Here is a 115,343-nt window from a genome sequence, read left to right on the forward strand (position 1 = left end):
GAACCTGCACAAGGTCGCACAAGCGTTCGCCTAGAGGCGGCTGCCACCGCATGTCTATTGGCAAAGGCGGCCCGCCCCCGCGGTAAACGTTACGCAGACCTCATGAGACTGGGATGTGCATCAAACGGTGCTGCCGTAATGGGTAATACCAAGTCTCGGAGGGGCTGACTCACGGCAGGGGTTCCCAAGCCGCCGCTGGCGTGATTCAAGATCGCGGACCGAGGGGGGTTTTGTGATGGCGGCGGCGGTACGGTTGCGTTCCGACTTTGATGGGGCGGCGTTGCGAAGGCTGGCGCGGGCGAGCCGCGATGCGAAGCAGGTGCGGCGGCTCCTGGCGCTCGCGGCAATTTATGATGGCGGAACCCGCAGCGAAGCGGCGCGGGTCGGCGGTGTCACGCTCCAGATCGTGCGGGATTGGGTCGTGCGGTTCAACGCCGACGGGCCAGCCGGATTGGTCGATCGTAAGCCGCCGGGTTTGCGCCCTCTGCTCAGCGCCGATCAGCGCCGTGCCTTGGCGAAGATCGTCGAGGCGGGTCCGATCCCGCCGGCGCATGGCGTGGTGCGCTGGCGCCTGATCGATCTCGCCCAATGGGTGTGGGACGAGTTCGCCCTGTCGATCAGCAAGCAGACGCTGAGCCGCGAGCTGCGCGCGCTCGGCTACCGTAAGCTGTCGGCGCGGCCGCGCCACCACGCGCAGGATGCCGACGCCATCCCCGCTTTTAAAAAGACTTCCCTGCCAAGCTGGCAGCGATCCGCACGCGCTTGCCCCGCGGCACGGCCATAGAGCTGTGGTGGCAGGACGAGGCGCGCGTCGGCCAGAAGAACGGGATCACCCGCCGATGGGCGCGGCGCGGAACACGACCATCGGCGCCGCATGACCAACGCACCGCGTCCGCCTACATCTACGGCGCCATCTGTCCGGCTGAGGGCAAGGGCGCGGCGCTCGTCCTGCCCCGCTGCAACACCGAGGGGATGACGCTCCACCTCGCCGAGATTTCTGCCGCCGTGTCGCCTGGCGCCCATGCCGTGCTGCTGCTCGACCAGGCCGGCTGGCATGGCTCGCGCGACCTCGTGGTGCCCGACAACATCACGCTCCTGCCGCTGCCGCCGCGCTCGCCCGAGCTCAATCCGGTCGAAAACGTCTGGCAGTTCATGCGCGATAACTGGCTCTCGAACCGCGTCTTCGCGTCTTACGCCGACATCCTCGACCACTGTTGCCGCGCTTGGAACACGCTCGTCGATCAACCCTGCCGCATCATGTCCCTTGGCCTACGGCGCTGGGCGCATCGGTCATGACCTCAGAGACTTGGTATAAGAAGCTTTCCGGATCGCTCCGGGGAACTTTTCATGGCTATAGTCAAAGCCGGAACAGCAGGAGATGCAGCGGCGGCAGCGGGACTCCGGGCCCGACCGCGCTTCGGGCCTAATTAATTGTCGACCGTCGCTCGCATGGCTTCGGTGTAGCGATTGCCTCGCACCGGGTGACTTGCGAGCAGATCACGAAGGGCGCTTAAGTCGGCGTCGGTCAATTCAACATCAGCACCTCCGGCATTTTCCTCCATGCGATGCCGTTTGGTTGTGCCAGGAATCGGGACGATCGCCGGGTCCTGGGCAAGTAGCCACGCCAATGCGATCTGAGCCGGCGTCGCCCGCTTGGCGTCTGCTATCTCGCCGATGCGCTTGACCAGGTCTGTATTTGCTTCGCGCGCGCCGACCTGAAATCTCGGCAGCGACTTGCGGATGTCCCCATCCTTAAACGGTGTGTCGCTGTCGATCTTGCCAGTAAGGAAGCCCCTACCGAGCGGAGCAAATGGAACAAGGCCGATCCCTAGGTCCCGTAGCGCAGGAATAGTCTCCTCCTCCAGTTCGCGTGTGAACATGGAATATTCGCTCTGTAGCGCGGCAACGGGCTGTACTGCATGCGCGCGACGGATGTTGGCAACACTTGCCTCGGACATTCCGAAATGGCGAACCTTGCCTTCAGAAATCAGGTCTTTCACCGTCCCTGCAACATCCTCGATGGGGACATTGGGATCGAAGCGATGCTGGTAGAATATATCTATGACATCGGTCCCCATTCTCGTCAGCGATTGCTCAGCAACCATGCGGATACGGGCGGGACTGCTATCCAGTCCGACGGCAGGTTTCCCATCCCTAAAGCCGAACTTCGTAGCAATAACGACGTTTTCGCGAAACGGCGCCACTGCTTCCCCCAGTAACTCCTCGTTCGCCACGCCGTAGGCTTCTGCGCTGTCGAAGAACGTCATACCGCGACCATAGGCTGCACGGATCAATGCGATTGCATCCGGCTTATTGGTTGCTGGACCGTAACCAACCGTTAGCCCCATGCAGCCAAAGCCGATTGCGGAAACCTCCGGTCCATTCGCTCCCAAAACACGTTTTTTCATCTCGCTCCCTTTCTGCCCACGAGGCGGAAGTCATTTAATTCTAGGTTGAAATGCAGGACTGCGTATTTCATTCTAAGATAAACCAACGCGGTCAGAATGGGGACGCACGTTTGCCCGGTTCGGGCGATGTGCGCGCTATTTGCTTACTTCAATGACCACTTTCCCGATATGCTTGCCGCTTTCGATGCGGCGGTACGCCTCCCTATACTCGGCAAAGGGAAACACACTGTCGATGACTGGCCTGATTTCATGCTGGGCCATCGCTGCGACGAGGGATCCGAAGTGTGTCCGGGGACCGATGGCCGTGCCGGCCAGGGTGAGCGACCTGGACAGGATGTCGATCGGCGGCAGTCCTCCGCCAAAGCCGCTGGTGAAGCCCACCACCGCAATGTCGCCGCCGATCCTGGTCGATGCCGCCGACTTTACGATCGTCTTCTCCCCGGCAATGTCGACCACCTTGTCAACGCCCCTGCCGTCGGTGAGGGAAAGGATCTCGCGGTCCCAGTCAGGGAACGTGCGGTAGTTCACCACCGCTTCCGCCCCAAACTCTTTGAGCTTATCCGCCTTTTCATCGGTCGACGTGATCGCCAGGACGCGGGCACCGAACATCCGCGCCACCTGGAGCGAAAACAATGCGACGCCGCCCGTACCTTGGACCAGTACCGTCTGGCCCGGCTGAAGGGGCGACGAGAGATTGAGACTCGTCCAGGCGGTAACACCAGCGCATGGCAGCGATGCCGCCTCGATGAAGGACATGTAGGAGGGCAGCTGAACGATGGCGTTTTCGTGCAGCAGAATATGTTCGGCCAGCATCCCGTCCCTGGTGATGCCGATGCTATCCAGTCGATACGCCGGCATCGGAGGTCCGCCGATCCAGTGAGGGTTACAGCCCGCCGTCACCCGATCCCCTAGTTTCGCACGGGTAACGCCGTCCCCGATCGCAACGACCTCGCCTGCTCCGTCGGAGAGCGGAACGCCGTTTTTCAGCGTCGATCCGCCAAACTTGCCGTCCAGTATGGCCTGGTCCCGGTAGTTAAGGGAGGCAGCGTGGATGCGGATCAGCACATCGTGGCGGCCCGGCGTTGGTAGGGGCTCGTCATGTAACGCCAACCCTGGCTTCTCGCCGGAGGTCCGTCTTACAGCTTTCATCATCGACTCCCGGAGCACGACTCTGTGATAGCCAGCACGATTGTCCAGCATCCTTCTGGTGTCAGAATGCGATGGGAATGCGGAAATGTTCCCGCACCACGTAATCACGGTGATCGAGCAGTATTTGCGGTAGTGGAGTTTCAAGAAGCCGTTGCGCAAAAAGACCGGTGTCACGAACGAAGTCTGGCATCGTGCACAGATTTTCTGCCATGGGCACGAGAAGATTGCTAAAAGCGGCCCAGTATATATCCGCGGCCGTCAGATTATCACCCATGAAATATCGCTTGCCTTCGATAGTCTGGCGATCAAGCACCCCGGCTAACGAACTGATGATCGCCGACACCCTCCGCCGGGCATAATCATTGGACACAGGTGATCTATATTTTGCGCGCAGCGCGTTGCTACGTTCATCCACGGTCGTGTCGTTCGCGCTCAATAGCAACAGGCGGAGATTCCATCCAAAGCCATCCTCGCTGCAAATCTCATGGCAAAGGCCGAACATGGCCATCCGTTCATCTTCATTTTCAGGAATAAGCGGTGGCTCAGGCTGTAGTTGTTCTGCGAGCGCCAACATCTCGGACCAGTGTGGACGTGGCCTGTCATCATTGAACATCGCCACCGGTGCCGATGTCTGTCCGGTCCACTCTTTAAGCAGTAGATTGGCGCCGCCAGGCTCGTGCGGAACGGCGATATACTCTATGCCTTTCATGTCGAGTATCGCTTTGATGGCGATCCCCCACACACCCGGCACCCCACGCACGAACGCAACGCGCAGCCCCGACATCGCTCTGGCCTGTTCGACTGGCACATAATCGAGGAAAGCATCATTCGTCATCGCCTATTCCTTCGAACTAAGAAATTGAACGCTTCCGGCTTCAATCAGCCAAAGTAGGAACATAGGCCCAGCCTTCGCGAGAGCCGCAGACATTGTTGACCAGCCCGACGCCTTTGACGCCGTTCAATGTCAACTCGGCAAGGCGGTCGTGAATGTCGAAGTGCCAGCGGTCATCATCGCCGCTGCGCCGGAGCGACTTGAGCGTGTCGGGCTGGTTGAAGTCCCAGCTCTCGCCTTCCACCAGCAACGGCCCGCGGTCCAGCCCGTGGCGATCATCATAGCCGTTGCCCGCACTGTAGAAGGGCATCTGGATGCCCTTGGCCTCCAGCGTCCAGATCTTGCCATGCTCGTCGGTAAACTCCCATTTGGCCCTGCTCCACAAGCGCGTGCTGCCGGGGGCAGTCGTATCTTCATCGAAATGGAAACGATGTCGTGCCTTGACCAGCCGGGTCTCGCGCCCATCGTCGTGCATGATCGCGCCGTCCGCGAGCAGGAAGTCATTACCGGCAACGGGCACGTGGAAGAAGGTGAAGTTCAGGCTGCAATTGTCGAAGTGCCCCATGATCCAGAAATAGGCCTCGACCTGGCGCATCAACCCCTTGCCGCGAACGCCCCAGCTGCGGTCCCGCACGCCGACATAATGGTTCAGTTCGATGGTCTCGCCCCCGATCCTGATCGATCCGTCGAAATAGCCCATCTGGGTGAAGTGGGTCACGGGATGGCCGGGAACATCGAGTTTGTTATAAAGGAAGGGTGCGGCCCTGGCGGTGAATTCGATCGATCCGGAAAGGCCATGGGCATTTTCACCGAGCGAGAAGCGTTGCCTTTTCATGGGCTCGATGATCTCGATCGACAGCGGTCCGACAGTGCTGTTGCTGCGATCAGTCTCGTCTCCGTCATGCGAGATATGCCTGGACGCACGGAAATTATGCTGCACGCCATCACGGATGACGCAGAACGACCCATCGATTATCCCGTGACCGCTGGCATTGGGATAGGTGCCGAGGCCTGCAGCGATGTAGGTGCGGCCGTCCTGCCCGTGACATCCAAACCAGCAGCGATCCATAAAATGCTCGCTTATGTCGGCCACAGTATCGATCGTGTCGCCGGTCTGGTGGATGAAGTAATCATCGAACTTCGTGAGTGCCATCGTGCTTCCTTTCCAGATTATGCGATCATGCCATGCAATCATGCGACCTACGCTGCGAGCCGTCTGGAGCGAGCAATTCGATGATACGCATGTCGGTGCTTCTGTCAGGGGCGACTGGCTTGAAGCAGACATGATCCGCTCCAGCGTCGAGATGCTCCTGTATGCGCTTGCGAAGGGTATTTTCATCGCCCCAACCTACGACCGAGTCGATCAGATGATCAGAGCCGCCATTCGTGAAGTCCGCGTCGCTGAAACCCATCGCGCGCCACGAATTCAGGTAGTTGTCGAGGCCAAGATTAGCTTCAAGCTCCGCTCTGGCGATGGCCCGCGCCTTGATGGGGTCGGTTTCAAGAATGAGCCGCTGCCCAACGCACAGCAGCTTGCCGGGCCCCAGAATTTTTCGCGCTTGACGCGTGTGATGCGGCGTCACGCTAGTCGGGTGCGCACCGTCAGCCCGATCGCGGGCGAGTTCCAACATCTTGCCCCTAAGGGCCGCGAGCAGGATTGGCGTTTTCTGGGCGGGAGGCGCGGCATGATAAGGTGCCTCAACCATTCCATCGAGATAAGCCCGCATCGCTGATATGGGCTTTGAATACTGATGCCCGCGAATGCCCTCGACAATGCGGTGATGGGATACGCCCAGCCCCATGATGAAGCGCCCGCCGGACCACTCGTTCAATGCATGGGCGGCTGCAGCCGAGGCGACGGAATCGCGGGAGTAAATGGATGATATTCCGGTGGCGGCGATCAGATGCTGCGTACTGGCAAGCAACAAGGACGAGGTGATAAAGGGGGCACGGCCCAAGCCATCCGGCATCCAGATCGCGGCATATCCCAGTTCCTCCACGCGGCGCGCGAATTTGGCGATCCGAGGCGCGGTGGCACGCCCCAGTTCAGCGGATCGGTCATCCTCGAAATAGCCGATGGGTCCGTCGAGAGCTGCCCATATCCCTATCTCACCCAGCTTCATTATGATTATCTTTCATAGCTGGGCCGACAAGTTCTCCGCGCAGCCCGCTCCTTCCGTCCTCTTTACGCGAACGGGTGGTGTCGAGTGCGGAGCCGACGAGCGGGCAAGCCAGCAGGTTTGAGGATGCCGCCTTTCGTGGGCGCCTCGCCAGTTCGAACAGCGTATATCCTCGGTAGGGCCAGGACTGGGGATATCCGTCCAGCCGGAGTCCTCATACTTATATCGCATCAGCCTTGGCTTTTCCGAATATACGATCATGTCAGCCATGCGATTTGGCTACCGTAGTTATTCTTTGTGTCTTGGCAATATCTGCGGCCTCGATGGCTTGTGCCATGCGCTGGGCGGGAAGTTGCACAAAAGATCCTAATACCAAAAACTCTGGATGAACCTCGGGAAGTGAGTAGAATCTCAACTGTGACTCGAGCGTTACTACATACAGCATAAAATATCGGAATATATTGCAATATTCCCGCTCGAACGCGGTTATCGGCCGCCCGCCAGATTCGATATAGAAGCGCATGAATTCCTCCGCATCCCCCTCGTTTGAAAAAGATGCGAGAAGACCAGAAATATCTTCAGCCGGATTGCCAAGATGAGACATCTCCCAGTCTAGGACGCCGGTAATCTCGTTGCCCTGCATCATGATATTGTGCAGCGCATAGTCACCATGCACGAGGACCGGCGCGTCATCGACAACGGGTATATTGGTGCGTAGCCAATTCAGCGTCGCCTCTATAGTCGGTGAATTTTCGAGACCGGTCGACCGCCACAGCCTGATCCAACGCTCAAGATAGTTGCTGACCCCTTCGGTCATCGATCTGCCGGCCAGTTCCATGTCGATGTGGCTAAGCTGGAGGTCGGGGTGAGCCCCGTTCAGAGGCAAGCAGTGAATCTTTGCGAGTTGGATCGCCAGCGCCCGTATCTGCGATGAGGTCCGGCGCTGGGACTCAACCACCGTTCCGAAATTCTCGCCCTCGACTTTGCGCGTCACCAGAAATTTCGTGCCATATCTTTCGACATCACTTTCGAGCCACATCGGCTCGGCGACGGACACTCCGCCCTGGTAGAGATATCGAAGAAGGTGAAATTCCCCTGCTATGTCGCGTCCGTCGATACCAAGCTCCAGGCCAGTGTTCGCGCGCGACACCAGGGCCCAGATCCGTCCGTCCTTGCCGGCGAGCTTGAACAAGGTCGTCTCGTTGGTGAAGCCGCCGATGAGCCTTGTAAACTCCATCACCTGCGCGCCATCGAACGCCCCCGCTTGCGCCCGTGCAGAGCTTTCGAGCATCTGTTTGAAGTCGTAGCGATCTTTCCCCTTTGCTGCTGGCAAGGGCGAACCGATATGATGATCCCCCTCCCACTTGCATAGCGATGATATGATGTTGGTCAGGTCCGCATTCGAATCCGATGGATAGCCCGAGTTGGCGATCAGGGATGACAAAACCTTCTTCAATTCAAAAAGAAGATCCTGTGAAGGAGCGAAATCAGCCATGTCCTCGATCGACCGCGGCAATCGGTGGAGTCGCGCGATATCCGACGCGGCCACGCCATCTTGCTCGGACATCGCGGAAAGGCGCAGCGCCAGAGCATATCCTTCGGAATAAAATGTCTTGATGGCACCGGTCTCCTCGCGGCGGAACAACTCGCCAACCGCTGTGGTCAACGCAACATGGTCCATATCCGAGGCAGGAACCCCATAGCGGGTGGCCATGCGCGCCATCGATTCCGCGATGACGGCGAGGAGTCGTCGCTTGCCGGAATCCATGATTTTACTCTCCAATTCCGCTGCACAAGCGGATATATGAGGCGAATACCTCTGCTGATCCTGACGTTGACATCATTACCGTCACTCAGCCCGATCCCACGTCACTGGCCTGGATTTTGTCTTGCGTCCGGGTCTCGAAATCCCCGGCGTCGTGCCGCTCGCGGAGCTGGCCCGATGGCTCGCCGTAGGTGCGGTTAACCATGCAGCCGCGGCCGACCGCAGCCCGCGCGCCGATCATCTCGGCCCAACGCTGGACGTGACGATAGTCCTTTACGCTGAGGAACTCGCCGGCGTCATACATTTGCCCCCTGGCAAGGCTACCGTACCAGGGCCAGACCGCCATGTCGGCGATCGTATAGTCAGGCCCCGCGATATATTCGCTCTCCGCGAGCCTGCGGTCGAGCACATCCAGCTGCCTTTTCACTTCCAGCGCATATCGGTCTATCGCATATTCAATTTTCGTCGGCGCATAGACGTAGAAATGGCCGAAGCCGCCGCCGAGGAAAGGCGCGCTCGCAACCTGCCAGAACAGCCAGGACAGACATTCCGCGCGCGCAGCCCCTCTCGCAGGAAGGAAAGCGCCGAATTTTTCGGCCAGATAAACGAGTATCGCGCCGGATTCGAAGATGCGCACGGGCGCGCTGCCGCTGCGATCGACGAGGGCCGGGATCTTGGAATTGGGATTGATATCGACGAACCCGCTGGTGAACTGGTCGCCGTCGCTGATGTCAATGAACCAGGCATCATATTCCGCTTCATCGATACCGAGCGCGAGGAGCTCCTCGAGCAAGATCGTGACCTTCTGGCCATTCTGAGTCGCGAGTGAATAAAGCTGCAGCGGATGGTTCCCGACTGGCAGCTGCCTCTCACTGGTGGCACCAGAAATCGGCCGGTTGAATCTGGTGAACTTACCGCTGTTCTCATTTTCCCAAGCCCATACCGCGGGGGGGACGTAGTCGTCGCTCGTCATCGCTGAATCCTGCTTTCACGCATAAAAGATGAAACCACCCAAAGATTTGTCACGTGCACCTATGGCACCTGCGCGACCGACTGCCTTCTAGAACCAGGGGATCGCCACTGCCGAACTCCCGGACAAACTATTGCTCAATTGAGAAGGAGGAGAGCGTCGCCAATATCCTGCACCAAAAATGTTCAAACTGAACTTTTTGGAATAAGTCGGGTGAGAGCAAAAAGATCGCCGATGCAGCAATGGGTTTCCCGCAGCTGAGGCGGAAACCCGGAATGTCCGGATCATTTATTTTTCCTCTCCAGATTCTTTTATGATGGGTAAGACGCGCCATGGAACGGAGGGGACAGATAGCGCGTGAAAAATTACTCATCGGGATCTGGCCGCTTGTTTCTCCCCATCTTGATCCAAGAATGCTCATTGACGGAAAAGCGTTTATTGAGCCGAATTCGTCGTGCGTGCTGGATTTTTCGAGTGGTTGTCACGGGCGTCCGAGTGGTGATTGATGTCCCGGTTCGTCTCCGGCTTAAGAGCCTGTCTTGAATCTCAAGCGTAACGAGCGATGCCTGATGAGGACGATAACAGCGGCGGCAGATAGAAGTGCGATTACGGATTTGATGGTCCGCTCGAAGTCCCTAGCCAAGCGGCGATCTCGGTTGATCCATCCGAAGGTCCGTTCGACAACCCATCGTCTGAGATGTGTGGAACGCGTTGAGCGGGCGCACTGCGCGATTTGCCTAACTGGCACCTACACAGCGATTTTGACGCCGGATAACGAGCCGGTCGAGATCGCGCTGCTAGCGATCCGACTGTCGCTAACCTGAACACGCTTTGGGCGCACGAGACAGTCGATCAGCAGCAGATGCTTGCCAACTATTTTGCGGAGGATCGGTGATGGCGGAGGGGCCGGACATATCTTTGCGCGACCGAGATCGTAGAAGTCGGCTTTCGTCGGGAGCTGCCGCTCAGTCCCGCGCGCGGGAAGGTCTGCAAAGTCCCACGACTTCGCGTTCGCTTGCGATAGCAGTCGACCCAATGTTGCCGTTCGACCGCCAAATTCCGATGCCCAAGTGCGGTCCGTCCGCTATTCCAGCAGATCCCGACCAGCTTATGCCGTTCCGATATGCCTTCGGGAACATCGGCTCAAATCATACGGTGCCGAGTTACGACGTCGATGGTTCCGTGGCTTACGTTATCGATCAGGGGAATGACATGTTCGCGCGACGCTTTCATGCGTGATGCCGGTATGGTCCATAGCTTCTCTTCCAGGTCGAATTCTTCCCATGCCGCGCCTCGAACTTCGCCGGATCGCACGGCGGTCAGGATGGCAAAGCGCAGTGCAAGACGACTGAAGGATTCTCGTTCCGTCAGTTTGACCATGAACGCGGATACCTTCGTATAAGGCATAGCCGCGAAGTGCCCATCCTGCTTGGGCTGTCGTGGAAGGCCCTTCGTGATCGCGCGCATCGGCGCTTCTGTCTCACGATAGCCCGAAGCGTAAGCCCAATCGAGAACGGTGCCGATGCGCTGCCGGACCCGCCGCGCTGTCTCTGGCTTGGCGAGCCAGATGTCCGATAACAGGTTCCGGATCATCGGGCCGGTGATCTCATGAACCTGTAGATCGCCTATCTGTGGGAACACATAGGTTTCGAGCGTCTGAAGCCATTGTTTCTCATGCTTCTCGTTCCGCCATGTCTTGCTGTTGGCGGCAATCACTTTGGCGGACGCCTGCCGGAAAGTGGGAATTCCCCGTACTTTGCGCCGTTCAAATATCGGGTCCAGTCCAAGCTCGACCCAAGTGCGGATTTCCCGTGCCCGTTCCCGGGCCGTCGCCAGCGAAACCTTGGATACGCTGCCCAGACCAAAGTCGCGCCGGGTGCCATTCTTCTGCACCCGACACACCCAGCTCTTGCCGCCGCCGGGCTGAATCATAAGAAACAGGCCGTCGCCATCGCCGAGCCTTCCGGGGCGCATTGCTGCTTTCACAGCGGTAGCGGAGAGCTTTCCCATGCCACCAATTCTCCCACATTCTTTCCCACATTTCCAATCGGTCACCGGTGGACGGGCAGGGATGCAAGTGGATAAGAATCACGCTGAAAGCCGCAGGAATGCTGGGCTTTTAGTGATTCGGAACGGATGTGTAAGGACAGGTTGGTGGCGGAGCGGCAGGGATTCGAACCCTGGATACGCTTTTGGCGTATACTCACTTTCCAGGCGAGCGCCTTCGACCACTCGGCCACCGCTCCGCATACGCTGGAGGCGGTTCCCTATAGCGCGTTGGCGCGGGTGGCAAGGGGCTTGGGGTTAGCGAATGATCGCCTTCGCGCAATTGACCCGCCATATCGCCGTCCCCCATCCGCGCGGCCGGATGCTCCGCGCGCAGCTAGCCTCCCGGCCGCTCACCCCGCTTCGACGGCCGCGTCGCGATATCTCTTGCGGCACAGGACTGCGATCAGGACAGACGCTGCGGAACAGACCGCGCAGACGATCGAGATGCTGTAGCCCAGGCCCATGGGATCGTCGGCAAAAACGGTGGCCGACAGCGCGCCGATGATCGAAGCGCCGGCGGACATGGAAATGATATTGTTCCACAGGACGAAAATCGCCGAGTTGACGCCGCGCAGCGGCGGCGGCGTGATCAGTTGCAGCGCCGCCGCCAGGTTGCCGAAGAAGGATCCGAGCGCAAGCGATTGCAAGACCAGCAGCCCGATCGAAAGATACAGGCTTTCGACCGAGCTATAGCCGCTGGTCGCCAGCGCAACCACGGAAAAGCAAGCCACCGCGACGAGTGGGGCATCGGCGAATCCGCGGCGTTGCAGTCGTTCGGCGAACGCGACCCCCATGACCGTGCCGAGGCTGCTGCAACACAGGTACAGGATACCAAGGACAAAGCCTGCTTTGCCGGGCGAAAAGCCGAACGCGCGGATCAGATGCGTCGCATACCAGACAAAGCCGGCAAAATAGACGATGCCCAGCAGCCCGGAGCAGAGGAAGACGGGAGCAAAGGCCCCTGCCCGCGCCCATAGCAACCGGCATGCGTCCGACAGCCGCGCCGGCGCGTCGGCTGCGCTTGCGGCCCTTTGCGGCTCGCGCACCAGCAACAGCAGGAGCAGCGCGACGATGAAGCCGGGCAGGCTGATCAGCCAGAAAGCCTCCTGCCACCGATCATAGCCGGGGAAGAGGATCGGCAGGCTGTTGACGAAATTGATCACCGCTCCGCCCGCGATGAAGGCCGTGCCGACCCCCAGGGTCGCGGCCATCGTGAATATCGAAAGGGCGCGAACGACCCTGGCCTTGGGAAAGGCATCGGTGATCAACGTGTAGGCGGCGGGCGACAAGATCGCTTCCCCCAGCCCGACCACGACGCGCGCGGCAAACAGCGCTTCGAAGCTTTGCGCCATGCCGCACAAGATCGTGCCGACGCTCCAGAACAGGATGCCGCCGATCAGCACGTTGCGACGATTATAGCGGCTGACGATGATCCCCGCCGGAAGCGTCGCCAAGCAGAAGGCCAGCGAAAAGGCCGGCCCCTGGAGCAGCGCGATCTCGAAATCACCGATCTGGAGCGATGCCTTGATTGGCGCCACCAGCAAAGCGATGATCTGGCGATCGAGGAAAGCGATGATGTAGGCGAGCATGAGCACGCCGAGCATCCGGTACGCCGGCCCCAAAGAGTCGTCCCGCTCCTGAACCCCCGAAGTGACATTGCTCATGGCTGCTCCCCACCTTTACCGCATCGACATTCTGTGCCGCGTGCACAGCCTTAGGAGAGCGGTGACAAATCGCCAAGCCATGCAGGCGAGATATTGACGCTCCCGCTACGGCAACCTAGAGAATCGCGCCGAGACCGGTTCTAATAAATAATAGAAACTGCTTAAGGCAGCTGGACATCAGTGCGATCGAGAGTCGCTGACGGAGGGGATGATATGCGCGGAATTCTTCGATTGACTTTGCTCGCTTCGGCTTGCGGAACGGCTTTCACCGGTACGAGTGCCCTGGCCCAGGCGACCAGCGACGCGCCGCAGGAATCCGCTGAGCCAGCGCCCGACTATAATCTCGACATCGTCGTCACCGCCAACCGCCGGTCCCAGTCGCTGGCCGATGTCGGCCTGGCCATGAGCGTCCTCGACAATATGCTGCTCGAAACCCGCCAGGTGTCGAGCGTCAACGATCTCGCCAACCTCGTCCCCGGCCTGTCGATCGGCAACAGCGGCTACGCCACCCCGATCTACAGCTTGCGGGGCGTGGGCGTGAACGAACCGACGGTCGGCGCGGGATCGAGCGTCACCGTCTATGTCGACGAAGTTCCCCTGACGCTGCCGATCTTCACCCGCGGCGCGACATTCGACCTGGAACGGGTCGAAGTCGTAAAGGGCCCCCAGGGCACGCTCTACGGCCAGAACGCGACCGGCGGCGCGATCAACTATATCGCGGCCAAGCCGACGGACAGCTTTCAGGCGGGCGTCCGGGGCAGTTACGGCCGGTTCAACACGGCAACGCTGGAAGGCTTCGTCAGCGGCCCCCTGTCCGACACGCTCAAGGGCCGGATAGCCGCGCGCGGCGAACGCGGCGGCGGCTGGCAGAAAAGCGTCACGCGCGATGACAGCCTGGGCAAGGTTCGCAAATTCGCTGGCCGCGCCATGCTCGAATGGGAACCTGGCGAAGACTTCCGCGCGATGCTCAACGTCAATGGCTGGCAGGACAAGTCCGATACGCAGGCGCCGCAACTGATCAGGGTCATTCCCAACAACGTGGCCGTGCCGCCATTTCCGTTTGTCACAACCGCCCCGATCGCAACGGGCGGGGCGCGCGCCGCCGATTGGGACAGGGGCACCGATTTCGACCAGAATGCGTGGTTCTACCAGGGCTCGTTGCGGATGGAATATGACATCGCCGACGATGTCACGCTGACGTCGCTGACCGCCTATTCCAAGTTCCGCAACCGGTCGGTGCATGAAGCCGATGGCATCGGATATTCGGCCGCGCTGGGCAGGGACATCGTCAACGGGCGCTACGACCTGGCGTCCGACGCCAACAGCTTCACGCAGGAACTGCGCCTGTCGGCCAGCTTCTCGATCATCAATTTCGTCCTCGGCGCGAACTATCAGCGGGACAATGTCGATGATATCCAGCTTGGCTATTTCGACGACTTCTCGGTCGTCTCCAACTTCTTCGGCGTGGACCTGAACAACACGCGCAACCTCAATTACCAGCGGATTCGCGGCTATGGCGTGTTCGGCAATATCGAAGCCGAACTGACCGACTATCTGACCATCGCCGGCGGGTTGCGCATCAACAACGAAACTCGCAGCTTCCAGGGTTGCAGCGCAGACAGCGGCAACGGCAATGCGGCGGCCGCCTATAACGGCTTTACCAATTTCCTGCGCGGCGCGCGCGGGTTGCCGCCGCTATCGGCATCCGAACGCATCCAGCCTGGCGGTTGCATCACATCCGATGCCGACCTGGTCCCCAGGTTCCGCTTCGATCGGCTGGAACAGTCCAACACCCCCTGGAACATCAACGTCAACTTCAAACCCTTCGACCGGTCCCTGATCTACGCGCGCGTCAGCAAGGGCTTCAAGGCGGGTAACTACCCGTCGCTCAGCGCGGGCAATAACGCGGCGTTCACGCCGGTCGTGCAGGAACAGCTGCTGGCCTATGAACTGGGCTTCCGGTCCACCGCGATCGAGGGCCTGTCGGTCGAAGGCGCGATCTTCCAATATGACTATACCGACAAGCAGCAGCGCGGACGCCGGGACACCGGCTTCCCCTTCGGCCTCGTCGCCACCCAGGTGAATATCCCTCAATCGCGGATCAAGGGCGCCGAATTGTCCATGGCGCTGCGCCCTGTCGCGGGCCTGACCCTGTCCGGGTCGGCGGTCTATGTCGATACCAAGATCAAGCGTTACACCGGCTTCAGCATCGAAGGTCCGCTGGTCGACATGAAGGGCCTGCCGCTCAATTTCTCGCCGAAATGGAGCGTCAATCTCGACGCCAACTATTCCGGTCCGATCACCTCGACCCTCAATATTTTCGGCGGCGGCGGCCTCGCCTATCGCAGCAGGACGTCGAGCCAGCTGGCGGCGTCCTCGCTCTATGACATCGATCCCTATACGCTGATCAACGCGCAACTGGGCGTCGAGGATCGCGATGGCCGGTGGCGGCTGTGGGCGTTTGGCAACAACATCACCGACAAACATTACTGGACGAACGTCGTCCGCTTCGCCGATACAGTGACGCGGTTCACCGGCATGCCCGCGACCTATGGCATCAGTTTCGCCTACAAGTTCGACTGAGCGTTCCGTCCCCTTTCGGCCGGAACGCTCATGGGGCGCAACGGCCGGTCGCGATGCAGGGCCAGGATGGGGAAGCGGCGTCATGACGACGCCGCTTTCTGGAACCGGACGATGATGGAGAGAATAACCTATGGCCGACCGGAAACCGACACTCAATCGCGATTTCAGATCGAACGACCCCTACAGCTATCTGGCCGGGGTCGAAGGCTATCAGCTGCCCCAGGAATGGGTCGACAATATGCAGGTGCCTGAACTGCATTCCACGCGCATCCTGGCCTCCTATGACGAAGACGGATTTGCGCGCGGCGGCGCCTATATGTCGCCGATCTTCCTTGATCCCGAATATGGTCTTTTGTCGCTTGCCGAACGCGAATTCATCGGCGTCATCGTCTCGTCGTTCAATGCCTGCCCCACCTGCCTCATCATTCATGGGCATAAGCTTGGCGAGGAAATCGGCGACCATGGGCGGGCGCGGCGCATCGCCATCAACTATCGCACGGTGGAACTGAGCGTCGAAGAACGCGCCATCGCCGATTTTTGCGTCAAGCTGACCGAACGGCCCGGCCGCATGGAGGCCGCCGACGTCCAGGCGCTGCGCGATGCGGGGATGAGCGATGCCAGGATTTATTATGTGATCGAACTGGCCAGCGTGTTCAATCTGACGAACCGCATGACATCGGCCTATGGCATGCGCCCCGACGATGATTTCATGGCTGCCATCGCGCCCGTCGCCTGACTGTTCGCCCGACAGGGAGGGGGCAAATCGCCCTCCCCTGCCCGGCTGCCCGCGCGCTGGCGAGAGCGCGCGGGGCGGTAGAGCATCGTGCATTCACGCATAATCGTGCGCCCCCAGCAAAGCCGAAGGGCGTGGCTGAGCCAAAGGCGAAGCGGCGTCGCTCCGTTCAGGCCGACCCGGCCATTTCGCCAAGGTCGAACGAAGATCGGGTGATCCCGATCATCCCCACGGGGCGCTATACGGCTCGCGCATTCGAAGCGCGCCTGGGCTTGCTCGCCTTGCCCGCCGCAGCGACCCTGGCCGTATCGGGGCTGGCCGCAGCAGCTTTGTCAAAGGTCAGGTCGGCATCGGGCGGGGATATGCCTCGGAAAAACATCCGCGCCAGCTGGTCGCTCAGTTGACGAGGCTTCAACGCGCCCGCCGGATTATACCAGACCTGGCCATAGATGGTCGCCCCGAGCAGGAACAGCTGAACCAGATTGGGTTCCAGATCGCTGCGAATGATCCCTTCGGCCTGCCCCTCGCGTATCAGGTCGCGCCAGAAGCCCCCATATTTTCGCGGATGTTCGCGATGCCGCCCGCTCATGGCTTCGGGCACCTGGTCGATGATCTTCCAATAGGCGGTAATGAAATCATTCTTGCTCAAAATGCGCTCGACATGCTCGTCGAGCGCGGTCTTGATCTTTCGCCACGCGCTGGCATCGTTGGGAAGCGCGGCAACCGCTTCCATGACCGGCGCCGAAACGCTCGTCGTACCGATATTGAGCACTTCCTCGACAAGCGCATCCTTGGACGGAAAATAATAATAAAGACTGCCGGCGAATGTCCCTGCGACTTCACCGATTTCTGCGAGCGTCGCGTCGGCATAGCCTCTTTGGGCCACGACGCTGGCGGCAGCCTGGAGGATTTTGTCGCGCTTTCGCACAGCCTTGCTGGTTTTCATCCCGCTGCATTATCGCACCGGCAGGCATTTTGTCCATGGCGTTGTGGATCGATTCAAGTCAGTTCGTCATAGAAACCGACCAAATACAGCAAGTGATTTTTACCGACGCATAGTAGAAAAGTGCCTGAAATGAATCACGCGGAACGCCGGCACATCGGGACTAAAGTATAGTTCCGTCATGTCTCCATGATCCTCTTCAATATCATGGGAAGAATCATGGCATCGAATAACATCCCCTTGTACGCTACTATTGATGCCGCAGAAATGATCGCGCTGCACGCGCTCAAAGAAATCAACGCGCGCGCAGCCGATCTGCGCCGGACGCGCAATACCAGACATGCGGCCAAGGGATGGCGAAGACGACAGACGCGGATCGGGGAATCGAAGCCGAGGCTGGTCCAGACGATCGATGCACTCGGGAAAAAGGACGAAACGGAATTTGCAGCGCACCGCGCCCGCAGCTCCGTTCCAAATTTGGCTCCCCGAGTAGGATTCGAACCTACGGCCATTCGATTAACAGTCGAATGCTCTACCGCTGAGCTATCGGGGAGCAGCCCGGCTTCCGTCGGGCAGGCCGCGCCTATAGCAGCGGGATTCGTCGGATGGCAAGCGCAAATCCGGCAAGATTTTCGTCCGCCGGCCGCTGCCGATAGCCGCCCTTAGTAGGAGCGCCCGACCAGCACTCGCTCCACCGCGACCGCCCCGGTAAAGACGCAGTTGCCATCGACCGGCGCGGCATCCAGCGGCACGTTGCGCAGCGTCAGCTTCTCGCCCTTGAGCCACTCGACCACCTTGTCGAGCGCCGCCCCGCTTGGGCGCGACCATTGGACTTCGGCCCAGCCCGGCCGGGCGCTGGCCTTGAAATGCGCCTGAAGCGCGTCGATCGATGCGATATCGCGGTTGATATTGCCGTGCAGCCGCGCATGGGCATCGGCGAACAACGCCTGCTGGATATCCTCCAGCATGGCGGCCGCGCCGGCCACGAAGTCGGCCTTTGCCACGACGGCGCTGTCGAGCTTGCCATCGGCGCGATACAGCCGGTCGCGACGGATGACCGACACGTTGCCACCCGCAACGTCACGCCCGCCGACCTCGATCACGATCGGCGCGCCTTTCTTGACCCAGCCCCAGCGCTTGGTCGCCGCCTTGGCGGGCCGACGGTCGAGCAGGGCGCGGACCGGCTCGCGAAACTGGTCCAGCGCGCTCAGCGAATTTACCAGATCGCTGCAATAATCGAGGATCGCGGCATCCTCGTCGGTGTCGCGCAACATGGGCACGATCACGATCTGATAGGGCGCCACGCGCGGCGGCACGCGCAGGCCCTCATCATCGCCATGCACCATGATCAGGCCGCCGATCATCCGCGTCGACATGCCCCAGCTCGTCGTCTGGGCCAGTTCCTGCTGTCCTTCCGCATTCTGGAACTTGATGTTCTGCGCCGCGGAAAAGGTGGTGCCCAGGAAATGCGACGTACCTGCCTGCAACGCCTTGCCATCCTGCATCATCGCTTCGATCGAATAGGTCGCGACCGCGCCGGGGAAACGCTCATTTTCGGGCTTTTCACCGGCGATGACCGGCAGCGCGACACAATCCTCGGCAAAGCTGCGATAGACTTCGAGCATCTTCATGGTCTCGTCGAGCGCCTCGGCGACGGTGGCATGCGCGGTATGCCCTTCCTGCCAGAGAAATTCGGTGGTGCGCAGGAACATCCGCGTCCGCATTTCCCACCGCACGACATTGGCCCACTGGTTGATGAGCACCGGCAGGTCGCGCCAGCTCTGCACCCAGCGCGAAAAGGCCGCGCCGATCACCGTTTCGGATGTCGGGCGGACGACCAGCGGCTCTTCCAGCTTCGCGTCGGGGTCCGGCACCAGCTTACCGTCGCGCTGGATCAGCCGGTGATGAGTGACGACCGCCATTTCCTTGGCGAAACCGTCGACATGTTCGGCCTCCTTTTCAAAATAGGACAGCGGAATGAACAACGGAAAATAGCAATTTTCATGGCCGGTCGCCTTAATGCGATCGTCCAGCAGCTTCTGGATGCGTTCCCAAATGCCATAGCCCCATGGCCGGATGACCATGCATCCCCGCACGCCGCTTTCCTCGGCCAGGTCGGCTTCGGACACGACGGCCTGATACCAGGCGGAAAAATCCTGCTCACGGGTGACGGAAAGGGCATGTTTCACGGGGGATTATCGCCTGTTGATCGGGGAAGATGGACGGCCGCGCAATAGGCGATCCCCCCGCCATCCGTCCACCCTGAAAGGCGGCGCGTCAGCCCAGCTTGTCGATCTTGGCGTTGAGCGCCGAAAGTTGGGCCTTCAACTCGGCGATTTCATCGTCCTTGGCGCTTTCGGCGGGCGCCATTCCCGGCATCTTGACGCCTGCCACCTTCAGCGCGCTGGTTGCCGCTTCGAACATCTGCATGTTGCGCTTGGCAATCTCGGCCAGCGGCCCGCCGCCGAACGCGCCCTGCATCGCTTCCTGGAATTGCAGCTGGTTCTTGCGGAACGCATCCATCGACGCTTCGAGATATTGCGGCACCATCGATTGCATCGAATCGCCATACATCGCGATCAACTGGCGCAGGAAGTTGACGGGCAGCATGTTCGTACCGCGCTGTTCTTCCTCCATGATGATCTGGGTGAGAACATTATGGGTGATGTCATCCCCGGTCTTGGCGTCGACCACCACGAACTCGCGCCCTTCGCGCGTCATTTGTGACAAAAGGTCGAGCGTGATGTAACTCGACGTTTCCGTATTGTAGAGACGCCTGTTAGCATATTTCTTGATGACTACCGGTTCCGACTCGCTCGCCGTTTTCGACTTTGCCATGGAAAACCCTCCTGCTCCCGAAGATGTTGCAATAGCACAGGCAGTTGCCGCGCCGCAACATGGGCCCCGGCCCTTACCGCTGTTTCTCGATCTTTTATGGCGTGAAACGCGCGATGACGTCGATTTGCGCCGTCGCGCTTTTCAGGGCCTTCGCAGATATCAGGAAGCGGCGCGCCCCGCGCCCCCGCCCGCAGCATCGGTTTATGCTGCGCACGGCAGCGCCAGATTGCTGCGTCATGGCGCGGATGGCGATGCCGCCCCGGTGGTGTTCATCCCGTCCCTGATAAACCCGCCCCAGGTGCTGGATATCGCGGAAGGCCGCTCCTTGCTGCGCGGTATGAGCGCGGCTGGCCATGATGCCTATCTGGTCGATTGGGGCACGCCGCATCTCGACGCACCGGCGCTTGACCTGGCCGGGCACATTACCGGCCGGCTGATGCCCCTGCTCGCCGGACTTCCTGCGCCACCCATTCTGGTAGGCTATTGCCTGGGCGGCACCCTGGCGCTGGGCGCGGCGCACTGCATGGATGTGCGCGCCGTGGCGACCATCGCGGCCCCATGGAATTTCGACGGCTTCCCCAATGCCGACCGCGAACAGATCGCCGCTTTGTGGGCGCAATCGCGCGCGGTGTGCGGCCAGATCGGCTTCGTGCCGATGGAAGTGCTGCAATCGGGCTTCTGGGCGCTCGATCCTGCCCGCACGGTGCGCAAATATGCCGCCTTCGCCGACATGCCGCCGGGGTCGGACAAGGAACGCGCATTCCTGACGGTCGAAGACTGGGCCAATGGCGGCCCGCCGCTGACATATCCCGCCGGCGCGCAATTGTTCGACCACTTCTATGCCGCCGACATCACCGGCAACGGATTATGGGTGATCGACGGCCAGGCGGTCGATCCCGCCGCCCTGCCCTGCCCTACATTCTCCATATCGTCTTCGACCGACCGTATCGTCCCGGCGTGCGCTGGCCCGCCGCTGGCGGAACAATTGACGCTGGACATGGGCCATGTCGGCATGATTCTGGGCGGCAGCGCGCCGGAATTGTTGTGGAAACCGCTGTCCGCATGGCTATCGCGCCACGGCGGCTGATGCTATGAAATAGCACCCAAGATCGCCCTCCAGCAAAAGGTTCCGGCCCATGTCCGATATCGTCATCACAGGCGCCAAGCGCACCGCCGTCGGCAGCTTCATGGGCGCGTTCGCCGGCATGCCCGCGCATGAACTGGGCAGGGTCGCCATCCAGGCCGCGCTGGCGCAGGCGGGCGTGTCGCCCGACGATGTCGATGAAGTGATATTGGGCCATGTCCTGACTGCCGGGCTGGGCCAGAATCCGGCCCGGCAAGCCGCCGTCGCCGCCGGCATCCCGGTCGATCGCACCGCCTTTGGCATCAACCAGGTGTGCGGATCGGGGCTGCGCGCGGTCGCGCTGGCGGCGCAGGCGATCGCCAATGGCGACGCGGCGATCATGGTCGCGGGCGGGCAGGAAAATATGTCGCTGTCGCCCCACGCGCAAACAATGCGCGCGGGAACGAAGATGGGCAATCTCAGCCTGGTCGACACGATGATCCTCGACGGGCTGACCGACGCCTTCAACGGCTATCATATGGGGATCACCGCCGAAAATCTGGCGGAGAAATATCAGATCAGCCGCGCCGAGCAGGATCTGTTCGCCGTCGCAAGCCAGAACAAGGCCGAAGCCGCTCGCGCGTCGGGCCGCTTCGCCGACGAAATCGTACCCGTCACGATCAAGGGTCGCAAGGGCGACACCGTCGTCGATGCCGACGAATATATCCGCGCCGGCGCGACGATAGAGGCCATGGAAGGCCTCAAACCCGCGTTCAAGAAGGATGGCACGGTCACGGCCGCCAACGCCAGCGGGCTGAACGATGGCGCTGCCGCGCTGGTGCTGATGACCGCGCAGGACGCGGCGCGGCGCGGCGCCACCGTGCTGGGCCGCATCGCCGCCTTTGCGACCTGCGGCGTCGATCCGTCGATCATGGGCATCGGCCCGGCCCCCGCTTCGCGCAAGGCGCTGGAGAAGGCGGGATGGCGCATCGCCGACCTTGACCTCATCGAAGCCAATGAAGCCTTCGCCGCGCAGGCGCTCTCGGTCGGGAAGGAAATGGGCTGGGACCCGGACAGGGTCAACGTCAATGGCGGCGCGATCGCCATCGGCCATCCGATCGGCGCGTCGGGCGCGCGCATCCTCACGACGCTGCTCTATGAAATGGGAAAGCGCGACGCCAAGAAGGGACTGGCGACGCTGTGCATCGGCGGCGGCATGGGCGTCACCATGTGCATCGAACGCGACTGACCGGACCAGTCAGCGGTCCTGACGGGCAGACGGCGGCAGGTCAAGGATGTGAAACAGGCTTGCCGCCTCCCTGCTGCAATGTGGCGCGTTTCAAATATGCCGCGTCAGGCCCAGCTGCGATCGAACCGCGCGCCCAGCCCGGTCACCAGCTCATATTGCGACAGGCCCGAAGCCGCTGATGCTTGCGGCAACCGATAGTCGATCGTCAGCCAGTCCCCCTCCGCGATGTCCGGCTGCGCGCTCACATCGATCGCGATCAGGTCCATCGACACGCGCCCCACCACCGGCAGGAGCGCCCCGTCCGCTCTCACCGCGCCGCGCCCGGAAAACCCGCGCAGATAGCCATCGGCATAGCCCAGGTTCAGTATCGCGACGTCCATGTCGCCAAGCGCCAGGTGCGTGGCGTTATAGCCGATGCTGTCGCCCGCCGGCACCCGGCGGCGCTGAAGCACCTGCGCTTGCGGGAATACCACTTGCATAATGTGCCCCGTCGCCTCGCCGCGCGGTATTCCGCCGTACAGGGCCAGGCCCGGCCGGGTGAGGTCAAACGCATAATGCTGGCCCAGACAGATGCCGGCGCTGTTGGCGAGGCTGGCGCGACGCGCGGGCACGGCCTGGCACAGGGTCGCAAATCGGTCGCGCTGCCGCGCGCTGAGCGCTGCGTCCTCGTCGGCCGACGCGAGATGGCTCATCAGCGTCTCGATCGTCAGCCCCTGCGCCTGTTCAGCGACATTCCCGCGCCAGTCCAGGCCCAGCCGGTTCATGCCGGTGTCGATCATCACATCGCACGCGCCGCCCCCCGCTTTCCGCCAGCGCCCGACCTGATCCGGCGTATTGAGCACCGGCCGCGCGCGCGATGCCAGCGCGACGCCCATGTCTTCCGCCCGCACGCCGTGCAGGACGGATAGCGACACGCCATCGTCGAGCAGGGATTCCAGCGCCGCTGCCTCCGCCCAGTTCGACACGAAGAAGTCGCGGCATCCCCCCCGCATCAGCCGCCGCATCACCTCGACCGCGCCCAGGCCATAGCCGTCCGCCTTGATCGCGGCGCCGCACGCGGCACCGCCGCTGCGCGCCGCCAGCCAGCGCCAGTTGGATAGCAGCGCGTCGCCATCAAGGCGCAGGCGCAGCGGAGCGATGAAATCGGTCATGCCCTCGCCGATAGCCCGCTGTGCATCAGGCGTCGAGAGAGCGCCCGCGCGTTTCGGGCAATCCGATCAGGCAGGTGACCAGCGCGGCGGCAACGATCGCCAGCGTGTACCACAGGCCCGAATAGGGATCGCCGGTACGCGCGACGATATACTGGCTGACCAGCGGCAGGAAACCGCCGAAATAGCCGGTGCCGATATGATAGGGGATCGACAGCGAGCTATAGCGGATGCGCGCGGGAAAATATTCCGACAACAGGGCCGCGACCGGGCCATAGGTCGCCCCCGACAAGCCCCACAGCAACAGCAGCGCGCCGAACAGCGCCATCGCGCGCGGCCAGTCGGGCGACACCGCGCCGAAATCATAGCCCGCCTGGGTGAGCGCCGTATCGATGCCCGGTGCGCTGAGGTCGCTTACCGGCTGTCCGGCGATGCTGACGGCCGGGGTCGGGCCATGCTGTTTTTCATAGGGAATGCCGCGCTTGGAAAACTGGTCGAGCAGCTTGCCGCAAGCGGTCGGCTGCACCTTGGCAAAGGGATCGAAACTGCAATCGGGTCCGCTCACCACCACCGGCGCGCGCTTTGCCGCTTCGCTCAGCGCCGGGTTGGCGGTGGTCCCCATGAACTGGAACAGCGGCATCAGCAGCAGCAGCACCAGCGCATAGCCGATGATGATCGGCTTGCGGCGTCCGATCCGGTCGGACAGCCAGCCAAAGAAGATGAACGCCGCCAGCCCCGCAAAGGCGCTGCCGCCGACCAGCAGTTGCGCGATACCCTGCGAAACGCGCAGGCCGTTCTGGAGGAAATAAAGCGCCTGGAACATCACGGTATAGGCGATCACGGTAAAGCCCGCCGCGATGCCGACCATCGCCACCAGCATCCGCCGTTTGTTCCCCGGATAGGTGAAGGCTTCCTTGATCGGGTTCCTGGCCTGGGTGCCCGCCTTCTTCATCGCCAGGAATACCGGGCTTTCGCGCAGCATCAGCCGCATCCACAGCGAAATGCCCAACAACGCGAGCGAGAAAATGAACGGCAGGCGCCAGCCCCAGGATTGCCAGACTTCCGCGCCCACGATCCACTGCGTGCCGACGACGACGACCAGCGAGAGGATGAAGCCGCCGATCACGCCCGCCTGGATGAAGCTGGTGTAAAAGCCGCGCTTGTTGGCAGGCGCATGTTCCGCGACATAGATGGCCGCTCCGCCATATTCGCCGCCCAGCGCCAGCCCCTGCGCGATCCGCAGCAGGATGAGGATGATCGGCGCGGCGATGCCGATGCTGGCGGCGGACGGCGTCAGGCCCACGCCCGCCGTCGCCACGCCCATCAGGACGATGGTGGCAAGGAAGGTATATTTGCGGCCCAGCCGATCGCCCAGATAGCCGAACAGGACAGCGCCCAGCGGACGGAAGCCAAAGCCTATGGCGAAACCCGCCAACGAATAGAGCAGTTCGACCGTGGGGTTGTCGGTGGGAAAGAAGGTCCGGCCGATGATCGGCGCCAGCACCCCGTAGATATAGAAATCATACCATTCGAACACGGTGCCCAGCGCCGAGGCGGTAATGACCAGCCTGTCGCGCTTCGCATCCATCACATAGCCGCTGTCGACCGCCTCGCTCATCCCGTCATCCCCCGCGCCCTTTGGACTCCCGACCTTTAGACGAGCGGAGGATTGAGACAAGCGGCCCGCAACCCGATCTTCCGGGTCTTAATCCGCCGACCTGTGGACGAAGCGGTCGAGCGTGACCCATCCTTCGACATAGTTGGCGTAATAGAGCCCGAACAACAGCGCCGACAGGATCGTCGCGCGCAGCGCCACCGTGGCGGGGCGGAAATTGCTCGGCGCGCTGTCGGCCTGCCCCTTCACCAGCGTTTCCCCGGTTTCATCCGGGGTACGAATGCCAAAGGGCAGCATGATGAAGGCGCTGATCACCCAGAACAGCACATAGATGGCGAAGATGGCGTACCAGTTCATGTCCCGCCCCGATTAGGCCTGAATGAGCAGCACGTCCACCACCGGCTTCTTGCCGGTCCAGCGCGTCGCCGTCCGCCGCACCGCCAGCCGCACGCGCTCGCGCAGGGCATCGGCTTCCGCCGATCCCTTGGGCACCACCGCCGCCGCTTCCCGCGCCGCTTCGGCCAGGAAGCTGTCCTTGTCCTCCTCCACCGGCACGCCCTGCGTGCGCAGCGTCGGATGCCCGACCAGCCGTCCCTTGCCGTCGATCGCCACGGCGATGCTGATCTGGCCGTGCAGGGCCAGCTTGCGCCGCTCGTTCATCGTCTGCCCGTCGGCGGGCAGGATGACATCGCCGTCCAGCACCAATCGTCCCGATTCCTGATGGCCGATGATTTCGGGCTTGCCGGGGGCGAGCCGCAGCAGGTCGCCGTTGGATTGCACAACCGCGTTCGGCACGCCGTTCGCCAGCCCCAGCCGCGCCTGTTCGGCCATGTGCCGACGCTCGCCATGAACCGGCAGCAAGATCTGCGGCCTGATCCAGCGATACATCGCTTCCAGTTCCGGTCGCCCCGGATGGCCCGACACATGGACTTCGGCCTGACGGTCGGTGACCATGATCACGCCCGAATGGGCCAGCGCATTCTGGATGCGGCCGATCGCGATCTCGTTGCCGGGGATCTGCTTGGAGGAAAAGACGACCATGTCGCCCTCGCTCAGCTTGATCGGATGGCTGTCGAATGCGATCCGCGCGAGCGCGGCGCGCGCTTCGCCCTGCCCGCCGGTGGCCAGGATCATCACGTCGCGACGGGGCAGCCGCATGGCGGCATCCCAGTCGACCGTCGGCGGGAAATCCTTGAGATAGCCCGCCGCCTTGGCGGCGCCGATGATCCGGTCGAGCGAACGCCCGGCAACGCACAATGTCCGTCCGGTCGCGTTGGCGACTTCGCCCAGCGTCTGGAGCCGCGCGGCGTTGGACGCAAAGGTCGTCACGAGCACACGCCCCTCCGCGCTTTCCACCGTCTGCATCAACCCGGTGCGAACGTCGCCTTCGGACCCGCTGGCCTGATCGTTGAAGACATTGGTGCTGTCGCACACCAGCGCCAGCACGCCCTGGTCGCCCACGGCGGTCAGTTCTTCGGGGGTCGAAGGCACGCCCAGCAACGGCCGTTCGTCCAGCTTCCAGTCGCCGGTGTGAAAGATGCGCCCGTGCGGCGTTTCGATCAGCAGCGCATTGCCTTCGGGGATCGAGTGCGCCAGCGGCATGTAGCGGAAGCCGAACGGACCGAGTTCGAAGCTGCCCTCATTCTCGATGACATGCAGCTTGACCTCCTTGGCCAGCCCCTCTTCCTCCAGCTTCAGCCGGATGAGGCTGGCGGTGAAGGGCGTCGCATAGAGCGGCACGCCAAGGTCGGCGGCAAGATAGGGGATGGCGCCGATATGATCCTCATGCCCATGGGTCAGCACGATGCCGAGCAGGTCCTTGCGCCGCTCCTCGATGAATGTGAGGTCGGGCAGGATCAGGTCCACGCCCGGATAATTGGGATCGGCAAAGGTCAGGCCCAGGTCGACCATCACCCATTTGCCCTGGCAACCGTACAGATTGACGTTCATGCCGATCTCGCCCGACCCGCCAAGGGCCAGGAAGAGCAGCTCATCCTTGGGTTTCATTATGCTTGTCTACTCCGTTCGTGCATCAGCGCGAGGCCCTGAACCGTCAGGTCCGGCGCGATCGCATCGAAAATATCGCTGTTGTCGTTGAAGAGGACCGCCAGGCCCCCCGTCGAAATTACCTTGGTCGGCCGGCCGATTTCGCTTCGCATCCGCGCGACCAGCCCCTCCATCATCGCCACATAGCCCCAGAACACACCGATCTGCATCTGCGCCTCGGTCGTCCGTCCGATCACCGATCGGCTTTCGGGCGGGGCGATCGCGATCTTGGGCAGCTTCGCCGCCGCCGCGACCAGCGCATCGAGCGACAGGTTGATTCCCGGAGCGATGATGCCGCCCTTGTAGGTGCCGTTATAGTCGACCACGTCGAAGGTCGTCGCCGTCCCGAAATCGATGACGATCAGGTCGCAGGCATAAAGATGGTGCGCCGCAATGGCGTTTACAACCCGGTCGGCGCCCACCGATGCCGGTTCGGCCACGTCCAGCTCGATACCCCATTCGACCGGCGCCTGCCCCGCGACCAGCGCCGGGCACTTGAAATATTTGTCCGCCAGCACCTGAAGATTATGCAGCGCGCGCGGCACCACCGTGGCGATAATGACGGCATCGACATCCTTGAGGCCATAGCCCTCCAGCATCAGCAACTGGTTGAGCCAGACCGCATATTCATCCGCCGTGCGGCGCGGATCGGTCGCGATCCGCCAGCGCGCGCGGATATCCCGCCCTTCGAGCAGCGCGAATACGACATTGGTGTTGCCCGCATCGATGGCGAGTAGCATGGCCGGCCCGTCCCCTGGCGTCAGATCAGAAAGATATCGGCGGCATGAATGGCACGCGCGTCACCATTCGCCAAGCGCAGGATCAGCGTTCCGTCGCCGTTCAGCGTCACGAACTGCCCTTCCACCACGTCCCCGTCGGGCAAAACCGCGCGCAGCGGCTGGCCTGCGGGGTGGGCGTTGATCAGCCAGTGGGTGCGCACCGGTTCGATCCCGTGCGCCCGCCATACCGCCAGCCAGTGCGCGAAAATCTCCGCAAGCCGCTCGGCCAGCGCCGGCGCGCTCGCCTCCGCCGCGCCCTGCGCCCACAGACTCGTCACCGGCCGGTCAAGCCCCTGGGGGTAACCGGTCACATTGACGCCGATGCCGATCACCACCGCGTCGCCTTCCCGCTCCAGCAGGATGCCGGCGATCTTTGCGCCGTCGACGAGGACGTCGTTGGGCCATTTGATCCGCGCCTGCCCGGCGCAGAGCGGGGCGACCAGAGCATGGACCGCCACCGCCGCGACCAGCGCCAGCGTGTGCGCCGGCGGATCGCCGGGGCGCACGCGCACCAGCGTCGAACAGTGAAGATTACCCTCGGGGCTTTCCCAGGCCCGCCCCATGCGACCGCGACCGCCGGTCTGGCGCGCCGCCCGCAACCAGCGTCCTTCGGGCACGCCCTGCCCGGCCAGCGCCAGCATGTCGGCGTTGGTGGAGCCGGTCTCGGCGACGAAATCTATATGGCTCAGAACAGCGACGCCGCTGCCGCCGCGCTCGCCCGGTCGAGAACCGGGTTGAGCAGGTAGCCGATCACGATCACCACCGCGCAGGCAGTCAATATGCCGTTTTCGATCATGCCGCCGCGCGCTTCATAGGCGGCTGTCGGTTCGTCGAAATAGATCGTCTTGATGATCTTGAGATAATAGAAGGCGCCGATCACCGACGCGGCGATACCGAAGGCGGCCAGCGCCGTCAGGTTCGCGCCGACCGCCGCCTCGAACACCAGGAACTTGGCCCAGAAGCCGAACAGCGGCGGTATGCCGGCCATCGAGAACATGAAGATCGCAAAGGCAGCCGCCAGCCCCTTGCGCGACTGCGACAGGCCGGCGAGGCTGGCGATGGTTTCGACCGGCTTGCCGTCGGCATCGCGCATCTGGAGGATGCAGGCAAAGGCGCCGATGGTCATCAGCACATAGATCGCCATGTAGCTCATCGTCGCGGCAACCCCGGCGGGCGTGCCGCAGGCGAGGCCGATCAGCGCGAAGCCGACATTGTTGATCGACGAATAGGCCATCAGCCGCTTGATATTGGTCTGGCCGATGGCGGCGACCCCGCCGAACAGGATCGACGCGAGCGCGACGAAGATCATGATCTGCTGCCAGGCCAGGCCCGCCGGCCCCAGCGCCTCGATGGCGACGCGCACCAGCAGGCCGATCGCCGCGACCTTGGGCGCGCTCGCGAAAAAGGCCGTGACCGGGGTGGGCGCGCCTTCATAGACGTCGGGCGTCCACATATGGAACGGCACCGCGCTGACCTTGAACGCCAGGCCCGACAGAATGAATACAAGGCCGAACAGCTCGCCGTTGGACAGGCCGTCGCCGATGGCGATGGCGATGCCGTCAAAGCCGGTGCTGCCGGTAAAGCCGTAGAGCAGCGATATGCCGTACAGCAGGATGCCGCTCGCCAGCGACCCCAGCACGAAATATTTGAGGCCCGCCTCGGACGAGCGCTCGTCCTGCCGCATGAAGCTCGCCAGCACATAGGCGGCAAGGCTGTTCATCTCCAACCCGACATAGAGCGTCAGCATGTCGCCCGCAGACACCATCATGCCCATGCCGATGGTCGCAAAGAGGATCAGGATCGGATATTCGGCGCGTTCCGCTCCGTCGGTCGAAAAGAAGCGCGGCGCGAGCAGGATGGATGCGCCGGCGGCGGCGTAGATCAGCGCCTTGGCGAACACCGAAAAGGCGTCGGCGCGGTACAGGCCGTCAAAGGCGTCGGGGCCATGGGCCAGCGAACAGGCAAGCGCCGCTCCGGCGCCCGCGAGCGTCGCCACCGACAGCAGGTTGACGGCCCGGATCGCGCGATCGCCGGCATAGGCGGCTACCATCAGCAGGATGAGGCCGCCAACGGTGAGCACCAGTTCGGGCATCACCGCCAGAAGGGAGACGGAATCGATCATCAGTGCGCTCCCCCGTGCGCTTCCATTTCATGCGTCGCCTCGCCCGCGGGCCTGGGCGCACCCATCGTGATATGCGAATCCCCGGCCGGCACGGTCGGCGCCAGGCGCGCCTCCAGCGCGCGGATGTCGGCGCGCATGGGGGCAAGGAAACTTTCGGGATAGACACCCATCCACAGCACCGCAGCGGCGATCGGCGCGAGCAGCCACAATTCCCGCACCGACAGGTCGGGCATCGCGGCGGCATCGGCGTTGACCTGTTCGCCGTAACAGATGCGGCGATAGAGATAGAGCATATAGGCCGCGCCCAGGATGATGCCCGTGGTGCAGACCAGCGCCACCCAGCTCGACGCCTGATAGATGCCCATCAGCGCCAGGAATTCGCCGACGAAGTTCGACGTGCCGGGCAGGCCGACCGACGCCATGGTGAACAGCAGGAACAGCACCGCATAGCGCGGCATGTTGATCGAAAGGCCGCCATAACGGCTGATCTCGCGGGTATGCAGGCGGTCATAGATGACGCCCACGCACAGGAACAGCGCGCCCGACACCAGGCCATGGCCCAGCATGACCATCATCGCGCCCTCGATCCCCGCCTGGTTGAAGGCGAACAGGCCGACCGTGACGATCGCCATATGCGCGACCGAGGAATAGGCGATCAGCTTCTTCATGTCCGACTGCACAAGCGCCACGAGGCTGGTGTAGACGACCGCGACCATCGACAGGCCCCATATCAGCCAGGCCAGCTGCGCCGAGGCGTCGGGGAACATCGGCAGCGAAAAGCGGATGAAGCCATAGCCGCCCATCTTGAGCAGCACGCCCGCCAGGATCACCGAGCCTGCGGTCGGCGCCTGCACATGCGCGTCGGGCAGCCATGTGTGGACCGGCCACATCGGCATCTTGACCGCAAAGCTGGCGAAGAAGGCAAGGAACAGCAGCGTCTGGACCTTCGGATCGAAATCATAGGCCATCAGCACCGGTATCTGCGTCGTGCCCGCTTCATGCACCATCCACATCATCGCGATCAGCATCAGCACCGATCCGAGCAGCGTGTAGAGGAAGAATTTATAGCTGGCGTAGATGCGGTCAGCGCCGCCCCATATGCCGATGATCAGGTACATCGGGATCAGGCCGGCTTCGAACATGATGTAAAAGAGGTAAAGGTCCTGCGCGGTGAAGACGCCGATCATCAGCACCTCCATGAACAGGAACGCCGCCATATATTCGCCGACCCGCTTGTTGATCGCGTTCCAGCTGGCGCCGATGCAGATCGGCATCAGGAACACGGTCAGCACGATCAGCATCAGCGCGATGCCGTCGATCCCCAAAGCCCAGGCGAAACGGCCAAAGATCGGCGCATATTCCTGAAATTGCCATTGCAGCGCGTCGGGCGACTGGTCGAACCCGGCCCACAGGACGATGCCGAGGGCAAGGTCGATCAGGGTCGCGGCCAGCGCGATCCATCGCGCCGCGCTGGCGTTCGAAAACAGGCACGCGATCGCGCCTGCCATCGGCACCGCCATCATCAGCGAAAGAAGGGGTAAACCGCCCATTATCGTGTCATCGCCCAGGTTGCGGCCGCGGCGAGCCCGATCAGCATCACCAGCGCGTAGGTGTAGAGATAGCCAGATTGCAGCCGGCGCGTGACCCGCCCGCCCTGCACCACCAGCGCGGCGAGGCCGTTGGGGCCGAAACGGTCGATGAAGCCGACGTCGCCGAACGTCCAGAAGAAGCGGCCGATCGCAAAGGCAGGCTTGACGAAGATGACGTTATACAGCTCGTCGAAATACCATTTGTTGAGCAGCAACTGGTACAGCACGCCGAACTGGCCGACAAAGCGCTGCGGCCAGTCGGTATGGCGGATATAGCTCGCCCAGGCGATCAGCAAGCCGGTCAGCATCGCCGCGAAGGGCGAAAATTTCACCCAGGTCGGCACTTCGTGCGCGGCGTGCATCAGATGGCTGTCGAACGCCAGCGCGCCGCCCCAGAATTCGATGCCGCCTTCCGCGCCGATGAACTGGTCGTGGAACAGAAAGCCTGCAAATACCGCGCCCAGGCTCAGCACGATCAACGGCGTCAGCATCGTCCACGGGCTTTCATGCGGGTGGTAACCCCCGGTGCCTGTGGGCAGTGCATGCGCGTCGGTCTCGTGCCCGTGCGGATCGTGCCCCGCATCTTCCTGCGCGGGTGCGTTGTCATGGGCATGGGCATGGGCATGGTCATGCGCGTCGTGCAGCGCGTGCTGGATATGCTCCGATGCTGCCCAGCGGGCTTTGCCAAAGAAGGTCAGGAACACCAGCCGCCAGCTGTAGAAGCTGGTCAGCAGCGCCGCGAATATACCGACCAGGAACGCGCCGGTGCCCGCCCCGCCCGCGGCAAAGGCGCTCTCCAGGATCGCGTCCTTGGAATAGAAGCCGGCAAAGCCAAAACCGGCGAGCGGCAGGCCGACGCCGGTGATCGCCAGCGTGCCCAGCGTCATCGTCCAGAAGGTGACCGGGATTTCCTTACGCAGCGCGCCATAATAGCGCATGTCCTGTTCATGGTGCATCGCATGGATCACCGATCCCGCGCCCAGGAACAGCAGCGCCTTGAAAAAGGCGTGGGTGAACAAATGGAACATCGCCGCGCCATAGGCGCCCACGCCCGCCGCGAAGAACATATAGCCAAGCTGCGAACAGGTCGAATAGGCGATCACCCGCTTGATGTCGTTCTGGACCGTGCCCACCGTCGCCGCGAACAGGCAGGTCGCAGCGCCGATGAAGGTCACAAAGCCCAGCGCGGTGGGTGAGGTTTCGAACATCGGCGACAGGCGGCACACCATGAAGACCCCGGCCGTGACCATGGTCGCCGCGTGGATCAGCGCCGACACCGGCGTCGGGCCTTCCATCGCGTCGGGCAGCCAGGTGTGCAGGCCAAGCTGCGCCGACTTGCCCATCGCGCCGATGAACAGCAGCAGGCACAGCACGGTCATCGTGTCGAAACGATGCCCCAGGAAGCCGATGGTCGACCCGGCCATGGATGGCGCGGCGGCCAGGATTTCAGGGATCGAGATGGTGTCGAATACCAGATAGGTGCCAAAGATGCCGAGCATGAAGCCCAGGTCGCCGACGCGGTTGACGACGAACGCCTTGATCGCCGCCGCGTTGGCCGACGGCTTGCGAAACCAGAAACCGATCAGCAGGTAGGAGGCAAGGCCCACCCCTTCCCAGCCGAAGAACATCTGGAGCAGGTTGTTGGCCGTCACCAGCATCAGCATCGCGAAGGTGAACAGCGACAGATAGGCGAAGAAGCGCGGCTGATCCGGGTCCTCCTCCATATAGCCCCAGCTGTAGAGATGAACGAGGCTCGACACGCTGGTGATGACCACCAGCATGACCGCCGTCATCGCGTCCACCCGCAATGCCCATTGCGCGTCGAAGCTGCCCGACTGGATCCAGGTGAACATCGGCGCGACCGTCGCTTCGCCATGGCCGGTGAGGAAGCCGATGAAGATCGGCCAGCTCATCGCGCAAGATGCGAACAGCGCGCCGGTAGTGACGATTTTCGCCGGCAGATTGCCCAGCACCTTGTTGCCAAGCCCGGCGATGATGGCCGCAAGGAGCGGGAGGAGGACGATAAGCTGGATCATGGTCTCAGGTTCAGCCCTTCATCCGGTTGACATCGTCGACGGCGATGGTGCCGCGACCACGGAAATAGATAACGAGGATGGCCAGGCCGATCGCCGCCTCGCCGGCCGCAACGGTCAGCACGAACATGCTGAACACCTGCCCCGCCAGATCGCCCAGGAAGGCGCTGAAGGCGACGAAGTTGATGTTGACGCTCAGCAGGATCAGTTCGATCGCCATCAGGATGATGATGATGTTCTTGCGGTTGATGAAGATGCCCAGCACCCCCATCACGAACAGGATGGCGCTGACCACCATATAATGTTGCAGGCCGATCATGACCAATCCTCCCCGGCACGGGGAGGGTCGAAACGAGTCACGTGCCTCGTTTCGACAGCGAAGCTGGTGGAGGGGGCTATCGACTGGACGCTGCGGTTGGGGAGAGCCCCCTCCGTCAGGCCTTCGGCCTGCCACCTCCCCGTGTCGGGGAGGATCTTAAAGATACTCACAGCTCCACCCCCTGCCCGACCGGCTGATTGACGTTGTGGACAGCATCCTGCGGACGACGACGATTCTGCCTGGCGATATTCTGGCCCTTCACCCCGCCCCGCGCCCGATGCGTCAGGACGATCGCGCCGATCATCGCCACCAGCAGGATCACGCCCGCCGCTTCGAACAGGAAGATGTAGCGGGTGTAAAGCAGCGTCCCGATGGCCTTGATGTTCGATATCTGGGGATCGATCGGCGCAGCGCGCTGGGCAAGCTCCACCGGCCCGACGCTCCAGATGCCGATCCCCAATATGATTTCAGCGAGCAGCACCAGCGCGATCAGCATCCCGAACGGCAGATAGCTGACGAAACCGGCGCGCAGTTCGGCGAAATCGATGTCGAGCATCATGACGACGAACAGGAACAACACCGCGACCGCGCCGACATAGACGATGACCAGCAGCATCGCGATGAACTCCGCGCCCAGCAACACCATCAGACCAGCCGCGTTGAAGAACGCCAGGATCAGCCACAGCACCGAATGAACCGGATTGCGCGACAATATGGTCAGCGCGCCGCTGCACACGACCAGCGTCGCGAACAGGTAAAAGGCTAGGACGTGGATCACAGAATGGCCCCCGGAAACCGTTCGGGCCGAGCGAAGTCGAAGCCTTCCACTGAACGAAGTGAAGTGACTTCGCTGCGCTCAGTCGAACCCTTCGACAGGCTCAGGGCGAACGGGTTTGAGTTAGACACGGCGCCCATTATCGATAGGGCGCATCGGCGGCAAGGTTCGCGGCGATGGCGCGTTCCCACTTGTCACCATTTTCAAGCAGCTTGGCCTTGTCGTAGATCAACTCCTCGCGCGTTTCGGTCGCGAACTCGAAATTCGGCCCTTCCACGACTGCGTCCACCGGGCAGGCCTCCTGGCAGAAGCCGCAATAGATGCACTTGGTCATGTCGATGTCGTAGCGCGTGGTGCGGCGGCTGCCATCCTCGCGCGGCTGCGCCTCGATGGTGATCGCCTGCGCCGGACACACCGCCTCGCACAGCTTGCACGCAATGCAGCGTTCCTCGCCATTGGGATAGCGACGCAGCGCATGTTCGCCCCGGAACCGCGGGCTGATCGGGTTCTTCTCGTAAGGGTAGTTGATCGTCGCCTTGGGCTTGAAAAAATATTTCAAGGTCAGCCAGTGCGCCTTCACGAACTCCCAGAGGGTGAAGGATTTGATGTAGTAAGCGAGGCTCATTGTGCGCCTCCATAGCGCGTCAGCATGAGGAAGCCCGAGACCAGGAATACGAAGAAGAGCGAGGTTGGCAGGAAGATTTTCCAGCCCAGCCGCATCAACTGGTCATAACGGTAGCGGGGCACGGTCGCCTTCACCCAGGAAAAGACGAAGAAGAAGAACAGGATCTTGGCGAACAGCCAGAGGATGCCCGGCACATAATAGAGCGGCGCCCAGTCCACCGGCGGCAGATAGCCGCCCCAGAACAAGATCGCGTTCAATGCGCACATCAGGATCACGTTGGCATATTCGCCCAGCCAATAGAGCGCGAAGGCCATGGACGAATATTCGGTCTGGTAGCCCGCGACCAGCTCGCTTTCCGCTTCGGTCAGATCGAAGGGCGCGCGCGCGGTTTCGGCCATGGCGGAAATCAGGAACATGATCGCCATCGGGAAGAGCAGCGGGTTGAACCCGTTGCCGTTCAGAAAGCCATAATAGCCCTTCTGGCTCTCCACGATCGCGGTCAGGTTGAAGCTGCCCGCCCACAGCACGACGCAGATCAGGATGAAGCCGATCGAGACTTCATAGCTGATCATCTGCGCCGACGCGCGGATCGCGGAGTAGAAAGGATATTTGGAGTTGGACGCCCAGCCCGCCAGCACGATGCCGTACACGCCGAGCGACGAGACGGCGAGGATGTAGAGCAGGCCCACATTGATGTCCGCCAGCACCACGCCGACATCGAACGGCACCACCGCCCATGCGATCAGCGCCACGGTGAAGGTGATGATCGGCGCGATCAGGAACAGCACGCGGTTGGCGGCCGAGGGAATGATGGTTTCCTGAAGGAATACCTTGAGGCCATCGGCGAACGACTGGAGCAGGCCGAACGGCCCGACCACGTTCGGCCCGCGCCGCAGCGCCATCGCCGCCCAGATCTTGCGATCGGCATAGATGATCATCGCGACGGCCAGCATCAGCGGCAGCGCGATCACGAGGATGCCGATGATCGTCGAAAGGAACCAGGCGAGGTCGAAGGACGCGCCGAAGGACTGGAAGAAAGCGGTCACGTAAAACTCCTCCCCGCTTGCGGGGAGGTGGCGCCCGCGCAGCGGGTGACGGAGGGGGCGTGCCCCATCCAGCCACCGCGGTTCGGGAGGCCAGCCCCCTCCACCATCCTGCGGATGGTCCCCCTCCCCGTACCGGGGAGGATTTTATGTTGCAGCATCACTCCGCCGCCTCCGCGAATTCCGCGCCATGGACCAGTTCGGCCGAGCATTGCTGCATCGTCGGGCTGGCGCGGCAGATGGCGTTGGTCAGGTAAAAATCCTTGATCGGCGAAGCCAGCTCGCCGCTCGCGCCGGTCGGCAGCTTGGGCACGGACCAGCCATAATCGGCCAGCCCCTCGACGCCCAGTGCAGGCACCGCCTTGGCCATCTCCGCACGCAAGGCATCGAATGTGTCGAACGGCAGCGTCGCACCCATCACTTCGGACAGAGCGCGCAGGATCGACCAGTCCTCGCGCGCGTCGCCCGGCGCGAACACGGCCTTTTCACCGCGCTGCACCCGGCCTTCCAGATTGACATAGGTGCCTGCCTTTTCGGCATAGCTCGCGCCCGGCAGGATCACGTCCGCCGCATGCGCGCCCTTGTCGCCATGATGGCCGACATAGACTTTGAAGCTGTCGGGAAAAGCCGCATAATCCACTTCGTCCGCGCCCAGCGCAAACAGCAGCTTGGGTTTCGCCGCAGCCACCGCCTTGATGCCACCGTCGGTCGCATAGCCGAGCATCAACCCGCCCATCCGCGCCGCCGCGAAATGCAGCACATTATAGCCGTTCCAGCCCTGTCCTGAGCCTGTCGAAGCGGCGTCCTTGATCAGGCCCAGCGTCTCGACCAGCGCCAGCGTATCGCCATGCGCGCCGTCCTTGGCCAGCACGCCGCCGCCCACGATCATCGCGGGCCGCGCGGCCTTGCCAAAGGCTTCCACCACCGCATCCGGCAGCTTGGCCAGCAGCGCCGCATCATTGCCCAGCCATTCGACCTTGTAGGTCAGGTCAAATTCGGGGCCTATGCCGAAAACCCTGGCGCCCTTCTTGATCGCCTTGCGCAGCCGCGTATTCACCAGCGGCGCTTCCCAGCGCACATTGCTGCCGACCAGCAGGATGGCATCCGCCTTTTCGATGCCGTTCAGCGTCGTGTTGAAATTGACCGCCGACAGGCTCGACACATCATATTGAAGCCCGGTCTGACGCCCTTCCAACATCGTCCCGCCCAGCTTTTCGACCAGCAGCTTGGCCGCGAACATCGTCTCGCAATCGAGCAGGTCGCCGGCCACCGCCGCGACCGACCCGCCATGCGGGACCGCCGCGATCGCCGCGAAAGCCTCCGCCCAGGTCGCCGGGACCAGCTTGCCGTCCTTGCGGACGAACGGCTTGTCGAGCCGCTTGCGCACCAGGCCGTCGACATTGTGCCGGCTCTTGTCCGACGCCCATTCCTCGTTCACGTCGTCATTGATGCGCGGCAGCGCGCGCAGCACCTGACGGCCACGGCTGTCGAGGCGGATGTTGGTGCCAACCGCATCCATCACGTCGATCGCATGGGTCTTTTTCAGCTCCCAAGGCCGCGCCTCGAACGCATAGGGCTTGGCCGTCAGCGCGCCCACCGGGCACAGGTCGACCACATTGCCCGACAGCTCGCTCTTGGCGGCATGTTCGAGATAGGTGGTGATCTGCATATTTTCGCCGCGATAGATCGCGCCGATTTCCGGCACGCCCGCGACTTCCTCGGCAAAGCGCACGCAGCGGGTGCACTGGATGCAGCGGGTCATCACCGTCTTGACGACCGGCCCCATATATTTTTCGGTGACGGCGCGCTTGTTCTCGTCATAGCGCGACGCGCCCCGGCCATAGGCGACCGACTGGTCTTGCAAGTCGCATTCGCCGCCTTGGTCGCAAATCGGGCAGTCGAGCGGATGGTTGATGAGCAGAAACTCCATCACCCCCTCTCGCGCCTTTTTCACCATCGCGCTGTCGGTGCGGATCGTCTGCCCCTCGGCGGCGGGCAGCGCACAGCTCGCCTGCGGCTTGGGCGGCCCCGGCGCCACCTCGACCAGGCACATGCGGCAATTGCCCGCGATGCTCAGCCGCTCATGATAGCAGAAACGCGGGATTTCCTTCCCCGCCAGTTCGCAGGCCTGAAGAACCGTCGCCCCGGCCGGGACTTCCAGTTCTACGCCGTCTACTTTGACTTTAGGCATTAGAGACTACCCCACAGCCAAATGATGCTGCCAATGATTGCGAAGAAAAGCGCGAAGGCGAGCGTGACGAAACAGCCGAGGCGATGCCACCTCCGGTCACGTTCTTCCTTTGGCGGGATGAGCAGGCCGAAAACGTCGAGCACTGCGAAGATAAGATCCATTCGATCACTCCGCTGCCTCCATGACGGGGGCGCTACCCTTGTTCTCGTTGATCCGGCGCTCGATTTCCGGGCGGAAGTGCCGGATCAGGCCCTGGATCGGCCAGGCGGCCGCGTCGCCGAGCGCGCAGATGGTGTGGCCTTCGACCTGCTTCGTCACCTGATGGAGCATGTCGATCTCGCTCAGATCCGCCTCGCCGGTGCGCAAACGCTCCATCACGCGCCACATCCAGCCGGTGCCTTCACGGCATGGCGTGCACTGGCCGCAGCTTTCATGCTTGTAGAAATAGCTGAGGCGCGAAATGGCGCGGACGATGTCGGTGGACTTGTCCATGACGATGACGGCGGCGGTGCCGAGGCCCGACCCAAGCGCCTTGAGGCCATCGAAATCCATCGGCGCGTCCATGATCTCGCGCGCGGGAACCAAAGGCACCGACGACCCGCCGGGGATCACTGCGAGCAGATTGTCCCAGCCGCCGCGAATGCCGCCGCAATGCCGGTCGATCAGCTCACGGAACGGGATGCCCATCGCCTCCTCGACGACGCAGGGCTTGTTCACATGGCCGCTGATCTGGAACAGCTTGGTGCCGACATTACCGGGGCGACCGATGCCCGCGAACCATTCCGGCCCGCGCCGCAGGATCGTCGGGGCGACCGCGATGCTCTCGACATTGTTGACAGTGGTCGGGCAGCCATAAAGCCCTGCGCCCGCCGGGAACGGGGGTTTCAGGCGCGGCTGGCCCTTCTTGCCCTCCAGGCTTTCGATCTGCGCGGTTTCCTCGCCGCAGATATAGGCGCCCGCGCCGCGATGGACGAACACGTCGAAATCATAGCCCGAACCGCAGGCATTCTTGCCGATAAAGCCCTTGGCATAGGCCTGCTCGACCGCCGCGAACAGCACCTTGGCTTCGTAGATGAACTCGCCGCGAATATAGATATAGGCCGCGCGCGCGCGCATCGCGAAGCCCGCGACCAGCGCGCCTTCGATCAGCTTGTGCGGATCGTGGCGGATGATCTCGCGGTCCTTGCACGAACCCGGCTCGGATTCGTCGGCGTTGATCACCAGGAAGCTCGGACGCCCGTCCTTGCTTTCCTTGGGCATGAAGCTCCACTTCATGCCGGTCGGGAAGCCCGCGCCGCCGCGACCGCGCAATCCGCTCGTCTTCATCTTCTCGATGATCGCGTCCTGGCCGATGTCCAGCAGCGCCTTGCTATTGTCCCAGTCGCCACGCTTCATGGCGGCGTCGATGCCCCAGTCCTGATAGCCATGGACGTTGGTGAAGATGCGGTCCTTGTCGGCCAGCGGGCCGACGAAGGGCGCCGGGGTTGCGGCAGCGTCGGCCATCAGCGGCCCTTTCCGATCAGTTTTTCAGCGATGAAATAGGCGCCGACGGCCAGCCCCAGCCCGATGACGAGGCCCAGCACCGCCCCGATAATCTTGAGCGCGATCACGAAGATGATGAGGCCCAGGATGATGGCGATGAGCGCGCTCATGCGGCGGCGCTCCCCATCAACCCACACCCGTCATGCTGAACTTGTTTCAGCATCCATCGTGGTTCAGGCGCAGTTTTGGCCCCCGAGGCGGTACGCAAGCCGAAAACGCGATCCTCTTGTGCCATCGCAAGCGAAGGCGCGTGGGGCGAAATGGATCCTGAAACAAGTTCAGGATGACGGAGGAAGAGAGAATGGCGATTCACGCCCACGCCCCCCGATAATCATGGTTTTCCGTGACCATCTCTTTGAGCGTCGTCGGTCCACCCTCGGGCGCGCTCGTCTGGCGATCAATCTGCGGCCCGATCTTGGGTTGCCCACCCGCCGCCAGCGTTTCCAGCACCGCGCTCATGCTGTCATAGGTCAGGTCTTCGAAATTATCGTCGTTGATCTGCACCATGGGAGCATTGGCGCAGGCGCCCAGACACTCGACTTCGGTCAGCGTGAACAGGCCATCAGGCGTGGTCGCGCCCTTCACCAGCCCCTTGTTCTTGCACGCGGCGAACACATCGTCGGAGCCGCGCAGCATGCAGGGCGTCGTGCCGCACACCTGCACATGATAGCGGCCGACCGGCGCGAGGTTGTACATGGTGTAGAAGGTCGCGACTTCATACACACGCATGTACGGCATTTCGAGCTGGTCGGCGATATACTCCATCACCGGCACGGGCAGCCACCCTTGCGTCTGCGTCTCCGCCCCCACCTGCCGTTGCGCCAGGTCGAGCAGCGGCATCACGGCGGACTGCTGCCGGCCGGCGGGATAGCGCGCGATGATGGTTTTCACCTGCGCGGCATTCTCCGCCGTCCACGCAAAAGCGCCCCAGCGCGCGCGGGTTTCGGCCTCATCGGGAATATGGGGTGCGTCAGCCATTAGAAGATAAACTCATGCCAATTACTAATCTTGACCAAACGGGCACCCGAGAAATGGAATTTCCGGTCCAATCCTCGGTCACAACAGGGGCATTGCCATTTGGCAGCAACAATAGACTCGTATCCTTCGATTGATAATAATCTACATTCTTCGCGGCCACCGGGAATATCTGCATGAACGCTACCCGGAATATCTGTAATTTTGGCTTTACGCTGCTTTCGGTCTTCTGCAACGCCGTACTCATACGCCGCAAGGGGGACAGCTTTGAGTTCTTCTGTATCCCCGCGATCTACAGCGCGTATCAAGCTCAGGACTCTATTGGAATTTGGACCTGAAACCAATTTGGGATAAGCGTGAGTGCTCCACCAGTAATATCCGGTTCCTGCCGAAATGATCAGGGCAATCAGACCTAGGAAAGCAAGTCGCTTCACCGGTCACACTCCCCGAACACGATGTCCATCGAGCCAAGCACCGCCGTGACGTCGGCCAGCATATGGCCCTTCATCATGAAATCCATCGCCTGCAAATGACTGAACGCGGTCGGGCGGATCTTGCAGCGATAGGGTTTGTTGCTGCCATCCGCGACCAGATAGACGCCGAATTCGCCCTTGGGGCTTTCGGTCGCGACATAGACTTCACCCGCAGGCACATGGAAGCCCTCGGTATAAAGCTTGAAATGATGGATGAGCGCCTCCATCGACCGCTTCATCTCGCCACGCTTGGGCGGCACGACCTTGCGGTCGAAGCTCGCGATCGGGCCTTCGGGCATGTCGTTCAGGCACTGTTTCATGATCCGCACCGACTGGCGGACCTCCTCCACGCGCACCATGAAGCGATCATAGCAGTCATATTGGGTGCCGACCGGCACGTCGAAATCGACCCGGTCATAGATATCGTAGGGCTGCGCCTTGCGAATATCCCAGGCAATACCGGAGCCGCGCAGCATCGGGCCGGAAAAGCCCCATTTCAGCGCATCTTCCTTGCTGACGATCGCAATATCAACATTGCGCTGCTTGAAGATGCGGTTGTCGGCGACAAGGCTGATCGCATCCTCGAACAGGCGCGGCAGGCGCGTGTCGAGCCAGTCGGCGATATCGGTGAGGAGCTTGAGCGGCACATCCTGATGCACGCCGCCCGGCCGGAAATAGGCGCTGTGCATCCGCGCGCCGGACGCGCGCTCGAAGAAATTGAGGCAATCCTCGCGAATTTCGAACAGCCACAGGTTCGGCGTCATCGCGCCCACGTCCATGACGTGCGAACCCAGGTTGAGCATATGATTGCAGATGCGCGTCAGCTCCGCGAAGAACACGCGCAGATATTGCGCGCGCAGCGGCACCTCCAGGTTCAGCAGCTTCTCGATGGCCAGCACATAGCTATGCTCCATGCCGAGCGGCGAGCAATAGTCGAGCCGGTCGAAATAGGGCAGAGCCTGGAGATAGGTCTTGTACTCGATCAGCTTCTCGGTGCCGCGATGCAGCAGCCCGATATGCGGATCGCACCGCTCGACGATCTCGCCTTCCAGCTCCATGACGAGGCGAAGGACGCCGTGCGCGGCCGGATGCTGCGGGCCGAAATTGATCGTGTAATTCTGGATTTCCGTGTCGCCATAGGTCGGATCGGCGGCGTCGACATGGTGGTCCAGCTTTTCGAGATAATCGGACATTATGCCTTGTCCTCCGGCTTGGCGGCGCCCTTGCCTTCATCCGTCGCAGACGCGGGCTTTGCGGGCGCGTCCGCCGACTTGACCTGCGCCGCCGTGTTCGCCGCTTCGCCAGCGCCGGTGTCGGCCTTCTTCTCGGTCGTCTTGGGCGTGGAGGCAGCGGGCGCTGCGGGCGTCGGCACGCCGGGCGCTTCGCCCTTGGCCTTCTCGTCACCCGGCAGGATATATTCCGCGCCTTCCCAGGGCGACATGAAGTCGAAGCTGCGGAAGTCCTGCGCCAGCTTCACCGGCTCATAAACGACGCGCTTGTCCTCTTCGGAATAGCGCAGCTCGACATAGCCGGTCAGCGGGAAATCCTTGCGCTGCGGATGCCCCTTGAAGCCGTAATCGGTCAGGATGCGGCGCAGGTCGGTATTGCCCTCGAACACCACGCCATACATGTCGAACACTTCACGCTCCAGCCAGCCCGCGACCGGCCAGATGTGCGTGACGGTCGGCACCGGCTTATCCTCGTCGGTCGACACCTTCACGCGGATGCGGTGGTTGCGCGTCACGCTCAGCAGATGATAGGCGACCTCGAATCGCTCGGCGCGTTCGGGATAATCGACGCCGGCGATCTCCATCAGCTGCTGATACTGCGCGCGGTCACGCAGCAGCGTCATCGCCTGCGGCAACGCGTCGCGCAGCACGGTGAAGCTCAGCTCGTCGGCATGATCGACCGTCTCGACCAGCATCGAACCGAGGATCGCCTCGATTTCCTGCGCGATGCCCTCGATGGTCGCGATTTTCGGTGCGGAATGGGTCATCTTAACGCTCGATCGTCCCGATCCGGCGGATCTTCCGCTGCAACTGCATCACGCCATAAAGCAACGCTTCGGCGGTCGGCGGGCAGCCCGGCACATAGATGTCGACGGGCACGATCCGGTCGCACCCGCGCACCACCGAATAGCTATAATGATAATAGCCGCCACCATTGGCGCACGATCCCATGGAGATCACATATTTGGGTTCCGACATCTGGTCGTAGACCTTGCGGAGCGCCGGCGCCATCTTGTTGCACAGCGTACCCGCGACGATCATCACGTCGCTCTGGCGCGGGGACGCGCGCGGCGCGGCGCCAAAACGCTCCATGTCGTAACGCGGCATGTTGACGTGGATCATCTCGACCGCGCAGCAGGCCAGGCCGAAGGTCATCCACCACAGCGATCCCGTCCGCGCCCAGGCGAACAGGTCTTCGGTGGACGTGACGAGGAAACCCTTGTCATTCACTTCGCCGTTCAGCGCATTGAAGAAGTCGGCATCTGGCTGGGTTCCCAGCGCCGGCAAGGTGCCGGGCGCGGGATTATAGAGTTCTACTCCCAATCGAGTGCTCCCTTCTTCCAGGCATAGACGAGGCCGAGCACCAGCTCCGCTATGAAGATCATCATCGTCGCCCATCCGGTCCAGCCGATCTGGTCCAGGCTGACGGCCCACGGGAACAGAAAGGCCGCTTCCAGGTCGAATATGATGAACAGGATCGCCACCAGGTAGAAGCGCACGTCGAACTGGCTGCGCGGCTCCTCGAAAGCAGGAAAGCCGCATTCATATTCGGACAGCTTGGCCGGATTGGGCTTGTGCGCGCCCGTCAGGCGCCCCACCAGCATGGGCAGGAAGACGAATGCGCTCGAAAGCAGCAAAGCCACCCCCAAAAACATCAGGATCGGCAGATATTGGGCAAGATCGACCAATGGTATCCCCTGGGCGAAAATGGGTGTGAGGGCGCTTTAGGCGCGCTGCATATGCGAAGCAAGGGGCGCAAACCGTGAGAATGATTCGCAAAAAGGCCTGGTCCTTCGCCTATCTCAGCGCGTTCGCCACCAGCTTGTGCAGCTTGCTGTGAATCGCGTCATTCCCGGCGATCACTTCGCGCCGCTCGATGGGCTGGTCGCCGCCGCGATAGTCGGTGACGAAACCGCCCGCCTCGCGCACCAGCAATATGCCCGCCGCCACGTCCCAGGGTTGCAGATCGCTTTCCCAGAATCCGTCATAGCGTCCCGATGCGACATGGGCGAGGTCGAGCGACGCCGCGCCGAACCGGCGAATGCCCGCGACCGAAGGCGCGACCGCGCCGAAGATGCGCGTCCATTGGGCAAAATCGCCATGACCCATGAACGGGATGCCGGTCGCGATCAGGCAGTCGGCCATGTCGCGCCGCGCCGACACCCGCAACCGCTGGTCGTGCCGCCACGCCCCCCGGCTCTTTTCCGCCCAATAGCTTTCGTCGGTGAACGGCTGATAGACCAGTCCCGTCGTGATGTCCTTCTTGCCGCCGTACAGCGGTTCTTCCACCGCGATGGAAATCGCGAAATGCGGGATGCCGTGCAGGAAGTTGCTGGTACCGTCGAGCGGATCGATGATCCAGCGCGGCTTGGTCGGGTCGCCGGCGATCTCGCCGCCTTCTTCCAGCAGGAAGCCCCAATCGGGCCGCGCCCGCTGCAACTCCTCGACCAGCGTCTTTTCGGCCTGCTTGTCGGCCTTGGACACGAAATCCGCCGGCCCCTTGCGGCTGACCTGCAAATGCTCGACCTCGCCGAAGTCGCGGCGCAGCTTGCCCCCCGCCTTGCGCGCGGCGCGTTCCATGACGGTCAATAGGCCGGAATGCGATACCATGAATTTTCTCCCTCCCCGCTTGGCCGGGGAGACTGATTGGGTTTATCGGCCCGGAGGCTGCGAGGGCGTTCCCGGCTTGGGGGCAGGCTTGGGCGCGGGCTGCGCGCTGCCGCCCGGACGCAAACCGCACACCCCGGCCATCACGGTGAGCACCTTGTTGGCGTCCTTGGGGTCCAGCTTGTTGCCGGCCAGCACCTTGGTGGTCGCTTCGCTGATCTTGCCGAACGGATTTTCGTACAGGCACACGAACAGGACGTTCTTGATCGGCTGGTCGACGTCCTTGGACTGGAGCGCGCTCAGCAGCACCTTAAGATGAAAGGCGGCGCTGTCGACCTGCGCCTTGGTCGGCACGGCCCGTTCAGCCGCCAGAGCGGCCCCGCCAAGCAGCAGCCCGGCCAGGCCGCTTGCGGCAATGAGCGCGCGCCGCCGGATCATCCGTCCGCGCGTTTCACATATTCGCGCGCATAGACGTCGACGACGATGCGCGTGCCGCTGACGATGTGGGGCGGCACCATGACGCGCACGCCATTGTCGAGGATCGCGGGCTTGTAGCTCGCCGACGCCGTCTGGCCCTTGACCACCGCGTCGGCCTCCACCACCGTCGCCTCGATGGTGTCGGGCAGCTGCACCGAAATCGGCCGCTCGTCATACATTTCCAGCGTCACTTCCATGCCGTCCTGCAGGAAGTCGGCGGCGTCGCCGATCAGGTCCTTGGCCAGGTTGATCTGCTCGTAATTTTCATTGTCCATGAAAACCAGCATGTCACCTTCGGCATAGAGATACTGGAAATCCTTGGTGTCGAGCCGGATGCGCTCGACGCTTTCGGCGGACCGGAAGCGGACGTTGTTCTTGCGGCCGTCGATCAGGTTCTTCAGCTCCACCTGCATATAGGCGCCTCCCTTGCCGGGCTGGGTGTGCTGAATCTTGACAGCGCGCCACAGGCCGCCCTCATATTCGATATTGTTGCCGGGACGAATGTCCACGCCGCTGATCTTCATGGGAAGAGCCTGCCTGTGAGTTTGAAGGTGAAAAGAGCCGGTGGCGGCCTCTACAACTCCCGGAGCATCAGGGCAAGGGGGGCGCGCTCATCGCGCGCGCGCCAGCAGCGGATAGGGGTTGATCGCGCGTCCGCCATGCCACGGCTCGCCCGGCGCCATGACATGCACCGCGAAATGCAGGTGCGGCCCGGCGGGGTCCGCGTTGCCGGTGCTGCCCACCGTGCCGATTTTCGCGCCACGGATCACCCTGCCGCCTTCGCGAAGGCCCGGCGCATAGCTGTCGAGATGGGCATAATAGTGAATCTGCCGCCCATCGTCGGTCCGGGCGTAGAGCGTTCGCCCGCCATCCTTGCTCCAGAAGATTTTTTCGATCCGCCCGCTGGCCGCGGCGCGCACCGCCCTGCCCCGCGCCGCCTTGATGTCGATTGCCGCATGCGACCGCGTCCCCGCGCCGCGCGCCTGGGTGAAGCTGTCGGTGAGCGCGGCGGCCGGCACTCCTTCCACCGGGATCAGCAGCGGCCCGGCGGCCACGGCGGTTGGCGCCGGCAAGGACGGTCCATCGGCGGGCAGGATGCGGACGCAAAAATGGGCGAAGGCGACACTTAGCATCAGGGCGAGAATGATCCACGACCAGCGGCGGATGCGGGCGGGCATGGCCGCGCCGCCGCCCGGCCTATCCCGCTCGACCGGCATCTGGCTCGGGCCCGATCATGCCTGGAACACGGCCTTCACGCCGGTCTTCACCATCTGCGCCAGCCGCGCCGCGTCCCAGTTGGTCAGGCGGATACAACCATGGCTTTGCGTGCGGCCTATCATCTGCGGTTCGGGGGTGCCGTGAATGCCATAATGATCCTTGGACAGGTCGATCCACACCACGCCGACAGGACCGTTGGGGCCGGGTTTGAGCACCGCCTTCTCGTCCTTGGCCGACGCATCCCAGAACAGGTCGGGGCTATAGTGAAAATCGGGGTTGCGGCTCACGCCCTTGATCGTCCATTCGCCCAGCGGCAACGGGTCCCGCTGCGATCCCATCGTCGCTGAAAACTGCGCGATCAGCTTGTTCTGCGCGTCATAGACCTTCAGCAGCCCTTCAGACTTGTCGACCACGATATGATCGGCCTGCGGCTGGTCCTTGGCGACGCCCAGGCTGGCCAGCGTCTCGCCCCAGCCGCGCTCGTCCCCCTCGATCGACGCGACGGGCCGGTTTTCTATGGCCGGCACGCGGATCGTCGCCCCCGGCCCGACCTTCGTGCCCGCAGGATTGAGCGCAACCAGCGCCTCGGGCGTCGTATGGAACCGCTCCGCCAGCTTTTCGAGCAGGTTGCGATAGGTAAGCGCAGGCAGGCTGGCCTGATTGTTCAGTCCCTTGGGAATGTCGAAGAACGGCCCGCGCGCAAAGCCTTCGGGAATGCGGACCAGCCACGTCGTCGGTCGCGCCTCGCCTTCCAGCAGCGCGGTCGCCGTCGCCTGGTCATATTCGCCCGTCACCGGCAGGGCGTTGGCCTCCTGAAAGCCCCGCAGGGCGGCGGTGAAGGACATGCCTTCCCGACCGTCCAGCACACCGGGCGAAAATCCCCGGCGATCGAGCGCTACCTGGGCCTGTAATATCGAATTGGGCTGGAACGGCCCGGCGCCTGGCTCGTCCACGACCGCAAAGGCATAGGCTTCGCCGCCATCTGCCGCCGCTGCGGCCGCATTGCCGGGCTGCGCCTTATCCGGCGCGGCGGCGCTATCATTGGCACCGGTGACGCTGACGTTGCAGGCGCCGCACAACAGCGCGGCCAGAAGCAGATATTTGGGCAAGGCATTCTCTCCGTACAGGACCGAATAAGAACGCTCGAAGATGTGAAAGGCTGCGCCGCGACGGCGATTGGCAAACGGCCCGCGCCGCTACCTGTGTGGCAACACGCTCCCGAACGCCGCCACGCCCGCGCCCGCGCCGCCCGGATGGCCCCACACCGCCCCGCTGACGGCGATGAAGTCCGCGCCCGCCGCGATCAGCGGCGCGGCATTGTTCGCCGTGATCCCGCCGATGGCGACGCAGGGAAGCTCGAACAATGTCGTCCACCAGCCCAGGATCCACGGGTCGGGCCGGTGGTGCGTTTCCTTGGTGGTCGTTGGATAGAAAGCGCCGAACGCGACATAATCGGCCCCCGCCTCGCCGGCTTCCATCGCCAGATGGCGGCTGTCGTGACAGGTGACGCCGATCTGCACCTTGGGACCCAATATCTTGCGCGCCTCGCGCGGGTCGCCGTCTTCCTGCCCCAGATGCACGCCGTCCGCGCCCAGCCGCTTGGCCAGACCGATGCTGTCGTTGACGATGAACGCCACCTCCCGGTCGGCGCACAGCCTTTGCAGCGGATCGGCCAGCGCGGCGATGGCATGATCGTCAAGCCCCTTGAGCCGCAACTGGAACGCCGCGACCGGCCCGCCGTCGAACGCCGCTGCCAACCGGTCGACAAAGCCCGGCTCGATCGCCGGCGGCGAAATCAGGTACAGCTGGCAGGCGGGGCGGAACCCCGGCTCGAACTGGTCGGCAAAGGCGGGGTCGAGCGCGGTGGGATCGTCTGTTTCTGGCAGGTCTGTCATGCCCCGCGCCTTAGAGCGATTTGCGATCAGATGAAATCATTTGATGACGCGGGGGCCGCGCAAAAGCCTGGAGCGCCCAACCTTCAATCATGACCGCCCGGCCTGGGCGAACATTGGGTGATCCGGCTATTGGCAGGGCGCTCTTTAGCGGTCGACCACGATGCGATCCGATCAACCGCTCCCGCTTCAGGCGCGACCGTCCGCCAATCGCGCCGCTGTCCTACAGGCTCGCACCCATGCTAGCTATGGACCCGGCTCTTTCCACTCGTCCGTCACCCGCCGCTCCCGCGCAACATCATGTCGCGGGAATGTTCGAAAAAAACCGATCGAGCGTGAAAAGTGCGAAGTTAGAGGCTGCCGGCCCCAACAGGGCTGGAGCCTCCCTGGCCTACGCCTTGACCGTCGATGCCGCGTGGATCTCGTCGATCGCGCCGCCCAGCGATGCGGCGAACTCGTCTTCGCTCATCTGATGGCGCAGGTCCTCCAGCAGCGCACGGCTGAAGCTCGCGATCATGCCGCGATTCTTCGCCAGTTCCGCGCACGCCTCGGTTCGCTTGAAGCCCCCGGACAGCGCGACGACGCGCAGTACGCGGGGATGATCGACCAGCGGATCGAACAGCCCTGCCTTCGTCGGCAGCGACAGCTTGAGCATCACCTTGTCGTCGCCCGGCATCGCATCCAGCGCCTTGAGCAGTTCCTCGAGCAGGATCTGGTCGGCCTGCGCGCGTTCGGCGCTCTTGATGTTCACTTCCGGCTCGATCATCGGCATCAGCCCGGCGGCCAGCACCTGCTGGCCCACTTCGAACTGCTGCTTGACGACGGCGGCAATGCCCTCGCGATTGGCGAGGTGGATCACCGACCGCTCCTTCGTGCCGAACACGCCCAGGCCCTTGGCCTTGCGCAACAGCGCGTCGAGCCCCGGATTGGGCTTCATCAACTGAACGCCGTTGGCCTCGTCCTCCATGCCCTTGTCGATCTTGATGAACGGAACGACGCCGCGCTCGCTCAGCGCCTGCGGCGTGGGCTTGCCGTCGACCGTGCCGTCCATCGTCCGTTCGAACAGGATCGCGCCCAGCACCTTGTCGCCGTTGAAACACGGCGAGGTGATGATACGGCTGCGCATCTGGTGGATGAGGGCGAACATCTCCTCTTCGGAACCCCAGGCGCCTTCCTCGACACCATAGCCCTTTAGCGCGTTGGGCGTCGAACCGCCGCTCTGGTCGAGCGCGGCAATGAAGCCCTTGCCGGTGGCGATCCTGTTCATCATGTCCTGGTCGAGCATCTGCACATACTCCTTATGCTGGCCGCCTCGCGTGACGGCTTTATCGTAAAAGTTCAGCCGATCAGCGCCTTGACGCCGGGCAGGTCCTTGCCTTCCATCCATTCCAGGAAGGCGCCGCCGGCAGTCGAAACGAAGGTGAAATCGTCCGCCACGCCCGCGTGGTGGAGCGCCGCGACGGTGTCGCCGCCGCCCGCGACCGAAATCAGGCTGCCGTCCTTGGTCAGCGCGGCGGCGATCCGCGCCAGCGCAACCGTCGCCGTGTCGAACGGCGCAATCTCGAACGCGCCCAGCGGCCCGTTCCATACCAGGGTGCGGCAATTCTTGATGGCGTCGCCCAGCGCCTCGACGGCGGCTGGCCCCACATCCAATATCATCTCGTCGGCCGCGACCTCATGCACGTTGCACGTCCGCACCGAAGGCGGGTTGGCCGCGAACTCCTTCGCTACCACGACGTCATAGGGCAAGTGGATGATGCAGCCGGCCTCGTCCGCCTTGTCCAATATCGCCTCGGCCGTTTCGGCCAGTTCCTTTTCGCACAGCGACTTGCCGATATCGACCCCGCGCGCATGCAGGAAGGTGTTGGCCATGCCGCCGCCGATGATCAGATGCTGGACCTTGGTCACCAGATTGTTGAGAACGTCGAGCTTCGTCGAAACCTTCGCGCCGCCGACCACCGCCGCAACCGGGGGATTGGGCTGGCCCAGCGCCGCTTCCAGCGCGTCCAGCTCCTTTTCCATCGCCCGCCCGGCAAAGGCGGGCAGCTTGCGCGCCAACCCCTCGGTCGATGCATGGGCGCGGTGCGCGGCCGAAAAAGCATCATTGACATAAAGGTCGCCGATCGCGGCCATCGCCTCGACCAGCGCGGGTTCGTTCTTTTCCTCGCCTGCATGGAAGCGGGTATTTTCAAGGATGGCGATATCGCCCGGACGCATCACCGCGATGCCGTCAACCGCCGCCTGCCCCTGGCAATCGGGAATGAACTGCACTTCCCGGCCCAGCACGGCCGAGAGCGGTCGCGTAATTTTGCTCAACGAAAATTCCGGGTTCTTCGCCCCCTTGGGTCGCCCGAAATGCGCCAGGATCAGCACCTTCGCGCCGCGATCGGCCAGTTCCAGCACGGTCGGCATGGCGGACCGCAGGCGGGTGTCATCGCTGACCGCCCCATCCTGCATCGGCACATTCAGATCCTCGCGCACCAGCACGATCTTGCCGCTGATGTCGCCCATATCGTCGAGGGTCTTGAACGGCTTGGTCATGCTAGATTTCCCGGATTATACATAAAGGCCGCTCGGGCTTCACTGGTCTAAGGTCGGCATCGCAGGATCCGCATGAGGCAACGATCCTGCGATACGCCATTTCGACCGCGCTCAATGGTCACGCAAGTCGAACGCAGGGCGGCTTTACAGCAACCCGGCCACCACGCCCGACGTGTCGATCATGCGGTTGGAAAAGCCCCATTCATTGTCATACCAGCTGAGCACGCGGACAAGCCCGCCATCGACGACCGCCGTTTCCAGGCTGTCGACAGTCGAACTGCGCGGGTCGCCATTATAGTCGATCGACACAAGCGGCTCGTCCGAATAGCCAAGGATGCCCTTGAGCGGGCCTGCTTCGGATGCAGCCTTCAGCAGGCCGTTCACTTCCTCGATGGTGGTCGCGCGGCTGGGGATGAACTTCAGGTCCACGACCGACACGTTCGGGGTCGGCACGCGCACCGACGAACCATCCAGCTTGCCCTTCAATGCGGGCAGAACCTCGCCCACGGCGCGAGCGGCGCCGGTGGTGGTCGGAATCATCGACAGCGCGGCGGCACGCGCGCGACGCATATCCTTGTGGATCTGGTCCAGCGTGTTCTGATCGTTGGTGTAGCTATGGATCGTCGTCATGAAGCCGCTTTCGATACCGATCGCATCGTGCAGCACCTTGGCGAGCGGAGCCAGGCAGTTGGTGGTGCAGCTGGCGTTCGAGATCACGACGTCGTCCGCGGTCAGTTCATCATGGTTCACGCCGAAAACGACCGTCCTGTCGACACCGGACGCCGGGGCGGAAATGATCACGCGCTTGGCGCCGGCGGTCAGATGCGCGCTCGCCTTGGCCTTGTCGGCAAAGATGCCGGTGCATTCCAGAGCAATTTGCACGCCCTGGGCCGCGTGGGGCAGCTTGGCCGGGTCGCGCTCGGCGGTGACGGCGATGCGCTTGCCGTCCACCACCAGGAAATCGCCGTCGACGCTGACTTCGCCGGCCCAGTTGCCATGAACGGAGTCGCGCTTGAACAGCAGCGCATTGGCCTTGGCATCGCCCAGGTCGTTGATGCTCACCAGTTCCAGGTCATGATCGGTCCGCGTCAGGATCGCGCGGGCCACCAATCGACCGATACGTCCGAAACCGTTGATTGCTACCTTGGTTGCCACTGCACTAGCCTCCTATTTCCGTCAAAAATCATTTCAGTCGTTGAGAGCGGCGACGATCTGCGGCGCGATTTTGGCGGCAGTCAGGCCGAAATGATCGTAAAGATCTTCCGCCGGGGCCGAAGCGCCAAACCCGTCGATGCCAAAGCGCAGCCCGGCGATGCCGGTGTAGCGTTCCCATCCGAAGGTCGTCCCCGCCTCGATCGATACGCGCAACACATGATGCGGCAGCAGCTCTTCCTTATAGGCCACGGGCTGCGCCTCATAATGTGCCCAGCTCGGCATCGACACGACGTCGGCACCGATGCCTTGCGCTTCAAGGCTCAGGGCGGTTGCGAGCGCAATCTCGACCTCCGAACCCGTGGCGATCAGCACCACCTTGCGCTCGGCCTTGGCGGGGCGCAGCAGATAGGCGCCCTTGGCCGACAGATTTTCGGTCTTTTCGGTCCGCAACTGCGGCAGGTTCTGGCGAGTGAGCGCCAGCACCGACGGGCCGGTCGCATCTTTCAGCGCCAGTTCCCAGCATTCCGCGGTCTCGACGATGTCGGCGGGTCTATAGACGTCGAGATTCGGAATCATCCGCATCGACATGACATGCTCGATCGGCTGATGAGTAGGCCCGTCTTCGCCCAGACCGATCGAATCATGCGTCAGCACATGAATGACCCGCTGCTGCTGGAGCGCGGCCAGACGAAGGCCGCCGCGCATATAATCGGAAAAGACGAGGAAGGTCCCCCCATAGGGAATGACGCCGCCATGCAGAGCCATGCCGTTCATCGCACAGGCCATGCCGAATTCGCGAATGCCGTAATATACATAGCGGCCGGCATAATCATCCCGAGTGAGCGGCACGGTCGATTTGGTCTTGGTGTTGTTCGATCCGGTGAGGTCCGCCGATCCGCCCAGCGTTTCGGGCAGCAGATCGTTGATCGCGCCCAGCGCCAGTTCGCTCGCCTTGCGGGTAGCGACCTTCTGCGGATTGGCGATCAGGCTGTCGATATAGGTCGACAGCGAGAAATCGGCAGGCAATTCACCGGCAATGCGGCGTTCGAATTCGCCCTTGTCGGCGTGAGCGGCAAGCCGCGCCTCCCAGGCAGCGCGGACATCCTTGCCCTTGGCGCCGATCGCTTTCCAGGCGGCGGCGATGTCGTCGGGAATGACGAACGGCTCGGCGGTCCAGCCCAGAAATTCGCGCGCGGCGGCAACTTCCGCCGCGCCGAGTGCCGAACCATGGACGCCCGATGTGCCTGCCTTGTTGGGCGCGCCATAACCGATCTTGGTCGCACAGGCGATCAGCGACGGCCGCGGATCGGCAATCGCCTCATCGATCGCGCGGCGCACATCGGCGACGTCATGGCCGTTGCACGACACGACGTGCCAACCGGTTGCGGCATAGCGCGCGCGCACATCCTCGCTGCTCGAAAGATCGACCGCGCCGTCGATGGTGATCTTGTTGTCGTCCCACAGAACGATGAGGCGACCAAGGCTCAAGTGACCCGCCAGCCCGATCGCTTCATGGTTGACGCCTTCCATCAGGCAGCCGTCGCCCGCGACCACCCAGGTGCGGTGATCGACGATGTCGCCGAACTGCGCGTTCAGGTGCCGCTCGGCGATCGCCATGCCGACCGCAGTGGCAAGGCCCGAACCCAGCGGGCCGGTGGTCGCTTCGACCCCAGCCAGTTCGAAATTTTCAGGATGGCCGGCGCACGGGCTGTGCAGCTGTCGGAAATTGCGGATATCCTCGATCGTCGGCCGCGCATAGCCGGTCAGGTGCAGCAAGCTATATATCAGCATCGATCCATGGCCGGCAGACAGCACGAACCGGTCGCGGTCCGCCCATTTGGGCTGGCTGGGATCAAATTTCATATAATCGCGAAACAGGACCGTCGCAACGTCCGCCATGCCCATCGGCATGCCGGGATGCCCGCTGTTGGCGGCTTCCACCGCGTCCATGGACAAGGCGCGAATGGCGTTGGCGAGCAGCGTATCTGAGACGGTCATTGCGCTGAAATTCCTCTCGATGGAAACCATAAGCTAAAGGGCGGGCGAATCGCGATCGCGCTTCCTTTGTCGCCAGATAGATGAAGCGTCAACCACGGCGTCGTTGCAGTGCGGCATGAATAGCCTTGCAGAGCGCATTTGCGGGTGCGCTGTTTTGGGCTATGCATGGGGAATGGCAAGCGATCGCATCATGCAGGCAATCGGCACTCTGGAACGCGCAATCAGCCGGCTGGAGGCGCAGGTGGCGGACCTTCCCCGCACCGAATCGCAAAGCGCCTTGTCACCTAAGAGCGCAGGCCAGGCCCGCGCCGCGCTCCAGTCGCTCGATCAACTCATCGCCGAACTCAAGGTCCGCACCGATGGCTGAAACCACCCTGCACATTGGCGGGCGGCAATATGTGCTGACCTGTCGCGACGGCGAAGAAGCCCATCTGGCTCATCTTGCAGGGATGATCGAGGCGAGGGCCGATGCAGCGCGCAGCATCGCCCCGGGAATGACAGAAGTGCGGACATTGCTGTTCGCCGCGCTCTTCCTGGCCGACGAACTCAACGACTTGTCGCGCAAGGCAAGCGACCGGCAGGCGCAGCTGGCGCTCCAGAGTGACGACGAACCGGCGGCCAAGGCGCTGGAGGCGCTGGCCAGTCGCATCGACACGATCACGCAAAGACTTGCCGCGCCGCTCTGCGCGCCCTAGATTGGCGTTGGCGGGCACTGCCTGGTACGAGCTTTAGCGAACATCCCTGAGGCGATAATCACATCCAAGGGAGCTGTCCCTGGCCGGGCCTTGGCCCGATCCACATGGTTCCCACCTGACGTTGAGGCGTCAGAGGATATTCCAGCAAACGGCCGAGGCGGTCCCGCCACCCTTCGCTTCGCGCCCCTTGGGACAATGCCAAGACTATCATGATCGAAGACGGCCAGGATGAACCCGACAAGGTCGCGTTGCGCCAGATCGCGCGCACCCGGCGACGCAGCTTTGTCGCATCGCTCGACGCGCTTGCCCACCGTCTCGCCTTCAAGACCATCCCCTCGCCCCTTGCCAGCCGCATCGGCAATGCGGGCACCATCGCACTTTATATGCCGCTGGAGGACGAAGCGCCGGCGATGCGCCTTGCCGGGCCGTTGGGGGTGATGGGCAAGTCCATCGCCCTGCCCCGCGTCCTCGATCGTCTGGGAAGCATGGATTTCGTCGAATGGCGCGCCGAGGACCAGCTGTTCCCCGGCCTCTATGGCACCAGTCATCCCGAACCGGCCGGGCCGCCCGTGGTCCCCGATGTCATCGTCGCGCCGCTGCTCGGCTTTGACCGCGCGATGAACCGGCTCGGCCAGGGCGGCGGCTATTATGACCGCGCCTTCGCCCGCTTTCCCGATGCCCTGCGCATCGGCCTTGCCTGGTCGGTGCAGGAACACGAAGACCTGCCCGCCGACCCATGGGATTTGCCCTTGCACGCGGTGATGACGGAAATCGAAGTGATCGAAGGAACTGAGGCGTGAGCGAAGCCACCAACCAGCCAAGCTGGCGCAAGCCTGTGGGCATGTTCATCATCCTCGCGCTAATCGCGCTCTGGGCGGTGCTGGTCGCCAGCCTTTCGGGATCGATCGTTGCGCTGCCGATGCTGGTCCAGGCGGCGCTTTACATCATGCTTGGCGTTGCCTGGATATGGCTGTTGCCGCTGCGTCGCCTGCTGATGTGGATGGAAACCGGACGCTGGCGCGGCCCCACGCGCAAGACCTGAGATCCCACCGCTGACGGAACGAGTTCTCACCCTGCGATGCAGGTCCGATGCCGCTTGAACATCCTGAGCCTGCTTGGCAGGATTCATCCGAACGCTTGCAAAATGGCCATTTCCCTTCTGGAAAATGGCGCGAGTGACGGGGCTCGAACCCGCGACCTCCGGCGTGACAGGCCGGCACTCTAACCAACTGAGCTACACCCGCGTTCGGTGTGGAGCGGCCAGATATGCCGGTCAGCCCACCCTGTCAACCGTCCCCGCCGCGACTTTCTGCTTTATCGTGATTTTCCCGGCGCGGGTGCACCGTCAACGTGCCGCGCTCGAACAGGAAACCCGCGATATCGGGCATTCCCGCCGCCGAAACCACGGTCTGGATGATGATCAGCAGCGGCACGCCCAGCAACGCGCCGGGCGTTCCCCACACCCATCCCCAGAAGGTGATCGACACCAGAATCAGCAATGGATTCATGGTCAGCCGCCGCCCCAGCACCATCGGCGTCACCACATTGGCCTCGACCAGGTGGAACCCGACCTGGATCGCGGCGGGCAGCAAAGCTATCCATATATCATCGAACACCATAAGACCGCCCAGGCCCATGAGCGCGGCGCCCAGCATCGGTCCGAAATATGGCACGAAGTTCAACAACGCGACGATTCCGCCCCACATCCAGGGTGACGGCATGCCGATCAACCACAGCGCAACGCCCACCGCCACCCCCAGCGCCAGATTGATGGTGGCGATGGTCATGACGTAGGCGCTGGTCGCATCGACCACATTCTGGATCACCCGCGCCACCGCCAAGGCGCCGTCGAAGCTGCCGCGGCTGTTGATCGTGCGGCGGCGAAGGCCGGTCCAGCCGGCGAGGAAAAAGTAGATGATGAGCAGGCCGAACACCATCTGGATGATCGCCGACGGAGCCGAAGTGGCCGCGAACTGGAGCAGCGATCTGGGCGCTTCCACCGCCGCCGTCTGCGCCGCCGCCACAGGCCCGGCCGCCAGCATCTTGACCGTCTCGTCGACGAAGCGCTGAAGCTGCGAATAGATGTCGATCACTGGCGCCAGATTCGCCTGAATCTGCGGCAACCTCTCGGGCAGGATGCGGAACCAGTCGGTCGCCGGTACGACGATCAGCACCAGCGCGGTATTGGCGATCACCAGAAAGGCAATCACGGCCAGCAACGCCGCCAGCCCGGAGGGCACATGCCGACGCTCCATCCATTCGAGCAGCGGCACCAATGTGATCGCCACCACGAGCGCACAGGTGAGCGGCAGGAAGAATTCCGCCCCCGCCCGCAACGCAAAGGGCAGCGCGAGGAGCAGGCCCAGGCCCGAAGACAGCGCGATCGCTGCCAGCAACCGGTCCCGGCGGCGGTCGACTTCCGGTTCGTCCCCTTGCGTCACCCTGCCCGTCCCTTCGCACCGTCGCCTATGATCTGCACGTCCGTCGGTGGGCCGTCAATTTGCAATCCGACCAGTTCCGCGGCGCGCGCGCCAAAGACATGCTTAATCAAATTTTCGGCGCACCGTTCTAGACCACGACAGTAAGGACGAATGGGGACGGTCATGGCGATATCAAGACGGTGGGCGCTGGTCGCGCTGCTGGGAGCGGCCAGTCCCGCCAGCGGCAACACCCAGGCCGGTATCGCAATCGACACGCATATGTTCGTCGAGCGCGTGACCACCGACGTCAACGGTCGCGCCCGCCGCATATTGATGGAAGCGGATCGCGCCGAACGCGGCGACAGCCTGGTCTTCGTCGTCAACTGGCGGCATGCGGGGGCACAGCCGGTCAGCGGCATCGCGCTGACCAACATCGTGCCCGGCCGCGTGCTGATCGAACCGGCCGACGAAGCAATGCTCGTCTCTGTCGACGGCGGCGTTCGATGGGGCCGGCTCGACCAGCTCTGGATGCCGACACAGCTTGGCGGCACTCGCCGCGCGATGGCGGAGGATGTAACCCATGTCCGCTGGACCATGCCCGGCCGCATCGCGCCGGGCCAGAGCGGCCGCATGAGCTATCGCGGCACCGCACGCTAGCCCAACGCCCTTGCGTCATCGCTGCCGTCGATTTCCGTGCAACTGCCGCTTTGCGCGAATCGCACCGTTGGGTAGAACGCGACATGCCCCATGCCCCGTTCGTGCCTTTGCGCGTCTTTTCCTGCTACACGATGCTCGACGGCGCGATCGAGCCAAAGACCATCGCCAAGCAGGCCAAGGCACTCGGCTTCCCCGCGGTGGCGCTGTCCGATCGCAACGGATTATACGCGGCGATGGCGTTCTCCGACGCCTGCAAGAACGAAGGCGTCCAACCGATCATCAGCGCGATGTTGGGCATATTGCGTCCGGGCCGACCTGTCGGGGTCGCGCCAGCGCACGACTGGCTCGCCCTCTATGCCCAGGATGCGCAAGGTTATGACAATCTGTGCGAACTGGTATCTATGGCCCATCTCGATCGGCCGGTCGAGGAAGTGCCGCATGTCCATATCGATGCGCTCGAAGGCCGGACCGCGGGGCTGATCGCCCTGACCGCCGGCGGCGAAGGCGCGCTGGCGCGGCTGCTTGCCGAAGATCAGCCCGATGCAACCGAAGCCTATCTCGACCGGCTGGAGGCGCTGTTCCCGGATCGGCTATATATCGAAATTTGCCGGCGCTTCGATCCCGTCGAAGGGAAGGTGGAAGACGCGTTGCTCGATCTCGCCTATGCGCGAAATCTGCCGATCGTCGCGACCAACCCGACATGCTATGCCGAACCGCATTTTCATGAAGCCCATGATGTCATGCTGTGCATTGCCGAGAGCGCCTATGTCGAGACGGCGGATCGGCGGACGAGTTCGCCCGATGCGTGGATGAAACCGGCGGGCGAGATGCGGCGGCTGTTCGATGATCTGCCCGAAGCGCTTGCCAACACGCTGGTCGTCGCGCAGCGGTGCGCGGTGGCGGCCCCCAAACGCAAGCCCATCCTGCCGAGCCTGGCGGGCGATATCGAGGGCGAAGCGGCGATGTTGCGCGAACAGGCGGCGGCGGGCCTGGACATGCGCCTGGAAAAGCTGGGCATCATCAGCCAGGAGGAACGACAGCCCTATCTCGAACGGCTGCGGTTCGAAACCGACATCATTATCCAGATGGGATTTCCGGGCTATTTCCTGATCGTCGCCGACTTCATAAAATGGGCCAAGGATCATGACATTCCGGTGGGGCCGGGGCGCGGTTCGGGCGCAGGCTCGGTGGTCGCCTGGGCGCTGACCATCACCGATCTCGATCCGCTTCAGCTAGGGTTGCTGTTCGAACGCTTCCTCAATCCCGAGCGTGTGTCGATGCCCGACTTCGACATCGATTTCTGCGAAACCCGACGCGGCGAGGTAATCCGCTACGTTCAACAGAAATATGGCACCGATCATGTCGCCCAGATCATAACCTTCGGAAAGCTCAAGGCCCGCGCTGTGCTCAAGGACACCGGCCGCGTGCTGCAGATGAGCTATGGCCAGGTCGACCGGCTCGCCAAGCTGATCCCCAACCACCCGACCGATCCCTGGACGCTGGAGCGATCGCTGAACGGGGTAGCAGAGTTCCGCGCCGAATATGACAATGACGCACAGGTCAAGCGGCTGATAGACTATGCGATGAAGCTGGAAGGATTGCCGCGCCACAGTTCGACGCATGCGGCGGGCGTGGTTATCGGTGACCGACCGTTGAGCCAGTTGGTGCCGCTCTATCGCGACCCGCGTTCCGACATGCCCGTTACCCAGTTCGACATGAAATATGTCGAGGGCGCGGGCCTTGTAAAATTCGATTTCCTCGGCCTCAAGACCTTGTCGGTGCTGCAAAAGGCGGTGCAGCTTTTGCAGGCGCGCGGTGTGACGGTCGATCTGGAATCGTTGACCTGGGACGACAGCGCGGTTTATGACCTGCTCCAGCGTGGTGATACGGTGGGCGTTTTCCAGCTGGAATCCGAAGGGATGCGCAAGACGCTGGCGGCGGTGCGACCGACCAATTTCGGCGACATCATAGCGCTGGTCTCGCTCTATCGCCCCGGTCCGATGGACAATATCCCGATGTTCGGCCGTCGCAAGAATGGTGCCGAACCGATTGAATATCCGCACATCCTGCTCAAACCCATTCTCGAAGAAACCTATGGCATCTTCGTTTATCAGGAACAGGTGATGCAGGCGGCACAGATCCTGGCGGGCTATTCGCTGGGCGACGCCGACCTGTTGCGCCGCGCGATGGGCAAGAAGATCAAGGCGGAGATGGATGCGCAGCGGGCCCGCTTCGTCGAGGGGTGCGCGGCCAGCGACATCAAGCCGGCCAAGGCCAACGAGCTGTTCGATTTGATCGACAAGTTCGCGGGCTATGGCTTCAACAAGAGCCACGCGGCCGCCTATGCGTTGCTCGCCTATCAGACGGCCTGGCTCAAGGCGCATTATCCCGCCGAATTCTACGCCGCTTCGATGGCGTTCGACATCCATCTGACCGACAAGCTTACCGTGTTCGTCGACGATATGCGGCGAATGGGGCTGCAATGCCTTGGACCCGACATCAACCGCAGCGAGGCGGATTTTTCGGTCGAGCCGGTCGCGGCCGAGGGTAGCGATCCGCGCCTTGGCTTTGCGGTGCGCTATGCGCTGGGCGGCCTGAAGGGCGTGGGCGAAAAGGCGATGGACCAGTTGGTCGCGGAACGCGACGCGGGCGGGCCATTCAAGTCGCTCGACGATTTCGCCGACCGGATAGAGCCGCGACTGCTCAATCGCCGCCAGCTCGAAAGCCTGGCCGCCGCCGGCGCATTCGACGAGATACACGTTGATCGGGCCGGCGTCCATGCCGCCGCAGAAACGATATTGAGTGTTGCCGCGAGCAATGCCGAGGCACGGATCAGCGGCCAGGGCGGCCTGTTCGGCGACGCCGAAACGCCCCATGCCGACGTCCGCATCCCCCCACACCAGACATGGTCGGTGGCCGACCGGATGGCACAGGAAAAGGATGCCTTCGGCTTCTATTTTTCCGCCCACCCGGTCGACCGATATCGCCATATCGCCGATGCCAAGGGCGCGAAAAGCTATGGCGCGATCTGTGGACTGGCTGTCGCCGAGGGCGGTCGCGGCATGGCCATGATGGCGGCGATGGTCGAGGACGTGCGCTGGCGCGATACGCGGCGCGGTGGCCGCTATGTCGCCGCGACCTTTTCGGACAGCAGCGGGCAATTTCAGGCGAGCTGTTTCGACGAGGATGCCTGCAAGCAGATCGAGTTATTGGGGCAGGATGGCGAATGCGCGCTGCTGACGGTCGAACTGGATCGCCAGCCGGGCGAAGAAACGCCGCGCGTCACTATCCGGGGGGTCCAGCCGTTTCGTCAGATCGCGCAAGCGTCCCGCATGGAATTGGTGGTCGACGTCACCGACGTTGCGGCGGTCGCGAAACTGGCCGATGCGCTGGCGCATTGTCGGGGCGGGCGCAGCGAACTGTTCGCGCGGACGCCGGTAGCGGGCGGGCGGGCGGCGCTTGTCTTTCTGGGCGATGATTTCACCATCGGCGCGGATCAGGTGGACGCTATCGCGATCATAGAGGGGATCGCCGTCCACCGTTTCGAAGCGATGGCGCCGCAGCAGGACGGCTATCGGGCGCGGCGGCGGCGGTCGTCGTTGCGGCTGGTGGCGGGATAGCGCCGGGAATCGGCACGTCGGAACATCCACACATTGCACCTTGGCACCGCAGATCGGCTGGCCATCGCGCACGATATCGATCGTCACTAATGCCCCCTGTTGGCGCCAAATCCGGCAGGGCAGCCGCTGGTCGACCGACGCGATCGCCTCTTCGCTGCAACGTTCCGGTTCACGCATTGTTACACTTTGCGACGCGAAAATTCTTGAAGCGGCAAGTCCGCTGCATGAGATGGGATGCGAACAGCCGATCCGCCGAACCGGTGGCCCGGACCGCGACGGAGTGTCACAAGCAGGTGCGATATCGACTGATCATCATGGCCGTACCGGCGCTGACGCTCGGCGCCTGTGCGGTCGGCCCGGATTATCGCCCTCCCCAAAGTGCGGCGCTGGGCGTTCCCGCAACCTATATGCAAGGCGATTTGAGCAGGCTCGACAATGATGAGCTGGGCCAATGGTGGAACCGGCTGAACGATCCGACGCTCAGCGCCCTGATAGATGCAGCGGTCGCCAACAATCTGGGCATCGTCGCGGCGCAAGCGCGGTTGCGCCAGGCGCGGGAGTCGCTGGTGCAGGCCAACTCTGCCTTCCTGCCACAACTCAGCGCCTCGGGCAGCGGTGGCCGCAACTATAGCAGCGCCGGCGGCGGTACACGCGTCGATGATAATGGCAATGTCATTTCTGGCGGCCCCGGCAACTGGAGCGGCAGATATTCGGCCGGTGTCAATGCGAGCTGGCAGATCGACCTGTTCGGCGAACTGTCTCGATCCACCGAAGCCGCGCGTGCGGAGCTCGCCGCTTCGGGATATGATCTGGCGAGCGTGCGCCGCACGATCATTGCCGAACTGGTGACAAATTATGTTCAGGCGCGGCTGGCGCAGGAACAATTGCAGGTGGCGCGCGAACGCCTTGGATATCAACGGGATGATTATGACATCGCCCGCTGGCGTCTGCAGGCGGGTCTCGTCTCCTCCCTCGACGAACAACAGGCCCGCGCGCAACTGGCGCAGACGACAGCGTCGATCCCGACGCTGGAGGCAGGCATCAAGGGATCGCTCAACCGCATCGCCGTGCTGACCGGCCAGTCGCCGGGCGAGGCGACCCGTTCGCTGGAAACGCCAGCGCCCATGCCTGCAACGCCACGGTCGATCGCGGTCGGCATACCTGCCGATACGCTGCGCCAGCGCCCCGACGTTCGCGCCGCGGAACGGGCGCTGGCCGCTGCCACGGCGCGGATAGGGGTGGCCCAGGCGCAGCTCTATCCCGCGCTCGGCATCAGCGGCAATATCGGCACCAGTGCGACCTCGTTCAACAGCCTGTTCGATATCATCACCGGCGGCATTTTCGCCAATGTCGCTCAGGTCATCTTCGACGGCGGCCGGCTTTCCTCGCAGGTGCGGTCGCAAAGAGCCGCAACCGACGCTGCTTTTGCCATTTACAAGCAGAGCGTGCTGACCGCGCTCGAGGATGTCGAAAACGCCATGAACGCGCTTGTCAGCGCCCGCGCCCGCGTGACCCAGTTCGCTATCGCCAGGGATGCGGCGAACAACGCGTCGATCCTCACGCGCAGCCAGTATCAGGCCGGCCTCACCGATTTCCAGGCGCTGGCTACCGCCGAACAGACGCTGCTTTCCGCACGCAACAGCCTCGCTGCTGCTCGATCCGACGAAGTTCTCGCCGTTGCCCAGCTCTACAACGCGCTGGGCGGCGGCTGGCAGGCCATGGATGACCGACCCGATGAGCGATGATATGACGACCGCCGCCGACGAAGGCCTGGATGACTTCCTGGGCAAGCCGCCGGCAAAACCCTGGCGAAAATGGGTGGTGCGCGGCGCGATCGGCGTGGGCCTGTTGCTGCTGGTCCTGCTGCTCGCCCGCTGCTTTTCCAGCGACGATACGCCCAACTATGCGACCCGCGAGGTCCGGCGGGGCGACCTGACAGTCACGGTTTCCGCGACCGGCAACCTCAAACCCATCAATCAGGTCGATGTAGGGTCCGAACAGTCTGGCAAGATCACCGCCGTGTTCGTCGACGTCAACGATCGAGTAACGCGCGGGCAGAGGCTCGCCGAACTGGATACGCGACGACTGGTCGATGCCGTCACCCAGAATCGGGCGCAGCTTTCCGCCTCTCAGGCCGGCGTCGCCCAGGCCCAGGCCCAGCTAGCGCTGAGCAAAGCGACGCTCGACCGGCAGCTAAACGTCTTCAAATTATCGGGCGGCCGCGTTCCCGCCAGGACCGAGCTTGATGCGGCACGAGCGGATTACAGCTCCGCTCTCGCGTCACTCAACTCTGCCCGCGCGCAGGTGAATGTCGCGCAAGCGCAATTGTCCACCGCACAGACCAACCTGTCGATCGCCCAGATCGTGTCGCCCGTAACAGGTGTCGTCCTGTCGCGCTCGATCGAGCCGGGCCAGACAGTCGCCGCCTCGCTCAATGCGCCTGTGCTGTTCACCATTGCCGAGGATCTGACCAAGATGGAGGTAGAGGTATCGGTGGACGAGGCCGATGTAGGGCAGGTCAAGGACGGTCAGCCGGCCACCTTCGCCGTCGATGCATTCCCCGGCCGCAGCTTTCCGGCGCGCATCACGCGCGTCAGTGTCGGCTCGAACGCCAGCAGTGCGTCGTCTTCATCCGCCAGCACCACCGCCAGCAGCACCACCGGCGCGGTGGTCGCCTATACAGCGGTGCTGGCAGTCGACAATCGTGACGAGACGCTGCGCCCCGGCATGACGGCTACTGCGGACATCATTACCCAGCAGCTCAAGGATGCCCTGCTCGTCCCCAACAGCGCGCTGCGCTTCAAGCCGACGAGCGGCGCATCGCAGGGCAGTGGCATCACCAGCACGCTCATGCCCCGCCGGCGCGGCAATCGGGGCAATAACCGGCAGGTCAGCTTTGGCGCGGGCAGCACCCAAACGGTCTATGTCGTCGGCGAAGATGGCAATCCCGGGGCGATTTCCGTGGTCGTCGGCGCCAGCGATGGCGCCCGCACCGCAATCACCAGCGGCAACCTGAAACAGGGGATGCGCGTCATCACCGGCCAGCTTGCCGCGGGACAGGAGCCGCCAGCCGAAGATCAGGCCAACGGTCCCGACCGTGGGCGCGATCGGGTGCCACAATCGCCCGCGACCGACGGCAGACCGGCGACGGTCGGGCGGCTCGGCAATTCCGCCGGGCAAGCGCCGCGCACCGCGCCGGTCGCACCCAGCGGCGGCAACGCGGCGCGTGGCATGGGCGGCCAAGAATAGATGATGGCGACCGACCCCATCATCGCCCTACGCGGCGTCACCAAGATTTATGGCAGCGGCCCGACCGCATTCCAGGCATTGAAGGGAATCGACCTCGACATCGAACAGGGCGATTTCGTTGCGGTCATGGGGCCGTCCGGGTCGGGGAAATCGACGACGATGAACATCCTGGGCTGTCTGGACGTGCCGACCGATGGCCAATTTCTCTTCAAAGGCCGCCATGTCGAAAGGCTTGATCGCGATCAGCGCGCGCTGCTGCGTCGCCGCTATCTCGGCTTCGTATTCCAGGGTTTCAATCTTTTGTCGCGTACCACCGCACTGGAAAATGTCGAATTGCCGCTGATCTATCGCGGTGACGACAAAAAGGCGCGCTATGATGCCGGCATGGCCGCGCTCGACAAGGTCGGCCTCAAGGACTGGTGGGATCATAGCCCCGCCGAGCTTTCAGGAGGCCAGCAGCAGCGGGTCGCCATCGCCCGCGCCATCGTTACCCAACCCGACGTGCTGCTTGCCGACGAACCGACCGGCAATCTCGATTCCGAACGCTCGATCGAGATCATGGAATTGTTGACCGACCTCAACCGGAATAACGGCATTACCGTATTGATGGTAACCCATGAGCCGGACATGGCGGCGTTCGCGCGCACTATCGTCCACTTCAAGGATGGCCTTGTCGAACGGATCGAAGGCAAGGCGGTCGCCTGATATGCTGGGCACCACCATCATCCTCGCCTTCCGCGCGATCAGCCGGCACAAGCTGCGCTCCTTTCTGACGACGCTGGGCATCATCATCGGTGTCGCTGCCGTCGTAACCATGGTTACCCTGGGCAATGGCGCGACCGCCGCGGTGCGCCAGCAGATCAGTTCGCTGGGGGCAAATGTGCTCCAGTTACGGCCCGGTCAGGGCTTTGGCCGCGGCGGCGGCGGCGCACGACCACCCGATTTCAAGCCGCAGGACCTGGCGATCATCGAGAATCAGTTGACCGGAGTTCGGGCAGTTGCGCCGATGACGCAATCCAGCGGCACCGCCATCTATGAAGGCAATAATTGGTCCACCACGGTTTATGGCACCACTGCCGCCTATTTCGAAGTGCAAAGCTGGCGGGTAGACACTGGCCGCCTCTTCATGCCCGAAGAGGAAGAGGCGGGCCGCGCGGTCTGCATCATTGGCAATACGGTGCGGACCAACCTGTTCCAGGGCAGCGACCCGGTCGGCAAGCGGATGCGGATCAAGGGCGTATCATGCCAGGTGGTCGGCGCACTGACGACGCGGGGCCAGGGCGGCTTTGGCGATCAGGACGATGTCGTCGTCATGCCGATCAAGTTCGTGCAGCGGCGCTTTACCGGGGATCGCGACATATCGCAGATCCTGGTGGCGGTCGACGATGCCTATGACACATCGACCGTGCAGGCCAGCCTTGAGGAGCTGATGCGTGAACGGCGGCAGATCAAGCCGGGCGCGGACGACAATTTCAACGTTTTCGACACCAAGCAGATTTCCGACACGCTGACCGGAACCACCACCATATTGACGCAGATCGTCGCTGCGGTCGCGGCGATTTCGTTGCTGGTCGGCGGGATCGGCATCATGAACATCATGCTGGTGTCGGTGACCGAGCGCACCCGGGAGATCGGTATACGCCTTGCCATCGGTGCGGTCGCGCGCGAGGTGCTGATGCAATTTCTGGTCGAAGCGATCGTGTTGTCGTGCCTCGGCGGCGTCATCGGCCTGCTATTCGCCCTAGTCGCTTCCGCCGCCATCGCGCCGCTGATGCAGGTGCCTTTCATCTTCGATGTGAAGGTCAACATGATCGCCTTTCTGTTTTCGGCGGCCATCGGCGTGGTGTTCGGCTATTTCCCCGCGCGCCGGGCGGCGGCGCTCAATCCGATCGACGCATTGCGGCATGAATGACGGCCTATAACATCCACCGCGTCGCGATCGCTGATGCGCGGATCAGGCGGTCAATCATGACAGGCACCAGCAGCGCGATGCCAAAGATCAGCCAGCGATCGAGATAGGGCGTCAGATAATGGATCAGGGCGACATGCAGGTACATGATGACCAGCGATGCGCGACCCGGCACCGCCAGCCAGCCCAGCTGCGGAAGCAAGGATAGGCTGACACGGAAGATGAGCAGCGACGTGGCGATCGCGCCTGCCATCGACGCGATCGGCCATCCATAATCGCCAATCTTCATGTTGAGCGAAGGAAATACCAGCATCAGACTGGGCAGGCTCAGCAGGACCAGGGGCACAACCATCCACCGGTGCCAGCTGGTCCTTTCCCATGCCAAGCCGACCCACAATAGCGCCAGGGCCATGGGTACGGTGAGCAACCCAAGCACCGATGTGTCGGTCCACGCACCCAGGCCATAGGCCAGCATCAGCGCAGCCGGGACGATCACCAACCATGCACCCCGTTGCGGTTCCGGCCATCGGACAAGAATGCCGTTGATCAGGATGCGCGCGACCATCAGGCAGGGCACGAACCAGAATATCGTGTAGGGACCACGCAACGCCGTCCCGCCCGTCAGCACCGGCAGGATGTCGGCGGGCCAGTCATGAAAGATCGGGCGGCCGCCCTTCATGGTTTCGACGAGCAGGTCGGTCGTCAGCAGCAAAATAAGGAAAATCGCATAAGGGCGCAATTGCGCCAGTTGATGACGGGTAAATTCGCCAACGGGACGCGGCCGGGTCAACATGCCGGACAGGATGAAGAACAGCGGCATGTGGAAGCTGTACATCATGTCGCGCAGCGCACCGGGTGGGGCGGCGTGGCCAGCCACCACCGCGACGATGCCTATGCCCCGCGCGACATCGACCCAGCCGAGCCGGTCCCGACCCACGCCATTACTGCCCCTTTCGCCCATGGCTGCAAGCTCCTATAGCAAGCCGTCCAGGCGTCAACCTGCCTCACTCCCCCTCGCCGCTCGCCCCTTTTTTTGAAAGTGCCCCATCCTTGTCCCTGCTCGCCGACCATGTCCTGTTCATCGATGGCGAAGCTATCATCCTCGACAAGCCCGCCGGCCTGCCGGTCGACCAGCCGCGCGACGGCGCGATGAGCGTGGAAAACCATCTCGCTTCGCTGACATTCGGCTTCCAGCGCTGGCCGCTTCCCGTGCATCGGCTGGACCGCGACACCAGCGGCTGCCTGTTGCTGGCGCGCAATCCCAAGGCGCACAAGCGTTTCGCCGCCGCGTTCGAGGCAGGCACCGTAACCAAGCGCTATGTCGCTGTCGTCGATGGCGTGCCCGAACAGGACAGCGGCACCATCGCCCTGCCGCTCAAGAAGATCAGCAGCGCGGAAGAAGGCTGGCGGATGGTCCCCCATGCGCGCGGCAAGGCGGCATCGACCGACTGGACCAAGCTGGCGGTGGTCAATGGCCGCGCGCTGATCGCGTTCGCGCCGCAGACCGGCCGCACCCATCAGATACGGGTTCACGCGCTGCATGGCCTGGGATTCGGGATCGTGGGCGACCCGGTCTATGGCCACGCGGGCGAACCCATGCTGCTGCACAGCCGCTTCCTGAGCCTGCCGCGCGGCGCCAAGCCCCCGGTCGAAGCGACCGCGTCGCTGCCCACAACCTTCGCTGCCGCCGGCTTTGCCGAAGCCCTGTTGACCGATGCCGGGCTTTAGGGGATGGATGAGGCACTTTCGATCGCTTCGGCCATCGGTTATCAGGCGCCATGGTCGCGATAGCCATCACCCGCTCCATCTCCATCGATAGCGATGAACTCATCGAGAGCTTCACGCGAGCGACGGGCGCTGGCGGGCAGCATGTCAACACGACCGACAGCGCTGTGCTGCTGCGCTTCGATGTCGGCAATTCCCCCAACCTGCCCGACGCGGTAAAAAACCGGCTGGCGTCGCTGGCAGGCTCGCGCATGACACGCGATGGCATACTGATCCTGCGCAGCGAGGCGTCGCGATCGCAACTGCTCAACCGGCAGGAGGTTCGCGAACGGCTGGTGTCGCTGATCAAGGAGGCGACAATAATACCCAAACATCGCCGCCCGACAAAACCGACCAGAGCTTCGCAGACCAGGCGCGTGGACGGGAAAGTGAAGCGCGCGGCCGTCAAGGCCGGACGCGGCAGGGTTTCGTTCGACTGACGGTGACGAACCGGCACAGCGCTCCTATACATCATCCATGTTCGATTTTGCGACCACAGCGGCCGACAAGGCGGCAATCCACGCCGATCTGCTGGCTGCCGCCGATGCGGTCACCGCCGGCGAAACGGATGGCGTCGCCAACATGGCCAATGTCGCTGCCTTGATCTGGCAGTTCCTGCCCGACCTGAACTGGGCGGGCTTTTATCGGATGATCGAAGGCGAACTCGTGCTCGGCCCGTTTCAGGGCAAGGCCGCCTGTATCCGCATTCCGATCGGCCGGGGCGTTTGCGGCACGGCGGCGGCGACCCGCTCGACGCAACTGGTTGCGGATGTCCATGCCTTTCCGGGCCATATCGCCTGCGACGCGGCATCGGCATCCGAAGTCGTCGTTCCAATTGTGATCGACGGGCTGCTGACCGGTGTGCTCGATCTGGACAGTCCCCTCCCGGGGCGTTTCGATGAACAGGACGCGCGCGCGCTGGAAGCGCTGATCGGGCGCATCGGCGCGCGGCTGCGCTGAATATCTGCATCAATTCGGGACAGCCGGTGGGCCGCTGGATCATGGAACTGCGCGGCACCGGATGCTAAACAGCGCGTTAACGTTCCGCGCGGGAGTGATCCCGGCAAGGGCAGAACAGGGAGTGCCAAGCATGAAGATCCGGTCCATTCTCTTCCTCACGGCGGTGGCCATTGCCAGCACGGGGCCAATGTCACAGGCGCGCGCGCAAAGCGCAGCCGTGGCGTTGCCCGCAATGGGCAAGGCTTTTGCGGGCGGTCATCGGCCGATGGGGATGAAACCGATGGTGCGGCCGGGCATGACGCACCATCGTTGGGGGCCGCGCCAGAACGGTCGTTGGCATGCCGGCTGGCGCGCGCCGGGCGGCTGGAACGGCTATCGCCGTCCGGTGCGCGGCTTCGTGCTGCCTCGATACTGGATCCAGCCCAGCTTCTTCATCGCTAATTATGGCAGCTATGGCCTGCCTGCCCCCGCCTATGGCTATGGTTGGTCGCGCTATTATGACGATGCGGTCATGACCGACAGATATGGCCGGGTTTACGACTATCGCAATGACATCCACTGGGACCGTTACGAAGGCGGCTACAGTGACGACTATCATGATGGCGATCGCGGGTATCGCCGGGACGATGGCCTGGGCGGCGCGGCGATCGGGGCGGTGGTCGGTGGAGTTGCCGGCAATCGCATCGCTGGCCGCGGCAATCGCACCGCAGGAACGCTGGTCGGCGCGGCGGCCGGTGCGGTCGCTGGCGCGGTGATCGACCGGGCAGAAGGTGATCGCCGCCACAGCGCGCGCCCGCGCGGGCCGGGTGCCAGCTATGATCATGGCTATGGCTATGACGACGATAGCGTAACGTCCAGCAATGAATATGATTATGAAGGGCGGTGGACGGGCACCTGGCGCGATGAGAATGGCCGCACCGTGAACGGGGAATATGAAGGCCGGTTCGAAGGCACCGTCAGCGGCGGGCCGGGCGTCGATTATGATGCGCCCCCCTATGCCGACGCGTCGGTGCCCGGCCATCATGGCGGTTATGTCGCGAACGGCTGGTATTATCCGGCACCCACGGTAACGACGGTCACGGTCCATCCGGCCGTCACGACCACGACGGTCACCCAGGAAGTCGTCTATTCGCGTCCCTCCGCCAAGCGCAAGATACGCCGCACCTGCAAGTGCAAGTGATGGATTGACCGGTCGCGTCGAGAAAATGCCCGGTCGCTTGCAAGAGCGCCGGGCAATTTCATGTCTGTCGTCCCGGCATAGGGCTATTTGCGGAACATGCCCGTCAGTTCGACCGGCAACGGCGGTTCGTCACGGAGCGCGGCGCTGCGGATGGCGCTGGCCTGCTCATCCGGATCGAAGCGGACCCAACCGCTGCGACCGAGCTTTTCCAGCGGGCGATAGCGCACCTTATACTGCATGCGCTGCGACCCATCGACCCAATAGCCGAGATAAACATAGTCGAGCCCCGCGCGATGGGCGCGCAGGATATGGTCCATGATGATATAATTGCCCAAACCCTGGCGATGCTCAAGATCGGGATCGAAAAAGCTGTAGATCATCGACAGGCCGTCGCTCTGCCGGTCGGTCAGGCAGGCACCCACCAGTTTGCCGACGCGCCCGTCCACACCCGGTTCGCGATATTCGACGATATGGCTTTCGACCGGGGTCTGCTCGACCATGTCGGCGAAATCCATTTCGTCCATCTCGGTCATGCCCCCGCCGGGATGACGGGTGTTGAGATAGCGTTGAAGCAGCGCGAACTGCTCCTCGGTCGACCAGGGCTTGCAGGCCGTGACGCTAAGGTCGCTGTTTCTGCGGATCAGCTTGCGCTGCGTCGCGTTGGGCCGGAATCCCCCGGCGACGACGCGCACCGACACGCAAGCCGAACAGTCCGCGCAACTGGGGCGATAGGCGACATTCTGGCTGCGACGAAAGCCGATGCGGCCCAGGGCGTCGTTAAGCTCCGACGCATTGTCGCCGCTCAGTTCGGTGAAAACCTTCCGTTCGCTCCTGCCCGGCAGATAGGGGCATGGCGACGGGTTGGTGACGAAGAAACGCGGAAACCGAAAAGGCGCGCTCACACTCTCTTCTCCGAATTCAGCGCTGAACGAAACGATGGCTCATCACCGGACTATGGCGACCCGCCGGCCCCATGAAAAGCCCGTTTACCACGAAACGTTAACAAAGATTCAGCAGTGCCCTATCGAGGTTCCGATCGCCCCCCCGACTCAGGCGACCTCGATCGGCGCAACTTCGTAACCTGCCTCGCACAGGGCAGCGACCAGACTTTGCAGGTGCGCGCGGTCGCGGGTTTCACATTCTACGTCGAGGCTAAGGCCCTTGGCGGGCAGGTTGGTGAAAATCCGCTGGTGCGACAATTCCAGAATATTGACCGCTTCCTGATCGAATATCCGCGCGACATGGAACAAGGCGCCTGGACGATCCTGCAAGATGATCCGCAGCCGTGCCAGTCGCCCGGACCGCGCCAGATCACGCAACAGGACATTGGCAAGCAACCGCGTGTCGATATTGCCGCCGGTCAGGACCAGGCCGACCGTGCGCCCGACAAACTGTTCGCGGTAGGACAGCAGCGCCGCTAGCCCTGCGGCTCCCGCACCCTCGACCACCGTCTTTTCGATCTGAAGCAACAGGCTGAGCGCTTCCTCCAGCCGCCGCTCGGTCACGAGCAGCACGTCGTCGGCCAGACGCTCGACGAAGCGGCGGGTCAGCTCGCCCGGCTGCTTGACCGCGATCCCTTCGGCCAGCGTATCGCCGTCGCAGGCCAAGTCCGCGCCTGTGATATAATCATACATCGACGGATAAAGTTCAGCCTGCACACCCACCAGGCGGATGTCGGGCTTCATCGCCCGCGCCGCTATTCCCATACCCGAAAACAGCCCGCCGCCGCCGATCGGGATGACCAGCGTATCTATGTCGGGCGCATCCTCCAGCATTTCGAGCGCCACCGTCCCCTGCCCGGCGATGATCTCCGGCTCGTCGAACGGGTGGATGAAGGTCAGGCCGTGCTCCACTTCCAGCAGCCGGGCGTGGGCATAGGCATCGTCGAACTTCTCGCCATGCTGGACGACTGTCGCGCCATGGCCTTGGGTCTGCATCACCTTTACCGTGGGGGTGGTGTTGGGCATGACGATGGTGACGGGCACGCCCAGCCTCTTGCCATGATAGGCCAGCCCCTGCGCATGGTTGCCGGCCGAAGCCGCGATCACGCCCTTCGACTTGGCGGCATCGTCCAACTGGAGCAGGCGGTTGAGCGCGCCGCGCTCCTTGTAGGCCGCGGTGAATTGAAGATTTTCGAACTTGAGATAGACCTTGCAGCCCAGCATGTCGGAGAAGGTCTGGCTGATCAGCGTCGGCGTATGCACGATCGAACCGGCGATGCGCACGCGCGCCGCCAATATGTCATCCACGGAAACGGGCAGCGGCAATGCGCCCTCGATCTTGGTCAGCCTGTTCATGGGCGCGCACTAGCGCAAAATTGCGGGTTAAGGAACTGGCACTGACGGGAAATGGTCCCTATGGCGAAGTCCCACGCAATTTCACGTGCAGGACCTATGGCAAAAATCGCTTTTATCGGCCTTGGTATCATCGGCGGCCCGATGGCCGGGCATCTGGCCAGGGCGGGGCACGAACTGACGGTGTATAACCGCTCCATAGGCAAGGCGAAGAGATGGTCGGAAGCTTATGGCGGCGCGGTGGCCACTAGCCCGGCAAAGGCCGCGGAAGATTGCGATATCGTCATCAGCTGCGTCGGCACGGACGACGATCTTTCCACCGTGACACTGGGCCGCGAGGGCGCGTTTCGATCCATGAAGCCGGGCAGCCTGTTCATTGACCACACGACGGTTTCCGCCCGGATCGCGCGGCAATTGTTCGTGGAAGCCGAAAGCCGGGGAATACACAGCGTCGATGCGCCGGTTTCAGGCGGACAGATCGGCGCGGAAACCGGGAAGCTGGCGATCATGTGTGGCGGCACGCAAGCGGCAGTGACCGCGGCCAAGATCGTCATGCAGGCCTATGCCGCCCGGATCGTGCATGTCGGTGGCGCGGGCGCGGGCCAGACCACCAAGATGGTCAACCAGATCTGCATCGCCGGCGTCGTGCAGGGCCTGTCCGAAGCGCTGCGCTTCGCCCAGGCCGCGGAACTCGATCTGGACGCCGTCTTCGAGGCGATCTCGGGCGGGGCGGCGCAAAGCTGGCAGATGGACAATCGCTGGGAAAGCATGGCGCAGGACAGTTTCGATTTCGGTTTTGCCGTGGACTGGATGCGCAAGGATCTGGGGCTGGCGCTTGAAGAAGCGCGCGCCAACGGCGCGACGCTGCCCGTGGCCGCGCTCGTCGATCAATTCTATGCCGATGTGCAGGCGCTGGGCGGCGGCAGGCAGGACACCAGTGCCCTGGTGCGACGCATCACGCGCGCATGATCCGTACTCCCATTAACCCTCCGGCGTGCCCCAAACCCGTTCGGGCGAACGGCGCCCGCTTTCTGGCCGTTCTGCTGGCGGTGGCCGCGCCCCCCGCTTTCGCCGCCGGTCTGGTCGACAATGTCAACGGCATCACCGTCGACGCCACCGGTCGCCTGATCCGGTTCAACGCGCTGCTCATAGACGACGAAGGCAAGGTCCAGAAACTCATCCAGGGCAAGGTCGAGGACCCCGCCCCTGCAAAGGCGAAAAAGCGCCGGCGTGGCGATCCGCCGCCCGCGCCGCTGTACAGCTTCCGCCTCGACGGCAAGGGCCGCACCCTGATCCCCGGCCTGATCGACGCGCACGGCCATGTCATGAGCTTCGGCCTCAGCCTGGTTACGCTAGACCTGTCGCAAACGCGCTCGCTCGCCGAAGCACAAGCGAAGATCCGGGCCTATGCGCAGGAGAACAGCGCGCGCAAATGGATCATCGGCACAGGCTGGAATCAGGAAGCATGGGGTCTTGGGCGCTTCCCGACTGCGGCGGAACTGGACGCTGCGGTTGGCGACGTACCGGTCTGGCTGGAACGGATCGACGGCCATGCCGGCTGGGCCAACAGCATCGCAATGAAAGCCGCGGGCGTCAGCGCTGCAAGCGCGGCTCCGGCCGGCGGCCGCATCGAAATGGCGGCCGGCAAGCCGTCAGGCGTGTTCGTGGACCAGGCGATGAGCCTGATTTCGCGCGTCGTGCCCCCGCCCGCCGCGAAGGATCGCGACGTCGCGCTGGAAAAGGCGCAGCGCGTGTTGCTTTCGACCGGCATCACCGGCATCGCCGACATGGGCACCAACATCGAGGATTGGCAGGCCTTTCGCCGGTCGGCCGACCGGGGCGCATTGCGCATCCGCATCATGGCCTATGCCGCAGGGGTCGATCAGATGAGCCTGATCGCCGGACCAGAGCCCACGCCCTGGCTTTATGACGATCGGCTGCGACTGGGTGGGGTCAAGCTGCTGCTCGACGGTGCGCTCGGATCGCGCGGGGCGTGGCTCAAGGCCGACTATGCCGATGCGCCGGGCCAGCGCGGACTGCCTATGATCGGCGACACCGCGCTGCGCAACATGATGAGCCGGGCGGCGATGGACAATTTCCAGGTCGCTGTTCACGCGATCGGCGATGCGGCCAACAGCGAATTGCTCGACGCCATCACGGAGCTGTCGGAAACCTACAAGGGCGACCGGCGCTGGCGTGTGGAACATGCGCAAATCGTCAGCCCCGCCGACCTGCCGCGCTTTGGCCAGTTCGGCATCGTCGCATCGATGCAACCGATGCATCAAGCGTCCGACTGGAAGATGGCCGGCGCGCGCATGGGTGAAGCCCGGCTGGCGGGCGCCTATGCGTGGAAGGCGATGCTGGACAATCGCGTGCCGCTTGCGTTCGGGTCGGATGTGCCGGTCGAAAGTCCCAATCCCTTTCCCGCCATCGCCGTCGCCATGACGCGCGAGGACACCGCAGGCCAGCCTTTGGGCGGATGGATGCCGCAGCAGCGCGTCGATTTCCGCGCCGCGCTTGACGGGTTCACGCGGCAGGCGGCCTATGCGGGGTTTGCCGAAAAGCGTTTCGGCAACCTTGCGCCCGGTCAGCGAGCAGACTTCCTGCTGATCGACCGGGATATTTCAGTGGCTCGTCCGGCGGAGATCGGCGCAACCCAGGTGTTGGAAACCTGGATCGGCGGCAAGCGGGTGTTCGTCAAAGGGCAGTAATATAAGACGATCCGGGCGATCACCAGCGATAGTCAAAACACCCGCCGTTCGCACCCCAGCCGGTCCATCCGCCGCCGAAGCGCATCGGTGCGGCTATAGTTCCAGCGCGCCAGCGGCACGCCGACGCGACGGAATTCAGTGCGGTCGAACAAGGCAACCGAATAGTCGGCGCAGAGCTGCTCGACCTGTTCCATACGCAGCATGCCAAGGTTCATGACCATGGGATCGCCCGGCACCCCGTTCGCGCCACGCACCAGATCGGTCACGAACAGGCCGCCGCGTGGATCGATCAACACCACGTCCGCCCCTGAATCGCGGATCATGCGGTGGCTGGCGGCATAGGGCGCGACGAAAACATGGGTTCGCCAGACCAGGAAGCCGGCCGTCATCAGGGCCACGCCACAGGACAGCCACAGCAGGCGCATACCATGCCCCGTCCGCAACCGCAGATATCCCAGTCCCCCCAGCAGGCAGAGCGGGCCGATCAGCCCATGGGCATAGCGAAAGCCCCAACCGTAACCCTGCGCCAGCGCCAGGCTGCAACCCACGATGCTCGCCAATGCCAGCGGCAGGGCGATATCCTGCCCCCGGATTGCCCGCCGCCAGTCTATCGTCGCCATGCCGACCAGCGCCAGCGGAGCCAGCAGCAGGTTGTTCCATGCGGCAAAGCGAGTGAGGCTGATCAACGGCTGCCATTTGTCGGCAAGGCGGCCGAACAGGCTGCCGACCTTGTCGACAACGCCCGCGCTCGGCCGCACGTCGGCGGGAGGCCCCAGCTGGTCGAGCAGGAGGGCAGGCCACAGCTTGGCCCAGATAACGACGATCGCGACCAGCACCGCGATATGAAAAGCGGCCGCGCCCCATCGGCGTGCCAGCAGCATCCACAGAATGAAAGGCGCGATGAAGATCGGCGGAAAATGCCATTGATGCAGCCCCGCCGCGAAAATCGCGACGATCCCCGCGCCGGCATGGCCCGCCCAGCCACCGCGCAGCACTAGCGCGAGCCAGAGCAGGTTGAGCGCGAAATGGCCCGTCATCGCATAAGGGGTCATCGCCGTGACCCACAACTGGGTCGATGTGAAGCCCAGCAGCAGCGCCGCCCATACCGCGTCGGGCCGATCTGGGAAAAGTCGCAGGGCAATCCGCCATAGGGCGATCAGCCCGCCCATCAGCAGCGCAGGTTGCGCCAGATTGGGATCGCCCAGTCGCCAGAAAACCGCCTGTATGGCGCTGTTGATCGGCAGATAGGCAGCCGCCCAATAATGGCCAACGCCATAAGGCGCGAAAAATTCCGGCATTATCGCCCGGCGGTAGAGCTGCCATTCCGGCGGAATCGGACGGGCGAGCATGCCGTCCTTGAGATAGGCGGCAGCAAAGCGGGCGACTTCCTCGTCACGCGACAGCGCATAATCCTGAAACAGCAGATAATGTCCCGCCCAGGCGGCGAGCGCAAACAGGACCACGAGCGGCAACACCGTGCGGGCCGTTGGCGGCGGCAGCTTCCAGCTTCCCCCCACGCCAAGGGGCGTCAGCAGGACGAGCGCCAAAATCCCGATAAGCAATGCCGGAAAATCCTGATCCAGCAACAGCATGACGGCCAGCGTCATCCCCGTGCCCCAGGTCACATGCCACAGGAAGGTCGCGCCGACCCACAGCGTCAAACCGACCGCGCTCGCGAGCAGAAGGCGGCGCGGATCGATCCCCTGCGCCGCCATCACGCGGCTCGCGCGAGCAGCGCCCGATTGGCGAAGATGCCGTCCATCTCGACCAGCAGCGGAAAATGACCTTTGTTATTGGCGAAGAAGGCAGACGGCGCGAACCCGCGCTGGTCCAGCCAATCCGTCATCGCGCGATAGTCTGTGGCGCCGTCATAGATCGGCCGCACGGCCAGTTCGGTCTGAATACCCGTCATCTGGACCAGGGCATCCCCTGCCCCTTCGCACACCGCAAGGTCATGGCCCTGGGTATCCATCTTCAGAAACGGCCGGGAAAATCCATGGGCAGCCTGAAGTTCGGGCAGCAAGCTCGCCAGCCGGCGACAGTCTGTCTCCACCACATTCGTGACGATGTTGCGGGTCGTAAATATCGCGTCCTGTCCATCGGCGGGCATTTCCAGCGAACTGAACTGATCGGCCGCCATGATGTTGAATTTGGCGGTGCCGTCGAAGTCGCTCAGCGCCATGTTGAACACATGCCAGCTGGCATCCGATGCCGCCCTGCGGCTGAGAACCAAAAAAATATCGGGGTTGGGCTCGAACGATAGGATCGTGCCGGTGAAGCCCACCTCGCGTCGCAAGGTCATGGCATATTGGCCCTTGTTCGCGCCGACATCGAACAGGCAGTCGACCTCGAACGCGGCCAGAAAGCGACGCAGCGCCATGATTTCGGGATATTGGTGGATGGCTCCGCGCAAGGCCAGCCGCAACGCCAACCAGCGCTGGCGCAGCTCGTTCCGATATCGCCCCATGCTCATGGACGCGCCACGGCCCTGTACACGTTTATCGTTTGCAATGCCGTATCCTTCCACCCGCCCTGTGCGACGCCATAGGCCATCGCGCGCGCACCGGCCGCCTGCCTGATGGCGGCGCTTTCGATCAGCGGCAAGAGGGCTTGGCCCAGCGCCCCGACATTTCCGGCGGCAACCCGCGACGCCACGCCATCCGGCATGCTTGCGAACGTGCCGGCGTCGGATGTCACCATGGCTTTGCCATAATGCAGCGCCGACAGGAAAGCGCCGCTCGAATCGATCTGGCGATAGGGAAATACAAGGATGTCGGCCTTGCGGATATGCGCGTCCAGCCGCTGCTCACGCAGGAAATCGAACTCGGTCTTGAGCCAGTCGCCAAAGCCCGCCGCACGAACGCTGTCGATCAGGGGGTCGATGTCCATGAACGGCTTGCCGGCCAGCATCAGTTCGAACCGATGCCCACCACGCCACAGGTCAAGCGCGGCCGCAATCAGCAGATCCAGCCCCTTATAGGTCCGCATGGTGCCAAAGAGCAGGAGGCGAGGAGCGATCGGGTCAGCAATGGCGCGCAGGTCATCAGCCGTAGCCGACGCCATCTGCATCGGCGGCGGCGGGACGATGTGCAGACGGCTCGCATCCACGCCTTGAGCCAGGAGCGTCGAGCGGGTGGAATCGCCGTGGACGATCAGCGCATCGAACCGGTCGAGCAGAGCGCGATAGCCACGCCCCTGGAGCCCGGCGTCGTCATGATAGGCTTCGGCGTTATGGACGGTGTGGACGAGCGGCACGCGCCCCCCGAGGCGTGCGAGCCATAGGCGGTCGACGGGGGCCAGCGGCAACCACTGAACATGGACGATGTCGGCGCGCGCCAGCGACGCGAGCGAACCGAAGGCGCTGAAAGCTGCATATTCGGCCGCCTTCGCCAAGCGAAACGGAAGACCCTTGCCCAGAGCGCGCGCCGCCCGCTCCGACCAGCGGAAAAATCGCGGATCGTAGCGGTAGCGCTCCGGCGCAATCGCATCGGTGTCGCGCATCGGTCGCGCAAGCAGCGTCACGTCCATGCCGACGTCCGCCAGCGCCGCACACAGCGAATCGTCATAGCGGCCGGTGAAGAGCGACGGATCGAGCATCAATATTTTCATCGGCCGATGGTCCGCGTCAGCGCCCGCAGCGAATGGGCATGGATCGCGCCCGCCCCCAATAGCGTAAGCGTATAGAGCGCCAGAAACATATGATCGAACCGCGAAACCCACAGCGCCGCCAACGGCACGCTGGCAAGCGATCCGGCCAGAAAGGGTAGCGACCGCCAGAGCAGATGACGGAAGCGACCCAGCGCCGACTGGATGTAGACCGAGACGCACATGATCGCGAGCGCGCCCAGGCCAAGCGCGACAAGCGCGATTTCGCCAGCGCCTATCGCCGCCTTGCCGTCGAACAATTGCGCAAACAGCCAGCGCCCGATGAAAGCCAGCCCCACCGCCGCGGCGAACGCCATCATCGCTGCACCGGCCAGCGCCCGGCCCACGATCTGGCGGAACCGGACAGCGTCGCCCGCATGGAAGGCGCGGGTCGCGCGGGGAAGCGCGGCTTCCACCAGCGCGCGCACAGTCATCGACAGGGCGCGGCTCATCTTGAACAGGAAATCGAACAACAGCAGCGGCCGGGCTTCGCGGGTCGCCAATGCGATCAGGAAATAGGGCGCATTATAGGCGGCGACCTCCGACAGGGTGAAGGCGACCGACGCGCTCAAGTCGCGCACATAGCGCGCGCGTACATGGCCGCCGCCAACGCGCAGTCCGAGCCAGTGCCCGGCCTTCATGTTCAGCCGCCGATGGGCCAGGCGAAGCGCGAAAGCGAGCGCGATCAAAGTCACGCTAAGTTGCAAGGCGACAGACAGGGTGACATCCAGCCCGCGCAGCACGCCGACCAGCAGCAGGATCGTCGCGATGCGGCGCGCGCAGTCGATCAGTTCCCATCGAAAATTCGCGTCGCTTGCCGCCAGCATCCTCTTGATCAGAAGCGCGGGCAGATTGAAACAGGCCGACAGGAAGAAGAGCAGGAACAGCATTGGCATCATGGTCGGCAGCCAGCCAAGGGCCAGCGCCGCCACCAGCAGCAGCGCCGCAACCCCGATCAGCGCCAGCAGAAGGGCCAGGATGAAGCCCAGTTCCTCGGGACGGTAATCGTCGCCCTCTCCGCCCAGCCAGTGCCGTCGCAACCGAGCGTAGACGATAGTGGTGACGCCGAATTCGGCCGAAACAGTGAAATTGCCGAAGGCAACGAGCAGCAGGAAGGCGCGAAACTCATCCAGCGGCAGCACCCGCACGAAAACATAGGTGACGGCAAAGCCCCAGATCAGCACCAGCGCGACATTGGCGAGCTTGACCGCTGCCAGCAGGCGGGCCGAGCCCTCCGCGCGGATGAGCAGGCTCACGCCCGCCTGCGCGCGCGGAACAGCCGTTCGTCGAGGGCGAAGCGATGGCGCAGTACCGGCTCGACCGCGCCTGCGTCCAGCTCATCCAGATCGAAACCGGCCGCGCGGATGCGGTCAGCGAAGTCGGGACCATATTGGCGGACATGGTCCCATTGGCCAAAGCGACGTTCGCGTTCGCGCGCGGGCATGGCAAAGCTGCCATCCTGCGTCGGCGCGGCCCAGAGCGGCACGATCAGCCACGCTTCGCCACCGGGCCGAAGCGCCCGGTAAATGTTGCGCAGCACCGCCATGTCGTCTGGAACATGCTCCATCACATGGCTGGCATAGACGATGTCGAAACGGGCTTCGTCGGCCAGCGTCATCAAGTCGACCCGGACCATGCCGGGCACGCGATAGCGCGCCGGATCGAGATCGGCGGGCACATAGTCGCCGGCAGCAGCCGAAAACCGCGTGACGAGGCTCGCTTCATTGGGCGCCAGATGCAACACCGCGCCGCCCTGGGGCACGATGATCGTGCCGGCATCGAGCAGATAGTGCATCAGCCTTTCACGCGGCGACGCGCCGCAGGCAGGGCAGCCCCAGTCGCCATTGTCGCCATAGCGAAAAAAGCCGACGACATCGCGCCCGCACGCGGCGCAGGCGCGCACGCGCGGCGCGCCCAGCATCGTTCGCGCGCGCAAAATCATCCGGGAAAGATGCTTGCCGACAGCCTTGGCCGCCCGCTGGAAGGTGATCACGCCGCTCTCCACAGGGGATGAAAGCGCCCGCCTATACTATAAGCGCGCCGCTTTGCGAGAGGGATCAGCGCGATTTGGCCGGGGCCCATGTGACGAAGGTGCCGCCGCCCATCGCGCGCACCACGCCCTGCAAGGTCGCAGCGTAAGCGATCAGTATGTCGACTACTGACGCGAGAGGACCGCGCCGCATCGACAAACCGAGCGCCAGCAGCAGCGCTGCGGCAAGCGCCAGTCCCAGCAACAGCCAGGGCGACACGAGCCACGCCAGCGCGCCTGCGGCCAGCGCGCCGGTAATCAGGAACAGCCCGCCAAACCAGCGCAACATCTTGCGCGAGGCATATTTGAAGCGATCGACCGCCGCCATGCGCCGCAGCTGCGGCCGCAAATGCCCATGGGTATGCCATGCCCGCGCCGCGATCCTGACCTTGCGCCGATATTCGTCGCCACGCGCCGCCACCAGCCGCTCGCGCGCGATTACGTCGCGCGCCTTGACCAGCCGCCGTCCGGCGAAAATGACCGCCATCGACACCGTCAGATCGTCAAGCACCGTATCGGGAAAGTCGGGATAGAGCGCGCGACGGACCGAAAAGATCGAACCGTCCGCGCCCAGCACATTGCCGGTGCGCGATTCGGCGTCCTTGAGCGCTTCTTCGATCCGCCAATAGAGCGATCCGACCGAAGCGGTCGCGCTTTCCCCCTCGCCCACATAATGCAGCGACCCCAGCACGCCGCCGACCGCCGGGTCGGCGTAGCGCGCCAGCAACCGGTCGATCGCATCGAGATCGAGCATCACATTGGCGTCGGTGAAGATCAATATGTCGCCCGTGGCGCGCGCGGCGAGCTGCTTCATGCCATGCGCCTTGCCGCTGCGCCCCGGTCCACGGACCAGGGTGACGAAATCCCCCGCAGCGGCGATCTGCACCGCGGTGTCGTCCGACGATCCATCATCGAAGGCGAGGATCTCAAGGGCGGGATGCCGCGTCTTGAGCGCCGCGAGATTGGCCAGCTTTTCCGGCATGGCCGCAGCTTCATTATAGGCGCAGAACAGCAGCGACGCCGAAGGCGCCGGGCCGGGCTGTGGCCTGTCCGCCACGGCCGGCAGCAACCGCAGGACCAGCGGATAGAAGATGAATGGCCAGAGCAGGCCGATCAGGCTGAATGCCAGCAACATGCCGAGGACAATGCACAGGGTCATCAATAGGCCTTGTGATGGACGAGCACGCCGAGCGTCGCCACGATGATGCGAATGTCGCGCAGGATCGACCAGGCAGTGACATATTCAAGGTCCGACTGGAGCCGGTCGATCAGATCCTGATGATGGTCGGTCGCACCCCGATGGCCGCGCACCTGAGCAAGGCCGGTCATGCCCGGCTTGATGCAATGCCGCTCCCAGTAGCGGTCGTCCACTTCCCAATAAAGCGTATCGCCGGCCTTTGCCGCCGCTGCATGGGGACGTGGACCAACGATACTCATGTCGCCGCGCAAAACATTGAAAAGCTGCGGCAATTCATCAATGCTGGTGCGCCGGAGAAAACGGCCTACGCGCGTCACCCGATCATCGTCGCGGCGCGTGAGCGTATCGGCGCGATGATCCGTCCTGTCCGTTCGCATCGAACGGAATTTGTAGATCTGGAATGGCCGGGCATCGCGGCCGATGCGCGGCTGGCGGAACAGGACCGGGCCGGGGCTGGTCAGCTTCACCGCCAGCATAGCGCCGAGCAGGAGGGGCGAAAGCACCAGCGTCGCCAACCCTGCGACGACAATGTCGAACAGCCGCTTGATGATGCGGTCGCGAAACTGGAACGGCCCGCCAGCCACGACGATGGTCGGCTGACGCCGATATTCGTCCACCCGCGCGGGGGCGAAACGCAGCAGTTCGGGCACGACGATCTCGCCCCGTGCCGACAGGGATTTGAGCGCCACCGACCAGTCGTCCATGCGCTCCAGCGGGCAGGCGACGACCACCCGTTCCGCCATGCCCACCGCAGCCGCCAATCGTTCTGCCATGTCGGCGTCATGCCGTTCGGGGCGCAGGTCCGCGGCGTCTGCCTGGATCAGTTCGACATGAGGACCGACGTCGATGTCGACACCGTCAAGGATCACGGCGGTCAGATGCGGCACTTCTCCCAACAGCCGTTCGGCAAGCCGCGCAATCGCGAAGCGCACCAGCGTCACGCCACCCGCCGACAGCAGCAGGCCGGCGACGAAGGTAAGGCGCGACAGACGCTCGGCGATCTTGCCCAGATAGACGATCAGCAACATCAGCAGGGCGGCCTGAACCAGCGCCCAGAGCGCCCCGACAATGCCCCGCCGAACATTGTCGATCATGCGGATGCCATAAGCGCCGCCCTGCACCGCCAGCAGTGCGTAGAGCGGCGCGATCATCGCGAACATGACGATGCCATGGGGTTTTCCGGGTTCCCCCCACACCGCGCCCAGCACCAGCCAATTGGCGATCATGAAGGCCAGCAGCAGCCCGGCCATGTCGCCCAGCAGACAGAGCAGGTACAGCCGTAGCCGCACGATTTCCTTCGATACTGTCACGACGCGCCCATGCTTCCTGCCACCGCGCTGCCTTCAGCCACCCGGTCGCCCGGCGATTGGCACCGGCCCACGTCGCTGGCAAGGGGATTCACCTGTTTACCCCCGACGGCCAGGCTTCAGCCGGATCGGTGATAGTCGTAACCCATGTCGCGGCCCTGCTGTTTGGTCAGCACCGCGCCGATCGCGACACCGCCCGCACGCCGCAGCCGGTCGACCGCGACACGCAATCCGCCATGATGGTTGCGGCCCGATTCGATGATCAGCAAGGTCGCCTGCGCCCGCGCGGCGATCAATGGCGCATCGGGCAGGCCCAGAATCGCGGGCGCATCGACCAGCACGGTGTCGAACCGCCCCTGCACCTGGGTCAGCAGCCCGTCGAGCGCGGGGGTCGCGAGCAATTCGGCCGGGTTGGGCGGGATCGCGCCACAGGGCATGATCCACAGGTTGGGCACCCCGCTTTCGACGATGACGTCTTCGCTCGTCGCCTGCCCGGTCATCACGGCACTGACGCCGGCGCCGCCGATGCGGAACAATATATGCTGGGAAGGGTGGCGCATGTCGGCGTCGATCACGAGCACGCGCTTGCCCAGGTCAGCGAGCGCGTGCGCCAGCGCATGGACCATCGTCGATTTGCCCTCATGCGCCTGCGCGCTGGTAACGAGGATGGATCGTGGCAGACCGTCGACCGACGCCAGCAGCAGCGATTGTGCGATGGGCAAGACCATCGCCGCGTCCGGCACATCGCCGTCGCCCGACGCCGGCACCGACCCCAGCAGGGGCAGGTCGACACGCTCGGCCAGCGTTTCGGCGGACGTCACCGCATCATCGAATATGTGCCGCGCCGCGACCAGCAGCAGGCCCAGAACGAGACCGCCCAGCGATGCGACCAGCAAGGTTATGCCGATATTGGGCGATGTCGGCCGGGCGGGAACGGCGGCGCGATCCAGCGGCTGGATGCGGCCTGCCTGAAACCCTGCCTGCGATGCCATGTCGCGATAGCGCTGGAGCAGGCTGTCGTGGAGCGTACGGAAAGTGTCGACCTGGCGCTCCATGATCCCGATCTGCACATCGCGCCCGCGTCCGCGATCGGCAGCACGCTCGATATCGGCGATCTCCCGGTCGATCTGTTGTTCACCGCGCATCGCGACGGCATATTGCTCGCGCATCGAGGTGCGGATGGTTTGGCCCAGGCGGTCCATCTGGTCGTCCAGCACCGCCAGTCGCGCTCGCGCCTCCCGCACTTGCGGGTGGGCGTCCTGCCGGAACTGGCGCTGTTCGACCAGATTGGCCTGCGCCTGCGCACGCTGTTGCAGCAACTGCTGCATCGCACCGTTGGCAAGCACGTCCGGCAATGTGGTGGGGCTGGCATTGCGCGCGCTCTCCCACCGTTTCTGCGCGGCGATCCGCTCGGACAGCGCCTGGGCGCGGAAGGCGTTGAGCTGGGCCAGCCGGGTCGCCAATGTGGCGCTGTCAGAGGGGACATCGCGGTCAGGCGGCGCGGCGCCCCTGGGTAACGAGACGGCGTCGAGCCGTCCGGCATAGACCGCAAGCTCGCGCTCGGCGCGTTCGAGGTCACGACGCGCGCCATCCAGTTCGCCAAGCAGGAAGCGGCGTGCCTGAACCCCCGAATCAAAGCCGCGCTTCAGATCGGCACGGATCAGATTATCGGCGAAGCTATTGGCTATGCGCGCCGAAAGAACCGGGTCCGCGCTCGTAAAGGCAATATTGATGATGCGCGAGCGCCCAGGCAATTCGGCGTTCAGTCCCTTGGCCAGCATCTGGGTGATCTGCTCGCGCTCCACCTGCTGACGGCTGAGCGCGCCCACCCCCTGGGTCGGGCGGCTGCGATCCATCGCGCGGAAGAACGCGTCGCTCCTAGCGAGCTTGAGGTCGCGCGCGATATCCTGCGCAAGCGAACGGCTGCGCAATACTTGGATCTGGGTCTGCATCAGCGATTCGGTGTCCGATGCGGTAGCGCCGGGCCGCCCGCCGCCGTCGGTTCCCGCCGCGCCGGCCGGCACATCCTCCACCTCTACCGAAGCGGTCGCCCGATAATCGGGAGTGGATGACAGGATCAGCAGCAGGCCGGCCAGCATGCACAGCGCCATCGAGACGAACAGGATGAGGCGTTGACGACGAACCACCGTCCATATCGCCCCGCCCGCCACCACGAAGCGAACGGCACGACCGCCATCGGCTAGGCCATCACCGGCCGAAGTCGCCGCGGGTGCGCGTCGGGGCGACATGCTCACTTGTCGACGTCCAGCGCGATGAAGGCAGTGGTCAGCGCGGGGGCTGCACCCGTCAAGTCGCGCAGCACGGCCTTGGCGCGGGAAAGACCGACGATGATGGTATCGCCCGGCAATATTTCGGGATCGTCGGCCCTGCCCGCTCGGATAGCGCCAAGATCGAACATCGCGGCACGGCGCTCGCCCTCCACGATCCTCACCACGACGATGCCGCCAAGCTGCGCGATGCGCGTAGGTCCGCCCGCCATCGCCACCGCATCGAGCAGGCCGATGCGTCCTTCGACCGGATAGAGACCGGGGCGTGAGACTTCACCGTCGAGAGTGACTCGGCGCGCCACCGCCTTCTTGACGAAGATAGTGACTTGCGGAGAGACGAGATAGCGCTGGCCGAGCCGGCCGGCGATGACGTCGGCCGCTTCATGGGCGGATAGACCCGCCACGGGAATGTCCCCCACCAGCGGCAGGCGCACCTGGCCCGCCGCGTCGACGGCGGCGTCCTCCAGCGACAGGTCCGGCTCGCGATAGACGGTAATGCGCAGGACATCGTACGCGCCGATCCGATGATCCGCGCCCCTCTCTGGCGGCGGCGGCACCAGCGCGTAGGCGGCCTCCCCCTTCGGCGCGTCGGGCACGGTCGAGCAGGCCGCCAGGACGAGCGCGGACGCGAGCGGCAGCGCCCGGCGCAGGCGCTTGTATCTCCCGGCGATGGCGAGTTGCCCCGTGCGGGCGGTCATTCGCTGCTGTCTCCAGCGCCCGGAATGGGGCGTTGCGCGGGACCTAGCGGGGCCGCGCGCGCATGGCAATCATGTAGGGGACGAGGCGAGCGCGCGGCGCTGTCACATCGCCGCGCGACTGGGCGCGGGGGAGATGATCGGCACTGGCTGGTCGGGCCATATCCCGCGCGTGTCATATACCGCCTTGCCGGCGCGTTCGTCGATGGGGACGGATTTGAACATGTCATGATCAACCAGAATGACGAAAACGCCACATTGTTCCAGTGCCGTATCGAGATCCATCAGCTCGGCGCCGGTGCCGGCAAACTCCATGGGCAGCGCCTGGGCATAGGGTTCGACCAGCTTGACTCGGCGGCCATAGCGCCGCGCCAGCCTGGCAGCGACCTTGACCGCGGGGCTTTCGCGGAAATCATCGATATTGGCTTTGAAGGCGAGGCCCAGGCAGGCAATGTCCTCGCCGGGGAACGCATCGACCAGGTCCGATGCCCTGGCAACGACATGATCGGTCTTGCCGTCGTTCACTTCGCGCGCGGTGCGGATGATGCGCGCATTTTTCGGGTCGCCATGGACGATGAACCATGGGTCGACCGCAATGCAATGGCCGCCGACGCCGGGACCGGGCTGAAGAATGTTCACGCGCGGATGGCGGTTGGCGAGGCGGATCACTTCCCACACGTCGATGTCCATACCGTCCGCGATCACCGACAGTTCGTTGGCGAAGGCGATGTTGACGTCGCGAAAGCTGTTTTCGACCAGCTTGACCATTTCGGCCGCGCGCGCGGTGGTGGTGATGCACTGGCCCCGCACGAACTGGCGGTAGAAGCCCAACGCCTTGCGCGCGCAACGCGGCGTAATGCCGCCGATGCAGCGGTCATTGTCTATCAGTTCGACGAGAATGCGGCCGGGCAACACCCGTTCGGGACAATAGGCAATGGCGATGTCGCCGGCACTGCCCTTTCCCGGCATTTTGAGGTCGGGGCGAAGCTGGCCGAACAGGTCGCGCATCGCTTCGGTGGTGCCGACGGGGGACGTGGATTCGAGAATCACGGTGTCGCCGTTCTTCAGGACGGGCGCTACGGTGCGTGCCGCCTTGAGGATGAAGGATATATCGGGCGCGCGATCCTCCGAAACGGGGGTGGGCACGGCGATGATGAAGACATCGCTCGATTCGACGGTCAGGCTGGCGCGCAGGTTGCCGCGTGCGACGACGCCCTGAACCAGGCCATCGAGATCGACTTCCTCGATATGAACGCGACCCGAATTGACCGTTTCGACCACATGCGCGCTGACGTCAACGCCGACCACCTGCGCCCCGCCCCGCGCGATGAGCGCAGCGGTGGGCAGGCCGATATAGCCAAGGCCGATGACGGAAACCTTTTGCTTGGTGTCGACGGGCATGAGGGGCAGGTCCTAGGGCAAGCGGATGATCTGACCGCTTTTCTGCCCGGAAATGCTGAAGATTTCGGTAATGGACATTGCCGGACGCACAGGATCGCCGATCAGGCCGCCGGCCGCGTCACCCGGCCGAACAATATCTGATAATTGTCGCCCGCGCCGTCGACGTCGAAGCACGCCATGACCCGCCGAAGCTGCGCCCCGGTGAGCGGCTTGCGGCCTTCGACCGGAACCACCGCGCCGATTCCGCGAAGATGAGCGACAAGGCCCCGCGCATCGCCACAGTCGAGCAAATAGTCCTCATCGAAGGCGAACGCATCAGCATAATCGCGCAATATGTCACGCAGATCATCCAGACGCGGATAGATCGGCACGCCCGGCTCGAACCCGCAGACTTCATGCGCCGTTCGCCAGCGCGCAAAACTGCCCGCGCCCATGGTCGAAAAAATCAGGCTGCCGCCCGGCCGCAGCAGGCCAAACAGCCGCGCGATCGCTTCGCCCAGATCATCGAACCATTGAAAGGCGAGGCTGGACAGGATGAGGTCAAACCAGGGTCCGTCGAATGCGGGTGCTTCGCCGTCCATCGTCAGAAACCTGCCGGCGACCATCCCGCCCCATGCGGCGCGATCCACCATTTCCGGGGCGATGTCGGTGGCGACCAGCTCGGCACCTGGCCAGCGCATCTGGATGTCACGGGTCAGAAAACCTGTGCCGCAGCCAATCTCGAGCAGCCGTGCGACATCCTGCGGCTTTTGACGATATGCCAGGTCGGCAACCAGCGCCGCCGCCTGCCGCTGAGGCCCGGCGTGATCGTCGTAGCGAGACGCCGCCGCGCCGAACGCATGGCTTATCCGTTGCTTGCGGATGTCATTCATGGCTAGTCCGCATGGCAGAGCCCCGCCCGTATCGCCAGCCCTTTCCAAAAAGGACGATCCTTGACCGTCGCCACCAATCGCATCGTCGCCATGGACGTGCTGCGCGGATGCGCCGTCATGGGCATATTGTGGATGAATATCACGGCCTTTGCCCAGCCGAGCGCCGCCTATTTCAACCCCGCCGCCATGGGATCGCTGTCGATCGCCGACAAGTTGACCTGGCTGGTCGGCTTCGTTGCGGTCGACGGCAAGATGCGGGGCCTGTTCTCGCTGCTCTTCGGGGCTTCGATGCTGCTGGTGATCGACAAGGCTGAAATGGCGGGCCGAAACGGTCGTCGCGTCCAGATGATCCGCTCGGCCTGGCTGTTCCTGTTCGGCCTCGCCCATTATCTGCTGTTGTGGTGGGGCGATATTCTGATGGTCTATGCGGTCGTTGGCCTCGCCGCCCTGCCCCTTGCGGGCCGACAACCGATCGCGCTCGTCAAATGGGCATTCCTGGCCTTCCTGGTCCATTTTCTGCTTGTCGGCAGCACCGCCGTGGTGATGATGATGTGGCATAGCGCCGCCGCCACGCCAGGGGCCACGCCAGCCCTCGTGCAGGGTTACAGCGACTTCATGGGCGGAATGAGCGATCCGCAAAGCCCCGCTATCCTGGCGGAAAAAGAACGCTATCGGGACGGCTTTGCCGCCATCGTCGGTTACAATATCAGCCAATATCCTGTGGAATGGCTTCGCAATCTTATCTTCACCAGCTTCGATACGCTGGGTTTCATGTTGCTGGGCATGGCGATGCTCAAAAGCGGATTCCTGACGGGCCGCTGGGATGCGGACCAATATCGCCGCACCGCTCGCCATTGTTTCATGGTGGGAACGCCGCCGCTTGTCGCGCTCGGCCTGTATGTCATGGCCAGCGATTATCCGCCGCTGGGGACGATGGGGGCGGTGCTGGCCTGGTCCTTCCCCTTCCGCATTCCGATGGTCGTCGGCTGGGCTGCGCTGATCCTGTGGCTGGCGGGCCGGCATGCCGCGCATTCTGCCCTTGCACGCATCAGCGCCGCGGGACGGCTCGCGCTCACCAATTATCTCGGCAGCAGCCTGTTGATGACCGCGATTTTCTATGGTTGGGGCATGGGACTGTTCGGGCTTTTCCCACCGTTCTCCCTGCTGCCCTTCATTCTGACGGGCTGGGCCATCATGCTGGTCTGGTCAGCATCGTGGACGCGGCGATTCGCCACCGGTCCCGCCGAGTGGCTCTGGCGAAGTCTGGCTGCCGGAAAAATGCAATCCATTCGCAAGAGCGAGTGATTTTACTATTGCGACCCATTATCAGTCACGCTATCTCTCCCTCCAGGAGAAGCAAATGGTCGTGTGTGTTTGTAATGCCATCCGCGAAAAGGACCTGAAGGACGCTGTCCGCGACGGTGCGGACACGCCTTGCAGCGCCTATGCCCGGTTCGGCCGTCGCCCCAAATGCGGACAGTGCGTTCCGTTCGCGCGAACCATTATCGCCGCGGAGCGCGCATCCGCCTGACACTGCGAATCAGCCGCAGCGGAACCGCGCTTCCAATCGCGACCATCACGCATTAGCGTTGCTGAAAATGGCGGAAATCCGCCATTTTTGCCTTAACATCCGGGCACTTGCAGCTTATGATGCCGCTGTCCAATCCATCATCGGAGCGAAGCGCCATGAAAGGCGACCCCAAGGTCATCGACTATCTGAACGACGTGCTCAAGAACGAGTTGACGGCGATCAACCAGTATTTCCTGCATTATCGCATGCTGGATCATTGGGGCATCGAGAAGCTCGCCAAATTCGAATATGGCGAATCCATCGACGAAATGAAACATGCCGACGAGGTCGCCAAGCGCATTCTGTTTCTCGATGGCCTCCCTAATTTCCAGCTGCTGGGGCGCCTGAAAATCGGCGAGTCGGTTGAGGAGGTGCTCAAGGCAGATCTCGCGCTGGAATATGAAGCGCTGCCCGCGCTGAAGGACGGCATCGCCTATTGCGAGAGCGTGCGCGACTATGTGACCCGAGACCTGTTCCAGATGATCCTGGAAAGCGAGGAAGAGCATATCGACACGCTGGAAACCCAGTTCGAGATGATCGAACGCATGGGTATCCAGAATTACATTCAGTTGCAGAGCAAACCGACCGGCGAGGAATAGGCGAGAGCGGGCGGCGCCGCCTTTGCCAGGCGCCGCCTATAGCAGGGCGTCGAGCATGCCGATCAGCGGCAGGTCCGCCGGCGGCATCGGCATCGCATACATTTGCGCAGGGTGCATCCATTTGAGCGCGCTCGCATGGTGAGGCTGCGCGATCCCTTTCCATTTGCGACAGACATAAAGCAGCATCAGCAGATGCCGAGCCCCAAGCGGCTCGCTGGCGAAGGTCGCCGGTGCGAGACAGCTGGCGTGGGTTTCGATCCCCAGTTCCTCCTGCAACTCGCGGATCAGCGCCGCTTCGGGCGTTTCGCCGGACTCTACCTTGCCGCCAGGGAATTCCCACAGCCCTGCCATCGATTTTCCCGGCGGGCGCTGTTGCAGCAGCACGCGGCCGTCGGCGTCGATTAACGCGGCGGCAACGACGAATATCGGGAAATCTACGCTCATGAGCCTCCGGTGAAGAGCTTTATTAACCCTGTCTGATTTACAACTGCAGCCGTTCTGCAACCGAACGGGATTCGTATGCACAAAGTGATCATAAAAATACGAAAATCCCGGCTTTTTGCCTGCGTTCGGGGTGCGACTGCCATCGAATATGGCCTGATCATCGCGATGATCGTGCTCGCCATGATCGCCGCTCTCAGCAATGTCGCGAACAAGACCACGGGCATGTGGAACAATGTTTCGACAGAAGTTCTCGCAAATTAACCATCCCGATTTGACAATCTTTGTTCCTATTAAACTTTCTTCAACCTCATTTCCCTAAACCGCTGACTGTCGACCTAATCCAAAGACGGGGCGGCCGGGTAGTTACGGTAATTCCAGCAAGGAGACATGATATGAAGTTCATCCGTAAGATGCAGAAGAACGAAAAGGGCGCCACCGCAATCGAATATGGCCTGATCGCCGCGCTGATCGCCGTCGCCGCCATTGGCGCGATGACCAGCCTGGGCACGAAGCTGGGCAGCACCTTCAACAATGTCGGCGGCAACCTGAAATAAGCCACGACTGCGTTAGCGATAAAGGGGCGGCGGAAGCAATTCCGCCGCCCCTTTTTGCGTCATACCACAATCTTCACCCGCTGGCCCGGGCGCAGCACGCTTTGCGCGGTCAGGGCATTGAGGGTGAGGAAACGATCGAGTTGCTGGTCGGCAAAGGCCATCCGCTTGGCCAGCGTATGGACGGTATCGCCGGAACGGACGGTAACGACGCTGATCCGCTTTGGCTTGATCGCCGCAGCTTCCTGCGCGGACAGGCGCTGGACCGACTCCACCATTGGCACAAAGCCGCCTAGCCCCTGCCCCGCCGGCGTCATCAACAGGAAATGATAGGCTTTGCCGCCACCAAAATCATAAGCGAAAACGGTGGCGTCGATTTGCCGCGACTGTGTGTTGGCGCGGATCGTACGGTAGGCTGCGGGAATGCCGTTGATCGTCGTGCGGCGCGTTTCGCCTGCCGGAATCGTAGCATTCTGGCCGGCAAGCGCGGCGAAAACGCCGTTTACATAGGCGTCCAGATTGCCTGAATAGCTGCTGGTGCTGAACTGTGCCTTGCCGCCCGTTCCCGATACCGTCACCGCATCCGTACCATTTTCCATGCCATAGCCCGAAGGAATGGCGAAGGTCAGTCGCAGGTCCGGGTGACGGAAGCGATTGCCGTCGATCACGCCCTGCTTGGGATCGTCGCCATAAATCATTCCGTCGATCGCGTTCAGGAAAGCGTCGCGATTGCGCACGACGGACCGCGATCCGATGGATTGCGCATTTTTGGCGGCGCGCGCAACGCGCGCAGCGGGATCGGGATGCGTGCTCGCCCATTGCGGCATCGATCGCGCACTGCCGCTCGTGCGTGCGTCGAGCGCACTCTGTGCCGCCAGCGACGACAGCATCGAGGACAGCGCGCGCGGATCATAGCCCCCGGTGCCGAGATAGCGGATGCCGAGATCGTCGGCCTCATATTCCTGGGTGCGGGAAAATTTGAGGGTGAGCAATTGGCTGCCGGTGCCGATGCCCTTTTGCAATAAGCCGGCAATGCCCGAATCGCCGAGCAGCGCGCCGGTAAGCACCTGAAGCAATGTGCCGCCGATGGCATTGCGCTGCGCCGCCTGCTGACGCCGCTGGCCATGAAGCGCGGCGACATGGCCGACTTCATGGCCAAGTACGGCCGCCAACTCCGCCTCGTCATTCATCAATGCCAGCAACTGGCGGGTGACATAGACATAGCCGCCGGGAATCGCGAAAGCGTTGTTGGCCGGCGAATTCAACAGGGTGACGGTGAAATCGCCCTGGGCATTGGAAAGGTTCGACTGGACGGCAATGCGCCTGCCGACGCTCTCGACATAGCGCGCCTGCGGTCCTGTGTAAGCTCCGCCAAATTCCACCAGCAGTTGGGGATGCTGCTTGGCGCCCGCGGCCTTATCCTGCGCGCTGATAGAAGAAACCGTGCGAATCGTGTTTTGCTGGCCGGTCGCGGGTATCGCCAGCGTGCCGGCAAAGGCCAGCACAGCTGCGGTCAGATAGATGCGGCGCTTCATGAATGACCCCTCCTGCTGCCGTTGTCACAGCGTAACGAGGGACAGACCTTACCGTTCCGACATGCGATGCGTCAAAGCATCAGGCGCCTATCGCCAGGAACTTGTCGGCGCGATCGGTGCGCAACGCTGCGGGGTCCATTCGGGCCAGGATATCGAGTTCCTGGCTGATCGCATCGGCCAGGCTGGCAATGGCTTCGACCGGCTGTCTATGGGCGCCGCCCATCGGTTCAGGCACGATGCGGTCGATGACTCCCAGCGCCTTGAGGTGTTGGGCCGTTACCTGCATGGCGGTGGCGGCGTCGCTTGCCTTGTCCGCGGTGCGCCACAGGATCGAGGCGCAACCTTCGGGCGAGATCACCGAATAGACGGCATGTTCGAACATCAACACGCGGTTTGCGGCGGCAAGCGCGACCGCGCCGCCCGATCCGCCTTCGCCCACCACGGCTGCCACCATCGGGACGCCCAGGGCCAGACACGCTTCGGTCGAGCGGGCGATGGCTTCGGCCTGGCCGCGCTCTTCGGCCTGGATGCCGGGGAAAGCGCCCGACGTGTCAACCAGCGTCACCACCGGCAGGCCGAAGCGATCGGCCAGTTCCATCAGGCGGATCGCCTTGCGATAACCCTCCGGCTTGGCCATGCCGAAATTGTGCCGTACGCGGCTGGCGGTGTCGTCGCCCTTTTCATGGCCGATCACCATGACGCGGCGTTCGTCGAGCGTAGCGAAGCCGCCGATGATCGCCTGATCATCGCCAAAGGCGCGATCGCCGGCGAGGGGCATGAAATTGTCGAACATGCCCGCAACATAATCCTTGAAATGCGGACGATCGGGGTGGCGGGCGACCTGGGTCTTCTGCCAGGGCGTGAGCTTGTCGTACGTGTCGACCAGCAGCTTGGCCGCACGTTGTTCGAGCTTGTCGATTTCGGCGCCGATGTCGATGTCGCCGACGTCAGCGGTGGCGCGCAGTTCGGTGATGCGCGCTTCAAGTTCCGCCACGGGTTTTTCGAATTCGAGAAAGCTGACCATGGCGCATGGCGTTAGGCGGCGCGGCGCGCGGCGTCAACGGCGAGGCGTCATCGTTGCAAGCGGGTGGCGGCTGTTGACCAGTTCCACCAGCCGGCGGCTGTCGACATGGGTGTAGATCTGGGTCGTCCCGATATCGGCATGGCCCAGCATCGCCTGAAGCGCGCGCAAATCCGCACCGCCTTCCAGCAGATGCGTGGCAAAGGCGTGGCGCAGGACATGGGGGCTGATGCGGTCGGGCGGAATGCCGGCCGCTGCCGCGAGCGATTTTATCATCTGGTAGAGGCGGATACGAGACAGATGGCTCCTGCCCGAAGGGAACAGCCAGGGCGAATCCGCCGGTACGTGCGCCAGCCAGGCCGCGACGGCGGCGCGGGCGCGGTCGGAAATCGGCACCAGCCGTTCTCGACCGCCCTTGCCCCGAAGGATCAGGAACGGCCGATCGGCCGACAGCGCCCGGCGCGGCAGCGAAACCAGTTCGGTGGCGCGCAGGCCCGAACCATATAGCAATTCCACCAGCGCAGACAGGCGCAGGTCGAGCCGCGCAGGCGGATCGGCGGCAAGGCGCCCCGCGATCACCGCGAACAGGCGGTCGACATCGGCGGCGCTCATCACCTTGGGCAGCGGGCGCCGGGTAGCGGGACGCGGAAGCGCCGCTGAAGGATCATCGTCGCGCAAGCCTTCTTCGGCCAGAAACGCATAAAATGCGCGCAGCGCCGACGCTTTGCGGGCGACCGTCGACGCAGCCAGCGAGGCCCATGCCGCGGGAAGATCGGCAAGCGCGGCTTTGGGTGCCTGCGCCAGCGTGCCCATGATCGCGGCCGCACCGGTCAGATCGGTCCGGTAGGCGAGCAGGGTATTGGGCGATGCGCCGCGCTCGGCCGCCATCATTTCAAGGAAACGGTCGATCAGCGCCCTGTCATCCGACGTTATCGCATTGGCAGCCTGCCCCTGCCCCGGCGGCGAATCAGATCCGCGCAATCGCCTCCGCCGCGATCATCCGCGCTTCAGGATCGAGCCCGACGCGATGAAGCGCCGCGACGACATGGTAAAGATGCGCGGGCGGCAACCGGCCCCAGTCGGCGGCCTGCATGCCCACCGCAGCGAGCAACGCGACGGTGCCACGTTCGCCGCGTTGCGCCGCCGCGCCGATGGCGCGCGACCAGCGGCTGTTGGGCGCAAGCGTCAAGCCATTTTCAGCGGCGAGTTCGGCGGCGTTCTGTGCCGACAGCCGCGATAATCCGGCGAGACCCGCCAGCAGCATCCGTCCCTTTTGCGGTCCCGCTGCGCCGATATAGTTCGACACCCTGCCTTCGCCGATTTCCACGACGCTGCTGGGCGCACCGAGCGCGAGCAGCGCCCAGGCGTCCTGGGTGTCGCCTTCGATCTGGCCCAGCGCACGCGCCCAATTGGCCGCGCTGCGATCATAGCCGGCGCTGAGCATGGCGGCGATCAGCCGGGTCACATCCTGCGCATCGGCCCTTGCCACCGGCAATGCGGCCGCCGCCCGCGCCGTGACGATCAGGCCGGCATAGCTTGGCCGCTCATCCGCGCCCCACAAAATCCGCATCGCATCGACGCGCGCACCGACCGTTCCCGCGGCGTGCGCGGCGCGAAGAGCATCGACACGGTCGGACAGCGCGGCAGGCGCATCGCCATCGGTCGCGATCTGGCCATAGACGCCGACCAGCGCCGCCGAAGAAAAAACGCCAAGTTGCGCTGCGACTTCGGCGCCGGGCAAGCGCCTCACCGCCGACAGAGCGGGCGCGCGCGCTTCCCATGCGCGAACATGCGATCCCACCGTGGCGAACAGCGGTTCGGGGATTTCGACATTGAGCGCCATCGCCAGGCCAAAGCGCCAGGCCGTCAGGCGGTCGACCCCGTCCCATTCGATCTTGACCGAACGGCGCGCATTGAAACCGGTCCCCACCACCTTTTCAGCAAGCCGATAATCGATGCCGCGGATCACGCCGCGCCGCTGTGCCTGGTTGAGCGCACCGCTGGCCGAACCCTGATCACCCGACAGGGCGGCGCAGATCGGCTCGCTCATCGTCCAGGCCGGCTCCTTGCTGGTCTGGCGCGCGCCAGCGGCCAGCGGGCAGAAGCCGGCGGGATCGGCGGTGGCGAGATAGGTCTGCATCGCAATGGCGTAGAGCCTGGGCGTGTATCGATCTGAATCCACGCTTTGCACCATCAGCCGGGCGCCATCCGCTTCGCCCATGCGCAGCAACATCCAGGCACGCTCGGCGGCCCAGTCGGCGCCCTCAATGCCGCGGGGCGTGTCGACGGCCGACAGGAGGGCCCGGCGCAGCAGGATCGACGCCCAGCGCGACACCAGCGGGGCATGGGTTTCGCGCATCAGCGTGGCAAGAAACTGACCTTGCTGACTGCCAAAGGCGTCCGGTCCGAAACCACGCTCTTGCGGCGTCAACGGGCCGATGCGATCAAGCGAACGGCGCGCGGTATCGGGCAGGTCATATTTCGCCTTTTCCGCCGCCAGTTCCTCCTCGGACATGGCGGTTTCGGCGGCATTGGCCGCATCGGCGCCGGCGGGGGTCAGCGCAAGAACGTCGGTGGGGGCGAGGGCCGGGGGCGACGCGCCCGTGGGCGCGGGCGACCCCGGCGTGGGTGAAGGCGCAGGCGCTGGCGCCGGATCGCCAAAACCCGGCGGCAACAGCGATTCAGGCGCATCCTGCGCGACGACCGGCAGCGCCAGCGCCAGCGCGGCTGCACCCGCCGCCCATTTCCAATTCCCCCGCTCCCACCTCATGCAGGGTTACTTGCCCAACTTTTCGGCGGGAATGACCTTTTCGACGCGGGTCTGCGCCTGTTCGCCGCCACGCGACCAGAACAGCGCCAACAGCCCCACGATGATCGCGACCAGAACGATCGGAACGATCGGCAGCCGTGTGCCGCGGCGCGATGCGCCCTGAAAACTGCCAAAGTTGCGGTTGCTTTTCATGAGTCCTTCTGCGGCCGGGCGACCCGGCCAAAGTTGCGATTTGCCTCAGCGACGGGGGGCTGTATAGCCCCGCTCGCAATGCAGCGAAACATCAAATCCAATTCTCCGCACGCGCCGGTCGTGCTGGTGGGCATGATGGGGGTGGGAAAGTCGACCGTCGGTCGGCGGCTGGCCGCGCGCATGGGCCTGTCCTTCGTCGATGCAGACGAGGAGATAGAGAAAGCGGCGGGCATGACCATCGCCGAAATGTTCGAACGCTATGGCGAAGCGCATTTTCGCGACGGCGAGCGACGGGTGATCAGCCGGCTGCTGGACGGCGCGCCCAAGGTGATCGCCACCGGCGGGGGCGCATTCATGCAGGACGATACCCGCGCGCTGATACTGGAACAGGCGATAGCGATCTGGCTGGACGCCGATATCGACATATTGGTCGATCGGGTGTCCCGCCGCGAAGGCCGGCCGCTATTGAAGGATCGTGATCCGCGCGAGGTGCTGATGCAGTTGGCGGCTGTGCGCAATCCGGTCTACGCGCAGGCACCGATTCATGTAAAAAGCGCTGCCGCGCCGCACGAAGCCGCCGTAGACAAAATCATGGAAGCACTGAACCAATGCCGATAGTGCCCGTCGCGCTGGGCGCGCGCAGTTACGACATCCTGATCGAAGATGGCGCGCTCGATCGCGCGGCCATGCATCTGGCGCGGTTTGCGCGGGGCGGGCGGCTCGCGGTGGTGACCGACGAACAGGTTGCACAGGCGCAGCTTCCCCGGCTGACCGCTAGCCTGGAAAGCGCCGGCATCGCGGTCCAAACCATCATCCTGCCGCCGGGGGAAAGGACCAAGAGCTGGGGCCAGCTGGAGGCGCTGATCGACCGGCTGCTGATGCTGGAAATCGAACGGGGCGATCATATCATCGCCCTGGGCGGTGGCGTGATAGGCGATCTGGTGGGCTTTGCCGCCGCCATCCTCAAGCGCGGCTGCGGCTTCGTTCAGGTGCCCACGACACTGCTGGCGCAGGTCGACAGTTCGGTAGGGGGCAAGACCGCGATCAACACCGGCGCGGGCAAAAATCTGGTGGGCGCGTTCCACCAGCCTGGCTTCGTCCTGATCGACCCGACCACGCTCGACACGCTGCCACCGCGCGAAGTGCGCGCCGGCTATGCCGAGGTCGTCAAATATGGCCTGATCGACGATGCCGAATTCTTTGCCTGGTGCGAAGGGCAAGGCGAATATCTGTTGTCGGGCGATCCGCAGGCCCGGCTCCATGCGATCGAAAAAAGCGTGCGGGCAAAGGCCGCGATCGTCGCGGACGATGAACGCGAGACGAGCGGGCGGCGCGCCTTGCTCAACCTGGGTCATACCTTTGGCCATGCGCTGGAGGCCGACACCGGCTTTTCCGACAGGTTGCTGCATGGCGAGGGCGTGGCGGCGGGCATGGCTCTGGCCTTCCGCTATTCGGCGCGACTCAACCTATGTTCGGCTGCCGACGCGGAACGAGTGACGGCGCATCTCAAGGCCGTGGGGCTGCCCTATGACCTTGCCAGCGCGGATGTGACCGGCAACGGCAGGACGCTGGTCGCGCACATGCTGCATGACAAGAAGATGGCCGGGGGCACCCTTCCCTTCCTGCTGGCGCATGCGATCGGCAAGACGTTCCTGTCGAAGGATGTGCTGCTGGACGATGTCGCGGCGTTCCTGGATCAGGACCGCCAGTAGATCCAGCCCGCCCATAGCCAGCCGACGATCAGCAGCGAACCGCCGATGGGCGTCACCGCGCCCAGCCATCGCGGCCCGCCCAGCGCCATGGCATAGAGTGTCAGCCCGAAAATCGCGCCGCCAGCCAGCAGCAGCATCGCCGGGCCGCGTGCCACGCCCATGATGGCGATGGCGGCAACCGCGTGGATCAACTGATACAGGCCGCCGGTGCGTAGCCAGTCCGCCGCTTGCGGGCTGCTCGCTCCATGCGCGCCGAACGCGCCTGCCGCGACGGCTAGCGCCCCCGACAGTGCCGCCAAAAAGCCTATCATCGGGCTTCATCTCCCCGTGTGAGCAGCCGCATCGATCGACCCGGCAGGAATATCAGATGTTTGGCGGCCATCAAATTGCCATGTTCGAGTTGGAGTTCGAGCCGTTGCCGGTCGTTTTCGCGATATTGCCGCTCGACCTCGGCGATCTCCGCTTCGGGCACGCCCAGCGACTCCAGGGCCTGAGTGCCCATGCAGATTGCCGATTCGAACACTTCGCGGACCACCCCTGCGACATCCATGTCCTGCAAAGCGATCAATTGGCGGCGATCGAATGCGCGCACGAGCAATGCCGCCTGCGGAAAGGCCTCGGCGACCGGTCCCAACTGCCGGGCATCCAGATGAGGATCGTCGATGCAAAAGGCGATCAGTCGGGCTTCGTCGCCCCCGGCCCTGCGGAGCAGGTCGATGCGGGTGCCGTCGCCATAATAGACTTGCGTGTCGAAGCGGCTTGAACTTTCAATCTGCGCCGGCTTCTTGTCGATCAGGGTCACTTCGAAACCGTGGCCCATCAGCATCTGCGCGACCGTCTGGCCAAAGCGGCCATAGCCGACGATGATCGCGCTGCCCTGTGGCGCCTCGTCCGGGCCGGCAAGCCCTTCGCCACCATTGGGCAGGGCAAATTCCAACCGGCGGGCAAACAGCATCAGGAAGGGCGTGGTCGCCATCGATACGGTGACGATCGCGCTGAACAGGCTGGCGGCCTCCGGCGCGATAAGCAGCGCCGATTGCGCCTGGGCGAAAAGGACAAAGCCGAACTCGCCGCCCTGGCTGAGCAGCAGGCCCATACCGACGGCAGGCTTCCAGTCCATGCCGAACAGGCGCGCGAGGCCGGCGATAATCGCGGTCTTGGTCGCGACCAGCATCGCCGCCAAGCCCAGGACGAACAGCGGATTGGCAAGCACAGCGCCGATGTCGAGCACCATGCCCACGGCGAGGAAGAAGAGGCCGAGCAGGATCGAGCGGAACGGTTCGACATCCGATTCGATTTCGTGGCGATAGGGTGAATCGGCCAGCATCACACCGGCCACGAATGCGCCCAGCGCGGTCGACAGATGCAGGCTGTGCATCAGGGCGGCGGCGGCGATCACCGTGAACAGCCCGACGACCACGAACAATTCGCGCTCGCCAAGGCCGCCGACCAGACGGAGCAGCGGGCCAAGGATGAAGCGACCGGCAAGCACAAGGCCAACGATCGCGGCAACGGTGTAAGCGGCCATCATCCAGCCGGGCGGACCGGCGGCGTCGGCCGGGTTGCGCGACAGGGCGGCGATGATGGTGATCAGCGGAACGATGGACAGATCCTGGAACAGCAGGATCGAGAAGGTTTTCTCGCCAAAGGGCGAGTTGATCCGGCCGCTGCTCTTGAGGCCGGGCAACACCTGCGCCGTCGATGACAGCGCCAATGGCAGGCCGAGCGCCAGCGCCGCGCCCAGGGTGAAGCCCGTGGCAAGGAAGATGAGACCCGTCAGGACGAACCCGCACAGAACCACCTGTGCCAGGCCAAGGGCGAAAATATCGCGTTTCAGCCGCCACAATCGGGCCGGGTTGAGTTCCAGGCCGACTAGGAAAAGCAGCAAGACGATGCCGATTTCGGCGATGGCAAGCTTGGATTCGCCGCCGCCGACCAGCCCCAGGCCTTGCGGCCCGACCACGGCGCCCGCGACCAGATAGCCAAGCACCGCGCCAAGGCCGAAGCGGCGAAACAGAAGGACGAAAGCCACCGCCGCCCCCAGCAGGACAACGCCTTCGGTCAGCAATATGTCGGTCGCCGATGGCGCGGCATGGGCCGCCGTCGCGTAAATGGCGAACATCAGGCGTCAGCCATGCGGGCGGCTTCGGCGATCGCTTCGAACCCCAGCCTGATCGAGGCATGGCGGGCGGGATAGGCCCGTGCAGGAGCGAGCACCGTGAGGCCGGGCCAGAAATCGAGATCGTCACTGGCGCCTGCAAGATAGGCGGCGAGCTGGTCGCGCGCCTGTTCCAGTTCGGCGGCGCTGAGGCCGATCGCATGGCCCGCCATCAGCGCGGCCGACGCCTGCCCCAATGCACAGGCGCGGACCTCCAGACCCATGTCCGCGACCCGCCCGTCAGCCATGCGCACATCAGCGGTTATCCGCGACCCGCACGTTGGCGAACGCTTCTCGACGCTTGCCTGAGGGTCGGTCAGCCGACCGTGGTGCGGGATGCTGGTGGCAAGACGCAGGATGTCATTATTATACAAGGGAGCGTTCATGCCTACCATGTAGGACAGCAACGTCCCGGCGTGAAGACGCGCCCGTTCAATGCCCCGCGCAAAGCCGGTCAAGCGCTTCGTCATACTCGCGGCGCAGCCGTGCGATAAGCGATGCGGCGGGGAGTATTTCCGAAACCGCGCCGATCCCCTGCCCACATCCCCAAATGTCCCGCCACGCCTTCTTGTCGCCGCCCAGACTGCCAAAATCCATCGCGCCCGGATCGGAACTGGGCAGATTGTCGGGGTCGAGGCCCGCGGCGACGATGCTGGGGCGCAAATAATTGCCATGGACGCCGGTGAACAGGTCGGAATAGATGATATCGGCGGCAGATCCTTCAACGATCGCCTGCTTATAGGCCTGGCTGGCGTCAGCTTCCTGTGTCGCGATAAAGGCCGATCCGACATAGGCCAGGTCCGCGCCGGCCGCACGCGCCGCCGCGATACTGCGTCCGGTGGCGATCGCGCCCGACAGCGCCAGGGGGCCATCGAACCAGGCGCGGATTTCCTCGATCAGGGCAAAGGGCGACTGGGTGCCGGCATGGCCGCCCGCGCCGGCCGCGACCGCGATCAGCCCGTCCGCGCCCTTTTCGATCGCCTTGCGCGCAAACCGATTGTCGATCACGTCGTGCAGCACGATGCCGCCATAGCTGTGGATCGCCGCATTCACATCCGCGCGCGCGCCAAGAGAGGTGATGATGATCGGCACGCGATAGCGCACGCACAAGGCCAGGTCCTCCTCCAGCCGGGGATTGGAGCGATGCACGATCAGGTTCACGGCGAAGGGTGCGTCCCGGTCGGTCAGCGCCAACTGCAACTGTTGCAGCCAAAGTTCGAACGTGCCCGAGGGTCGCGCGTTGAGCGAGGGAAAGGCGCCGACTATCCCCGACTTGCACTGAGCAACCACCAGTGCGGGCCGCGAAATGATGAACATCGGCGAGCCGATCAATGGAAGCGACAGGCTTTGCAGAAGCGGCGGCAGAGACATGGGACGGCCTTTCTCGGAAACGACTTCGCGCAATATTCCGTCGCTAACATCGGAAGAATGGCAAAGCGACGATTAAACGACCGCATCCCACGATCGGGCCGGCGTTGCTGCTGTCGGCACTCTGACATCGGGCGCGGGCGATGGATGATGGGCGGCCTGCCCGGCGGACAGGCGGCGGCGGCACGGCTGCCCACATGGGGAGCGCTCTCGCCGGCACCATGATCTGACGACAAATAAAAAGGCCCTGCGAACAGGGCCTTTTCATGTGAAGCAGGATTGGTCCGATCAGATGTGGATCGGCTTGCCCATCACCGCCATGGCGGCTTCCTTGATCGCTTCGCTGTGCGTGGGGTGCGCGTGGCAGGTATAGGCGATATCCTCGCTCGATGCGCCGAATTCCATCGCCTGCGCCGCCTGCGCGATCATCGTGCCGGCCACGGTGGCGATGATCCATACGCCCAGCACCTTGTCCGTTTCAGCGTCGGCGATGATCTTCACGAACCCTTCCGGCTCATGATTGGTCTTGGCGCGGCTGTTGCCGAGCATCGGGAATTTGCCGACCTTTACCGCGCCGCGCTCCTTGGCGGCTTCCTCGGTCAGGCCGACGCCCGCGATCTCAGGCTTGGTATAGACGACGCTGGGAATGACATCATGATTCACGATGCCGGTCAGGCCGGCGATATTCTCCGCGACGGCGATGCCTTCGTCCTCCGCCTTGTGGGCCAGCATCGGGCCGGGGATAACGTCGCCGATCGCCCATATGCCGGAAACCTTGGTCGCGAACTCATGATCGGTTTCGATCTGGCCGCGCGCGTTCAGCGCCAGCCCGATCTTGTCGAGGCCAAGTCCATCGGTGTTCGGCCGGCGGCCAATCGACACAAGCACGACATCGGCCTCGATCGTTTCCGCGTCACCGCCGGCTGCCGGTTCGACCGTCAGGGTCACGCCTTTCTTGCCCGCTTCCGCACCCGTAACCTTGGTTCCGAGCCGATATTCGATGCCTTGCTTCTTGAAGATCTTGTTGGCTTCCTTGCGGACTTCGCCGTCCATGCCGGGCAGGATCTGGTCCAGATATTCAACGACGGTGACCTTGGCGCCCAACCGGCGCCAGACGCTGCCCAGTTCCAGCCCGATGACGCCGCCACCGATGACGACGAGATGACCCGGAACCTTGTTCAGCTCCAGCGCACCGGTCGAATCAACGATCTTGCCGCCGTCATTGTCCACAGCGACGCCGGGCAACGACGTGACCGACGACCCGGTGGCGATGACGATATTCTTCGCCGTCACGCTCTTGCCCGCAACTTCCACCGTATTGGCACCGGTGAAGCTCGCAAGACCCTTGAGCCAATCGACCTTGTTCTTCTTGAACAGATATTCGATGCCACCGGTCAGTCCCGTGACCGCTTCGATCCGCTGCCCCTGCATGGTAGCAAGATCGAGGCTCATCTTGTCGATTTTGACGCCCAACTTGGCGAGCGTACCGTTGGCGGCCTCGTCATACAGTTCGGACGCGTGCAACAGCGCCTTTGACGGGATGCAGCCGACATTGAGACAGGTGCCGCCCAGTGTCGCCCGGCTTTCCGCGCACGCCGTCTTCAGGCCCAGCTGCGCCGCGCGGATCGCCGCGACATAGCCGCCGGGTCCGGCGCCAATCACCAGAACGTCATAGTCGAATTGCTGCTCAGCCATACCAATCTCCGTTCACCCTGAGCCTGTCGACGGGCTGCGCGTTTTCTTTTGTCCTTAGCAGGAAGGACAGGGCTTCGACAGGCTCAGCCCGAACGGAAGTGATGCCGTGGGTTCGACCTTTACAGGTCGATCAACAGCCGGGTCGGGTCCTCGATCGCGTTCTTCACCGCGACCAGGAAGGTCACCGCCTCACGGCCGTCGATCAGGCGATGATCGTAGCTGAGCGCCAGATACATCATCGGCCGGACCACGACTTGCCCGTCACGTACGACCGGACGGTCTTCGATCCGGTGCAGGCCGAGCACCGCCGACTGGGGCGGGTTGATGATCGGGGTCGACATCAGCGAACCGAACACGCCGCCGTTGGAGATGGTGAAGGTGCCGCCCTTCATATCTTCCATCGTCATGGAGCCGTCCTTCGCCTTCTTGCCGAAGGCGCCGATGGTCTTTTCGATCTCGGCGACGCTCAGCGACTCGGCATTGCGAATGACAGGGACGACCAGGCCGTTGGGCGCGGACACGGCAACGGAAATGTCGGCGAAATCGTTATAGACGATCTCGTCGCCGTCGATCTGCGCGTTGACGCCCGGTATGTCCTTGAGCGCCATCGTCACCGCTTTGGTGAAGAAGCCCATGAAGCCCAGGCGTACGCCGTGCTTCTTTTCGAACAGATCCTTATATTTGTTGCGCGCCTCGATGACGGCGGTCATGTCGACATCGTTAAAGGTGGTGAGCAGCGCGGCGGTGTTCTGCGCTTCCTTGAGACGCTTGGCCACCGTCTGGCGCAGGCGCGTCATCTTGACCCGCTCCTGCGCGCGGCTGGGACCCGATGGCGAAGCGGCGGGCGCGGCCGCGGCGGGCGCGACATCGCCAGATGCCTTGGCATTGCCGGCGGCGACCGCAGCCGTCACATCATCCTTGGTCAGCCTGCCATCCTTGCCGGTGCCCTTGATCTTGCTGGGATCGAGGCCATGTTCCAGAACCATGCGACGCACGGCAGGCGACAGGGTCAGGTTGCCGCCATCCTCGTCATCCGCCGGGGCAGGCGCGGACGCCGCCGGCGCGGGTGCGGCGGCTTCGGCCTTTGCAGCGGGAGCAGCAGCAGCCCCTTCGTTGACCGTCGCCAGCAACGCGCCGACATTTACGGTGTCGCCTTCCTTGGCGATGATGTCACCCAGCGTTCCCGCGACCGGCGAAGGCACGTCGACCGCCACCTTGTCGGTTTCCAGGGAAACGATCGGCTCATCGGCCTTGACCGCATCGCCCGGCTTCTTGAGCCACTGGCCAACGGTCGCTTCGGTGACGGATTCGCCCAGCGTGGGGACTTTGACTTGCGTAGCCATGAGCTTGTTCAGCCTTTCTTCTGGCGGCGGATTTCTTCGCGGACGCTATGGCCCAGCGCATCGGCGACGAGCGCGCCCTGTTCGGCGACATGGCGCTTGGCAAGCCCGGTGGCGGGCGACGCGGATGCCTTGCGGCCCGCGTAGCGCGCGCGCATGGGCGCCTTGCCCGCATCGGTCAGCGCTTCTTCGATATAGGGTTCGACATGGAACCAGCCGCCATTGTTGCGCGGCTCCTCCTGGCACCAGATCACCTCTTCCAGGTTCGTCATCCGCTTGATGCGAATGGCGAGCGCTTCGGTCGGGAAAGGATAAAGCTGTTCGATCCGAACGATCTGGGTATTCTTGTCTCCGGCCGCGTCGCGCGCTTCGATCAGATCGTAGGCGACCTTGCCCGAACAGAGCACCAGCCGCCTGGTATCCGCATCGGGCGCCGGATTGGTGTCCGACAGGATGCGCATGAAATGCGTATCGCCCTGGAAATCGGTCGCCTTGCTCACCGCCAGCTTGTGCCGCAGCAGCGACTTGGGCGTCATGATGATGAGCGGCTTGCGGAAAGAGCGCAGCATCTGCCGACGCAGGACGTGAAAATAATTGGCCGGCGTGGTGATGTTCGCAACCTGGATATTGCCCTCGGCGCACAGCTGGAGAAAGCGTTCCAGACGGGCCGAACTATGTTCCGGCCCCTGCCCTTCATAGCCGTGCGGCAGCAGGCAGACGAGCCCGTTGGCGCGCAGCCACTTGCTTTCGGAAGACGCGATATACTGGTCGAAGATGATCTGCGCACCGTTGGCGAAATCGCCGAACTGCGCTTCCCAAAGCACCAGGCTCTTGGGATCAGCCAGCGCATAGCCATATTCGAAGCCCAGCACGCCATATTCGGACAGCGGACTGTCGAGCACCTCGAACCGACCGTGACGGACCGTGGAAAGCGGGATATATTTGTTTTCGGTGTCCTGATCGACCCAGACCGAATGGCGCTGGCTGAACGTGCCACGGCCTGAATCCTGGCCCGACAGGCGCACGCCATAGCCCTCTGTCAGCAGCGAGCCAAAGGCCAGCGCTTCGCCGGTAGCCCAGTCGAAATTCTCGCCTGACCTGAACATTTCGGCCTTGGCTTCGAGAATCCGTTTCAGCGTCTTGTGGACATTATGTCCTTCAGGCACCGTCGTCAGGGTCTTGCCCAGACTGTCGAACAGCTTGGGCGAAATCGCCGTATCGACATTCTGGCGCGTGGTTTCGGCATCGGCGGGTTTGTGCAGGCCCGACCAGCGACCGGCGAACCAGTCCGCCTTGTTCGCCTTGTAGGATTTGGCGGCCTCGAATTCCTCTTCCAGATGGTTGACGAATTCGTTGGTGACGCTGTCGACAAAGTCCTGCGTAACCACGCCCTCTTCCATCAGGCGGGTCGCATAGACCTGGCTGACGGCGGGATGCTGGCGGATTTTCGCATACATCAGCGGCTGCGTGAAACTGGGTTCGTCACCTTCATTATGGCCAAAGCGGCGATAGCACCACATGTCGATCACGACGTCGCGATGGAAGGTCTGGCGATACTCGGTCGCAAGCTTGCAGGCGAAGGTCACCGCCTCGGGATCATCGCCGTTGACGTGCAGGATCGGCGCCTGGACGCCCTTTGCAACGTCGCTCGGATAGGGCGACGATCGGGCGAATTGCGGGCTGGTGGTAAAGCCCACCTGATTGTTGACGATGAAGTGGATGCAGCCGCCGGTATTGTAGCCGCGAATGCCGGAAAAGCCGAGGCATTCCCAGACGATCCCCTGCCCCGCGAACGCGGCGTCGCCATGGATCAGCACCGGCAGCACCTGTTCATGCCTGGCCAGATCGTCACGGAACACCTGCTGCGCGCGAACCTTGCCCAGAACGACCGGATCGACCGTTTCCAGATGCGAAGGGTTGGGCACCAGCGACATATGGACCTTCACGCCGTCGAACTCGCGGTCGGTCGACGTGCCGAGATGATATTTGACATCGCCCGATCCGCCCACATCCTCGGGGTTGGCTGTGCCGCCCGAAAATTCGTGGAAGATCACGCGAAAGCCCTTGGCCATCACATTGGCAAGGACGTTGAGCCGGCCGCGATGGGCCATGCCATAGACGATCTCGCGCACACCCGAAGCGCCACCATGTTTGATGACGGCTTCGAGCGCGGGAATCATGGATTCGCCGCCATCGAGGCCGAACCTTTTGGTGCCGACATATTTGCGGCCGAGGAATTTTTCATATTGCTCGCCCTGGATGACCTTGGCCAGGATCGCCCTCTTGCCCTCGGGCGTGAAGATGATTTCCTTGTCCTTGCCTTCCATCCGCTCCTGGAGGAAACGGCGTTCCTCGACATCGGCGATGTGCATATATTCAAGGCCGACATTGCCGCAGTAATTGGCGCGCAGAATAGCGACGATATCGCTGACCGTCGCATAGTCGAGGCCCAGCGTACCGCCCAGATAGACCTTTTTGGAAAGGTCGGTCAGCCCATGATATTCGGGCGTGAGATCGGCGGGCAGGTCACGCTGGGTGAGGCCCAACGGATCGAGATTGGCGGCCAGATGTCCGCGCACGCGATAGGTGCGGATCAGCATCTGGGCGCGGATCGCATCTTCCGCTGCCTGCGCGATATCGGCGTCCGACGCGACCTTGCCGGCAGCCTTGGCCGCAGCCTTCACCGCCACCTGCATCTGCGTCGGATCGAGCGCTCCGGTCAGGTCGTCGGTATCGAGCGGCGGCCAGTTGGACTTTGCCCAGCTCGGTCCCCGATCGGATTCTTGCTCCAACGGAAAATCCTGATGTTCGTAACCCATATCGTCTCGTCCCATCCGTGCCGCGTGCATAGGGCGGTTCGGCAAAGGGTGGCCGGGGTGCAGCCCGGCCACCAGTGGGCTATCAGCCCTTCAGCACTTCCAGCAGGGTGGTGCCAAGTTCGGACGGGCTGGCAGCAACCTTGATGCCGGCTGCTTCCATCGCCGCGATCTTGCTTTCCGCATCGCCCTTGCCGCCCGACACGATCGCGCCGGCATGGCCCATGCGGCGCCCCGGAGGCGCCGTGCGACCCGCGATGAAGCCGGCCATCGGCTTCTTGCGGCCCTTCTTGGCCTCGTCGATCAGGAACTGCGCGGCCTGCTCCTCGGCGTCGCCGCCGATTTCGCCGATCATGATGATCGACTTGGTCGCCTCGTCGGCCAGGAACAGTTCCAGCACGTCGATGAAATTGGTGCCGTTGACCGGATCGCCGCCGATGCCGACGGCCGTGGTCTGGCCAAGGCCGGCGTTCGAGGTCTGGAACACCGCTTCATAGGTCAGCGTGCCCGAGCGCGAGACAACGCCGACGCTGCCAGCCTTGAAGATGCTGCCGGGCATGATGCCGATCTTGCATTCATTGGGGGTCAGGACGCCGGGGCAGTTCGGGCCGATCAGGCGCGACTTGCTGCCCGAAAGCGAACGCTTCACCTTGACCATGTCCAGCACCGGAATACCTTCGGTGATGCAGACGATCAGCTCGATCTCGGCGTCGATCGCTTCGAGGATCGAATCAGCCGCGAATGGCGGCGGCACGTAGATGACCGACGCGGTGGCGCCGGTCGCGTGCTTGGCTTCGGCCACGGTATCGAAATTGGGCAGGCCGATATGGGTCGATCCGCCCTTGCCGGGCGTCACGCCACCGACCATCTGCGTGCCATAAGCGAGCGCCTGCTCGGTATGGAAGGTGCCGGTGGCGCCGGTCATTCCCTGGGTAATGACCTTGGTGTTCTTGTTGACGAGAATGCTCATAAACGGCCTCTGTCCTTTATATTTCGCCCCGGCGATGGCCGGGGCACGGATCGGTCGATGGGATTGATCCCCGGCCAGGGCCGGGAACGGGATCAAGCAAGCGTAGGATCGATCGCCTTGCAGGCTTCAAGCAGTTCCTTGACCGCGTCGACCGACACCTGGAGGTTAGCCTTGGCCTCGTCGTTCAACTCGATCTCGATGACCTGCTCGACGCCATTCTTGCCGATGATCACAGGCACGCCGACATAAAGGTTGTCGACGCCATATTGGCCGGTCAGATTGGCGGCGCAGGGCAGCAGGCGCTTCTTGTCGCCCAGATAGGATTCGGCCATCGCGATGGCGCTGGTCGCGGGCGCGTAGAAAGCAGAGCCCGTCTTGAGCAGCGCGACGATCTCGCCGCCGCCCGAGCGGGTACGCGCGACGATCGCATCGATGCGCTCCTTGGTCGAACGGCCCTGCTTAATCAGGTCGGGAACCGGGATGCCCGCGACGGTCGAATATTCGATCACCGGGACCATCGTGTCGCCATGGCCACCCAGCACGAAGCTGGTGACGTCCTTGGCCGAAACTTTGAATTCTTCGGCCAGGAAATGATTGAAGCGCGACGAGTCGAGCACGCCGGCCATGCCGACGACCTTGTTGTGCGGCAGGCCGGAAAATTCGCGCAGCGCCCACACCATCGCGTCGAGCGGATTGGTGATGCAGATGACGAAAGCGTCGGGCGCATTGGCGGCGATGCCTTCGCCCACGGCCTTCATGACCTTCAGGTTGATGCCCAGCAGGTCATCGCGGCTCATGCCCGGCTTGCGCGCAACACCGGCGGTGACGATGATCACGTCCGCGCCAGCGATATCGGCATAGTCGTTCGATCCGGTGATCTTGGCATCGAACCCTTCGACCGAGGCGCATTGCGACAGGTCGAGCGCCTTGCCCTGGGGCACGCCGTCCACGACGTCGAAGAGGACGATGTCGCCCAGCCCCTTGAGCGCCGCGAGGTGCGCCAGCGTACCGCCGATATTGCCAGCGCCGATGAGCGCGATCTTCTTACGGGCCATGTACAGTCATCCTCCAAGTCGTGGATTTTGGAATTGCCGACCGCTTAGGCCGATATCGTTGACGTTTCAACCAACAAACCGCGAAGATGAAAATTATCTTTGCAACTAATTCGCAATTGCATTATGGCTGTTTCCGACGCCGCTGCCGCCCCGGACTCCTACCCTGGTCCGGGAATTACCCGCAGCGGCCACCTGCCGGACGCCTTCCCTTTGCGGAGGCGTCCGGGTTGTTTTCTCTTGGGAAAGTACAGGCAGACGGGCCGGCAACGGCTATTTGGGACCGTGGCCCAGTTCCAGATAGGCGTCCGACTGCATTTCCATCAGCCGCGAAACGGTGCGCTCGAATTCGAACGCGCCATCGCCTTCGGGGTAGAGCCGCGCAGGGCCGGCGTCGGCGGAGACCAGCAATTTCACCCGATATTCGTAAAGGGCGTCGATCAGCGTGACGAAGCGCGCCGCCTCGTTACGATTTTCGGGGCCAAGGACGGGAATGCCCACCAGGATCACGGTGTGGAATTTGCGCGCGATCGCCAGATAGTCAGGCGCGCCCCGCGCTTGCGCGCACAGCCGCTTGAACGAGAAAACCGCGACACCCTTCAGGCTTTTGGGCACGTGCAGCGTGCGCCCCCCCTGCAGGGGGATATCTTCCGAGGGCACATGGGCGCGATCGCCGGGCGGATAATCGGTCAGGCGGAAAAAGGCAGTGCTGAGCGCGGAGGTCGCTTCCTCGCCATTGGGCGCGTGCCACAAGGCTGCGTCGCCCAGTCGGTCCCTGCGATAATCTGTCGGCCCGTTGAGCGTCATGACATCGAGCCGCTCCTTGATCAGGTCGATGAAAGGCAAGAACAGCTGGCGGTTGAGGCCATCCTTGTAAAGATCGTCGGGGGCGCGGTTGGACGTGGTGACGATGGTCACGCGCGCCGCCAGCAACCCGGTGAACAGGCGCGACATGATGGCGGCGTCGGCCATGTTGTTGACGACCATCTCGTCGAAGCAGAGCAACCGTGCCTCGTCGGCCAGCGCAGCGACGACCGGCGGGATGGGATCGCCGCTTTCCGATTTGCGGGCCTCCGCCAGCCGGGCATGGACGTCGAGCATGAATTCATGGAAATGGGCGCGCTTCTTGCGCTGGATCTTCACCATGTCGAAGAACAGGTCCATCAGCATCGACTTGCCCCGGCCGACGCCTCCCCACATATAAATTCCGCGCGGCGCTTCGGGCGGTTTGCGCAGCATCTTCCACAGCGTCGATCCACGCGGCGGCGCGGCCTCCAGTTCCCGTTGCAAGCCGTCCAGGCGCCTTGCGCCCGCTTCCTGGTCGGGATCGGCCCTTAGCTCGCCCGCCGTGACCAGCGCGCGATACCGATCGATCACATGGCTCATCGCGGCGGGGGCACCTTGCGCAGGGTCGCAGTCGATGCGCCAACCGGCCCGCTGCTCTGCGACATGGTCATCCGCATGAACAACAGCCGACCGGTTTCGGCCAGCAATTCGACGTCGGCGCGCAATGGCTCGTCATATTTGCCGGCGGCCAGATATTGCATCGAAAGATCGACGGTGACCGCGCTCGCCTGATCCTGACGGCCCATGGCCACCAGGCCGGAAAAATAGGCATGATCGGCAAAGGCGGCAAGGAAGCCGCCGTGCAGCGCGCCCCCACGATTGCGATGATCGGGCCGGGGGTCCAGTTCCACCAGCGCCCGTCCATCGCCGATCGACCGGCTGAATATCGGCCCCAGCAGCGACAGAAACGTATCGGGCACGGGTTCGACCCATCGGGACCATCCGGCGCGCGGCCCTTCGGTCACGCGCCGAGCAATTCCCATCATGTCGTCCACGAACGTCAGAGCTGCCGTTCGACCATCATCTTCTTGGTTTCGGCGATCGCCTTGGCGGGCGACAGGCCCTTGGGGCACACATTGGCGCAATTCATGATCGTGTGACAGCGATAGAGGCGGAACGGATCTTCCAGCTCGTCGAGTCGCTCGCCAGTATATTCGTCACGGCTGTCCGCCAGCCAACGATAGGCCTGCAACAAGATTGCGGGGCCAAGAAATTTGTCGCTGTTCCACCAATAGGACGGACAGCTGGTCGAGCAACAGGCGCACAGGATGCATTCGTACAGGCCGTCCAGCTTTTCGCGATCGGCGGGAGACTGCAAGCGCTCCTTGCCCGAAGGCGGCGGCGACACGGTCTTCAGCCACGGCTGGATCGAATTATACTGCGCGTAGAAATGGGTGAAGTCGGGGACCAGATCCTTGATCACGTCCATGTGGGGCAACGGCGTGATCCGTACTTCCTTGCCCGCGCAATCCTCGATCGCGGTGGTGCAGGCGAGACCGTTCTTGCCGTTCATGTTCATCGAGCAGGAACCGCAAATACCCTCGCGACACGAGCGGCGGAATGTCAGGCTCGGGTCCTGCTCGTTCTTCATCTTGATCAGTGCGTCGAGCACCATCGGCCCGCAGGTATCAAGATCGATCTCGAACGTGTCGTAGCGCGGATTCTCGCCGGAGTCGGGATCGTAGCGATAGACTTTGAACGCCTGGACGTTGGTGGCACCGGCCGGGGCCTTGTGCGTAACGCCCTTCTTGCTGATGACGCTGTTCTTGGGCAACGCAAATTCGGCCATGTCCATTGTAATCCCGTGATTCCAGTCAGTGCTCCCTCAACTATATGGGAACCGCTTAGTCAAGCGCCGACCCTTCATCCCTTATCCGCCCGAAATAATCCGAAAGCGCCTGGTGGAGAGCGGGATCGCGGCTGGCCAGCAGAATTTCATGGTTCAGATAGCGTGATCGCGGGTTATAATTGAAGCTGCCGAAATAGGCGGTTTTGCCCCTAGCCTCGTCGATCAGCAGAAATTTTGCGTGCAAAGGAAGTCGTTCGGGATGCACGTAGCGGGCGATCTCTATCCCCGCGCCAGCCAGAGCGGCGACGGTCGCGCCGGGCACGCGCCGTTCGGTATCGTGCACCAAAATGCGCACATCGACACCGCGCCGCGCCGCAGCGATGAGACCGTCCACCAGGAAGCCTTTTTTCAGATGCGATATGGCGCCTTCGATCCGGGCGCCCTGGGAGACGGTCGCCAGATGGCGGTCGATGATCGCGGGACGAAGCCTCGGGTAGAACCAGGCGCTCGTTCGGCCGGACGACACAAGCCGGTTCTGGTCGGCACGCAGGCGCAGCAGCGGGCGATCCAGACCCTCGACATGCTGGCGCAACGCATTCACCATTGCCGGATCGAACAGTTCGACCAGCAGATTATGCCCCCTGTCCTGGTCCCCGATCTCGGCGATGACGGCGCTGTCTTCGGGGACGTCGCCCGATGGATTGAACGATCCCACCAGTACCGAGGGGGCAGGATGCGAAAAATAATAGATTTTGCTGTGCAGATGGGGGTGCACACCGGACAGCGTTTCAAGACGCGGGGCGTGGATGTGCAGACCCGATCCCAGCTCCCGCAGCATTTTGATCACATGCATGTTGACGGACACGCGGCGGGGGCGGCCCTCGATATGGAGGATAACGCGCACCCCGCGTCGGTGGGCATCCAGCAGCGCCTGTGCCAGATCGCGATCCCGGAAATAATAAGTCGCCCAGACAATCTCGCCGCCGGCAGGCACGGCGTCAATCTTCTGCCGCAGCAGGTTGCGCAGATGTCGGGGCGGACCGTGGGGACCGCCCAGATGCAAGCGCAGGCCATCCGCCTCAGACATGGCGGGACAAATAGTCCAAAAGATGATGCAAAATGCCTTCGCGAAGCGGTCCGCGCCCCAGCGAATGCAATGCGGCGGCGATCCGCGTGGCACGCGCCGGTTCAATCGCGGCGCGCGTGGCGTCGAACAGGTGGGCCGCCATATCGGCTTTGCCATAGACCAGCAGGCACAGGATC

The 115,343-nt window shown here is 63.4% G+C and carries 109 protein-coding genes, 3 tRNA genes, 1 other RNA gene and 1 pseudogene (1 of these 114 running past the window's edge); 29 read left to right on the forward strand and 85 right to left on the reverse strand.

What is annotated here, in order from left to right:
- Positions 1-235 precede the first annotated feature (235 nt).
- Positions 236-1,296, forward strand: a protein-coding gene (locus tag WG908_RS00005) for an IS630 family transposase (protein WP_340184503.1) whose coding sequence is annotated in 2 segments (ribosomal slippage) — positions 236-728 and positions 728-1,296 — 1,062 coding nt in all. Because the reading frame shifts where the segments join, the coding sequence is not laid out codon by codon here.
- A 131-nt stretch (positions 1,297-1,427) separates the two neighbouring features.
- Here WG908_RS00005 and WG908_RS00010 read toward each other — a convergent pair.
- The 11 genes and pseudogenes from WG908_RS00010 to WG908_RS00060 all read right to left on the reverse strand — a co-directional run bounded on the left by WG908_RS00010 (position 1,428) and on the right by WG908_RS00060 (position 12,957).
- Positions 1,428-2,408, reverse strand: coding sequence for an aldo/keto reductase (locus WG908_RS00010; RefSeq protein WP_340184504.1), 981 nt, complete (start codon positions 2,406-2,408; stop codon positions 1,428-1,430).
- A 135-nt stretch (positions 2,409-2,543) separates the two neighbouring features.
- On the reverse strand, positions 2,544-3,560 hold the full coding sequence (locus WG908_RS00015; RefSeq protein WP_340184505.1) for a zinc-dependent alcohol dehydrogenase family protein: 1,017 nt from the start codon (positions 3,558-3,560) through the stop codon (positions 2,544-2,546).
- Positions 3,561-3,618: 58 nt separating this feature from the next.
- Entirely contained in the window at positions 3,619-4,392 is a 774-nt protein-coding gene (locus tag WG908_RS00020; protein ID WP_340184506.1) for a glutathione S-transferase family protein, read from the reverse strand.
- 40 nt (positions 4,393-4,432) lie between these two features.
- A complete protein-coding gene (locus WG908_RS00025; RefSeq protein WP_340184507.1) occupies positions 4,433-5,542 on the reverse strand; it encodes an Rv3169 family protein in 1,110 nt (369 codons plus the stop codon).
- A 25-nt stretch (positions 5,543-5,567) separates the two neighbouring features.
- Positions 5,568-6,512 carry a TIGR03620 family F420-dependent LLM class oxidoreductase gene (locus WG908_RS00030; protein ID WP_340184508.1) on the reverse strand — a complete coding sequence of 315 codons (945 nt, stop codon included), beginning with the start codon at positions 6,510-6,512 and terminating at the stop codon, positions 5,568-5,570.
- A 259-nt stretch (positions 6,513-6,771) separates the two neighbouring features.
- Positions 6,772-8,277 (reverse strand): phosphotransferase family protein, encoded by a 1,506-nt coding sequence (locus WG908_RS00035; protein WP_340184509.1) that lies wholly within the window; start codon positions 8,275-8,277, stop codon positions 6,772-6,774.
- Positions 8,278-8,362: 85 nt separating this feature from the next.
- Positions 8,363-9,247: a glutathione-dependent disulfide-bond oxidoreductase gene (gene yghU, locus WG908_RS00040; RefSeq protein WP_340184510.1), complete on the reverse strand. Its 885-nt coding sequence runs from the start codon at positions 9,245-9,247 to the stop codon at positions 8,363-8,365.
- A 543-nt stretch (positions 9,248-9,790) separates the two neighbouring features.
- Positions 9,791-9,938: pseudogene (locus WG908_RS00045) on the reverse strand (transposase); the annotation flags it as partial.
- Between the two features lie 449 nt (positions 9,939-10,387).
- Complete coding sequence (locus WG908_RS00050) at positions 10,388-11,254, reverse strand: tyrosine-type recombinase/integrase (RefSeq protein ID WP_340184512.1); 867 nt, start codon at positions 11,252-11,254, stop codon at positions 10,388-10,390.
- A gap of 145 nt (positions 11,255-11,399) precedes the next feature.
- Positions 11,400-11,490: transfer RNA gene (locus WG908_RS00055), tRNA-Ser, on the reverse strand.
- Positions 11,491-11,643: 153 nt separating this feature from the next.
- Positions 11,644-12,957, reverse strand: coding sequence for an MFS transporter (locus tag WG908_RS00060; protein ID WP_340184513.1), 1,314 nt, complete (start codon positions 12,955-12,957; stop codon positions 11,644-11,646).
- Between the two features lie 213 nt (positions 12,958-13,170).
- On the opposite strand from WG908_RS00060, the gene WG908_RS00065 reads away from it, so the two are divergent.
- Positions 13,171-15,540 carry a TonB-dependent receptor gene (locus WG908_RS00065; RefSeq protein WP_340184514.1) on the forward strand — a complete coding sequence of 790 codons (2,370 nt, stop codon included), beginning with the start codon at positions 13,171-13,173 and terminating at the stop codon, positions 15,538-15,540.
- A 130-nt stretch (positions 15,541-15,670) separates the two neighbouring features.
- Positions 15,671-16,276, forward strand: coding sequence for a peroxidase-related enzyme (locus WG908_RS00070; protein ID WP_340184515.1), 606 nt, complete (start codon positions 15,671-15,673; stop codon positions 16,274-16,276).
- A gap of 235 nt (positions 16,277-16,511) precedes the next feature.
- On the opposite strand, the gene WG908_RS00075 is transcribed toward WG908_RS00070, so the two are convergent.
- The 5 genes from WG908_RS00075 to phaR form a co-directional block, all read right to left on the reverse strand.
- On the reverse strand, positions 16,512-17,219 hold the full coding sequence (locus WG908_RS00075; protein ID WP_340184516.1) for a TetR/AcrR family transcriptional regulator: 708 nt from the start codon (positions 17,217-17,219) through the stop codon (positions 16,512-16,514).
- A 99-nt stretch (positions 17,220-17,318) separates the two neighbouring features.
- On the reverse strand, positions 17,319-17,669 hold the full coding sequence (locus WG908_RS00080) for a hypothetical protein (protein WP_340184517.1): 351 nt from the start codon (positions 17,667-17,669) through the stop codon (positions 17,319-17,321).
- A 25-nt stretch (positions 17,670-17,694) separates the two neighbouring features.
- A tRNA-Asn gene (locus WG908_RS00085) sits at positions 17,695-17,769 on the reverse strand.
- A gap of 109 nt (positions 17,770-17,878) precedes the next feature.
- Positions 17,879-19,405 (reverse strand): aminoacyl--tRNA ligase-related protein, encoded by a 1,527-nt coding sequence (locus WG908_RS00090; protein ID WP_340184518.1) that lies wholly within the window; start codon positions 19,403-19,405, stop codon positions 17,879-17,881.
- Positions 19,406-19,493: 88 nt separating this feature from the next.
- Entirely contained in the window at positions 19,494-20,054 is a 561-nt protein-coding gene (gene phaR / locus WG908_RS00095; protein ID WP_340184519.1) for a polyhydroxyalkanoate synthesis repressor PhaR, read from the reverse strand.
- Between phaR and WG908_RS00100 the strand changes: the two genes are divergently transcribed.
- Together WG908_RS00100 and WG908_RS00105 are read left to right on the forward strand one after the other, a co-directional pair.
- Positions 20,053-21,141 carry a polyhydroxyalkanoate synthase family protein gene (locus WG908_RS00100; protein WP_445326638.1) on the forward strand — a complete coding sequence of 363 codons (1,089 nt, stop codon included), beginning with the start codon at positions 20,053-20,055 and terminating at the stop codon, positions 21,139-21,141. The genes phaR and WG908_RS00100 overlap by 2 nt on opposite strands.
- Before the next feature lie 49 nt (positions 21,142-21,190).
- Positions 21,191-22,366, forward strand: a complete 1,176-nt coding sequence (locus WG908_RS00105; protein ID WP_340184521.1) for an acetyl-CoA C-acetyltransferase — start codon at positions 21,191-21,193, stop codon at positions 22,364-22,366.
- A gap of 104 nt (positions 22,367-22,470) precedes the next feature.
- On the opposite strand, the gene alr is transcribed toward WG908_RS00105, so the two are convergent.
- The 33 genes from alr to tkt form a co-directional block, all read right to left on the reverse strand.
- The gene (gene alr / locus WG908_RS00110; protein WP_340184522.1) at positions 22,471-23,517 is read right to left on the reverse strand and encodes an alanine racemase; all 1,047 of its coding nucleotides are present in this window, start codon (positions 23,515-23,517) and stop codon (positions 22,471-22,473) included.
- Positions 23,518-23,542: 25 nt separating this feature from the next.
- Positions 23,543-25,132 (reverse strand): MFS transporter, encoded by a 1,590-nt coding sequence (locus WG908_RS00115; protein WP_340184523.1) that lies wholly within the window; start codon positions 25,130-25,132, stop codon positions 23,543-23,545.
- Between the two features lie 87 nt (positions 25,133-25,219).
- Entirely contained in the window at positions 25,220-25,486 is a 267-nt protein-coding gene (locus WG908_RS00120) for a DUF1467 family protein (protein ID WP_340184524.1), read from the reverse strand.
- Positions 25,487-25,498: 12 nt separating this feature from the next.
- Positions 25,499-27,136, reverse strand: coding sequence for a ribonuclease J (locus tag WG908_RS00125; RefSeq protein ID WP_340184525.1), 1,638 nt, complete (start codon positions 27,134-27,136; stop codon positions 25,499-25,501).
- Positions 27,136-27,915: a type III pantothenate kinase gene (locus tag WG908_RS00130; RefSeq protein WP_340184526.1), complete on the reverse strand. Its 780-nt coding sequence runs from the start codon at positions 27,913-27,915 to the stop codon at positions 27,136-27,138. The genes WG908_RS00125 and WG908_RS00130 overlap by 1 nt, the downstream gene beginning before the upstream one ends.
- Positions 27,916-27,935: 20 nt before the next feature.
- The gene (locus tag WG908_RS00135; RefSeq protein ID WP_340184954.1) at positions 27,936-28,634 is read right to left on the reverse strand and encodes a biotin--[acetyl-CoA-carboxylase] ligase; all 699 of its coding nucleotides are present in this window, start codon (positions 28,632-28,634) and stop codon (positions 27,936-27,938) included.
- Between the two features lie 5 nt (positions 28,635-28,639).
- Entirely contained in the window at positions 28,640-30,076 is a 1,437-nt protein-coding gene (gene nuoN / locus WG908_RS00140) for an NADH-quinone oxidoreductase subunit NuoN (RefSeq protein ID WP_340184527.1), read from the reverse strand.
- Complete coding sequence (locus tag WG908_RS00145; RefSeq protein ID WP_340184528.1) at positions 30,076-31,626, reverse strand: NADH-quinone oxidoreductase subunit M; 1,551 nt, start codon at positions 31,624-31,626, stop codon at positions 30,076-30,078. The genes nuoN and WG908_RS00145 overlap by 1 nt, the downstream gene beginning before the upstream one ends.
- Positions 31,626-33,701, reverse strand: coding sequence for an NADH-quinone oxidoreductase subunit L (gene nuoL / locus WG908_RS00150; protein ID WP_340184529.1), 2,076 nt, complete (start codon positions 33,699-33,701; stop codon positions 31,626-31,628). The genes WG908_RS00145 and nuoL overlap by 1 nt, the downstream gene beginning before the upstream one ends.
- Positions 33,702-33,711: 10 nt before the next feature.
- Positions 33,712-34,017, reverse strand: coding sequence for an NADH-quinone oxidoreductase subunit NuoK (nuoK, locus tag WG908_RS00155; RefSeq protein ID WP_340184530.1), 306 nt, complete (start codon positions 34,015-34,017; stop codon positions 33,712-33,714).
- A gap of 166 nt (positions 34,018-34,183) precedes the next feature.
- Positions 34,184-34,795, reverse strand: a complete 612-nt coding sequence (locus WG908_RS00160) for an NADH-quinone oxidoreductase subunit J (RefSeq protein ID WP_340184531.1) — start codon at positions 34,793-34,795, stop codon at positions 34,184-34,186.
- Positions 34,796-34,931: 136 nt separating this feature from the next.
- Positions 34,932-35,417, reverse strand: a complete 486-nt coding sequence (gene nuoI, locus WG908_RS00165; RefSeq protein WP_340184532.1) for an NADH-quinone oxidoreductase subunit NuoI — start codon at positions 35,415-35,417, stop codon at positions 34,932-34,934.
- Positions 35,414-36,463, reverse strand: coding sequence for an NADH-quinone oxidoreductase subunit NuoH (nuoH, locus tag WG908_RS00170; protein ID WP_340184533.1), 1,050 nt, complete (start codon positions 36,461-36,463; stop codon positions 35,414-35,416). The genes nuoI and nuoH overlap by 4 nt, the downstream gene beginning before the upstream one ends.
- A 157-nt stretch (positions 36,464-36,620) precedes the next feature.
- Positions 36,621-38,651, reverse strand: coding sequence for an NADH-quinone oxidoreductase subunit NuoG (gene nuoG, locus WG908_RS00175; protein WP_340184534.1), 2,031 nt, complete (start codon positions 38,649-38,651; stop codon positions 36,621-36,623).
- Positions 38,651-38,812, reverse strand: coding sequence for a hypothetical protein (locus WG908_RS00180; RefSeq protein WP_340184535.1), 162 nt, complete (start codon positions 38,810-38,812; stop codon positions 38,651-38,653). Before WG908_RS00180 ends, nuoG begins: the two co-directional genes overlap by 1 nt.
- Before the next feature lie 4 nt (positions 38,813-38,816).
- Entirely contained in the window at positions 38,817-40,154 is a 1,338-nt protein-coding gene (gene nuoF / locus WG908_RS00185; RefSeq protein ID WP_340184536.1) for an NADH-quinone oxidoreductase subunit NuoF, read from the reverse strand.
- Positions 40,154-40,303 (reverse strand): hypothetical protein, encoded by a 150-nt coding sequence (locus WG908_RS00190; RefSeq protein WP_340184537.1) that lies wholly within the window; start codon positions 40,301-40,303, stop codon positions 40,154-40,156. The genes nuoF and WG908_RS00190 overlap by 1 nt, the downstream gene beginning before the upstream one ends.
- A 199-nt stretch (positions 40,304-40,502) precedes the next feature.
- The gene (gene nuoE, locus WG908_RS00195) at positions 40,503-41,171 is read right to left on the reverse strand and encodes an NADH-quinone oxidoreductase subunit NuoE (RefSeq protein ID WP_340184538.1); all 669 of its coding nucleotides are present in this window, start codon (positions 41,169-41,171) and stop codon (positions 40,503-40,505) included.
- Positions 41,171-41,602, reverse strand: a complete 432-nt coding sequence (locus WG908_RS00200; RefSeq protein WP_340184539.1) for a hypothetical protein — start codon at positions 41,600-41,602, stop codon at positions 41,171-41,173. Before WG908_RS00200 ends, nuoE begins: the two co-directional genes overlap by 1 nt.
- A complete protein-coding gene (locus WG908_RS00205; protein WP_340184540.1) occupies positions 41,599-42,834 on the reverse strand; it encodes an NADH-quinone oxidoreductase subunit D in 1,236 nt (411 codons plus the stop codon). The genes WG908_RS00200 and WG908_RS00205 overlap by 4 nt, the downstream gene beginning before the upstream one ends.
- Positions 42,834-43,637: an NADH-quinone oxidoreductase subunit C gene (locus WG908_RS00210; protein ID WP_340184541.1), complete on the reverse strand. Its 804-nt coding sequence runs from the start codon at positions 43,635-43,637 to the stop codon at positions 42,834-42,836. Before WG908_RS00210 ends, WG908_RS00205 begins: the two co-directional genes overlap by 1 nt.
- 1 nt (position 43,638) lies before the next feature.
- Positions 43,639-44,193 carry a NuoB/complex I 20 kDa subunit family protein gene (locus WG908_RS00215; protein ID WP_340184542.1) on the reverse strand — a complete coding sequence of 185 codons (555 nt, stop codon included), beginning with the start codon at positions 44,191-44,193 and terminating at the stop codon, positions 43,639-43,641.
- On the reverse strand, positions 44,184-44,558 hold the full coding sequence (locus WG908_RS00220; RefSeq protein ID WP_340184543.1) for an NADH-quinone oxidoreductase subunit A: 375 nt from the start codon (positions 44,556-44,558) through the stop codon (positions 44,184-44,186). The genes WG908_RS00215 and WG908_RS00220 overlap by 10 nt, the downstream gene beginning before the upstream one ends.
- A 109-nt stretch (positions 44,559-44,667) precedes the next feature.
- Positions 44,668-45,480 carry an inositol monophosphatase family protein gene (locus WG908_RS00225; protein ID WP_340184544.1) on the reverse strand — a complete coding sequence of 271 codons (813 nt, stop codon included), beginning with the start codon at positions 45,478-45,480 and terminating at the stop codon, positions 44,668-44,670.
- Positions 45,481-45,522: 42 nt separating this feature from the next.
- Positions 45,523-45,915, reverse strand: a complete 393-nt coding sequence (locus WG908_RS00230; protein WP_340184545.1) for a hypothetical protein — start codon at positions 45,913-45,915, stop codon at positions 45,523-45,525.
- Complete coding sequence (efp, locus tag WG908_RS00235; protein ID WP_340184546.1) at positions 45,912-46,478, reverse strand: elongation factor P; 567 nt, start codon at positions 46,476-46,478, stop codon at positions 45,912-45,914. The genes WG908_RS00230 and efp overlap by 4 nt, the downstream gene beginning before the upstream one ends.
- Positions 46,479-46,565: 87 nt before the next feature.
- Positions 46,566-47,132: a M23 family metallopeptidase gene (locus WG908_RS00240; protein WP_340184547.1), complete on the reverse strand. Its 567-nt coding sequence runs from the start codon at positions 47,130-47,132 to the stop codon at positions 46,566-46,568.
- A gap of 54 nt (positions 47,133-47,186) precedes the next feature.
- Positions 47,187-48,281, reverse strand: coding sequence for a L,D-transpeptidase family protein (locus tag WG908_RS00245; protein WP_340184548.1), 1,095 nt, complete (start codon positions 48,279-48,281; stop codon positions 47,187-47,189).
- Between the two features lie 87 nt (positions 48,282-48,368).
- Positions 48,369-49,067, reverse strand: a complete 699-nt coding sequence (gene thiE, locus WG908_RS00250; RefSeq protein ID WP_340184549.1) for a thiamine phosphate synthase — start codon at positions 49,065-49,067, stop codon at positions 48,369-48,371.
- Positions 49,068-49,455: 388 nt separating this feature from the next.
- Positions 49,456-50,349 (reverse strand): fructose bisphosphate aldolase, encoded by an 894-nt coding sequence (locus WG908_RS00255; RefSeq protein ID WP_340184550.1) that lies wholly within the window; start codon positions 50,347-50,349, stop codon positions 49,456-49,458.
- Between the two features lie 53 nt (positions 50,350-50,402).
- Positions 50,403-51,605, reverse strand: a complete 1,203-nt coding sequence (locus tag WG908_RS00260; protein ID WP_340184551.1) for a phosphoglycerate kinase — start codon at positions 51,603-51,605, stop codon at positions 50,403-50,405.
- Between the two features lie 144 nt (positions 51,606-51,749).
- Positions 51,750-52,760, reverse strand: coding sequence for a type I glyceraldehyde-3-phosphate dehydrogenase (gap, locus tag WG908_RS00265; protein ID WP_340184552.1), 1,011 nt, complete (start codon positions 52,758-52,760; stop codon positions 51,750-51,752).
- A gap of 33 nt (positions 52,761-52,793) precedes the next feature.
- Positions 52,794-54,758, reverse strand: a complete 1,965-nt coding sequence (tkt, locus tag WG908_RS00270) for a transketolase (RefSeq protein ID WP_340184553.1) — start codon at positions 54,756-54,758, stop codon at positions 52,794-52,796.
- Between the two features lie 172 nt (positions 54,759-54,930).
- Between tkt and WG908_RS00275 the strand changes: the two genes are divergently transcribed.
- From WG908_RS00275 to WG908_RS00290, 5 genes are all read left to right on the forward strand, one after another.
- A complete protein-coding gene (locus WG908_RS00275; protein WP_340184554.1) occupies positions 54,931-55,125 on the forward strand; it encodes a hypothetical protein in 195 nt (64 codons plus the stop codon).
- Positions 55,118-55,453, forward strand: coding sequence for a cell division protein ZapA (locus WG908_RS00280; protein ID WP_340184555.1), 336 nt, complete (start codon positions 55,118-55,120; stop codon positions 55,451-55,453). The genes WG908_RS00275 and WG908_RS00280 overlap by 8 nt, the downstream gene beginning before the upstream one ends.
- Positions 55,454-55,464: 11 nt before the next feature.
- A non-coding RNA gene (gene ssrS / locus WG908_RS16515) (6S RNA) lies at positions 55,465-55,621 on the forward strand.
- A 41-nt stretch (positions 55,622-55,662) separates the two neighbouring features.
- Entirely contained in the window at positions 55,663-56,253 is a 591-nt protein-coding gene (locus WG908_RS00285; RefSeq protein WP_340184556.1) for a 5-formyltetrahydrofolate cyclo-ligase, read from the forward strand.
- Positions 56,250-56,495 (forward strand): DUF2842 domain-containing protein, encoded by a 246-nt coding sequence (locus tag WG908_RS00290; RefSeq protein ID WP_340184557.1) that lies wholly within the window; start codon positions 56,250-56,252, stop codon positions 56,493-56,495. Before WG908_RS00285 ends, WG908_RS00290 begins: the two co-directional genes overlap by 4 nt.
- A 125-nt stretch (positions 56,496-56,620) precedes the next feature.
- On the opposite strand, the gene WG908_RS00295 is transcribed toward WG908_RS00290, so the two are convergent.
- Positions 56,621-56,697, reverse strand: a tRNA-Asp gene (locus tag WG908_RS00295).
- A gap of 42 nt (positions 56,698-56,739) precedes the next feature.
- Entirely contained in the window at positions 56,740-57,894 is a 1,155-nt protein-coding gene (locus WG908_RS00300) for an AI-2E family transporter (RefSeq protein WP_340184558.1), read from the reverse strand.
- 162 nt (positions 57,895-58,056) lie between these two features.
- Here WG908_RS00300 and WG908_RS00305 point away from each other — a divergent pair, with 162 nt between their 5' ends.
- From WG908_RS00305 to WG908_RS00330, 6 genes are all read left to right on the forward strand, one after another.
- Complete coding sequence (locus WG908_RS00305) at positions 58,057-58,530, forward strand: hypothetical protein (RefSeq protein WP_340184559.1); 474 nt, start codon at positions 58,057-58,059, stop codon at positions 58,528-58,530.
- 83 nt (positions 58,531-58,613) lie between these two features.
- On the forward strand, positions 58,614-62,150 hold the full coding sequence (gene dnaE, locus WG908_RS00310; protein ID WP_340184560.1) for a DNA polymerase III subunit alpha: 3,537 nt from the start codon (positions 58,614-58,616) through the stop codon (positions 62,148-62,150).
- Positions 62,151-62,464: 314 nt separating this feature from the next.
- Positions 62,465-63,895, forward strand: coding sequence for an efflux transporter outer membrane subunit (locus tag WG908_RS00315; RefSeq protein WP_340184955.1), 1,431 nt, complete (start codon positions 62,465-62,467; stop codon positions 63,893-63,895).
- Positions 63,885-65,399, forward strand: a complete 1,515-nt coding sequence (locus tag WG908_RS00320) for an efflux RND transporter periplasmic adaptor subunit (RefSeq protein WP_340184561.1) — start codon at positions 63,885-63,887, stop codon at positions 65,397-65,399. The genes WG908_RS00315 and WG908_RS00320 overlap by 11 nt, the downstream gene beginning before the upstream one ends.
- Before the next feature lie 3 nt (positions 65,400-65,402).
- Positions 65,403-66,104 (forward strand): ABC transporter ATP-binding protein, encoded by a 702-nt coding sequence (locus tag WG908_RS00325; RefSeq protein ID WP_340184562.1) that lies wholly within the window; start codon positions 65,403-65,405, stop codon positions 66,102-66,104.
- A 1-nt stretch (position 66,105) separates the two neighbouring features.
- Complete coding sequence (locus tag WG908_RS00330; RefSeq protein ID WP_340184563.1) at positions 66,106-67,311, forward strand: ABC transporter permease; 1,206 nt, start codon at positions 66,106-66,108, stop codon at positions 67,309-67,311.
- Between the two features lie 4 nt (positions 67,312-67,315).
- Here WG908_RS00330 and WG908_RS00335 read toward each other — a convergent pair whose 3' ends face one another.
- Positions 67,316-68,269: an acyltransferase family protein gene (locus WG908_RS00335; RefSeq protein ID WP_340184564.1), complete on the reverse strand. Its 954-nt coding sequence runs from the start codon at positions 68,267-68,269 to the stop codon at positions 67,316-67,318.
- An 89-nt stretch (positions 68,270-68,358) separates the two neighbouring features.
- Between WG908_RS00335 and WG908_RS00340 the strand changes: the two genes are divergently transcribed.
- From WG908_RS00340 to WG908_RS00355, 4 genes are all read left to right on the forward strand, one after another.
- Positions 68,359-69,036, forward strand: coding sequence for an RluA family pseudouridine synthase (locus tag WG908_RS00340; RefSeq protein ID WP_340184565.1), 678 nt, complete (start codon positions 68,359-68,361; stop codon positions 69,034-69,036).
- Between the two features lie 50 nt (positions 69,037-69,086).
- Positions 69,087-69,512 (forward strand): alternative ribosome rescue aminoacyl-tRNA hydrolase ArfB, encoded by a 426-nt coding sequence (gene arfB, locus WG908_RS00345; RefSeq protein WP_340184566.1) that lies wholly within the window; start codon positions 69,087-69,089, stop codon positions 69,510-69,512.
- Between the two features lie 37 nt (positions 69,513-69,549).
- Positions 69,550-70,032: a free L-methionine (R)-S-oxide reductase MsrC gene (gene msrC / locus WG908_RS00350; RefSeq protein WP_340184567.1), complete on the forward strand. Its 483-nt coding sequence runs from the start codon at positions 69,550-69,552 to the stop codon at positions 70,030-70,032.
- A 130-nt stretch (positions 70,033-70,162) separates the two neighbouring features.
- Positions 70,163-71,212, forward strand: a complete 1,050-nt coding sequence (locus WG908_RS00355) for an RcnB family protein (RefSeq protein ID WP_340184568.1) — start codon at positions 70,163-70,165, stop codon at positions 71,210-71,212.
- Positions 71,213-71,295: 83 nt separating this feature from the next.
- Here the strand turns inward: WG908_RS00355 and WG908_RS00360 are convergent, their stop codons facing one another.
- A complete protein-coding gene (locus tag WG908_RS00360) occupies positions 71,296-72,114 on the reverse strand; it encodes an arginyltransferase (protein WP_340184569.1) in 819 nt (272 codons plus the stop codon).
- Positions 72,115-72,261: 147 nt separating this feature from the next.
- Positions 72,262-73,509, reverse strand: a complete 1,248-nt coding sequence (locus WG908_RS00365) for a threonine ammonia-lyase (RefSeq protein WP_340184570.1) — start codon at positions 73,507-73,509, stop codon at positions 72,262-72,264.
- Between the two features lie 96 nt (positions 73,510-73,605).
- On the opposite strand from WG908_RS00365, the gene WG908_RS00370 reads away from it, so the two are divergent.
- Together WG908_RS00370 and WG908_RS00375 are read left to right on the forward strand one after the other, a co-directional pair.
- The gene (locus WG908_RS00370; RefSeq protein ID WP_340184571.1) at positions 73,606-74,475 is read left to right on the forward strand and encodes an NAD(P)-dependent oxidoreductase; all 870 of its coding nucleotides are present in this window, start codon (positions 73,606-73,608) and stop codon (positions 74,473-74,475) included.
- Positions 74,472-76,217 carry an amidohydrolase gene (locus WG908_RS00375; RefSeq protein ID WP_340184572.1) on the forward strand — a complete coding sequence of 582 codons (1,746 nt, stop codon included), beginning with the start codon at positions 74,472-74,474 and terminating at the stop codon, positions 76,215-76,217. The genes WG908_RS00370 and WG908_RS00375 overlap by 4 nt, the downstream gene beginning before the upstream one ends.
- Before the next feature lie 32 nt (positions 76,218-76,249).
- Here the strand turns inward: WG908_RS00375 and WG908_RS00380 are convergent, their stop codons facing one another.
- From WG908_RS00380 to WG908_RS00430, 11 genes are all read right to left on the reverse strand, one after another.
- Positions 76,250-77,932, reverse strand: coding sequence for an MFS transporter (locus WG908_RS00380; RefSeq protein ID WP_340184573.1), 1,683 nt, complete (start codon positions 77,930-77,932; stop codon positions 76,250-76,252).
- A complete protein-coding gene (locus WG908_RS00385) occupies positions 77,932-78,684 on the reverse strand; it encodes an FkbM family methyltransferase (RefSeq protein ID WP_340184956.1) in 753 nt (250 codons plus the stop codon). The genes WG908_RS00380 and WG908_RS00385 overlap by 1 nt, the downstream gene beginning before the upstream one ends.
- Positions 78,685-78,686: 2 nt before the next feature.
- Positions 78,687-79,826, reverse strand: coding sequence for a glycosyltransferase family 4 protein (locus WG908_RS00390; RefSeq protein WP_340184574.1), 1,140 nt, complete (start codon positions 79,824-79,826; stop codon positions 78,687-78,689).
- Positions 79,823-81,118 (reverse strand): polysaccharide biosynthesis protein, encoded by a 1,296-nt coding sequence (locus WG908_RS00395; protein WP_340184575.1) that lies wholly within the window; start codon positions 81,116-81,118, stop codon positions 79,823-79,825. The genes WG908_RS00390 and WG908_RS00395 overlap by 4 nt, the downstream gene beginning before the upstream one ends.
- Positions 81,115-81,855, reverse strand: a complete 741-nt coding sequence (locus tag WG908_RS00400) for a class I SAM-dependent methyltransferase (protein ID WP_340184576.1) — start codon at positions 81,853-81,855, stop codon at positions 81,115-81,117. Before WG908_RS00400 ends, WG908_RS00395 begins: the two co-directional genes overlap by 4 nt.
- Positions 81,856-81,919: 64 nt before the next feature.
- Positions 81,920-83,050: a glycosyltransferase family 2 protein gene (locus tag WG908_RS00405; protein ID WP_340184577.1), complete on the reverse strand. Its 1,131-nt coding sequence runs from the start codon at positions 83,048-83,050 to the stop codon at positions 81,920-81,922.
- Positions 83,050-84,399: an exopolysaccharide biosynthesis polyprenyl glycosylphosphotransferase gene (locus WG908_RS00410; RefSeq protein ID WP_445326639.1), complete on the reverse strand. Its 1,350-nt coding sequence runs from the start codon at positions 84,397-84,399 to the stop codon at positions 83,050-83,052. The genes WG908_RS00405 and WG908_RS00410 overlap by 1 nt, the downstream gene beginning before the upstream one ends.
- A gap of 116 nt (positions 84,400-84,515) precedes the next feature.
- Positions 84,516-86,645, reverse strand: coding sequence for a GumC family protein (locus tag WG908_RS00415; protein WP_340184958.1), 2,130 nt, complete (start codon positions 86,643-86,645; stop codon positions 84,516-84,518).
- Between the two features lie 2 nt (positions 86,646-86,647).
- Positions 86,648-87,382: a polysaccharide biosynthesis/export family protein gene (locus WG908_RS00420; RefSeq protein ID WP_340184578.1), complete on the reverse strand. Its 735-nt coding sequence runs from the start codon at positions 87,380-87,382 to the stop codon at positions 86,648-86,650.
- A gap of 102 nt (positions 87,383-87,484) precedes the next feature.
- Positions 87,485-88,780, reverse strand: coding sequence for a UDP-N-acetyl-D-mannosamine dehydrogenase (gene wecC, locus WG908_RS00425; RefSeq protein WP_340184579.1), 1,296 nt, complete (start codon positions 88,778-88,780; stop codon positions 87,485-87,487).
- Positions 88,781-88,881: 101 nt separating this feature from the next.
- Entirely contained in the window at positions 88,882-89,652 is a 771-nt protein-coding gene (locus WG908_RS00430) for a methyltransferase domain-containing protein (protein WP_340184580.1), read from the reverse strand.
- Between the two features lie 60 nt (positions 89,653-89,712).
- Here WG908_RS00430 and WG908_RS00435 point away from each other — a divergent pair, with 60 nt between their 5' ends.
- The 3 genes from WG908_RS00435 to bfr all read left to right on the forward strand — a co-directional run bounded on the left by WG908_RS00435 (position 89,713) and on the right by bfr (position 91,821).
- Complete coding sequence (locus WG908_RS00435; protein ID WP_340184581.1) at positions 89,713-90,957, forward strand: DUF418 domain-containing protein; 1,245 nt, start codon at positions 89,713-89,715, stop codon at positions 90,955-90,957.
- Between the two features lie 55 nt (positions 90,958-91,012).
- A complete protein-coding gene (locus WG908_RS00440) occupies positions 91,013-91,183 on the forward strand; it encodes a (2Fe-2S)-binding protein (protein ID WP_340184582.1) in 171 nt (56 codons plus the stop codon).
- A 155-nt stretch (positions 91,184-91,338) separates the two neighbouring features.
- Positions 91,339-91,821, forward strand: a complete 483-nt coding sequence (bfr, locus tag WG908_RS00445) for a bacterioferritin (RefSeq protein ID WP_340184583.1) — start codon at positions 91,339-91,341, stop codon at positions 91,819-91,821.
- A gap of 36 nt (positions 91,822-91,857) precedes the next feature.
- Here bfr and WG908_RS00450 read toward each other — a convergent pair whose 3' ends face one another.
- The gene (locus WG908_RS00450; protein ID WP_340184584.1) at positions 91,858-92,265 is read right to left on the reverse strand and encodes a (deoxy)nucleoside triphosphate pyrophosphohydrolase; all 408 of its coding nucleotides are present in this window, start codon (positions 92,263-92,265) and stop codon (positions 91,858-91,860) included.
- A gap of 75 nt (positions 92,266-92,340) precedes the next feature.
- On the opposite strand from WG908_RS00450, the gene WG908_RS00455 reads away from it, so the two are divergent.
- Entirely contained in the window at positions 92,341-92,526 is a 186-nt protein-coding gene (locus tag WG908_RS00455) for a Flp family type IVb pilin (RefSeq protein ID WP_340184585.1), read from the forward strand.
- A 131-nt stretch (positions 92,527-92,657) separates the two neighbouring features.
- Complete coding sequence (locus WG908_RS00460) at positions 92,658-92,819, forward strand: Flp family type IVb pilin (RefSeq protein WP_340184586.1); 162 nt, start codon at positions 92,658-92,660, stop codon at positions 92,817-92,819.
- Between the two features lie 59 nt (positions 92,820-92,878).
- On the opposite strand, the gene WG908_RS00465 is transcribed toward WG908_RS00460, so the two are convergent.
- The 5 genes from WG908_RS00465 to WG908_RS00485 form a co-directional block, all read right to left on the reverse strand.
- Positions 92,879-94,351 carry a M48 family metalloprotease gene (locus tag WG908_RS00465; protein WP_340184587.1) on the reverse strand — a complete coding sequence of 491 codons (1,473 nt, stop codon included), beginning with the start codon at positions 94,349-94,351 and terminating at the stop codon, positions 92,879-92,881.
- Positions 94,352-94,430: 79 nt separating this feature from the next.
- Positions 94,431-95,375, reverse strand: a complete 945-nt coding sequence (locus WG908_RS00470) for an acetyl-CoA carboxylase carboxyltransferase subunit alpha (RefSeq protein ID WP_340184588.1) — start codon at positions 95,373-95,375, stop codon at positions 94,431-94,433.
- 33 nt (positions 95,376-95,408) lie between these two features.
- A complete protein-coding gene (locus WG908_RS00475; protein WP_340184959.1) occupies positions 95,409-96,305 on the reverse strand; it encodes a tyrosine recombinase in 897 nt (298 codons plus the stop codon).
- A gap of 34 nt (positions 96,306-96,339) precedes the next feature.
- Positions 96,340-98,142 carry a hypothetical protein gene (locus WG908_RS00480; protein ID WP_340184589.1) on the reverse strand — a complete coding sequence of 601 codons (1,803 nt, stop codon included), beginning with the start codon at positions 98,140-98,142 and terminating at the stop codon, positions 96,340-96,342.
- Between the two features lie 6 nt (positions 98,143-98,148).
- Positions 98,149-98,334, reverse strand: coding sequence for a hypothetical protein (locus WG908_RS00485; protein ID WP_340184590.1), 186 nt, complete (start codon positions 98,332-98,334; stop codon positions 98,149-98,151).
- A 78-nt stretch (positions 98,335-98,412) separates the two neighbouring features.
- Here WG908_RS00485 and WG908_RS00490 point away from each other — a divergent pair, with 78 nt between their 5' ends.
- Both WG908_RS00490 and aroB read left to right on the forward strand, forming a co-directional pair.
- Positions 98,413-98,952 carry a shikimate kinase gene (locus tag WG908_RS00490; RefSeq protein WP_340184591.1) on the forward strand — a complete coding sequence of 180 codons (540 nt, stop codon included), beginning with the start codon at positions 98,413-98,415 and terminating at the stop codon, positions 98,950-98,952.
- A complete protein-coding gene (aroB, locus tag WG908_RS00495; protein ID WP_340184592.1) occupies positions 98,943-100,046 on the forward strand; it encodes a 3-dehydroquinate synthase in 1,104 nt (367 codons plus the stop codon). Before WG908_RS00490 ends, aroB begins: the two co-directional genes overlap by 10 nt.
- Here aroB and WG908_RS00500 read toward each other — a convergent pair.
- The 14 genes from WG908_RS00500 to WG908_RS00565 all read right to left on the reverse strand — a co-directional run.
- The gene (locus WG908_RS00500) at positions 100,031-100,357 is read right to left on the reverse strand and encodes a DUF423 domain-containing protein (protein WP_340184593.1); all 327 of its coding nucleotides are present in this window, start codon (positions 100,355-100,357) and stop codon (positions 100,031-100,033) included. The two genes, aroB and WG908_RS00500, sit on opposite strands and share 16 nt — an antisense overlap.
- Positions 100,354-102,168, reverse strand: coding sequence for a cation:proton antiporter domain-containing protein (locus tag WG908_RS00505; protein WP_340184594.1), 1,815 nt, complete (start codon positions 102,166-102,168; stop codon positions 100,354-100,356). The genes WG908_RS00500 and WG908_RS00505 overlap by 4 nt, the downstream gene beginning before the upstream one ends.
- A complete protein-coding gene (locus WG908_RS00510; protein ID WP_340184960.1) occupies positions 102,168-102,590 on the reverse strand; it encodes an iron-sulfur cluster assembly scaffold protein in 423 nt (140 codons plus the stop codon). The genes WG908_RS00505 and WG908_RS00510 overlap by 1 nt, the downstream gene beginning before the upstream one ends.
- A gap of 46 nt (positions 102,591-102,636) precedes the next feature.
- Positions 102,637-103,575, reverse strand: coding sequence for an NAD(P)H-dependent flavin oxidoreductase (locus WG908_RS00515; protein ID WP_340184595.1), 939 nt, complete (start codon positions 103,573-103,575; stop codon positions 102,637-102,639).
- 285 nt (positions 103,576-103,860) lie between these two features.
- Positions 103,861-105,267 (reverse strand): dihydrolipoyl dehydrogenase, encoded by a 1,407-nt coding sequence (lpdA, locus tag WG908_RS00520; protein WP_340184596.1) that lies wholly within the window; start codon positions 105,265-105,267, stop codon positions 103,861-103,863.
- Between the two features lie 119 nt (positions 105,268-105,386).
- The gene (odhB, locus tag WG908_RS00525; RefSeq protein ID WP_340184597.1) at positions 105,387-106,610 is read right to left on the reverse strand and encodes a 2-oxoglutarate dehydrogenase complex dihydrolipoyllysine-residue succinyltransferase; all 1,224 of its coding nucleotides are present in this window, start codon (positions 106,608-106,610) and stop codon (positions 105,387-105,389) included.
- An 8-nt stretch (positions 106,611-106,618) separates the two neighbouring features.
- The gene (locus WG908_RS00530; RefSeq protein WP_340184598.1) at positions 106,619-109,426 is read right to left on the reverse strand and encodes a 2-oxoglutarate dehydrogenase E1 component; all 2,808 of its coding nucleotides are present in this window, start codon (positions 109,424-109,426) and stop codon (positions 106,619-106,621) included.
- Positions 109,427-109,508: 82 nt separating this feature from the next.
- Positions 109,509-110,393 carry a succinate--CoA ligase subunit alpha gene (gene sucD, locus WG908_RS00535; RefSeq protein WP_340184599.1) on the reverse strand — a complete coding sequence of 295 codons (885 nt, stop codon included), beginning with the start codon at positions 110,391-110,393 and terminating at the stop codon, positions 109,509-109,511.
- Positions 110,394-110,485: 92 nt separating this feature from the next.
- A complete protein-coding gene (gene mdh / locus WG908_RS00540; protein ID WP_340184600.1) occupies positions 110,486-111,448 on the reverse strand; it encodes a malate dehydrogenase in 963 nt (320 codons plus the stop codon).
- Positions 111,449-111,718: 270 nt separating this feature from the next.
- Entirely contained in the window at positions 111,719-112,831 is a 1,113-nt protein-coding gene (zapE, locus tag WG908_RS00545; protein WP_340184601.1) for a cell division protein ZapE, read from the reverse strand.
- Positions 112,828-113,277 (reverse strand): PaaI family thioesterase, encoded by a 450-nt coding sequence (locus WG908_RS00550; RefSeq protein ID WP_340184602.1) that lies wholly within the window; start codon positions 113,275-113,277, stop codon positions 112,828-112,830. Before WG908_RS00550 ends, zapE begins: the two co-directional genes overlap by 4 nt.
- Before the next feature lie 14 nt (positions 113,278-113,291).
- Positions 113,292-114,080: a succinate dehydrogenase iron-sulfur subunit gene (locus tag WG908_RS00555; RefSeq protein ID WP_340184603.1), complete on the reverse strand. Its 789-nt coding sequence runs from the start codon at positions 114,078-114,080 to the stop codon at positions 113,292-113,294.
- 55 nt (positions 114,081-114,135) lie between these two features.
- The gene (locus WG908_RS00560) at positions 114,136-115,167 is read right to left on the reverse strand and encodes a phospholipase D-like domain-containing protein (protein ID WP_340184604.1); all 1,032 of its coding nucleotides are present in this window, start codon (positions 115,165-115,167) and stop codon (positions 114,136-114,138) included.
- Positions 115,160-115,343, reverse strand: the 3' portion of a protein-coding gene (locus tag WG908_RS00565; protein ID WP_340184605.1) for an FkbM family methyltransferase. Its footprint extends 746 nt past the window's final position; the window shows 184 of its 930 coding nt (coding positions 747-930); its start codon lies beyond the right edge, outside the window — the gene reads right to left on this strand; it ends in the stop codon at positions 115,160-115,162. Before WG908_RS00565 ends, WG908_RS00560 begins: the two co-directional genes overlap by 8 nt.

Source organism: Sphingobium anseongense, assembly GCF_037725245.1.
Lineage (GTDB): Bacteria > Pseudomonadota > Alphaproteobacteria > Sphingomonadales > Sphingomonadaceae > Sphingobium.

Coding starts and splice junctions, on each gene's coding strand:
- WG908_RS00010 (WP_340184504.1), bottom strand. CDS start 2,408: ATGAAAAAACGTGTTTTGGGAGCGAATGGACCGGAGGTTTCCGCAATC.
- WG908_RS00015 (WP_340184505.1), bottom strand. CDS start 3,560: ATGATGAAAGCTGTAAGACGGACCTCCGGCGAGAAGCCAGGGTTGGCG.
- WG908_RS00020 (WP_340184506.1), bottom strand. CDS start 4,392: ATGACGAATGATGCTTTCCTCGATTATGTGCCAGTCGAACAGGCCAGA.
- WG908_RS00025 (WP_340184507.1), bottom strand. CDS start 5,542: ATGGCACTCACGAAGTTCGATGATTACTTCATCCACCAGACCGGCGAC.
- WG908_RS00030 (WP_340184508.1), bottom strand. CDS start 6,512: ATGAAGCTGGGTGAGATAGGGATATGGGCAGCTCTCGACGGACCCATC.
- WG908_RS00035 (WP_340184509.1), bottom strand. CDS start 8,277: ATGGATTCCGGCAAGCGACGACTCCTCGCCGTCATCGCGGAATCGATG.
- yghU (WP_340184510.1), bottom strand. CDS start 9,247: ATGACGAGCGACGACTACGTCCCCCCCGCGGTATGGGCTTGGGAAAAT.
- WG908_RS00050 (WP_340184512.1), bottom strand. CDS start 11,254: ATGGGAAAGCTCTCCGCTACCGCTGTGAAAGCAGCAATGCGCCCCGGA.
- WG908_RS00060 (WP_340184513.1), bottom strand. CDS start 12,957: ATGAGCAATGTCACTTCGGGGGTTCAGGAGCGGGACGACTCTTTGGGG.
- WG908_RS00065 (WP_340184514.1), top strand. CDS start 13,171: ATGCGCGGAATTCTTCGATTGACTTTGCTCGCTTCGGCTTGCGGAACG.
- WG908_RS00070 (WP_340184515.1), top strand. CDS start 15,671: ATGGCCGACCGGAAACCGACACTCAATCGCGATTTCAGATCGAACGAC.
- WG908_RS00075 (WP_340184516.1), bottom strand. CDS start 17,219: ATGAAAACCAGCAAGGCTGTGCGAAAGCGCGACAAAATCCTCCAGGCT.
- WG908_RS00100 (WP_445326638.1), top strand. CDS start 20,053: ATGGAAAACCCTCCTGCTCCCGAAGATGTTGCAATAGCACAGGCAGTT.
- phaR (WP_340184519.1), bottom strand. CDS start 20,054: ATGGCAAAGTCGAAAACGGCGAGCGAGTCGGAACCGGTAGTCATCAAG.
- WG908_RS00105 (WP_340184521.1), top strand. CDS start 21,191: ATGTCCGATATCGTCATCACAGGCGCCAAGCGCACCGCCGTCGGCAGC.
- alr (WP_340184522.1), bottom strand. CDS start 23,517: ATGACCGATTTCATCGCTCCGCTGCGCCTGCGCCTTGATGGCGACGCG.
- WG908_RS00115 (WP_340184523.1), bottom strand. CDS start 25,132: ATGAGCGAGGCGGTCGACAGCGGCTATGTGATGGATGCGAAGCGCGAC.
- WG908_RS00120 (WP_340184524.1), bottom strand. CDS start 25,486: ATGAACTGGTACGCCATCTTCGCCATCTATGTGCTGTTCTGGGTGATC.
- WG908_RS00125 (WP_340184525.1), bottom strand. CDS start 27,136: ATGAAACCCAAGGATGAGCTGCTCTTCCTGGCCCTTGGCGGGTCGGGC.
- WG908_RS00130 (WP_340184526.1), bottom strand. CDS start 27,915: ATGCTACTCGCCATCGATGCGGGCAACACCAATGTCGTATTCGCGCTG.
- nuoN (WP_340184527.1), bottom strand. CDS start 30,076: ATGATCGATTCCGTCTCCCTTCTGGCGGTGATGCCCGAACTGGTGCTC.
- WG908_RS00145 (WP_340184528.1), bottom strand. CDS start 31,626: ATGGGCGGTTTACCCCTTCTTTCGCTGATGATGGCGGTGCCGATGGCA.
- nuoL (WP_340184529.1), bottom strand. CDS start 33,701: ATGATCCAGCTTATCGTCCTCCTCCCGCTCCTTGCGGCCATCATCGCC.
- nuoK (WP_340184530.1), bottom strand. CDS start 34,017: ATGATCGGCCTGCAACATTATATGGTGGTCAGCGCCATCCTGTTCGTG.
- nuoI (WP_340184532.1), bottom strand. CDS start 35,417: ATGAGCCTCGCTTACTACATCAAATCCTTCACCCTCTGGGAGTTCGTG.
- nuoG (WP_340184534.1), bottom strand. CDS start 38,651: ATGCCTAAAGTCAAAGTAGACGGCGTAGAACTGGAAGTCCCGGCCGGG.
- WG908_RS00180 (WP_340184535.1), bottom strand. CDS start 38,812: ATGGATCTTATCTTCGCAGTGCTCGACGTTTTCGGCCTGCTCATCCCG.
- nuoF (WP_340184536.1), bottom strand. CDS start 40,154: ATGGCCGACGCTGCCGCAACCCCGGCGCCCTTCGTCGGCCCGCTGGCC.
- WG908_RS00190 (WP_340184537.1), bottom strand. CDS start 40,303: ATGAGCGCGCTCATCGCCATCATCCTGGGCCTCATCATCTTCGTGATC.
- nuoE (WP_340184538.1), bottom strand. CDS start 41,171: ATGGCTGACGCACCCCATATTCCCGATGAGGCCGAAACCCGCGCGCGC.
- WG908_RS00205 (WP_340184540.1), bottom strand. CDS start 42,834: ATGTCCGATTATCTCGAAAAGCTGGACCACCATGTCGACGCCGCCGAT.
- WG908_RS00210 (WP_340184541.1), bottom strand. CDS start 43,637: ATGACCCATTCCGCACCGAAAATCGCGACCATCGAGGGCATCGCGCAG.
- WG908_RS00225 (WP_340184544.1), bottom strand. CDS start 45,480: ATGGTATCGCATTCCGGCCTATTGACCGTCATGGAACGCGCCGCGCGC.
- WG908_RS00230 (WP_340184545.1), bottom strand. CDS start 45,915: ATGATCCGGCGGCGCGCGCTCATTGCCGCAAGCGGCCTGGCCGGGCTG.
- efp (WP_340184546.1), bottom strand. CDS start 46,478: ATGAAGATCAGCGGCGTGGACATTCGTCCCGGCAACAATATCGAATAT.
- WG908_RS00240 (WP_340184547.1), bottom strand. CDS start 47,132: ATGCCCGCCCGCATCCGCCGCTGGTCGTGGATCATTCTCGCCCTGATG.
- thiE (WP_340184549.1), bottom strand. CDS start 49,067: ATGACAGACCTGCCAGAAACAGACGATCCCACCGCGCTCGACCCCGCC.
- WG908_RS00255 (WP_340184550.1), bottom strand. CDS start 50,349: ATGCTCGACCAGGACATGATGAACAGGATCGCCACCGGCAAGGGCTTC.
- WG908_RS00260 (WP_340184551.1), bottom strand. CDS start 51,605: ATGACCAAGCCGTTCAAGACCCTCGACGATATGGGCGACATCAGCGGC.
- tkt (WP_340184553.1), bottom strand. CDS start 54,758: ATGACCGTCTCAGATACGCTGCTCGCCAACGCCATTCGCGCCTTGTCC.
- WG908_RS00275 (WP_340184554.1), top strand. CDS start 54,931: ATGGCAAGCGATCGCATCATGCAGGCAATCGGCACTCTGGAACGCGCA.
- WG908_RS00280 (WP_340184555.1), top strand. CDS start 55,118: ATGGCTGAAACCACCCTGCACATTGGCGGGCGGCAATATGTGCTGACC.
- WG908_RS00285 (WP_340184556.1), top strand. CDS start 55,663: ATGATCGAAGACGGCCAGGATGAACCCGACAAGGTCGCGTTGCGCCAG.
- WG908_RS00305 (WP_340184559.1), top strand. CDS start 58,057: ATGGCGATATCAAGACGGTGGGCGCTGGTCGCGCTGCTGGGAGCGGCC.
- dnaE (WP_340184560.1), top strand. CDS start 58,614: ATGCCCCATGCCCCGTTCGTGCCTTTGCGCGTCTTTTCCTGCTACACG.
- WG908_RS00315 (WP_340184955.1), top strand. CDS start 62,465: ATGGCCGTACCGGCGCTGACGCTCGGCGCCTGTGCGGTCGGCCCGGAT.
- WG908_RS00320 (WP_340184561.1), top strand. CDS start 63,885: ATGAGCGATGATATGACGACCGCCGCCGACGAAGGCCTGGATGACTTC.
- WG908_RS00325 (WP_340184562.1), top strand. CDS start 65,403: ATGGCGACCGACCCCATCATCGCCCTACGCGGCGTCACCAAGATTTAT.
- WG908_RS00330 (WP_340184563.1), top strand. CDS start 66,106: ATGCTGGGCACCACCATCATCCTCGCCTTCCGCGCGATCAGCCGGCAC.
- WG908_RS00335 (WP_340184564.1), bottom strand. CDS start 68,269: ATGGGCGAAAGGGGCAGTAATGGCGTGGGTCGGGACCGGCTCGGCTGG.
- arfB (WP_340184566.1), top strand. CDS start 69,087: ATGGTCGCGATAGCCATCACCCGCTCCATCTCCATCGATAGCGATGAA.
- msrC (WP_340184567.1), top strand. CDS start 69,550: ATGTTCGATTTTGCGACCACAGCGGCCGACAAGGCGGCAATCCACGCC.
- WG908_RS00355 (WP_340184568.1), top strand. CDS start 70,163: ATGAAGATCCGGTCCATTCTCTTCCTCACGGCGGTGGCCATTGCCAGC.
- WG908_RS00365 (WP_340184570.1), bottom strand. CDS start 73,509: ATGAACAGGCTGACCAAGATCGAGGGCGCATTGCCGCTGCCCGTTTCC.
- WG908_RS00370 (WP_340184571.1), top strand. CDS start 73,606: ATGGCAAAAATCGCTTTTATCGGCCTTGGTATCATCGGCGGCCCGATG.
- WG908_RS00375 (WP_340184572.1), top strand. CDS start 74,472: ATGATCCGTACTCCCATTAACCCTCCGGCGTGCCCCAAACCCGTTCGG.
- WG908_RS00380 (WP_340184573.1), bottom strand. CDS start 77,932: ATGGCGGCGCAGGGGATCGATCCGCGCCGCCTTCTGCTCGCGAGCGCG.
- WG908_RS00385 (WP_340184956.1), bottom strand. CDS start 78,684: ATGGGGCGATATCGGAACGAGCTGCGCCAGCGCTGGTTGGCGTTGCGG.
- WG908_RS00390 (WP_340184574.1), bottom strand. CDS start 79,826: ATGAAAATATTGATGCTCGATCCGTCGCTCTTCACCGGCCGCTATGAC.
- WG908_RS00405 (WP_340184577.1), bottom strand. CDS start 83,050: ATGACCCTGTGCATTGTCCTCGGCATGTTGCTGGCATTCAGCCTGATC.
- WG908_RS00415 (WP_340184958.1), bottom strand. CDS start 86,645: ATGTCGCCCCGACGCGCACCCGCGGCGACTTCGGCCGGTGATGGCCTA.
- WG908_RS00420 (WP_340184578.1), bottom strand. CDS start 87,382: ATGACCGCCCGCACGGGGCAACTCGCCATCGCCGGGAGATACAAGCGC.
- wecC (WP_340184579.1), bottom strand. CDS start 88,780: ATGCCCGTCGACACCAAGCAAAAGGTTTCCGTCATCGGCCTTGGCTAT.
- WG908_RS00430 (WP_340184580.1), bottom strand. CDS start 89,652: ATGAATGACATCCGCAAGCAACGGATAAGCCATGCGTTCGGCGCGGCG.
- WG908_RS00440 (WP_340184582.1), top strand. CDS start 91,013: ATGGTCGTGTGTGTTTGTAATGCCATCCGCGAAAAGGACCTGAAGGAC.
- bfr (WP_340184583.1), top strand. CDS start 91,339: ATGAAAGGCGACCCCAAGGTCATCGACTATCTGAACGACGTGCTCAAG.
- WG908_RS00450 (WP_340184584.1), bottom strand. CDS start 92,265: ATGAGCGTAGATTTCCCGATATTCGTCGTTGCCGCCGCGTTAATCGAC.
- WG908_RS00455 (WP_340184585.1), top strand. CDS start 92,341: ATGCACAAAGTGATCATAAAAATACGAAAATCCCGGCTTTTTGCCTGC.
- WG908_RS00460 (WP_340184586.1), top strand. CDS start 92,658: ATGAAGTTCATCCGTAAGATGCAGAAGAACGAAAAGGGCGCCACCGCA.
- WG908_RS00465 (WP_340184587.1), bottom strand. CDS start 94,351: ATGAAGCGCCGCATCTATCTGACCGCAGCTGTGCTGGCCTTTGCCGGC.
- WG908_RS00470 (WP_340184588.1), bottom strand. CDS start 95,375: ATGGTCAGCTTTCTCGAATTCGAAAAACCCGTGGCGGAACTTGAAGCG.
- WG908_RS00480 (WP_340184589.1), bottom strand. CDS start 98,142: ATGAGGTGGGAGCGGGGGAATTGGAAATGGGCGGCGGGTGCAGCCGCG.
- WG908_RS00485 (WP_340184590.1), bottom strand. CDS start 98,334: ATGAAAAGCAACCGCAACTTTGGCAGTTTTCAGGGCGCATCGCGCCGC.
- WG908_RS00490 (WP_340184591.1), top strand. CDS start 98,413: ATGCAGCGAAACATCAAATCCAATTCTCCGCACGCGCCGGTCGTGCTG.
- aroB (WP_340184592.1), top strand. CDS start 98,943: ATGCCGATAGTGCCCGTCGCGCTGGGCGCGCGCAGTTACGACATCCTG.
- WG908_RS00500 (WP_340184593.1), bottom strand. CDS start 100,357: ATGATAGGCTTTTTGGCGGCACTGTCGGGGGCGCTAGCCGTCGCGGCA.
- WG908_RS00505 (WP_340184594.1), bottom strand. CDS start 102,168: ATGTTCGCCATTTACGCGACGGCGGCCCATGCCGCGCCATCGGCGACC.
- WG908_RS00510 (WP_340184960.1), bottom strand. CDS start 102,590: ATGAACGCTCCCTTGTATAATAATGACATCCTGCGTCTTGCCACCAGC.
- WG908_RS00515 (WP_340184595.1), bottom strand. CDS start 103,575: ATGTCTCTGCCGCCGCTTCTGCAAAGCCTGTCGCTTCCATTGATCGGC.
- lpdA (WP_340184596.1), bottom strand. CDS start 105,267: ATGGCTGAGCAGCAATTCGACTATGACGTTCTGGTGATTGGCGCCGGA.
- odhB (WP_340184597.1), bottom strand. CDS start 106,610: ATGGCTACGCAAGTCAAAGTCCCCACGCTGGGCGAATCCGTCACCGAA.
- WG908_RS00530 (WP_340184598.1), bottom strand. CDS start 109,426: ATGGGTTACGAACATCAGGATTTTCCGTTGGAGCAAGAATCCGATCGG.
- sucD (WP_340184599.1), bottom strand. CDS start 110,393: ATGAGCATTCTCGTCAACAAGAACACCAAGGTCATTACCCAGGGAATG.
- mdh (WP_340184600.1), bottom strand. CDS start 111,448: ATGGCCCGTAAGAAGATCGCGCTCATCGGCGCTGGCAATATCGGCGGT.
- zapE (WP_340184601.1), bottom strand. CDS start 112,831: ATGAGCCATGTGATCGATCGGTATCGCGCGCTGGTCACGGCGGGCGAG.
- WG908_RS00550 (WP_340184602.1), bottom strand. CDS start 113,277: ATGATGGGAATTGCTCGGCGCGTGACCGAAGGGCCGCGCGCCGGATGG.
- WG908_RS00555 (WP_340184603.1), bottom strand. CDS start 114,080: ATGGCCGAATTTGCGTTGCCCAAGAACAGCGTCATCAGCAAGAAGGGC.
- WG908_RS00560 (WP_340184604.1), bottom strand. CDS start 115,167: ATGTCTGAGGCGGATGGCCTGCGCTTGCATCTGGGCGGTCCCCACGGT.